Genomic DNA, 115343 nt, shown 5'->3' with positions numbered 1-115343 from the left:
GGAGAAGGCAGCGCTCTGATCTATAGTAAGCTCTGGCTTGTACTGGTGGATTTCCAGTTGAGCACGTCGTGTCGTTAATTCCATATCAGCGGAAGGCTGCCTTATAGAGAACTGTCCTGGGTCCGCATCTATATGCAGGATAGCAGGAGTCTGCCTGATCTGAAGCATCGGAATAATGGCCATCTATCCCCCTCCTTAGCCTATCTTAAGAAATCCATTAATGATGGGGATATTATTTTTGCTCCCGCTGACAAAGAAGCATTATATATATTCTCTTGAATCTTGGAATTCATTAATAGCTCTGCATAATCTGCATCTTCCGTTTTCGACTGTAAATCTGTTAAGTTCACTTCGAGATCGCTCAAACGGCTTTGCATGAGCTCAACACGATTCGATTTAGCTCCCATTTCAGAACGAACCTTCAGCATTTTATCAACTCGTGTGTCAATATTATCCAATTGATCTCCACTTGCTTTAATATCACCACTTGCCAAGGCAGCGGATAACTGATTAAAAATCGTAAATAAATTATCCGTATCTGTGCTTGTTCCTACAACTTCATTACCGGTAACATTAATGGGCAAGGCAACATTCTCACCTACTATAAAATTAACATTCCCCGTATCCGTCAGTATAGAGGCTGCTGCAGATGTATCATGCGTATTATCTGCGTTTAAGGGAAGGTCGTAAGGTTTTTTGTCATAGGTTTGGCCATTGAATATATATTTACCGTTCAATTGGCTGTTCACAACATCAATCATCTGTTCTTTGAGCTGACCAATTTCCTTGTTAATGCTGTCCAACGCAGACTGCGGATTGGTGCCAGTAGAAGCCTGGACCGTCAGTTCCCGTACTCTCTGCATAATTTGTCCTGCCTGATCCATCACCGTATCATTGAAATCAAGCCATGATACTGCGCTGTCTACATTCCGTTGGTACTGTTCGTTGGAAGATAACTCGGATCGGTACCTCAAAGAATAAGTAATACCTACAGGATCATCCGAGGGCTTGTTCAGCTTTCGTCCGGTAGACATCTGGTTTTGAGTATTGCTCATACGCTCGGAATTGCGATTCAAATTCAGCAAAAGCTGTGAGCTAAGCATATTGTTAGTAACTCGCATAATCATATCCCTCCGTAATTAAATATCCAATGTCTTATAAAAATCTTAGATACTTAATTTCCCTTCTTATCTACCAACCACACCTGTTGAATTAATCAACTTATCCAACAATTGATCAAAGGTCGTCATAAACCTCGCAGCCGCACTATAAGCATGCTGAAACTTAATCATATTAGACATCTCTTCGTCCAGAGAAACACCACTTACTGATTGACGCATGGTTTCCACTTGAGATACAAGTGCTGTAGCGTTTTGTGTTTGTCTGGTAGCTTCCTGAGCTTCGATACCCAGTTGGCCTACCATAGAGCTAAAAAAGCTATCTATTGTAGCTGTATTTCCAGTTGAAACTGAAGTGAAATTATTAAGTTTCAAGTTGGCCATCAGAGAAGCCAACGTATTATTCCCTTTAACCAATTCCTCGGTAGGGGCAGTACCTGTTACACGAAGAGAAGCTGCAATGGCATTAGGATTATCAACTATAACGGTATTCAACGTAATATTCCCCGCTGTGATCGTACCGCCACCAGTTCCAGATGTCACAAAAAAAGGCTTGCCTGCGACCATATTACCGTTTGCATCCTTGCTCTCCTGAGTGTAGCCAAGCTGATGCAGGCCATTAAGTCCTTTTACGGTAACTGTCAAATCCGATTGAAGCGTTCGAGTGGTACCCGTATAAGTGACTCCGTTCAGTACAGTTCCTTCCGGTAGCACAGAGCCCTTGGGAAGCGTCACTGACACATTACCATTCGCTAGAGTATTGGCTAGGTTATCCATCTGAGCTGTGTAATCTGCTACAAACTGATCTCTGGAAATAATCATACCGTGGACTTCGCCACCTTGCAGATCATTGGAGCCAAAAGCTGCTTGTAAATAAGCACCGTTAATACCAGTTGTAGGTGTAAATCCAGCTACTAAAGCTTGGCCTCCCATATTTACATTGTAGCCTTGATCGGTATCAGTCACCGTTACATTAACGATTTTTGAAATTTTATCGACGATCAAATCACGCTGGTCACGAAGATCGTTAGCGTTATCCCCCAAGCCTTCAATTTTAGTAATTGATTGGTTCAGGTCCGCAATGGAGTTTACATAGCTTTGTAGCTCACTAGACTTAGCCTCCACATTCGAGGTTAAATCCGCAGACAAATTACTTAGCTGCTTGCTCATATGGTTCATCGCGTCAGTCAGGGCAAGAGCATTCTCCTTAACAATGGTACGAGCGGTTACGCTCTCCGGGTCTTTGCTCAAATCAGACCAAGATTTATAAAAGTTATCCAAAACTTTTCGAATCCCTGTGTCGGACGGCTCATTCATAATCTGTTGTAGCTTATCAAGCGTATTACTTCGAATCGTCCAACTGCCCAGCTCAGTATTTTCTCCGCGATACTGACTGTCCAAGAACTTCTCACGAATGCGTTCAATAGCATCAAATTCAACACCTGTTCCCAACTGACCAGGCACGTTAGAACGGTTAATACCATAAGCCTCCATCGGTATAGAAGCTCTCATCTTAACCGTTTGCCGTGTATAGCCTTCTGTGTTGGCATTAGCTATGTTGTGTCCTGTTGTATTTAAAGCTGCCGTTTGTGTAAAAAGGCTTCTTTTAGCTGTTTCTATGGAATGAAATGTGGATGGCACTCTATTTTCCCCCTTGGCTCAAGCCTTCGTGTCGAACAATCCAGGTCGTGCGACTTGATTGCTCTTCTGATCCGGATGCATGTAAGTCATCTCCTGATTAGGACGACCTACAAGCAAATCTAACGAGTAATCAATAAACACCAACGATTGCTCAATGAGCTTTTGATTAATTTCATTAATTTCCTTTAATCCTGCAAGAGTTTGGGATAAGCGGCTTTGGACACTGAGGAGTTTCTTCTTATCTTCAGGATCAAAGACAAGGCGCGCCAGCTCGGTTATAGTTAAATTAAGCTGGGACTTAATACCACGTTCACGAAGAAGCTCATACGAAACCTCCATACGAGCTTCCTCCAACTGCTCAACCTGTTTAAGGAGCCTGGACTCTTGGCTCAAATGCTGAACCAATCTGTCCATATCATTAGCCATGACAATTTCTTTCTTGATACGCGCCAGATCCAAAAGAATAAGATGCTTTTGTTCAAGTTCCTTTAACACATCAATCAGGCGCTCTAAAGGCATATCCTTCACCTAGCTTTCGGAAGACTGCTTGAAGTAAGGCAACAGCTTCTCTGCAATTTTGTCAGCATCCACATGGTAGGTTCCAGAAGCTACTTGCTGCTTAAGCTCCTGAATCTTTTTAACGCGGTCTGCGTCACTGCTGCGGTTTAGCATTTCCATCGCTTCCGGGGAAATCGATACCTCGTCCTTGCGACGGGATTTCTTTTGTTCCTCCTGGCGTCCTGCTTCAATATTTCGTTGATACGGGTTAATGGCTCCGATGCGGTTGGTCTCGTTAATTTTCATAACTTCCACCTTCCTTATTTATTTGAAATGGTCAGAATGTATCAGACGACATAGCGTCGAACATGGTTCGTATTATGTCTCACTTCTTTATTTTGTGCATGTTTGCTAAAAATAAAAAAACCGATAAGCTCTATAAAGATTATCGGCGGTATTTGAAACTTTTTGAATAGCTGAATTCGTTTTTAATTCCCTTGTACTACTTTCCGCGAAGTTTATCAATCGCACTGTAGGTACCTGAACCCATACCATTACTCTGATCCTGCTTGTTGCTTTCGCTGGCGGCCTGATGCAGGTCTTTGGTCAAGCGTGTTCGACAAGAATCGCACATATGCCCTTCCCGTATCGGTGTCCCACATACCTCGCAAGGATACGTCATATTAGGCGCATTAGCAATGGAAATACGTCCCTCACGTATAAAGGTCGTAACTTGCTTAACAGATATCCCGGTAGCCTCTGAAAGCTCATGCATATGACAGCCCTTATTTTCACGTATATATTTGACGCATTGCTCGTATTCAAGCTCAATTTCTTTCATACAGTTTGGGCAGATTCCCCTAACATTCATAATAAACAGCTTTCCACAGCGAGGACAGTTATCCAAGTTCATCCTCTGCAGCGCCCCTTTCCTGTTTCCGGTCTTGTATTGGTGTATCCTTACATTACCTTATATCCAAGAGCCTCGTCTAGCGAATATTTTCTAAAAAGAGTGATAGATTTTACACAATTGCACATTTTGTACGATATCCTTATAAAGGTACAAAATGCTTAACGTACTCTGTATTAGGTAGTACAACGAAAAATCTAAGCATTTAAATCCCACACCAGCTAAAGGGGCCACAACCTAATATCAAATCTTCAATTCATCTATAACATGATATGCAAATCGCATGTAACCTAAGGAGACACATGATTTCCCCCAGATCAATCTAATGCATGTGTCTATTTATCGTCATACAACGCTCAGGTTTTTAGATTAAAATAAAATAAGCGCCATTCCGGTTATTTCGGGAATAGCGCTTCACAATAATTTAAATAGCTGTATATGATTATAATTGGATGTAGATACGAATCAAGATGAGGGAAAAACCGGGCGAAACAATCCTCAGAAGAATTCATGTTCACCTGTGCCCCGAATGCCACCAAATAACTGCTACAAATCCGGGGGAACGGCGCCCATACGAATGCTCCGCACATGGAGTGTGGGTATTCATTATATCAATGCGACTAACATCATCCCAGCTTAAAATCTATCTAAAGATAGTGTAGACGCACCATTGAAAATTTGCAGTCCAAAAAAACATGCTATTTCACAAATAATTATTCAAAAAAGCATTGTTTTAATAGAGGCCTTCCCGTATACTGTAGTCAAACACTTGGTTTAATAAAAACATTTTTATAACGAATTATTTATTAGTGTTTGTTTGTGGAATTTGCAGTTCTTGGCCTACTTTAATCAAGTTGTTGGTTTTAAGCAGTTCTTCAACAGTTACACCGTATTTTTCAGCAATGGAAGTCAGCGTATCGCCATCTTGAACACTTACTGTGATTGTATTTACAGTAGCCGGTGTTACAGTTGTAGTAGCTGGTGTTGTAGTTGTTGTTTGATTATTGTTCTCGGTAGCTGGTTGAGCCGGTGTTGTAGTCGTAGCATTTTCTGTTCCAAAGAGTCTGGCTTCCAGTGCTTTCTGTGCCGCTTCTTGTTGTTCAATAATCAGTTGTAGTTCTGTCTGATCCTTATTGTAATCCGAGTTAGACTTTGCGGATACTTGACCTGTAGCAAGTGGACTCAACAGAGATACTGCACCTAAACTAACTGCCAACATGCTAGTTACTGCTACTTTTTTCATTACGTTTTTCATGATTTTTTTCTCTCCTCTTTTTTAAGCCAAATTTTAATTAACTGCTTTACTACTGAGCGAGACACTCCCAATGTCCGCTCTGTTGTCGTTAGCTAATCATTTATTACCAAACCATGTTAGCTATCAACAGATAGAAATTGTACTCCTATTTTCCAAATAAATCAACCTCTAAATTGAAATATTCTGTTTTCATCCCTCACTTCCTTACTTTTTGTGTGTGTCTATATTTTTATTATATACCTCTCTCTATCTCGTTGTCAAATCTTGCTTATTATGCGGTTTAAAAGGCTTTCCCGCTCTAGCATTTGAGCCTTTCTCGGAACAGTATGAACTTTTTTCCCTGGCTCCAAACCAAAACTCTCGTAAAGGGGGACTGAAATTCAGGCTTATGACCTTGCCAAAGTCAGGCAAAAAATGGTCATATGTATACCCTCTTCGGATGCCTTTTCCCCTAAAACACGCGCACACGCTTGTAAAGTGCTTCCAGTTGTATAAATATCGTCCACCAGCAAAACAGTAACATTTTTATGATTCTCCATTTTGCGTTGAAACTCAGCATTAAAAACAAAATGCTTAATTAACTCCATCATACCTGGCACAACAGAGAACGCATTATACATCGTATCTGTGCGTTCTTTTTTTGTTTTGAAGCTTTGCTTCCCAGTATCTTGCGGACGAGCAAGTAAAGGTAAAAAGGGTAGCTTATTCCGCTTGGCAAGCTCCTCTGCCAAAATTTGAGCCTGATTGAAGCCTCGCTCTGTCAGTCGTGTCTCGCTTACTGGAACACATGTCACCAAATTCACGTTCCGCAAAGACTGATTGAAACGAAAACATTCCTTACCAGTAAACTCATGCCTCATAGCCTGATAAGCCCGATGCATCATCTCGCCGAGCGGAGGACCGTACTTTTCATTTCCGCGATACTTAAACTGCCCAATCCATTCTCTCATGATAGGCGTATAGCTAGTCGCACTCCGATTACACACATAGTAGCGTACTGTACGGTCAGACCTTACACAATCAGGACAAAATGTCGAGCGTCCACAATGAACACATCGAATGTTGTGAATCCAGGGAATTTGAGACGAACAAGAAGTACACATCCCGGGAAACTTGGAAAAACTCCCAGCGTGGATTCCACAAGCGATACATGTTTCCGACTGACGCTGAAGTAACCAATTCAAAAAAAGTTGAGTTCTGCGCATCATTTTCATACAAAATGCACCTCTCTTGGTAGTTTACGTGTCAACATTGCATCAGGTTTCACATTTCCAAAAAAACTTTTTTTTATTTTGCGCATTTAATGTTTCACCTCCAGTAGATAGCCCTTTTTTCGCGCTAGTGTATTCATGCGCTTAATTTGTCTAATCGCCCTCTTTTGGCCGCGAGTCCATTGGGGAGATGTGAAAACGACGCTTCCATGCGGGTCATCCTTCGACCTTCCTGCTCGACCAGCCATTTGTACCAGAGAAGCTTCATCAAAAAGACTGCTATCCGCATCCAGTACATACACATCACTCCGTGGAACCGTCACACCGCGCTCCAAAATAGTGGTTGTGACTAGTACACGTATTTCAGTTGCCCGAAAGGAACGTACCTTAGCGCTTCGTTCTTCATCCTGGGATGAGGTGCCCGCAATGGGGATATGAGGCAGGCGTTTGATCAACAATTCTACTAGAGATTGAATATGTGAGATTCGTGTTACAAACAGGAAGACCTGAGCGCCGCGATGTATGGATGCGGACAAGCGTTGAATCAGAGACGCAGGAAGTCGCCCTTTTTGCAGCCACTGCTTCACCGGAGTAGTCTCCAAACGGAATGGGACAGGCAGTGGATGGCGATGAAAACGAACGGGAACCTTGGCGTGCGGTAATAGGCCGCGTGCAGCCTCTTTTTGCAATAGTATCGGTGGAGTAGCAGACAAATAAATGAATTTGCCCTCCGGCTTACATACAGCCTGTGCGGCAAAGGCGAGCATAGGATCATTGTGATAAGGAAACGCGTCAATCTCATCAATGACAACCAGATCAAAGGCCTCACGATAACGCAGAAGCTGATGAGTTGTCGCAAGTGTCAGCTGTCCCCTTTGCCAGCGTTCATCACTGCCTCCATAGAGCGTCACCATGCTTACATGGGGAAAGGCGATTGCCAAACGGGGCGCCAATTCCAGTACCACATCCCGACGCGGTGTCGCTACAAGCGCCGTTCCTCCAAGCTCCAGCACATGTTGCAGGAGTGGAAACATCATTTCCGTCTTGCCAGCACCAGTCACGGCCCAGAGTAAAAACCGCTCTGCCACGACATCGGCCTTACCAACGACGCCAGGCATATGCCATACGCCTTCGCCAGTTGTTGGCGAAGAATGCCTGCTGCTGCTGTCGTTGGCAAGAACATTGCCCTGCGGCGCAGCAGGGCTTGGCCCCCGGCGCGTAGCCATGCCACGCCGCAGCAGAGCGCCCGCCCGGAGCCAGAGGCTTTGCGGGCGGGCTGGCCCCCGCACCCCACCGGGCGGTGCGGCCAAAAAGTGCAGCGCCGCTTCGGCGGCGGCGCGTTGCGCAGGGCTCAGCCCCCAGCGGTCAAGCTCCGCGGCCGGGGCTGTGTCCGCCGTGCGCGGCACGGCGGGTTTCGCTGCACCGCGCAGCAGCAGCGAGCACTCACGGCTGCGCCCCAGCGCGAGACACGTCTCGCAGTAGGCGCACGCCTTGCGTCCGCACGATGCACAGCCCGTGCGGTACATCGCCCCGCGGCCGCAACGATTACAGCGGAGATCACGCGCGGCGGACCGGTGCGTGTATGGTGCAAGGCCAGCAGCAAAGCTAAGCCTGCCTTGCAGGTAAGCGAGCTGCGCAGCTGAGCGCCAAACATGCTCCAAACCTGGTGCCGCCTCAGCCAGGAGCGCTTCAGCTTCCGAAACGAGCAACTGGCGTCCTGACAGCAAATCAGCCAGCACATCCGCTTGTCGTGCCACACGCTCCATATCCAGTTTTTCAATTTCACCGTTGGAATGCCTTGTCTGCCTGAGGTACGATACTCCTGCTATTCTCCGTTCCTCACTCACTCCCCCATACATCACGCTGCTTGGATGAAACGGTTGCCCCTCCCGCCTATATTCACTTTCTAAATCAGGAATCCAGCCCTCCGCTCCATCCCAAATGCATATAGCATTGATCCCTCCGGTTAAATGTTGCTCTATGCCACCAGACTCTGAATTCAGTTCGTCCTTTAGCTGTGCGAGAACGTATTGCCACCATTGCTCCCTTGTCCATCGCTTCATATCCGTTGATCCCCTGAACACTTCACACAGCTTTACACCCCAAGGCAGCGGAAGCTCTCGCCCCAGCTCCACCCATTTTTCGACAGCATTCCCCTGTCCCTTGTTCCCTTTAAACCACCATGTCATATCTACTCGAATATCCACGGAAAAGCGGATATCCCATTTCCCCCTATAATTGACCACATATACCGCAATTCTCATTTGGCCCCCTCCCATTCCTAAAATGTTTGTTTTTCCTCCTACCCATACAACAAAAAAAGCACACTTCCATGGCTCATAGCCTGAAGTGTACTTCACATCATTCGGATTTCAGCGAAATCCCTTTTATCTTGCATATGCAGTTCCTTATAAACATTTATATCCGGTTTCGACCGCAATGTCCACCATACTTTGTCATTAACGAACAAGTGGAGCATCCACCCACGGGTTGACTGTTCTGAGGTCAATAACAATCTGCTTTTCACCACCTGGCCTCGGTAAAACCGGGTTTCCCGGTGAAAAACGATATGAAATGACCGAAACATCCATATGGCTGTAACCTATCATCCGTGTAAGGATTGGCAGCGTATCGTCCACAGATTCATCATCCAGTACCGTCACATGCAGCGGCTTACGACGTAACCAGGCAAGTATGCTCAATGAACGCATCACCCACTCCACACGTTCTCCGTCATTAGAAGTAATGACAATATAACGGGCCGGCCGCTGATCCGTAGATAACGCACGCACTTCATCGCCATTGCGATAGCCCTGAACAGCCTGTCGTATATACATAAGATGCACGACTGCGGCTCCCAGACCATATATAAGCAATATCCAAACCAAATGAGCCATCACGAAGGTTCCACCTCCTCCTATAGCGACAATATATGCCGTATAGCAGGAAGAGGTGTCACGGTTATGTACTGGGGTTCAAAGACTGCACCTTACAGCGTAACCCATCCGTATTTAATGGAGTTAATAACCGCTTGTGTCCGGTCATCAACCTCCATTTTTTGCAAAATACTGCTGACATGGTTTTTGACCGTTTTTTCACTAATGAATAAATATTCACCGATCATCTTGTTGCTCTTGCCTTCTGCCATTAAGCGCAGCACTTCAGCCTCACGACGGGTCAGCGGGTTATTTTCACCTGCAACGAACTTCACGCCAGCTTCCTTGGTATGACCTTCAGCCATAGCCCCGGTTTCATTCAGGTACGTCATCCGACGGAGCTGCTGAATGAGTTTACCCGTTACCTTCGGATGAATAAACGCATACCCTTCATGTACAGAGCGAATCGCGTTAATGAGGGACTCGGCTTCCATATCTTTTAACAGGTAACCATTAGCTCCCTTGCGCAACGTCTCGAATACATAGCTTTCATCATCATGAATAGACAGAATGATCACTTTGACATCTGGGAACATCTCACGCAGTTTTTCCGTTGCCTCCACACCGTTTTCAATAGGCATATTAATGTCCATCAGAACGATATCCGGCTTCTCTACATTACAGAACTCCAATACCTGAATACCATCGCCACATTCTCCGATGACCTCAATGTCGTCCTCCATATTCAAAATACGTTTAAGCCCTTCACGGAACAACTGATGATCGTCCGCCAAGAGTACTTTAATGGGTGCATTACTATTTTCCTGATTTTCCATGTTGTTACTCCTTTCCCTTTTCCACGTTGGTTGGGATATGAATCACTATCTTGGTGCCTTGATTCTCAGCTGATTCGATCTCCATTCTCCCCTCGAGCAGTTCAACCCTTTCCCGCATACCAATCAGACCAAAATGCCCATGATCTTTGCTTTTCTGCTGAAAAAGCTCTGGCTTAAAGCCCAGACCGTTATCCTGCACCACGATTTTTACAAGCTGCGCCTGATAAGTAATCTCAACAAGCACATAGGTAGGATAAGCATGCTTGGCAGCGTTGGTCAAAGCTTCTTGGATCAGACGGTAAATGGCTGCTTCCATCGCGGAAGAGAGACGGTGTTCCTTGCCCCTTGTTTCAAAAAGCGATCTAATCTTCGTTTTCTCTTCAAAATCCTGCACATATTTCCGGAGCGTCGGAATAAGTCCCAAGTCATCCAAGGCCATAGGACGCAGATTGAAAATAACCTTTCGCATTTCCTCAAGACTGGAGCGAACCTGTTTCTTCAAGTCTACTATTTCGTCCTGAACCATCTTAAATTCCTGCTTGGCGATCATTCTTTCCACAATTTCCGTCCTAAGTACTAGATGCGCAAGAAGCTGTGCAGGTCCATCGTGAATTTCACGGGATATCCGCTTGCGCTCCTCCTCCTGGGCTAAAATAATTTTCAGACCAATAAACTGCCGATTTTTGGCCGATTCGATGATCCGCGTTACTTGTCCCAACTCACCCGACAAGTATTCCAGCACGACTCCCATCTGCGAACCGATGGTTTCGGCCCGCTCGACAGAGGCATCCACACTTTTAGCCCGCTTTTGAAGATCATCTCTTCTGGCCTTGAGATACATTTCCTTCTCGCGAAAAATCATCACGTCGAGCTGAAGCTGTGTTGCTTTCTCGTAAGCCTGCTTGATATCCTCTTCCGAATAGCGGACAAAGTCACGGCTGACCTCAGTCAGCCGAATACGGGACCGCCGATAGTTCATTTCCAGCTGGTCCACCTTTTCAATCGTTTCCGCCGTTTCCTTCAGGACGCTCTGGAGTTCCTGATTTAATGTGATCAGTTCGGTCCGGGCCGTGTCCAAAATTTCGAACATCTGATATTTACTGTTCTCCATCACCTGAATGGCATTCTTAATGACTCGGTCTATGATATCGGCTTGAAAGTCCACAAATGTTCTACTCCAATCCTAGCAATTCAAGTATATATCATACCATATCATGACTGGAGGGTGATGGTCTTCGTTTCTTGTTCCCATTTTACAGTCATTCCTAACTGCTCTGACACGAGTCTTAATGGGACTAAAGTCCTGCCACCTAACACAATGGGCGCTACATCCGTGCTCTGACGCTTGCCGTTCAGGACGACTTCTTTTTTACCCACCGTCAAATCCATCAGCACACCGCCACGCATAATCGTAATCCGCTGATCGCCTGCGTTCCACTTGGCTTGCCCGCCAAAAGCGTCCAGCACGTACTTGATCGGTACATACGTTGAACCGTTGCGGGTCATCGGAGCCGCATCCATTGTTGTTGGCGTCCCGTTCACGGTCATTGACTTTTGTCCGATTGCCATTTGAGCCGTTCCTTTTTTGAGTCCTTCGGTTCCGACCGTTCCCGGTGTATTAAAAGAAATATTATCAAAAACAATATTACCTGTTTTAGCACGCTCATCCTGACCTTCAGCCACATTGACTACATACAGGCGCTTGAGCTTTGCCGGATATGAGATATTCAAACCGCTCATGTCTGCGTTAATGGTTTTCCAGCCGTTCCAGTCGATCACTTTGGCCAGGTCTATATATGCCGTTTTGCCTTGGGCATCTTCCAGCTCCGCACGCAACCAGTTCAGGCTCTTATCTCCTCTAACATCAATCGAGATGGATGTAGCCGCTTGTTCAAGCGTCTTGCCAGTTGTACCGTTCAGTTGGGCGTAAGCATACATTTTACCACTGCCGTTCGTCATGTCGTAATTCAGCTCAAGCACTTTGGAATTGGCATGGTCGCCATCTCCTTGTACAACAGCCGCTGTGCCAGTAACGCCTTCCACATTCGAAGTAAAATCAACCGGATACGAAACATTTTCGAAGTTCTCCCAGTTGTTTGTGCTCGCCCCGCCAGCAGACAGGAAGACAACCGCGCTGAAACCATCGTAGCGACCGATGGCATAGCCTGTTTTCACACCCGCATCCACCCTATTTACCGTAAGTTGATTGTCCTTAACACTTCCCTTAAAGCCGATGAACTCCCATTTGAGCGCATCTGATGAAATGCTGACGCTCTGGCCGTCTTTCGTCTTTGCAGTTACCGGAACCGCGATTTTAGCTCCTTCGGTAAGCGATCCTGTCCCACTGCCTGCTGTAAGTGATGCAATTTCATCTGCTCCCAGCACAGTAACCTTGGTTGTAGCACTGGCTGAGCCACTGGTCGCCGTCAACGTAGCTGTCCCTGGTTTGGCTCCCTTCACAACCCCGCCACTCACCGACACGACAGACGGGTTGCTCGATTTCCACGTCACTTGTACATTCGAGGTATCGAACGGATTGTAGTAGGTGTCATAGCCTTTAAAAGAATAGCTTCCGGTCTGACCAATAAGCAGCGTTTTATTGCCTTTAATCGTGAAGCCTTTGAGCGTCCCTTTAGGCGCACTGGTGTACACACCCACACCGTTTACGACGCTCCGTTGCTCCGTACCGTATTCCGTATCGAACGTAAGTCCTGCTGTCGTATCTCCCAAATCACGGGTTACCATCGTGGTGGAGCCGCCCCCATCCAGGTTCATACCCTTCCAGACACCAATATCTTTCATCAGCGTTTGCAGCTCACTCAGGGATACACCCACGCTGTTCCCGTTCTTCTCAACGGCAATGACGTAAGCGTAACGCTTGTCACGGGAATATCCCAAAGCCGACCGCGCCCGCGTCCCGCCTATGCTCGTTGTACTGCGGGAAAACGAAGTTTTCTGACCGTCATTCACCAATATGGTGTGTCCCCCAATCATCATCTGGAGATTGGAAGGCTCCACCTCACTCCCTGTCGATCTGACACGAAGATGATAGCTGGTTTCTACCGTTTCTCCCACTGTCAGATGGGCTTTGACATAATCGGCCGCTTTGCCGTGAGTACGTAAAATATAGCCGTCCTGTGGCACAGACATATTCAACGTAGCATTGTTGGAAATTTGCGTAACCACACCATTTTGAACCAACACCTCGGTAGGCGTTGTTGAGCTGTTTTTCGGCCGCTCAATTGCTTTCCAAGCAGATGTATAAATATACATTGCATTGGAATGACTGTAGCTGCTTCCACTCGTTTCAGGAGAATACGAAGCCTTATTCATCCCCGTTAAAGGGAAAGTTGATCCATCCCCGGCTTTTACGGTTCCTTCAAAGGTAAACTGCTCCACCATTGGGGAACCGTCCTTAGTTACTGCAAAAGCATACATCCCCGTTAAATCGGACGGAGTAGACATCAATACCCCCTTCGATACTTGTCCACCAATCGGGGCCCCCTCGCTGGAGGTATTGAAATAATCTCCGTTCACACCAGCGACTGCTCCAGTCTCTTTTGCCATACCACCTGTGCTTTGACGGGTTGTGAACTGTCCATTCTTCCCAGTCATCACATCCAGCTTGACATATGGATTTTGCAAGTCTACCCGGACGATATCAGCTAACGCTGTTCCTTTGGAGCCTTTAAAACGATATTTCATCAATGTGGCACCAGAAGTAATTATTTCTTCCCCCAGCTTTACAGTTGAACCGGAAGCTGCACTCGCAATCGGCGCAGATATCCAGCCGTTTAACGGAATTAGGGCGCCTGTTCCGGCTACGGGTCCAACCCACAATACTCCTGCTAGTGTCAAAATAGCCCATCTTTTAGCAATCCCGCTGCCATCTACCTTCTCATTGCCTTGTTTCCTATTACCTAAAACCATATGGATGATAGCTCTCCCATCTTCATTGTATTCAAACTTACTTTTCCGATCATGCACTCTATACTCTATCAAATAAACAAAAAAAGCCTCTTATGTTAATAGACTTATTATAAAGGCAAAAGTTACGAAAATCCCGTTAACTTTTCATAAAATACAAACTATAAATTGACGAATGCATAATCAGCACACTATAATACACATGAACTCATTGGTTCAAATAATACCAATCGGTTCAATCCTAATTTTGCAACCTATCGTGGAGGTTTGAAATCATGAATAAACAACGGGCACTCATCGTACTTACTTTATCCCTGAGCATTGTCATCGCTGGATGTTCCAGCGCGGAGAAAGATGCTACTCTAGGCTCAGCTGCACAGCCAACCGTTGTGCGTACTGCAGTTGTCAAATCCTCTCCGCTCCATACTGCCTATAACTTGTCAGGCACGCTTCAGGCTTATGAGGAAAACACACTGGCTTTTCAAAATGGAGGCACCGTAGCCAGTGCATATCTCGCTATCGGCACTGCTGTACAGAAGGGCACCGTGATTGCTAGTTTAGATGATGCTGACTACAAGCTCCAGGTGGCACAGGCGACAGCCTCCATCCTGGAGGCTCAGGCTGGGATAGATAACGCACAGGCTAATCTACAGGCTGCTACCTCTGCGATTCAATCCGCCAATGCCGGTATTACAGGAGCTAGCGCGAATGTTAACAAGGTCAATAAAGGTGCACGTGCTCAAGAGAAGCAGCAAGCGCAAGCCACTGTAGATAAGGCGCAAAGCGCTTATAACAAGGCCAAGACGGATAGCGAGCGTACACAGAAGCTGTTTGAGGCAGGCGCTGCTTCCGCGTCGGATAACGAGAATGCCCGCCTGAATGCTACGGCAGCTCAGAAAGATCTGGAGCAAGCCAAGGAATCCCTGTCCCTTTTGCTGGAAGGGGCTACAGTCGAAGATCATCAATCCGCCCAGGCTTCCTTTCAAGATGCGCTTGCAGGTAAAAGTAAAGCTCTCGCTGCCAGTGAACAAGCTGCGGCTTCCAAAAAGCAAGCCCATGCCAACTATGAAAAAGCCCTTGTCGCCAAAGGACAGGCAGAACTTGCGCTTTCACGCACTCGTCTAATTTCTCCTGTGAACGGCGTTATTTTAGGCAAGAGTGTGAATACAGGTGACTTGGTCGCTTCAGGCCAGGCCGTCTATCGCATAGGCTCCATTGATCGTCTCAAGGCACTGCTTCCGGTACCGGACAGTGAGATCAGAGATTGGAAAAAGGGGCAAGCTGTGAATGTGGTGCTATATGAAGAAAGCCGCCAAGGTACGGTTTCCAACATCTATCCTTCAACCAGTACCAATACGGGAATCGTTAACGTAGAGATCGTTATAAACAATCCACAGCGAGACTGGTTACCTGGTCAGATTATTAAAGCTGCTCGACAGGTGACAGACAAGAACGGCATTCTCGTTCCCGTTGAAGCAGTCATTAACACGGGAAGCGAGCCTTTTATTTTCAAAGATATTAAAGGAAAAGCTGTTAAAACACCCGTAGAGCTTGGCGATCAGGTTGTAGAAAATCAATTGCAAATCGTATCCGGTCTTCGTGAAGGCGAACGCATTGTCATTAAAGGGGCAGAAAATCTGTTTGATGGAAATCCGGTTAAAGCGGAAGAAGGCGGCCGCCCATGATTGAATATTTCGTAAAAAAGCGAAAAATTACGCTACTGTTTTTTGTTATGCTTGTTTTAGTCGGAGCTTTTGGATTTTTCCAATTACCGAAGCAGGAAATGCCAGATGTCACCATACAGAATGCTATGGTAACAACAGTCTATCCCGGTGCTACACCACAAAAAGTAGAACAAACTGTAACCAAAGAACTGGAGAAGCGCATTAAGGAAGTTGAAGGTGTAAAAACGATTAGTTCGACTTCTGGCAACGGATTCTCCTCTATTTTAATTGAATCCAAAAATGGAGTTGATCCTCAAACGGTTTGGGATAATATGCGAAAAAAAGTACAGGATGCACAAGCTGATCTTCCCCAAGGTGCTGAAACACCTGTTGTGAATGATAAGCTGACCAGCTCGTTTATCGGCTCCTATGCCCTGGTCGCTGACTCTCCTGCACCGCTGTATAAACTAAATGATTTGGTCACAACGTGGACGGATCAGCTCAATACCTTATCAGGTGTATCAAGTGTCAAGTTCAATGGCCTTCCTGACCAGGAAGTACGCGTCCAAATCGACAATCAAAAGCTTCAGCAGTACCATCTGTCGTGGGGGCAGGTCGCACAAGCGGTCCAGTCACAAATGGATCGGGTTCCTACCGGTGATATTGAATACAACGGGCGCACCTATCAACTCATTGTCCGGGAAACCCAAAAAGCTGAAGAATTAAATCAGGCCATCCTGACACGTACAGAGGAAGGAGCTCCTGTGTATTTGCGAGATGTCGCTACAACGGAGCTGGCACATCCCCAAGCAGAATACTTTGCCTATGTTGAGGGTAAACCAGCCATTACGCTAAGCATTGGAGCAGAAAAGGGCACAGACGTCCCGCCTATGAGCGAAAAAGTCGATGTCAAGCTCAAAGAGCTGGAAAAAACACTTCCCGAAGGTGTTCGCCTTGAAACTCTTTTTGCACAAAAGGATCAGGTAGATCATATCTTCGAGGACTTAAAACGTGAAACGATTCTTGCGATTGTGGCTGTTATTCTCGTTTGTATGTTGGGCTTGAATTTGCTTACCTCTGCTTTTGTCGCACTGGCGATTCCGATTTCGGTTGCGATTGCTATTATCTTTTTGCCTATGCTCGGTATTACACTCAATCAAATTTCCGTTGTCGGTCTGATCATTGTACTTGGCATACTCGTCGATGACGCCGTAGTGGTCAATGATAATATTGAGCGGAGACTTACGGAATTAGGAGAATCGCCCACAGATGCAGCTGTAAAAGGTACCAAAGAGGTGATGCTTTCTATTTTGATTGCCACACTGGCTACCATTTCAGCCTTTGCCCCATTGTTATTTCTACCCGGAAATGTAGGTGCGTTCATCAAGCCTATTCCCGTCATTGTTTCTCTGACCATGCTTGCCTCCATGATTATGTCACTTACCATCATCCCTATTTTCCGAGAATGGTATGAGAAACGCAGGCAGATTCGTCAACCCAAGGGTAAAACTAAACCTGCAGGCTTGTTGGGCCAACAGATTCAGTCTTTAAACAAGCTGTATTCACAAAAGCTGATGCCCAAAGTCATTAAGCGTCCCTTGCTGACTGCAATGGCAGGACTCATGCTCGGAACAGCCGCTTATGGATTGGTTCCTTTTACCTCAGTTGAACTCTTTCCTGAATCGGAGGACCCTCATGTCGCATTAAATATAAAGATGCCTATAGGCACCTCCGTGATAGAAACAGACCAAATCGTCAAAGACATTGCAGGCTGGATAAAGAAGCAACCCGAAACCTCCAAGGTCGTCTACAGTGCCGGAGGAACTGCACCGCAATTATATAGTGACATTAGTAGTTCGGGTGGAGATATTAGATATGATGAGACTGTAGGACAAGTTGCTGTTGTCGGTAAAAAAGATATCTTTGATCTCGATACGACAGTTGATGCTTGGGAACAGCATGTTAAAAAGTCCTACCCTGGAACTACAGTTACGACGTATGTTCCACGTCTGGGAGTCCCGGTGGGTAAGCCCGTCGCTATTCGGATTTCAGGTCAGAACCTGAATAAGCTGCAAAGCCTTGCCCAAAAAGTAAAAGAGCAGATCGCCACAGTAGAGGGTACAACCGGCATCATGGATGATATAGGAATTGAAAGATATGCACTGGATTTGCAGGTCAACAAGCAAGCCATGGATCAATACCTGGTAAGCTACACAGATCTGACTCGTACCCTGCTTCTGTTAAAAGAGGGGGCTAAAGTTAGCCAATTTGATACAGGAAACGATCTGGTGGATATTAAATTGTATTTGAATCATAGCAATGAGGAGCCGAGCGCACTTTTCCAACAATTAAGCGTAGTCAATTCAGCCGGTGTGCAGATTCCGTTAAACCAGCTCGTACAGATAAAGCCATCGTTTGCTATTCAGCAAATCAAACATTACAATATGGAGCGGACGATTACGGTAGAAGCCGACTTGAACGGGCGAACTGCAAGTGAAGCGATGGCGGATGTAGAAAGTAAACTGGCACAAATGAAGCTCCCTGAAGGCTATAAATGGGAGGTAGGCGGTGAAACCTCCGATCAGTCCACCATATTCGGGGATTTAGGGAAGCTGGCGATCGTTGTAGTCCTACTCATTTTACTCTTGATCACCATGCAGTTTTATTCGCTGTCCATCCCTATTATCATTATGACAACCGTATACCTGGCAGCAGCTGGCGGCATTATTGGTATTTTCTTAACTGGTATGCCTATCGGTTTTATGAGCATCATGGGAATTATTGCACTCGCAGGCATTGTCGTACGGAACGGAATTGTGTTAATTGAATTTATCGAAGATGCTCGGCATGAAGGAATGGAGCTAAAGGAAGCTGTAATACAAGCAACCGCTGCCCGCTTTAGACCCATTTTATTGACTTCTCTGGCTGCAATTGTAGGTATGATTCCGTTAGCCCTATTGGGAAGCCTGCTCTTTAAACCACTGGCGTTTACCGTCATTTTCGGATTGTTGTTCTCGACGTTGTTAACCCTGTTTGTAGTACCGTCATTGTATATGATCATGGCCAAGTACAAAATACGCCGTCAACTCAAAAAACAGCAGCACACGGTTATCACACACGATCAACCTTTGTAGTTGCATGCAATGAAGTACACACTGTCGGATTGAACCCTAGGGGGAAGTATGTATGGAAAGCAAAAAAAATGATATTTTACAGGCAGCCATTCGGCTGTTCTCCAGAAAAGGCTACTCTTCAACATCTGTTGAAGAGATCGCCAAAGAAAGCGGAATGGCGAAGGCATCCTTTTATAAATATTTTCAAGGAAAAGAAGAGCTTCCTTTGGAAATGTGTATCATTCTGGAGAATAACATTGAACAAGACATCCGGGCACTTTACAGCAAGCCTGACCTTACTAATCATGATAAACTGCACAGGTTTATTGTAATCTATTTAAAAAATATTGTTGAAAATAAGGTGTATCTTATGATAGATATGCCTGAACCATCCATGCTTATTTTTCAAAATGAGCAACTCAATGGCGCCTTCGAACAACATGAATACAAGCTGTACAAATGGGTACGCGATTGCTTGATTGACGTTTTTGGACCGGAGATTGAAGATCACGCATGGGATATGACCTTTGTGCTTAAGAGTATTGTATTTGAATACATTCGCTTCTTTGCAGATCGGATGAATGATGAAACGGTTGAGCAGCTTGCGCAATTCATCATTTTCTTATCCCGTTCCTTGGTAGCTAATCTGAATAACGCTGATTCCATCCCTCATTTGTTCCGGAGCAAGCAGGGCTGGTTACCTGAAAGTACTCTAAGCAATCCCTTTGACCAAGGTCGCCAGATTAACGGCCTTCTCCACTCTCTGGAAGACAGTATACTGCTATCTTCATGGAGTTCAAAGGAAGAAAAGCAGGAGTATCAGCAAATTGCAGCTCTATTAAAGGAAGAAGCTTTGAAACCGAATCCCCAAATAGGTCTTTTAAAAGCTCTATTCTCATATTTGGAGCAGCGTAAGGAGCTAAAAAAAGTTTGTCAGTTGCTCCAAAAGCTGTTGAATCTTACACCTCTAACGGATTAAGCGTTTAGAAATTCATCACAGTAATTCACAACTTAGCTTGTAAAATACATCAAAAAAGACTGCTCATGTAAATCATGAGACAGTCTTTTTTGGTGTTATTAATTATATTTGATAGCATATGAGAAATTACAGACCTGCTTGCACTCTCAGAGCGTCAGCTTTGTCTATGCTCTCCCATGGCACATCCAGATCTGTACGACCAAAGTGACCGTAAGCAGCCGTTTGCTTGTAAATTGGACGACGCAGATTTAGCATTCGAATGATACCTGTGGGGCGAAGATCAAAATTGTTGCGAATCAGTTCAACGAGCTTCTCGTCGCTGACTTTTCCAGTACCGTATGTATCGACGCTAATCGAAACTGGTGTAGCTACACCAATGGCATAAGCAAGCTGAATTTCCACTTTGTCTGCCAAACCGGCTGCAACAAGGTTTTTCGCTACATAACGGGCAGCGTAAGCTGCGGAACGGTCCACTTTGGTCGGATCCTTACCAGAGAATGCTCCCCCGCCATGACGCGCATAACCGCCATACGTATCTACAATGATTTTACGGCCTGTCAGACCTGCATCCCCTTGAGGTCCGCCAATAACAAAGCGACCTGTAGGATTAATGTAATACTTGGTTTGCTCATCCAGCAATTCCGCAGGAACAACTGGCAAAATAACCTTTTCCTTGATGTCTGCTTGAATTTGCTCCAACGTAGTATCTTCTGCATGCTGCGTAGAAACTACAATGGCATCAATACGAATTGGCTTGCCATTTTCATACTCTACCGTTACCTGGGTTTTACCATCCGGACGAAGGTATTTTAGTGTTCCATCCTTGCGCACTTCGGCCAAGCGGCGTGCAATACGGTGAGACATGGCGATAGGCAACGGCATCAGCTCAGGTGTTTCATTCGTAGCAAAACCGAACATCAACCCTTGATCGCCTGCTCCAATGTTTTCCGTTTCTTTATCTACTTCAGCAGGATCACGGCTCTCCAGAGCAGCGTTAACCCCTTGAGCGATGTCCGGTGATTGTTCATTCAAAGAAGTCAATACAGCGCAAGTATTATAATCAAAGCCATATTTCGCACGTGTATAGCCAATTTCCTTAATCGTATTGCGTACAATGGATGGAATATCCACGTATTCCGATTTGGAGCTGATTTCACCAATGACGAGAACAAGACCAGTAGCTACTGATACTTCACACGCTACCCGTGCATTAGGGTCGTTAGCCAAAAAGGCGTCCAATACGGCGTCGGAAATCTGATCACAGATTTTATCCGGATGACCTTCTGTTACAGATTCAGACGTAAACAAATGACGGCCTTTTACAGACATGAATTTCAACCTCCCACAATTAAAATACATGAGGATTTATATAAAATCCTGACATGGCAATGGCATTAGCCAGACACTCTCACGCCAACATGTGGCCGGAAAATGACTTCTATACCTGATTAACAAAAAATGAACCTTTTCCGGTAGGAAAAGGTTGCGTACAAGCCTCAAATGCCATGATATCCTATTTAAATCAAGGTGTCAATTCATATCGCCCAATTACAAAGGGCCCCACTAAGGCAAATTGGCAAGAGCTAAATTTCTGATTCACGTGAGGATAGCCTTATTTTTAAAAACGACTGCACATCAAAATCAGTAAAAATTATTGCAACTTACAGGGTACCAAATTCAGATAAGCTGCGTTCAGCAGATTGTACCAGTCGCTTGGTAATTTCACCACCTACAGAGCCATTCTGTCTTGAAGTCAAATCGCGCCACTCCACATTTGCGCTTCCTTTAAACTCACCCAACTCCGCAGCAAACTCACTGTCGGTACTCGGATGTATATGCGCATATTGGGGATTATAAACAGGAAGCCCAAACTCAGCAGCAATTTCATACTTCAAATCATGTAATCTGGCACGGCTTTCGGGAATCAATCGTCTCTGACCTCTTGATGCCATCGTACACACCTCCATCAATTGTATTTTCTTTCATGAAGTTAGTGTGCAGCGTTTGGAGTCAGCTTAGCCAAGAACAATTTGCTATCCCAAGCAGTATTTACGAAAAAGAACACTCCAACATACAATCTATTGGAGAGTATAACCTCCACGTACCATGACGACCAAGCCAAACTTCTGGCCTTCTTTTACCTGAATACCTCTTCCTTCTCTAGGAAAGGATAGTAAATGATTTTTCTCAACTGCCTGATTATGGACAATCTCTGTTCCGGATGTGATATCAATAACTCCGCTGGCATCCATACTATAAACAACAGCATACCCGTTACGTAAAATAAATTCCGCTCCAACTTTGGCAATCAGCTTTTGACCAGGCTTTACATCAACAACCTTCAATTCCTCGGTCTGTTCCACAGCTGTGGAAGTTTTGCCTGAGCTAGTAGCTCCAGATATTGTGGCGTTAGAAGTAGCGTTTGTGGTAGGGGCTGCTGAGCTAGTCGCTTTACTATTAGTGCTACTTGCCGATGCTCCACCTTTGATTGCCTGAGCGATTTTCTGGTCAACATAGCTTTTGGTTACGACTGGATCATCAGCTGTACCTGGTTGTCCAGAGCTGGAGGCTCCATTAACTGAGTTGTTCATTAAGGAGCCTGCGACTATTCCTCCTCCAAGCAAAACTGCTGCCAGCGATACTTTGTAGCGTGATTTCATAAATATCCTCCTACAGCAGGTTAATGCATCTGTAAAAAAAATTATATTAGCATTATTATTGGCTTGCTTTAAGAAGAAGCGCCTTGCAGAACCCAAGGTTTATTATAAGCCATCTTCAATGTATCAATGCTCGTAACTATATCTTCTGCTTGCTGTTCAGCCGTGGTCACTTTCATATTAGCCTCATAAACCTGAAGTTCAGTAGCTAAACCCACATCAAATTGCTTTTTAGCCATATCGGCCGCACTTCTAGCGCTCACTAAACCAGCTTGAATTTGAGAATACTGACTTTCCAAGCCTTTAATGTTGTTATAAAGAGTTCTTACAGCTTCTTCAAGAGTTCTCTTTGTACCCTCTGTAGCATACTGAGCTTTCTCAACATCAAGTTGTTGAGCTTCGTATGGCGTATTTCCTTGAGTATTAAAATTGTAGAGTCTCAAGCTCAGTTCAGCTAAATCCACTTTTTGCTCACTTAACCAAATAGCCGTACTGCTGGTAAGTACTTGGCTTACCTTAGTTTCCACATTATCTTTGAATTCAGAATAAACAGGTTTATCCTTCAATTCGTAACGTTGCTCCGGTTTATAGCCAATCGCTTGATTCAAAGATACATATGCGCTATCCAGATCTTTTTTAGCCTTGTCTAAAGCAGCTTGATTTTGAGTCAACTGGTTGGTTGCTTGAGTCACCTCATAATCGCTCGACATTTGATTATCTCTTTTAATTTGTGCAACTTTCAGCTTGCGCTCAGCATCTTCAATGTTCAAAGCAGCCAGTTTAACTGCATTTTGCTTTTGAAGAAGCTTGTTATAAAGATCCTTCACGTTGTATTGAATGCCTTCCTTAGTCATCTCTAAGTTTTTCTTTGTAGTCTCATAGTTAAGATTTGTTTGAGCATAACCTTTGAAGGCTTTATCAGAGGCTTCAACACCGGCTTCAGCAGGAACAAAGTCAATATTTTTGCCTGCTTCTTTCATGATTTTCCCAGCTTGATCAATACTGGTTTCTCCTGATTTAACTGAGGTACTATCAGCTATAGCCAGTTTAACTGCATCACCATAGGTCAAAGAATCATTATAGTAGGTATCATAAGTAACTTTAGTCACAGGAGATGTGAAAGGCTTACTGGATAAGCTGTTGGTTTGATCACCAGCAGTGCTTCCATCAGCTTGATTTGAAATAGTTACCGTCCGTGTAGTCTTATCCCAATTTACTTTGGCGCCTAATGATTGGCTCACAAAGCGCAGAGGAACGAGCACTTGACCCTTTTGAATTTGAGTAGCTGCATCGAGTTGTACAGGAGCACTATTCTTATAAGCAAGTTTAGAACCCACATTTAAAGTTAACGTATCATTATTTTTGGATGCAATTACTTTTTTAGCTTTGCTATCCCATTCTACTTGTGCTCCCAGGCTTTCAAAAACGCCGCGAAGAGGCACTAAGGTTGTACTTTGACTAATCACTGGTGACTGTGTATATTGCTGAGTTACTCCGTTAATAATAACCTTTATATCACTTGTCTGAGCCCCTGCAAGATTGGCAAATGCAGAAGAAAGAACCAATGTGGAAAGTACCGCCACTCCAAAACGTTTCATAATTTCTCTCCTTTGTCAATAAGGCTAATAAAAGAAAAGGGCTCCAAAAGGAACCCTCTTCTCATCTAATTCAGTTAACTCAAAAGAGTTGCTCTTAAATTAGTTTTTGTTTTCAACAGTAACTGTTTTTGCAGTTGCATCATAAGTGATAGATGCATCCAGCGCTCTGCTCACCCAAGCGATTGGCAGTACAGTACGGTTTTTGTTAGTCACAGCTTTAACGTCCATACGAATCACAGAACCGTTAACAGTCAACAGGTTTGTGTTCAGTTTGATTTGAGCAACAGTGCTACCTTTGATCAGGGTAACTGTGGAAGTTGCTTTGTCAAACAGGATGTTTTGTTGGGATACACCCAGAGCTTCAGCTGCATAACGTACTGGCAAGTAAGTGCGTCCGTTTTCAGCATAAGGAGCTACTTCTGCTGTTTTACTTTGACCATCTACAGTGTAAGAAGTGCTTCCCAGTGTGAAGACAGCTTTAGTACTAGTAGCACCTGGAGCTGGAGTTCCAACAGTTGCGATTGCTGTTTCAGCAGCTGCAGTGTTGTTGTCTTTCCAGTTTTGAGTGTTCTCAGATGCGCCTTTGTATGCAGTGTAAGAAACTGCGCTACCTTTCAGCTTAGCTACGATATCGCCTTGAGCTACAGTACGGTCAACAGTCAGCTTAGGAGCTGTGATTGTGATTGTACTTGGAGTAGCACTTTCGCTGTCAATGTAGAAGCTCAGACGGCCTTTGTTGCTTTCGCCGTAAGTATCAGTAGATACGCTCTTCACTTTAACATCTCCAGCAGTTACTTTCACTTCTGGAGTAGCAGCAAAACGTACGCCTACTGGCAATTCCAAGATTACTTCACGGCTACCATCTTTCTTAACGAAAGCTTCTTTAGCTGCTTCAGTAATTGTGATGTCCCCAACTTGTTGGTCGCCCAGACCGATTGTCAGGGTTGGTTTGGATGCAGCAGCCAAAGTCACTGCTTGCTTCACAGCTGCAACCTTAACAGTACCGCTCAGACCTTGGCTACCAGCAACATCAACGTTCAGGTCACCGGAGAAACCTGGTTGTGTAGCAACTTCAACGTTTTTCAGTTTCAGGCTACCAGCGTCAGTAGTGCTGTTAGCGTTGTTGAAAGTCAATTTCAAAGTACGTTTGTCAGAGTCAGTATAGGAAACCTCTGCTCCACCCAAACCGTTAGTGTTCTCCATAGAACCGGAGAAGTTGCTTCCAGGGTTGTTGCTTTCAAAGGTTGACTGCCAACGAGCACCTTCAGGCAGACGCAAAGTTACAGTACGTCCTTTTACAAAGGAATTAGCAACAGTTTCTTTAATTACGATATCACCAATTTTTTGCTCATCATGACCAGCAAGAATTGTTGTTGGAGTAGCAACGGAAACGCCACCACCGATTTGACCATAGCTACCAACTACAAGGGAGCTAACGTCAGTCGTTGCGTTACCAGAGATACTTACAGTAACATCGCCCTCTTTAGCACTGTTTTCATCATCAACATAGAATCCTACAGGCAATTGGAAAGATGTTTGAGCATCACTTACTTTTCTCAAAGACAAAGTAAGTGTATCACCATCACTAGAATACTTCACATCATCTGACTTAATTGCTTTGTCTGTATTGGAAGTAAACAAAATAGTGGCTGGATTTTTAGGAGCGGAGTCCCATTTGAAACCGCTAGGCAATTTCAATTTAATATTGCTGTTACCCAAAGAACCAGCAGTTTCTTCTTTAACTTTCAAAGTTGCAGTAAAGTTTTCTTCACTGGAAACCGTATCAGCAGCAGACAAAGATACTTGACCAGAAGAAACTACGTTTGCAATTGTTACTTCACCGCTAGTCAAACCACTTGCAGAAGCAGCGTCAATAGAAACTTTTACAGGGCCATTGCTAGGGCCAGTAACATTGATTTTACCAAAGTTCAGGTAAAGAGTAGCATCATCCAAAGAGTTATCAAAATTCAAAGTTACTCTTGCGGAATTATCAGTCAACTTTTCAACTGTCAATGGTTGGCTTGGGAAAGGGTTGTCAGTAGTAGCCTTGGACTTGTTATCCCCAGCGTCAAGATAAACACCCAAACCATAAGTAGCATCGGTAGCAGATTTAGCAATATTTACTTGATCAACCGCAGTAGCACCAGCAAAATTAAAGCCTTTAGGCATTGTAACAGTGAAAGATGCCCCAGGAGCAACGGAAGCTTGGCTAATAGAAACTTTTGCTCTACCCAATGTAATAGGAGCAGTGGATTGTCCTGAACCAATACTTGGTGTGTTCAATGAAGAATAGCTAGAAGATGCATGAACTGCAGTTGGTGCAGTCAGTGCTGCGATTGGAGCTGCAACACCAGCAACCAATGTTGCTGTTGCCAGCACGTTGATCATTTTTTTATTAAACTTTGTCATAACCTTTTTTTCTCCTCCTTGAATATAACCAGAAATATTATTTTTGTCTTTTTGTCGGATCTTGTCACTCATCAGTAGTTACACCTCCTTTCCGAGCTTTATGAGAACCCTTATAAAATGATATCTGTGACAATATCACAGAAGCTTGGAATCTAGTTGAAAGAAAGCGTCCATTTATGACGTACTCCAGTATTATACAATGTGATAACAATGTCGTAAAGAATTTTTTTAGCGAATTATGTCTTTACGCTTTTGTACCCCTTTGTTTTATACTCACCCAATTAGACGTAGCATGGGTTCGAAAAGTTGCGTCCGTTTCAAAAAAAATTTTATTTTTTTTGAATATGTATTCCGCTTTCCTACAGTCATAATTATACTATTGAACCTGTTCCTCCGTCATCCTACAACTTTTACCTGTTCAACCTTAATGTACAAGAGTTCTCTTGCGCAATTATGGTAGTCCCTTAATGAGTATATTCACTGTACGTTATCCATAGAATATAAAGGATACATAAATCCCAAGGATACGCCCAAGTTAAACACTTAAAGTAGCAGGTACTGACGGAGGGTCAACAATTTTTATAGCCTACACACCCAGAACAAAACAAATTACTTCACTATATTAACCTTAGCACCGTCAGTAAGCAGGCTTATCCCCTTAACGGCAATGGTCTGACCCTCGGTGAGCCCCTTGGTTATTTCAACCTCTTTGGCGCTTTCCTGACCTGTTTGCACTTCTACCCGTTTAGCAGTAGCACCCTCAACTACATAAGCATACTTTTTCCCAGCTTGCTCCGTAATGGCATCCTGTGATACCAGAATGTTTTGTGCAGCTTCCGATTTCATATAAACATACACAACCATACCGGATTTGAACTCGCCAGATGGATTGGGAACTGAAATTTCGACAGGATATGCCTTGAGATCATTATCCATAACCGGATTGACCGCTGTCACTTTAGCCTCTATTCGCTTACCCAATGAGTCTACCCCTAGAGTTACAGTAGAGCCTACATTTAGCTTAAGCAAATCCTCCTCAGAGACATTTACTTTGGCAAGGATCGGATTGGTATTTGCAATTGTAGTTACAGCTGACTGAGCGCTGACCATTTGTCCTGTTGTACCAGTCACAACTGAAATGGTGCCCGACATAGGCGCTCTGACTACAGCGTTGACAAGCTGACTACGCGCAGTATCCAAAGCAGCCTTGGCCTGATTAGCCGAAGCACGTGCTACATCAATACCCGTTTTCTGTTGTGCAAGCCGCAATGACTTCTGGGCATTAGTATATGTGGTCTGAGCACTTTCCTTGGATGTTTGCGCATTATGAAGTGAGAGCTGGGCGTTTTCCAATGCAGTTTGAGCTCTTCTATACGCTATTTGAGACTGTTCCAGGTCAGATTGCGAAACAGCACCAGCACTAAACAACTGCTGGTTACGATTTAGCGTATTCTGAGCATCACGCACGGAACTCTGGGCATCTACCACAGCAGTCTGCGCTTGGGTAATGGCATTGTCTTGCTGTACCAGTGAACTCTTAGCCTGATCCACAGCAGACTCTCCCTGTTGAACAGATTGCGCTGCTCCGCTTTCAGCTTGCTTCAAATTAGCAAGTGCAACCTGGTAAGATTCCTGAGACTGTGTAATCGTGTCGTGAAGGTCTTTCTGATCAATCGTAAACAAAATATCGCCCTTGTTTACCTTTTGTCCCACCGTCAAATTAATGCTCAGTATTTTTCCGCTAATTTTCGGGGCAACCTGAGCCGTGTCTTTGGGCGCAAAACTGCCTACAATACCTGATGAATCCTCAATACTGCCTTTAGCCACTTTTGCTACCTGGATCGGAATCGTTTTCTGCACCGCGGCTGGAGCGGCGGGGGCTTCCCCCCCACCGCAGCCTGCCAATGCAACTGACAAAAGCAATGTCGTGGCAATCAGAGCACTTTTTTTATTCATTATATCTCTTCACCTCATTATTAAATGTGAACACTCTTTTGTTGCAGCTTTGCTTCTTTTTTGAGCTGTCTTTTCAATTTCCGTTCTTTACCCTTTTGTATCCTATTATCCAAGATAACGTAGACTACCGGAATAAGAATCAATGTAATAACAGCTGCGAAGGATAACCCGAATACAACAACAACTGCCATCGGCGCTTGTGACTCGTTACCACTGCCTGTAGCAAATGCCATTGGGAGCAAAGCCAGTACAGTCGCCAGCGTTGTCATCAAAATCGGACGCAACCGCTCAGACGCTCCATGAATAATAGCTTCATCCCGATCTTGTCCTTCATTTCGGAGCTGAATGATGAAATCAATCATGACGATAGCGTTATTGACAACCAGGCCGACGAGCATAATGTAACCGGTTAGAGCCGACACACTAAGACTAGATCCTGTTACAACCAAACCAATAAGCACACCTATTAAAGTAGGTGGAATCGAGAACATAATAACAAACGGCGTAAGCAAGGATTCAAACTGCCCTGCCATGACCATATAAATCAGCACTACAGATAGCAATATAGCTACTGCCAGATTTGTAAAGGACTCCATCATTTGCTCATTTTGTCCGCCACCCGTATCTGCACTGTATCCATCAGGGAAGTGAGTACCTTGTAGAAGAACATCTATTTTTTGATTAACTGAACGAATGTCTCCTGTTCCGTCTATGTCAGCAGTAATCTGTACTTGACGTGTTTGATTCTCGCGTGTAATAGTCTCGGGAACCTCACGCTTATCAATACTGGCCACTGATGACAAAGGCACATCAATCCCTTGTGCAGTTGTAATCCGCAATGTTTGCAGATAAGCCAGATCATGGCGATACTCATTCGGCAACGATATCTTCACATCAATCTGGTCTTCTCCGGTACGATAGCTTGTAGCAACCGAGCCGTTAAAGGAGGTACTCACAACAGACAAAATTTGAGATGCTGACAAACCATATCGGCTGGCAAGCTCTCGATTAATCGTAATCTCATATTCTTCACGAGTAGCATTCAACGTACTCTTAACATTCACCGCTCCCGGAATATTCTTAACCTCAGCCACGAGATTATCCGAAAGCTCCCGCAACACTTCTATATCATCGCCCCTCAGGTTGATGTTTACGGCTGCTCCACTTGATAGCCCGGAAGAAGCTTGAATAATGATTTCTGCGTCGGGAATATCCACAATTTTTTGACGCAGAGCATTTACCACTTCATCAGTAGGCCGTGCCCTATCATCCTTCAGTGTAACACTAATGTTTGCAGCATTAGCAGAAGATGAGCCAGATACGCCCGTTGCTCCGCCTCCAGATCCTATATTTACTATCATTTTTTCAAGTTCAGGAATCTTTAAAATTTCCTTTTCAATTCCTTCAGTAACTTTTTGTGTTTCTTCCAATTTGGTTCCATTAGGCATCGTTACAGTGACGGAAAACTCCCCTTGGTCAGATTCAGGGATAAATTCCGTTTTAACCATAGGAACCAAAGCTGCTGCAGCTACAAACATAAGCAAAGTAGCTGTCAAAACACTTTTACGATGGTTAATCCCCCATTTGAGAATATGGCGATATCCGCCCCTCAATTTTTCAAAACCGATATTGAACCAGATAATCGGGTTAATTCCTTTATAAGTACCCGAAGAATATATGGACTCATCTGGAACAGTAGGCAACCAACGTGAACTAAGCATGGGTACAATCATAAGTGAGATTAGCAGCGCAGCAATATGAGAGAAAATTACGGTCAAGGCTAACGGCTTAAACAGTACGCCCGCAATTCCATCTACAAATACAATCGGTAAAAACACTACGATTTGTGCAAGTGCAGAGGCCATGACCGCATTCCCCACTTGTTTGGAACCATCAATAGCGCCCTGTAGCATGCTTTTGCCTTCATGTCGTTGTCTAAAAATATTCTCGATAATAACGACGGCAAAGTCAACAAAGGACCCTAGACCCAGTAGCAAACCACTCAATGAAATAATATTAATGGTTTGTCCAGTGAAATACATCATCATAAATGTGGCTATAAAAGAGATTGGAATTACGATTGTTGCAATAATTGTGGAACGTGCGCTATTAAGGAATAACATTAAAACGATAGCTGCGATAATAAGTCCTAGCACAGCATGCTCTAATAATGAGTGAACAGAGTCGCTAATCATTACGGAAGCGTCAGTGACCAAATCAAGTTGAGTACCCGCAGGCAAATCCTTACGGATTGCATCCAAATTGTCCTTCACCGAATTAGCAATGGAAAGTGTATTCCCTCCCGTAGCCTTTGTAAGAGAGATATTAATACTTGGCTTACCATTGTATGTAGAAATGGTTGTAACATCCTCTAAAGAATCTTCAATGGTTGCAACATCCTTTAATTTCACACTGCCTTTGCCCACAGTGATCGGAGTCTCTCCCATTTCCGAAACAGCCTGATATTCACCTTGAACCCTGATTTGAATCTCCGTATTACCACGATCAACAGAACCTGCAGAGCCGGACACATTATTAGCTGCTAGCGCCTGGTTAATCTGATCTAAGGTAATACCATAACTTTGCAGCTTGGCTTGATCAACAGTAATCCGAACCAAACGTTCTTGTCCCCCAGTCACACCGACTGAAGCAACTCCTGAGATTCTTTCGAGATGTGGTTCAATGATATCCTCTGCAATAGACTTTAATTGGTTAACATCTTGTTCACCAGTAAATGCGAGTGTAATAACCGGAGTTGCATTAATATCCAACTTCAGAACACGTGGTGCATTCGCACTTTTAGGAAGTGAACCCCTTACAGAATCCAATTTGTCACGCATATCCAATGTAGCCTGATTAAGGTCTACTCCCCAGTTAAACTGAATCATAACCATGGAAGTTCCTTCGGAGGACTGTGACGTGACCGTGTCTACATCCTGAATGGACGATAGACCTTTTTCAATAGGCTTAGTAACCAATTCCTCAACTTCTGTCGGTGTCGAATTTGGAATACTGGTCACTACCAAAGCAATAGGCAGCTTCATATCCGGCATCTGCTCAACAGGAAGTCTTAACGCAAAAATACCGCCCCCGATCAACAAAGTAACAATTAACATAAATACTGTTACAGGACGGCGTATTGAAAACTGAGACATCTCATCACTCCCCACTCACTTCTTTGTCTAATATTTAAGCACACTAATCCTCTACTACGATGAAATAGACGTAAAGTTTCAAATAAGTGTACAAAAAGAACATATAAGCAAATAATAAACACATTTTGAGATAAGTACTTAAAAAAAAGTAGTTAATTTAAATGCATTTATGGTAGTTCAAAAACAAAAACGCTATAAACTTACCTATCAGTTATCTGCTCATTGTTATTATGGCATAGGCCCTTAATCCCAGTCAAATAGCTGATTTTCAAAAAACATCCCTCTCATGTATATGAAAGGGAATTCCATTTTCGCATGGAGGGATGTTCAATAAATTCAGTTTTTTAAGGATCTAGATTTTAGGAAGCAACTTTTTATCAGCCATAACTTTAGCTATGATAACGGCTGCATCTCCACGCAAGGTCAGAGATGTAGGATTAAACATATATCCTTTTTTCAGATCACTAGCATCAACAGGTGAACCTGTGATAAAGCCCTTCTTGGCAATCGCAAGCACAGATGCTTGTGCATAGTAATCAATCTTGTCTGCATCTTTAAAGGTTTTAGACAGGTTCTTCATGATCTTGTCATGATCTGTCTCCAGCTTCAAATTCAATGCCTTGGCAATAATGACCGCTACATCCTGACGTGTAATTACATCTTCCGGCATAAAGATTCTTGGTTGCGAACCTTTTACAATACCGGCACGTGCGGCTGTTTCAATATAACGATAATCATAGAGGGCATCTGCCGATATCGTATTTGGAATAGAGACGTCATCAAAATGCTTCGCACCGCTAAAATTAAGAGGAATTTGCAGACCTTTGACAATCATAGACGTGAATTCGCCTCTTTTAATGTAGCTGTCAGGTCCAAAGCTATTAATTGGATCCATTGGGTTCATGACACCCTTAGCCAGAATGGACTCAATGTAATCTCTGGCGTACTTGTGTTTAATGACATCACTATACGTTTCTCCAACCTTAGCTACAACATAGTAGCCGAAACGATCAAACGGTACTTTAATGGTATGTTTCTTCGGATCTACCACACCACCAATGTTCTGCCAATCTTTAAGATCCGAATCAAAATAGAACACTGTCATTTGTTTCCCTGCATCCTGCGCGATACTGCTATCATACGTCAAGGTTAATGTTGCACGCTTGGATGGTACTAATTCATTAGAAGGATCACGCCAGTAGAAGTTTTTGATCTTACTACTGTCATTTTGCGACTTATTAGCCAGTTGATAAGGATCGGCACCATAAGTTACCGGATCGTAAGCATCCGTTTTGATATCATCTGCTGTACCTGGGTCAATCCAGAATACCGGGCTTGACTTGGTAAAACGAGTTGGGAAGTCTCTGCTGAAGTATCTACTTCCATCTGCAATCAAGCTCCGCATATCTGACAATGCTTTTTCAGTTTCAAATTCATGCCGGTCTACCACACCGTCTTCGCTATTTGCTATCGCAAAGTACAATGTATGACCAGAGAAAACCTGATTTTTGAATTGCTGCGGTTGATCATAATCCCGACGAATCAGACTAGTTCCCTTAGCAAAAGCAAGTGTAAGATTACCATCAAACACTTTGTGCGATGTTTTCATCGCTTCCATGTATTGCTCACCAGGAATATTGGTAGGCACATATTTAACCGTAATGGTCTGTTTCAGTTTATCTTTACCTTTTGTAACCACTACGTCAATTTTATTATCTTTGTTGGCCTTTAGACCGGTGACGATGGCTTTGTAGGTTGAAGGGTAATCAACAGTGCCATCATAATCAGAATCGAATCCCTCTTGAACTGCTGTTTCCTTACCTACCATAACACTATCTGCATTACCTACGTTCACAACCACTTGCACAAAGTTTTGATTCACGATTCTCTTTTCAGGAAGCGGACGCAAAATATCAAAAGATGTGGATTGACCAGAAACTTGCAGTCGGAACGTTGCAAATGGTCCGCTCTTGCCACTGTTGTACAAGGTAATGTTATAGGCTACTGGTGTTCCATCTTGCGGAACAGTTTGGTTTTTCAACACAAAGCTGAAATACTTTTTGTCCGGATGATAGTACACGAGCAGGTCTTTTAAATCTTTATTTGTAAATTTATCTGTAATAGAACCAGAGTTGTATGTTGTCTTAGCATCTTCGGCTGAGTAAAACTCATTATTCAGCGTCCAATTAACCTCGCTGTCGTCCGATCCTTTAATTTCCAAAATGTATTGGTCTTTATTGGAAATATCACTTAGCGAACCATTGACCTGATCCGCTTTACCCAAATCAGCAATACTGAATGTACCAAATACATTGATATTTTTCAGGGATGTATTGTAATTGGTATCATCCACTTTAGTGAAATTAGCATCTTTTGTTTTCGGTGCAATTTCGCTATATTTCGGAGCACTGCTCAAGCCACTAACAGGTGTAAAAGGAATAATCCCCTGTGTGTTTGCAACTGGAATTACTGGAATATTGGTCTGTGTAAAGTTTACTTTTACCGTATTGCTATATTCAATACCTGGCTTGTACACAAATTTGATTTCATTATTCCCGCTTGCCAGTGCGTTGGCTGCGGCTGGTTCCGAGGAAGAAGCAAGTTTAAAGTCCGCCCCTGAGCCATCTAGATCAACCAATACATTATTAATATACAGGAATACATTACGGTTACTTCCAGTGTAATGAATATCTGCTATGTTGCTCACATCAAGCAGTTTACCTTTAAAGTAGCCCAATTGAGTCAGCTTATAGGTATTCAGGTTTGAACTGGAGGTATTTAACGGAATTTGTTGTCCGTCATAAATCGTATCATACTTCATGAATGGACCCTGCAACAGATTCACCGTGGCTTTAATTAACTTGGTCGAGTCACCATTCAGGTAAAAATTCAGTACGTTCTGTCCTTCTTTAGGCAAAGTGTCTACATAAGCGATGATTTTCTTCACTTGTGTTGGCTTGCCATTGATTGTCCGAATCACATCTTGAGGTGATCCTACAGTATGAACCGTTACTCCAGAAAGCTCACTGATTGAAGAAGGTGCACCGTTAACAACGATGAACTCCATACCTACAGGAACAGATGGAGCATCTGTAGTCTTGTTCTTCATAGAGCTTCCAGTTAACTTCATAGCTTCATCTATGGCAGTTGCCTGATCAGACCCGCTACCATTAATTCTGTTCAACAATTGATTGTTAAAATCAGGAAGATAATTTACATCATCAATATACGGCTGAGTGCTGCTGCGCAATGTAAATTGGACAGCAGATGGAGCAGGCGGGGTACTGGTATCACTATAAGTTAGACCCAAGGATACTCTGGTCAAATGATCCACCACAACCCCTGAAGGTACAGTCACCTGAAATGGATATACCTTATAGCCATTGGATGTAACCACATTAGCAGTATCAATCGTGGCATCAATCCCACTAGCACTACCCACAGCACTGCCATTGTTACTGACATCTGTAAACCTTGCATTAATTGTAGCCACTCCCGGATCAGATGCACCGCCTGGAACCAAAACCTTACCCTTCAAAACAACTCCACTCGTAGATGATACGGTAAAGTCAGGCGAAGTGGTCAGATCGGCCGACACATTCCCATCCATGTTCAGGTTCAAATCGGAAAATTCAGGTTTGCCCGTATAGATTGTAATTTCACGCGTAACCGTTAGAGCCTGAGTTCCGTTACCCACTTTAAGAGTCACTATATTTTTACCCGGACTAAGTACAACACTTCCTGTTAGTTTATAACCGGTATAAGAGTTAACAGTATACGTATTACTGCTTTTTGCAGACGTGAGGGTTACGCTATCAGCATTAGGCGCTATACCTTGAATGATCACTTTAACGTCATCCGTACCGTTATTACCCGCGTCTGTGAGCACAGCTGTTTGGTTCTCTACTAACTGTTCAGTTTTACCGTTCAGCGTAGCAGACAGATCATAAACCTTTGGTCCATCCTGGTACTCTACGTAAATAGAATCCTTCATATCCGCCGAGTTTTGGCTGCTTTGGAATGTGATTCGGTTCAAACCAGGAAACAGTTTAATGTCTGAAATTTTAAGAGTGGAGCCAGTGACCGTGATTCCGCCTTTTTGGCTCTCGTTTTTATTTACCACGTTAAGCGTCGTTCCATTTTTGGAGAGTTGGAATACACTATATGAAATTGTGCTTCCGTTCACTCCATTAATCGTTCCGTTAACTGTGATACGGTCGGTGTTTACCGATCTGGCTGAATCCACGTCGTATTTTTCATTTGGAAAAATAAAATAAGTTCCTGTCGCAGCATGAGCCGTGCCTACCAGGGCCGCCGGCACCAAGCCAATGATGAGACCAACCGTCAGCAACATAGATAGCAATCGTTTCAAATCATTGTCCTCCTTAGATTCTGTCGCACCTTGGGGCACGTAATCATTCAATACCTTTTTTATCGGCAGCAAACATACAAAAAATTAGTAAATACGCAAAAAAGGAGGGAGTTTTTTCTTAGTGAAGAACAAAAAAGCCCTCAAACCCGCGGTATACCGCCAAGCTTGAAGGCTTACTTTTAAAATAAAAAATTATAATTTCGAACGAGTCTGAGAATCTGGCTTAGCCAGCAACCGAATCAAGGTGTTAATCACCGGACGTTTGGTTTTACCAACAAGTCCAATAACCTCGGCGCCAATCTGCAAGAAGAACATCATAATACATATCACGACAAAGATAACCCAGTTCGCTTCATTAAGCGCAGCATATGATTGAATCACGGCTAATACACCGAAAAATGCAGCAATAGCGTAAATGATCAATACGGTCTGTCTGTGGCTAAAGCCCAATTCACGCAGGCAGTGATGTAAATGACCTTTGTCTGGTGAAAAAATCGGTTTCTTCTGCAACTTGCGACGAATGATTGCAAAGAATGTATCTGACAAAGGTACGCCGATAATGATCAATGGCGTAATAAACGATACAATAGCGATCTGTTTGAATCCAAGCATCGACAGCATCGCCAGACAGAAGCCCAAAAATAGAGATCCTGTATCACCCATAAATATTTTTGCAGGGTGAAAGTTAAAAAACAGAAATCCGACAATGCTGCCCAGCAGCACCAGACAAAGCATAGCAACCATATAGTTGCCCATCAGAAGAGACATTACAAAAATCGTTCCGATTGCGATTCCCGAAACACCAGCAGCCAGTCCATCCAGACCATCAATCAAATTGATGGCATTCGTTACACCTACAATCCAGAAAATCGTAAGCGGGATGGAGATCCAGCTTTCCAAAGAAGAGTATGCATCCTGAAAAGGCACATTCACAAAATCAACACGAATATCAAAAGCAAATACAACCATACACGCAACGGCAATTTGAGCCATAAATTTCAATTTTGCATTAAGATCAAAACGATCATCGAGAGCACCAATCAGTGTAATCAGCGTTCCGCCAATCAAAAAGGCTGCGATAAAGTTAATATCCCTTGAGGACAGCATTCCTTCAGGCACAAAAGGTAAAATCGCCAATAAGGACAAAAGAACTGCCAGGAAGATCCCCAGACCGCCAAGACGCGGCATAATTCGGGTATGTACCTTTCGGGCATTCGGCACATCGACGGCTCCAACCTTCACAGCAAATTTCTTGACAAGCGGTGTCAATAACAGCGCAAGTCCCAGTGCCATGATGAAACCAATAATATAGATCAATAGCATTTGATCATTCGACCCCCAATTTTAAAGCAATCCCTTTTCAGATGTAACCGCATTGAATTATACTCTGATCGAAAATAAATACCAAGCTTCATATTCTGGCAAATTAGCGGGTTTTGAAGGCAGATTCAAGCTATTTATCACACTTTTGTGACGTTTTCTTTTTCACGCATCACTTTCATGGCGAATTTCGGCAGCGCAAGCATTCTTTTGTAGCGACTTGGCTCTTTCAGTAGCCTATACAGCCACTCAGCTCTGAACTTTTGGAACAATTTAGGAGCGCGTTTAGCTTTACCTGATATGACATCGAAGCTACCGCCCACTCCCATCATCACGGGAACACCTAATTGTTCTTTAAATTTACCAATCCAGGGCTCCTGTGTGTCCGCTCCACGTGCTACAAACAGCAAATCGGGATTTGCTTCACGAATAGCTGCAATCACTGCTTCATCCTCTTCCGGTCCAAAAAATCCGTCACGCTTGCCGCAAACCGTAATTCCGGGATAAAGCTCATGTACCCGTTGTGCAGTCGCTTGAATCACTTCGGATGTCGATCCGAGCAAATAAACCTTCCAATGATAGTTTTCTCCAGCTCCAAGTAATTCATGTAACAAATCAAAACCCGCCACACGTTCTGGTACTGGATGCCCTACATAATTCGCGGCCCAAACCACGCCAGTCCCATCCGGGACGATGAGCTCCGCCTGCTTCATCACGGACATGTACATTGGATTTTCCAATGCAGCCATAACCATAATTGGATTAGCAGTAATTACTTGATGCGGACATCGAGACTCTACCGCTTGGATCAATACGTTTAATGTATCTTTCATATTAAGCCTTGATACCGGAACACCGAAAATCGGGACGGTTGGCACATTCGTAACCTTATTAACTGTCACTGTATCCATCATCCTTTGCGACACAAGTAATTAATGATATGCTGTGCCGGTAAGCGAGCCTCGCTTTTTAACAAAGCAATTGCCGCTCCCTGGCTCTCGATCCATTGACTCCGCTGATCCAGCAATCGTATAGCCTCATTAGCCAGCTTTTGACCATCCAGCGCTTCTGTGGTGCCTACAGGCTGGCTACCGACGCGGCCGAGAAAATGGTCAATTTTCGGATCATAGGATATCCCCAACGGGGGCACATGATGGGATGCTGCATAAATCAAGCTGTGCAATCTCATCCCGATCATCAAACTGCAACGGCTGACTTCCAGCAGCATCTGCTGAGGATCGGTAACCTGCTCACACATGCTGACACGGCTGCCTGTTTCCCTAACATCCCCTAACAATTCCATTACCATCCTAGAAGCCTGCTCATCGTCTGGCAGATGGAAAGGAAAAAAGCGCAAATGTACACGGCGTCCAGCAGCTAATTTCTTCAAACCATCTGCAATCGCGGTTAATTCACGACGCTCCTTGTCCCAATAACGTACGGACACACCAACGATCGGAAGTTCATTTCCCCCTTCGACAGCCGCTCCCTGTAAACCTTCAGAATGGGAGGGCAATGGAAGCCCCATTACGGGATCGGGAACAACCTCGACAGCAGGGCGTTTTAATTTCATGGTACCCAGTAACGCCGCAGACTGTTCATCTCTTACAGATACATATTCGCAGCGCTGAAACACAGACCGGATCATAGGGTAAAATATCTTCCGTTGTACCGGACCAATGCCTTGAGCATACACAAACGTCGGCTTTCCGGCCCACTGAGCCAGCTTGAGAATCGCCAGATAATAAGGAATGCTTTTGGGACTTGTTGCGTCCTGAAGCAAACTTCCGCCGCCGCTGATTAATCCGTCACTGTTTTTAATCGCTCTCCGAACTTCTCCCAGACTCATACGTGGTACGGCTTCTACTCCGTACATCTTCTGCGTCCAATCGGGGTCCGAAGACAGCACAACAGGCTTAACCGTAATACCCGCCTGACGGCTTTCCTCCTCTAATGCTGTCAAAATCGACTTGAGCACTGCCTCGTCTCCACTATTGCGAAAGCCGTAATAACCCGAGATTATTATCGTTTGAACGGTGGTGACCATTTCTTCCAACATCCTTCCAGCACTTGCCACACGACAATTGCAATAATTCCCAGAATCAGACCAAATCCCAATCCTAGCAGCCCACGACTAAGCGAGAGGGCCGCTGGCGAATGAATGTGAGCAAAGGTATCGACCATAGAAGCTTGACCAATAGCAGCGATAATCAGCAAATAGATCGCTTGGCGATATTTCAACGCAAGGAATGCACCTGCAATAAACAGTGGGTGTGCCATCAAGAATTCCTTATTACGTGGACGCACACCAAATGCATTCTCAAGGAAATTTCGGAAAACCAGCTCTGTGTTAGACACGGTACCCGCATTTCCGGTACGACTCAAATAGTACACTCCTGCGGCTCCAATAACAGCCAGTACGATGACCCATAGTGCGGTAATCGGCGTGCGCAGCAGCTTTGAGATTTCTTCGCGTATAGAGACACCCCGATAAAAGAAAATATATACTGCCGCCAAAAAAATCGGCATAATGTGAAGCAAGCTTACGCCTCTAAACTGGTTCAGCACAAGGCTGTAAGCAATACTATTCAATAACGCAATAATAAACGGTACAGCAGCCAACGACAAGACTGCTGTCTGGACGTACAATACAAGTGCTTGAACGAGACGACGACCTACTGAAAGCTCAGACTCCTGTTCACGTTTGATTCTAATCGTACGTACAGCAATAACCATTGCAACTGTGGGTCCGCTAATCGCTGCAAGTAGTGCCAAGCCCTGCTCCATCAAGCTGGAGTTCAGAACGTAAAGACCTGCTGATCCAACCAGTCCCAATCCAAATGCTAGCAAGGTCAATGCTGGAACAAAATACGACACCATAATGGAGAAGAAAGCCAGTGCCCCCAGTACAACCACCAATTTCAGATAACGCTGGTACGACGAATCAACCACTTGAAATGGTTCAGCCTGTCCCAGCTCAAATCCCTTTTTCTCCATCCGTTGAACAGCATTACCCGGCTTGTCCAAACTATGGATCAAGTTATCTACAGAATCCTTCACTTTGGCCTCAGCCACACTGCGGGTCGGAGCTGTATTAAGATAAAGCATGCGAATGTTGCGATCCTTGGTCGCCAATGCAAAACGATCAGCCAACGTCTCCACATCAAGCGTTGAATCTTTGTCGCTCAGTGAGTACAGGCGCACAACGTTATATTTTATAGCGTAAGCCAGCTTGTTGAAGCCTGCCTGCGGTTTTTTCAAGTTTTCAATAGCGGCCAGGCCAATATTGTATTTGTTCAGTAATTGAGCGAATGCCGCCAGACTGTGTTCTTTCTCATTATCTGTAAACCCCTTGACAGAATCTCCTTCAAACAAAATGCGTTTTACGCCATTCTCCTGAAAAGAAGCCAACGTCTCTTCCGTCAATTCCTGATTGTAAGGAAGACTGTCGCTCATCCGAGGAACGATAAAAAATCCTTTACTCCGAAGTTGTTTCATGGCAATCGGATCAGGCTGCATGGGTTTGAGATACGCATCCTCTGGAGAAGTTTCTACTACGAGCCCTTCATGACCCTGATAAGTCCATGGTTTTACGTTAATGTCCAGACTGTTAAAAGTACGTTCAATTAACGGCCTCAATGCCGCAGCGTTTTCCTGATCAGTGAAAACAACGTACGTAAAATTTTCGTTGGCGGGTGATACCCGTTTTTCCATATCAGAGATGTTCTGAGTCGTATAGGTTACAACATGGCCTGCTTTACGGAAATCATCCAGCGTGCTTTCATACATTGCCATACTGTTCACACCGGCCTGTTTTAAGCGGTCAAGCTGCTCATTCAGGTAATCCTGCGGGTGAGCCTGATACGAAGCTGCCTCTGTCAAATCCCGATAGTCGAATATGATCTCTACTTTTTTACTTGATGCTTCTGTCTGCAGACGATCGGCAATTACAGGAATGGAAGCCAGCAAGCCAAGTGCAACCAGAATCCATAACCATTTTCGAGAAGCCGTATTCCAATACTGCCATTTCTGATACACCAAAGAACCTCCTTAATATTCGGAATTTTTCAAAATCCAACGCTGCTCACCTTACCCTTACTCAGTTGTTGGCAGGCCACTCATTGGATTTTGCAAAATCCTCCGTCACCGGAATAAGCTTATTTTCCCAAAGCCTCTTCCAGTTTATTCTACAACACAGAAATGACCCCCACGGCGTACTGCCCTTTGCCGTGAGAGGTCACCGATTTCTTAGTTCGTATCCAATTACCTTACCCTATTCTATTATAAATGGATTTAGCTCAAGCGTCTACGCGTGCCATAACAGCTTCCACCAGACGGCTGATTCTTTGCTCAGCATCTGCCAGAGAGGAACCTCGTACGGCAAAATATACTTTAATCTTCGGCTCGGTACCGGAAGGACGCAAGCAGAACCACGAACCGTCTTCCAGTAAGAACTTAAGCACATTCTCTTGCGGAAGTCCGTCCAAACCCTGTGAGTAATCCAGCACTTTTTCCACCTTCACACCTGCAATTTCCAGAGGAGGGGTAGTACGCCAATCCGTCATTTTGCCTTGAATCTGCGCTACTCCATTCTTGCCCTTGAGTGTGCGGGACTCCAGCTTCTCCAGAAAGTAACCAAACTGCTCGTACAGCTCCTCTAGAACATCATACAGCGTCTTGCCTTGGGTACTGTAATAAGCAGCCACTTCAGCGATCAGCATAGCCGCCAAGACCGCATCCTTGTCACGGGCATAATTACCTGCCAAATATCCGTAGCTCTCCTCATAGCCAAACAGGTAGGTATAATCGCCTGTTTGGTCAAACTGATTCATTTTCTCACCAATGTACTTGAAGCCCGTAAGCGTGTTAAATACGGTTGCTCCAAAATGCTCAGCAATCACTGCGCCCATTTCACTCGTTACGATGGTTTTAATGACCGCTCCGTTACTTGGAAGCTTACCCGTTTCTTTTAGCTGGTTCAATAAATAGTAGACCATGATCGCGCCAGACTGATTACCGGACAATACTACATACTCGCCGTCACGGTTTTTCACAACCGCTCCCATGCGATCTGCATCCGGGTCTGTACCGATCAACAAGTCCGCACCAATCTTTTCACCCAGCGCAATCGCCAGCTTGAAGGCATCGCGTTCTTCCGGGTTTGGTGATTTAACAGTGGAAAATTCAGCATCTGGCTGTTCCTGTTCAGGCACAATATGAACCTGCTCAAACCCGATTTTCTCCAGCACGCGGCGAATCGGTACGTTGCCTGAGCCATGAAGAGGTGTAAAAACAACCTTGAAGTTTTTGCCCGGCCCCGCTGCAATCAGCTCACGATTAACACTCACACTGGCTACCGTATCCACAAACGCTTCATCTTCTTGCTCTCCGAGCCAAACCAGCAAGCCCTGGGCCTCTGCTTCTTCACGTGTCAGACGGTGAATATCAGCAAAAGAAGGAACCTCATGGATGTAACCGATAACCTGCTCGGCCTGATCAGGAACAAGCTGACCACCTTCATCGTTGTATACCTTGTATCCATTATATTCAGGAGGGTTATGGCTTGCTGTTACGACAATCCCACCACTGGCTCCCAAATGTCGTACGCTAAAAGAAAGCTGTGGCGTTGGACGCAAGGACGGGAACAGCTTGGCAACGATGCCGTTGCCTGCCAGCACCAAAGCCGCATCCAAAGCAAACTCTGGCGAGAAATGACGCGAGTCATGCGCGATTACAACCGAAGGCTTCCCTTCTTTCCCCGCATGCTGCTCCAAAATATAACGAGCCAGTCCCTGAGTCGCACGTCCAATGACGTAACGATTCATCCGGTTGCTACCCGCCCCGATCACTCCGCGCAGACCACCTGTGCCGAATTCCAGCTCTTTGTAAAAGCGATCCTCCAACTCCTGCTCGTTGCCTTCCAATGCGCGCAACTCCTGTTTGGTTTCTTCATCAATATAAGGGTCATGCAGCCAGCTCTCAATGCTTTCCAATGCTTTTTTACTCAACTGCGTCATGCCAATTTCCCCTCTCCGTTTTTGGTTGGTCAAGACAGGATTTCTATGTACACATGCACTCGGTTCAGACGTCGTGCTTATGTCAGCGGAGCTTGCTTATTGGGGAGGATCGGACAATGCAAACAGAATCTCGCCCTCAGCTACTACTGTATCACCTACCTTAGCCGTAGCCTTCCCTTTGCCGAATGCTCCTTTGGAACGGGTTATTTCCACTTCAAGCGTCAGCGTATCCCCAGGAACCACCTGTCCGCGAAAACGGAAGCCATCCAGCCCTGCCAAGAAACCAATTTTCCCGCGATTGCTTTCCAGATGCAGCAGTGCGAATGCACCTACCTGAGCCAAGGCTTCGGTAATCAGCACACCCGGCATAACAGGATAACCCGGAAAATGTCCAATGAAATGAGGCTCATTCACTGTTACATTTTTAATACCTACTGCTCTTTTCCCTTCCTCCAGCTCTATAATGCGGTCCACCAACAAAAACGGCGGCCGATGCGGGATAATCTCCTGAATTTGATTAACATCCAATTGCAATTTGTCCATTACTTTAATAACTCCTCTCGCTTGCAGGGTTCAGGCTCTTAACAAAATAGAGCCACTGCAAGCATAATATTACCCCGCCTGCGCTGCATAATAACAGTTCAAAGCGGTAACAATGTTAGATATCCTTCACCTACTGCAGAAGTGAAGGTTGAGATAAGGGGCTTTTTCCGCCGGTTATGCAACCAGAGGCGCGAAGAGGCCCTTTTGCCCGTGCTTGGTCTTACCCCGCAGTGTTTAAACTTCCCCATCATTATACAGTTATCAGATGTAAAAAGAAAATTACGCGGAAGTACCATATTGGGTGCTCCTATTATGGGGTGAAGCAGAGCTTCAAATTGAGTCAAGGGGGACGGGCTGCGCGATTTATTTGATCTTCCGATCGCTGTTGCCCCTTAATTTTTTCATTATTTAAAAACCCGATACGGTTAAAATTCAGGGGCAAAGGCGAACGCTGCCGCTTCTCCAGATTCAAATAAACCTCTCCGCCAAGTTGTTTTTGGCTCAAAAATAAAGCCTCGCTTCAATAATACTCGCTTGGCGTGAAGGCGGAACAACACCGAAGGCCCCTGCGATGGCCTTCATTGACCCTCCAACGACGTGCTGAGTTGGAGGGCCCCTGCCGTTGAAGGCACAACAAAACCCTGCGCTGCTGGCACAGGGTTTTGTTGTTTTTATATACTACCCACACAAATTGCGGGTTGATTTACCTTAACAAGAGTGGGCTCGATGGCGGGTAGTAGCGGAGCGAAGGATTTGAATCTGGAGAAGCGTCAACGTTCGCCTTTGCAACGGGATTTTTACATCTGAATAACTTATAAAATAAGAAAATCCCGTTGCAACAGCGATCGTAAGATCAAATCATTCGCGGAGCGACCTTTTCCCACCGCCCCACTCTTTTAAAGTGAATTTAAGGCGCAAATATAAGATCAATGACATGCTGCCAGGTTTTCCATTCAAATACTCCTGCCAGTCCTTGCTTGCCTACGATCACATATCCTGCAATCAAACCACCCAACAGCGAGAATAGGAATAGCAACGGGATTACGAAATAACGGGCAGTACGCCAGCGAGACTTCGCCTTTTCAGGCACCGGACGGGAATCGGGTTGTTCTTCTTTCATCACCAAATCCCTATGCCCTCAGATTGTTAGCCAGGTTCAACATTGTATCGCTAGAAGTCAGCGCCCGTGCCGCCAATTGATACATTCGCTGAACTTGCATCATGTCCGTCATTTCACCCGCTAAATCCACATTAGACTGTTCCAAATAGCCGGAACGTACAGATACGTCCGCTGGAACAGCGCCCGCTACACCTGCTGCACCAAATACATTCGCTTCTGTCACACCATATGCTAGCACGAACAGGTTATCATCGCGCTGTTCCAATCCTTCTGGACGTTGCACATCCATCAGCTTAATCCGCTGACCAGCTATTGGATTTCCCGTTCCGTCTGGGCGAATGAGCAATTCACCGTCCGGGTTAATCGCTACCTTGGAGCCAGACGGAGCAGTTACAGGAACATCATTGTTATCCAGCACTTGATAGCCTTCAGCAGTTGTCAGCAACATCGTTTTGCTGTCATTCGGATCTGGAACAAAATGAAAACTTCCGTCACGCGTCCAAGCCTTCTGTCCATTTCCCTGAACTTCGAACATGGCATTGCCCTGGATCGCCAGATCGGTAGGAAGCCCCGTCTCTTTAAGCGGTCCCTGCTCCATATTTTTCATAGCCGAGGCTATTTTCACACCGTAGCCCAAATTATAGCCGAGCGGCATAGCCCGTCCATTTTGGAGATACGTCGAAGGTTGCTGCTGCACATTGGCCAGCACATCTTCAAAAGAACCCTGTTTACTCTTATAACCAACCGTATTGACATTGGCGATATTATCGGCAATCAAATCCAAGCGCTGCTGCACACTGGCCATAGATACCATTGCGCCGATCATGGAGTTGTTCATCACTTACCCCCTGTTATACACGGCCTACTTCATTAACGGCCTTGTCCAAGCTTTTATCATAAAATTGAATGACCTTCTGATTCGCTTCATACGCTCTTAACGCAGCCATCATATCCACCATCGACTGCGAAGCGTCCACATTGGATACTTCCAGATAGCCTTGACGAACAGTTACCACATCATTTGCAGTCATCGTTCTGGCCGTAGCACCGTCCGTATCATTCAGACGAAAATTCCCGTTACCTTCACGAACGAGCTGGTATGGACGGTCAATGACACTGATTCCAAGCGTCGTTCCCAACGTCTGATTAGAGGCTTTGTCCACTAATTCGCCCCGCTCATTTACTTTAAGCGCTGAAACAGCCCCCGTCAATTGAATCGGCTTTCCATTCGTATCCAGCACTGCTGAGCCAGTCGACGAGAGCAACGCACCCGTTCCATTTACCTGAAAATGCCCGTCACGTGTATAGCGTACATTACCGTTGCTGTCCTGAACCGTAAAAAACGCTTCCGGACGATAGGTGACTTCACCGTTAGCATTGATGAATTTCCCCGCCCGATCAAAAGCCATAGGCCGATTGGTTGCCGGGTCGTTCACGTTAATATTGGACTGTATCGCAAAATCCGTAGCTTGTCCGCTATCCTTCAATGCCCCCTGAATGTAAGGAGAGAGGCTTTCCTCAGCAAAAACGCCAGTATTGAGCTTGCCGACCGTACGGTCCGGATTATCCGGATTGCCTCCAGTCATCGAAATAAGCATTTCGGGAAAAGAACGCTGAACACTGTTTTCCTGCTTGTATCCGGTCGTGTTCATATTGGCAATATTTTGCGTCACGGTGTCATGGCGTCGTTGTTGCGTTGTCATTCCGGCAGCCGCAGTATATAAACCTCTCAACATGTATCGTGCACCCCAATCCTATACTCTCCTGATCAAATATCTGCTCGTACGGAGGCATGGAAGCCAAAACCTAGATAGCCTCCCTGACCGCACACGAGTCGCTTATATTCACTATCGGCAGATTAGAACTTTTTCTTAACGACGTGATCCAAATTATTCAGCATAATTCCTGTGCCCTTGACGACACAATGCATCGGATCTTCAGCAACCAGCACCGGAACACGCAGCTCCTCGGCAAGCAGCTCGTCCAATCCGCTCAGTAACGCGCCGCCGCCTGTCAAAATAACACCGCGGTCAATAATGTCGGCTGACAGCTCCGGTGGGGTCTGCTCCAATACAAACTTGGCCGCAGCAACAATCGCTGACACAGGATCTCTGAGCGCATCCTGCACTTCAGCCGCAGAAATACTTAACGTTTTAGGCAACCCGGATACCATATCTCGTCCCCGGATATCCATCTCTGCCTGTCTTCCGCTCGGATGCACGGTGCCGATGGCGATTTTAATATCTTCTGCCGTACGTTCCCCGATCAAAAGCTTGTACTTTGTTTTCACGTATTTCATGATGGCAGAATCAAACTTGTCCCCTGCCATTTTAATAGAAGAAGCCGTTACTACATCCCCCATAGAGAGAACCGCAACGTCTGTTGTTCCACCACCAATATCCACAACCATGTTGCCACTAGGCTCAAAAATATCCATTCCTGCCCCGATGGCAGCTGCTTTTGGCTCTTCCTCCAAAAATACTTCTTTAGCCCCGCTACGCTCCGCCGCTTCACGGATCGCTTTTTGTTCCACTGAGGTAATGTTCGTCGGCGCACAGATCAGAATACGAGGGTGGCTATACCAGCTTTTCCCCCCTACACGATTGATAAAATATTTTAGCATGGCTTCAGTCACTTCAAAATCGGCGATGACACCGTCGCGCAGTGGACGGATGGCTATGATATTACCGGGAGTACGTCCAACCATACGGCGTGCCTCCTCTCCGACAGCCAGAACTCTTTTTGTATCGCTTTCTATTGCAACAACGGAAGGTTCGTCAAGAACAACCCCCTTCCCTTTGACGTGGATAAGCACGTTGGCCGTACCGAGGTCGATACCGATATCATTACTGAACATATTAAAAAGGCCCCCAAAGTGATATTTTAAAAAGCTAAGATTCGACAAGAAGCGGCAAATATATGTATAAACCTACGGTTACATGTCATTTTTCGATCTTGTACCATCTTTTAACATATCATACTTCAGGGGGTTGATTCAATGGCTTTGCCAGCCAATTCACGATATATTTTTAAGACTTGCCTGAAACAAGGATCTCCCTTCTTTTTCCGCTCGTTTTTTTGTACTTAATTTTCGTCGCTTCTCCTCCCCGCAGATGACGAATGGATTTATGGTATTCGAGAATGTGCTTCACCTGATCTGCAAGGTCCGGGTTGATTTCAGGCAGCCGTTCGGTCAGATCTTTATGCACCGTGCTCTTGGAGACACCAAATTCCTTGGCAATCGTACGGACCGTATTCCTTGTTTCCACGATACAGCGACCGATTTTGATGGTCCGTTCCTTGATGTAATCGTGCACGCTCCCGCCTCCCCACTGTGGATAGTTTGGTACATTATATGAGGAGTATGCCTATATATTCGCAGTATGGCGGGAAGACATGCTTCGGAAGGCCTATTTATTTGGAAAAGCAACTTATGTTTACCTCATGAACTACAAAAGCACAAGAAAAAGCGAGGGATGATGATCCCCCGCTTTGCATGAAAAGCTATTGCCGAATTTATTTTTTAGGAAGCAGACCGGTTGGATTCACTGGCTTGGCATCCTGATACACTTCAAAATGCAGATGTGTTTTCAAATCCTTTTCAAGTTCATTACGACCCGCCGAAGCGATAACATCGTTCTGTTTTACTTGATCGCCTTCTTTTACTTTCAGATCGTTCAGGCTTTGGTAAACGGTTCTGAGATTGTTATCATGCGTAATTTCCACAACGTTGCCAACCAGCGGGTGTTGTTCCACACGGGTCACCTTACCACTGAGGGCGGCTCTCACCTCGAACGTTTGATCATCAGCGCGAGAAAGATCAATGCCAGTGTTGGCGGTAAAGGTTTTATCGTACTCTACCATCGCAGCCGCCTGTTCGTCAGCTGTCGCGTTTTCGTCAAAGAATGGCTTTACGACCTGTACTGCGGCAGCATCCGCCACCGGCCATGCGAGATTTTCCGACTGGGCAACGACCTCCATACTTTCAGGCTGTTGTCCGGTGACATCGGTATTGACCGTTGATGTATTCTGTACCGATGAATTAGCTGGGTCAGGTTTGAAAGACTTCTGGCTGGCATCCTGATAGACCCACACTAGGGTTAGTATAATGGCTGCTGCGGCAATATAGGCTGCCGGGTATGCCCACCTTTTGGACAACAGCTTTTTCCACGAAGACGGCCGTGAAGCCCTTCCACCCTGAAAGGTTTTGGGTGTTTCTTCATGATTTTGGTTCTGGTTTTTATTTTGTTCACTCATTTGCTCATCACCTCAGTAACCAGTGTTACCGGGTGCAACTCTTTTATACTTCAAAGTTTTGAAAAATTTACTAACTTAGAATACGAGAGGCTTGGGCAAAAGAAACGCCCGTGTAATAGTGAAGGAGAATTTGAGTGGCGGTATGTCCTTCCTTGGCCATTCCATTAGCTCCCCATTGGCTCATACCGACACCATGTCCGTAGCCGTAGGTTGTAATGGCGATCCGATCTCCTTCGGCCTTCCACGTAAATTCAGCAGAACGCAGCCCCAGCTTGTTTCGGATTTCCGGTCCTGTAAAAATAGTGCCTCCTACCTCGATCTGTTTGATCCGATGCCCCTTTGTCTTGGAAAGTACCCGAATTTCCGGTATATTCCCTCCTCCAGTAGAAGCGGCTATCGCCGTACGGCGGCTCAATCCCAATCTATCAAGCACATTCTGACGGCTCAGCGTGATGGTTTCTGCATAACGGGGGGCAAGCTGCTTGTCCCATGGACTTGACACACTCCGTAAATAAGGCACAGCCTTGGCCCATACATCCTCTGAATTTTCAGTATAGCCGTTACTGGTAGAAAAAAAGGAAGCGGTAATCGGTTTACCCTCATATACCATGATTGTATCCTTGGTGTCGCGTACAGCCTGCCGGATTTTGGCCAGTTCTGCGGATTTGCCAGCATGCCCCCACTCTCTGTTCAGTTTGGCTTTGGAAATGTAGGCTTGGTGCTTAACCGTATCGGTCACATCCGCCCCCGCCGGAGCGCCGCTGGTGTCATCAGCCAGCAAACGCCGAGCAATGAAGGTACGCGCGGCAATAGCCTGCGCCTTCAGCGCCTCGCCCTCGAAGCTGGGCGGCATTTCGGCTGCTACTACGCCGACAATGTATTGCTCCAGCGGCAGCGTCTCCGTGCGACCGGTGGACGTGACGTACACGCGCACGTCCGGCTCTGCCGCCGCTGGTACACTGCGCGCTGGCGCGGCGGGCACCGCAGGAATCGGCGGGACGCCCGGCAGGCGTGTAACAGGCGCCTCGCCCTTCGCAACCGCAGACGTGGCTGTGCGGTTGCCAGGCGGCAACGTCTGCGCCGTGTGGCGAGGCCATGCCAGCAGTGCGGGCACGGCCAGCGCTAGCGCCAGTAGGCCCACCATAGCCGCGGCGGGCAGCCATGGGCCACGGTTGCCCCAGCGCGGGACGCGCCCGGCAGAAGGCCGTAGATGCGGCAGCAGCGCGGGCGGCAGGCTGCCGCGGGTCGTAGCTGCCCCAGAGACGGGCGGCGACGCGGGGATAGGGCGCTGCGCGGGAGTGACCGCCGCCGCCGTGCGCCGGGCGGTGAAGGTCACTCTGTCAGGAGCTGACGCGCCCGGCGGAACGATCTGCTGTGGCACAGGACGCCCTGCCTGTACAACGGCTATAGAGCCGTGACTGCCTCCCTCAGGAGAAGCCCGGCGGTGTTCCTTGGAGTGATGAATCGGTATACGAATACGAACCTGTGAATCTTTCATAAGCTGAAACCTCCATCAAAGAGCTTGAGTCCGGCTGGAAGCAGAGATATGCTCCAGCAGATATTTTCAATCATATGAGGTCGTCCACTTTGGTAGAACCCTTTTAAGAGAACTGAAAGAATGAAAAAGACAGGCTTAAACATAAAAAAAACCAAGCCCTTTATGGACTTGGTTCCTCACTTGTTCGTAAATGTCACAGCATGTAGCCGCATGAGGCTATATACTCTAAAGCTTAGGCGAGGGAAGGCTGAATCTTAAACAGATTCCCTGATGTCGGTTCTGGTATGACGCGCTCAGCACTGGAGATATCCAGCTTGGGCTCTTCTACCGTAACTCTGTAAATGTCGGCGCCTAACCCGGTCAGCTTCTCAGCCAGATGAACATAACCACGGTCGATGTGTTGTACGCCGGATACCTCCGTTGTACCTTCCGCAATCAGTCCAGTCAGAATCAAAGCAGCACCTGCACGTAAATCTGTCGAGGTCACTTTTGCACCTGTCAATTTAGCATTGCCGGTTACAATTGCGGAACGGCCTTCAACTTTAATCTCCGCATTCATCAGATGAAATTCATCCACATGCATAAAGCGATTTTCAAACACGGTTTCCGTGATAATGCTGGTGCCTTCAGCGGCAAGTTGAAGTGCCATCATCTGGGACTGCATATCCGTAGGGAAACCAGGATAAGGCAACGTTTTAACATCAACGGCCTTTAACGGTTTATCCGAAATCACGCGAATTCCATTTTCATCCGGTTGAATGATTACACCCATTTCTTCCATCTTGGAGATAACCGGTCCCAAATGGTCCGATATCGCGCCTTCTACATATACGTTCCCGCCTGTGATCGCAGCAGCAACCATGTAAGTACCTGCTTCTACCCGGTCGGGAATGACCGTATGCTTCACACCGTGCAGCTTTTCAACACCTTCAATGCGAATAACGCCTGTACCTGCACCGCGCACCTTGGCACCCATACCGTTCAGGAAATTCGCAAGATCGACGATCTCAGGTTCCTTCGCAGCATTTTCAATGGTGGTAATGCCCTCCGCAAGAGTAGCGGCCATCATAATATTTTCGGTCGCACCTACGCTGGCTACATCCAAATAAACTTTGGCTCCACGCAGACGCCCGTTAATTTTAGCTTCAATAAACCCTTGGCCCAGACTAATCTCGGCACCCAATGCTTCAAAACCCTTCAAATGCTGATCAATCGGTCGCGTACCAATTGCACATCCGCCTGGAAGCGAAATTCTTGTGTGTCCCAAACGTGTAAGCAACGGCCCCATAACCAAAAACGATGCGCGCATTTTCCTAACCCACTCGTAAGGGGCTTCACAGGAAATTATCTTCCGTGCGTCAACACGAATGACCTCGTCTTGGTATGTAACGCCTGCTCCTAAGGACTCCAGCACTTTGTTAATGGTCATCACATCGTCTAGAGGAGGTGCATCAATGATAACACTTTCTCCTTCTTCTCCCAAAAGAGATGCGGCGATGATCGGCAGAACTGAGTTTTTGGCTCCGCTGACTTTGACACTCCCGGTCAATCTGTTGCCACCGCGGACGATAAATTTGCTCATCTATGGTTCCCTCCGCGCGTCATTTCCCTTTTCCATCATGGAAAAAAGAACATATTCCGCTATTTTCATGCCTTGCTTTTTCATTACATAAAAAAACAAGATTTTATTAATACCCTAACTGCCATCATAACACTGATTAAATCAAGTATACAAGCGTTTTTTAAACATGAAGAATATTGTGTTTCCAGCCTGTCGGGCTAGCTATACACGTTTAGTTCTTTTGTTTACCATTGTTAACAATATGGCGCGATGTTATTCGACAATTCCCGCAGATACAGGGCCATAAAGTCATTAACCCGCCCACTTCATATTAAAACACATTCTAAAGCATCTGGCTCCATGAGATATAGCTTAAAAGAAAGCCAGACACCAGCTGCCCCAGAATAATGGCAAGAAACAAGTGTAACAATCTGCCCTGTGGTCCCTTAGGATGCCTGATGAATAAATCCAGCTTTAAGCTCTGTAAAGCCCACCAAGCTAGCGCTATACAAATGAGCGACACGATCATGGAGACCAGCGCGGTCATACTCGCCGATTGACTTAACTGTTCAGCCAATTGCTGCTTCCCGTTCATCCGTAATCCCTCCCATCTGCGTCACAGACTTCTTTATAATACTCGGCGAACGCCTAATATGCCAGTGCTATTTCTACTTTCAGGACAATTTTTTCGACAAAATACGAACATTTCCTTCTGTTTCGTGAATTTAAAAGGTACTATGTACCTAGCTAATAAGCAAGAAATGGGACTGTATTTTTGGGAATCATATCAAAAAAGGGATCGATCACAGTGATCGAAGGAAGGAAAAGTCTACCTCCTCTTCTTCTGCCGTAACAGCATTTGGCAGAAACCATGAAGCGGTCTTCTTGTCATTCCATCCGTATACCATGTCGAACCCTTTTACAATCCAGTTAAAAACTCAATGTTAATTCTTATTGGTTCTGATGCTCGTTGCATTTAGACGATTAAGTGCCCGTTGCAGGGCTACCTCCGCCCGATGATGGTCTACTTTATCCTGTTTGCTCTGGAGTCGCAGCTCTGCCCGTTCCCTTGCCGCACGGGCACGCTCCACATCAATATTCTCGGGACGCTCCGCACTTTCAGCCAAAATGACCACTTTATCCTTGCGGACTTCGACAAAGCCCCCATTGACCGCAATCACTTCTGTCTGACCGCCAGTTTTAATACGTACCGGCGCAATCTTCAAGGGAGTGACCAAGGGAAGGTGTCCGGGTAAAATCCCGAGATCGCCTTCCAAGCCGCGAACACTGATGCTGTTTACCTGTTCTGCAAAGACCAGGCGCTCCGGCGTCACAATCTCCAATAAATATGTGCTCACTTGAATCCCTCCTGAAAGCTGTCCGTAGACAGCTCACTTCGTAAGGCTCGGCTATTCTTTGCCTGTATGCTACAGCGTTTTGGCTTTTTCTACCGCTTCCTCGATGGCCCCTACAAAAAGGAAGGCCGCTTCTGGAAGATGATCATACTTGCCTTCCAGAATTTCTTTGAAGCTTCGTACAGTTTCTTTAACCGGTACATATTTACCCGGGAAGCCGTTGAACGTTTCGGCAACGTGGAAAGGTTGGGACAGGAAACGCTGGATTTTGCGCGCACGGGCTACCAGCATTTTGTCTTCCTCACTTAGCTCGTCCATACCCAGGATGGCAATGATATCCTGAAGCTCGTTATAGCGGGCCAAGATTTGTTTTACACCTTGTGCTACATTGTAGTGCTCTTCACCTACAACTTCTGGAGCCAAAATCCGGGAGCTTGATGCTAGTGGATCAACCGCCGGGTAAATACCCATCTCGGAAATTTTACGCTCCAGGTTTGTCGTTGCATCCAAGTGGGCAAACGTTGTAGCAGGAGCCGGGTCAGTGTAGTCATCCGCAGGCACATAGATGGCCTGAATGGAAGTAACAGAACCCTTTTTAGTAGAAGTAATCCGTTCTTGCAATTGACCCATCTCAGTTGCCAGTGTAGGCTGGTAACCTACTGCCGAAGGCATACGTCCCAACAGGGCGGAAACCTCGGAACCCGCTTGAGTAAAGCGGAAAATGTTATCAATAAAGAGCAATACGTCACGGCCTTCCTGATCACGGAAATACTCCGCCATCGTCAGACCGGTAAGGGCAACACGCAAACGCGCGCCTGGAGGCTCGTTCATTTGTCCGAACACCATCGCCGTTTTATTGATAACGCCGGAATCTCTCATTTCATGGTACAAGTCATTTCCCTCACGCGTACGTTCACCAACACCTGCGAATACGGAAATACCACCATGTTCCTGAGCGATATTGTTAATCAATTCCTGAATGGTTACGGTCTTACCTACACCGGCACCACCAAACAATCCGACTTTACCGCCTTTGGCGTAAGGAGCCAGCAGGTCGATAACTTTAATGCCGGTTTCGAGCATTTCTGCTTGAGTTGTCAATTCATCGAAGGCTGGAGCCTGACGGTGAATCGGATTTCTAGCTGCTTCACTCAAATCAGTACCATTATCAATTGGCGTTCCAAGTACGTTAAATACGCGTCCCAGAGTTGCTTCACCGACAGGTACCGAAATAGGTGCTCCCTGATCAATCGCTTCAACTCCACGAACCAGACCATCTGTGGAAGACATGGCAATACAACGCACACGGTTGTCACCAAGGTGTTTCGATGCTTCGAGCGTCAGGTCAACTTTGACTCCGTTCTCCAGCACAGTCCCAATATGAATGGCATTCAGGATTTCTGGAAGCTGTCCACGTTCAAACTCAACGTCGACAACCGGACCCATGATGCTCACTACGCGTCCTTTGTTCATCTTTTGGTTTCCCTCCTACAAGCTTGCACAGCCGCAAATCCGAGCTACACGATTTGTTTTGCGCCCGCAAATTATCATATTAGTATAGAACCAGCTATGCAGCAGTCCGCAAAAAAACCCATTAAGACTGGGCACTTGCCCCTGCCACGATTTCCGTAATTTCCTGGGTAATAGCCGCTTGACGAGCACGGTTATAGGTCAGCGACAGCTCACCAATCAGCTTCGTAGCATTTTTAGTGGCAGATCCCATTGCTGTCATTTTCGCTCCCAGTTCACTCGCCTTACCGTTCAGCAAAGCACCATAGATGAGTGTTTCCGCGTATCGCGGCAACAGTACTTCCAGCACTCCTTCCGGTGACGGCTCATACTCATAGTTAATCGAGGATGCAGCAGCAGCGGAATCCGGCGTCGCCATAGGCAACAGACGGTCAACGGTTGGAATCTGAGTCAATGCATTAACAAAGCGGTTATAGCATAGATACAGCTCATCAAATTCTTTGAGCTCAAAACCCTGCACAGCTTTGTTGGCAATCGTCTTGATATCTGCAAAAGCAGGTGTATCCGACAGATCTGTTACCGACTCGGCAATAGGAAACTCGCGGCGTCTGAAATAGTCCCGTCCTTTTCGTCCAATAATGAAAATTGTAAATTCATTCTGTGAACGGTGACGTTCCGCAATTGTCTGTGTAACCTGCCGCAAAATGTTGGCATTATAACCACCAGCCAGACCACGATCAGATGTAATGATGAGATATGCTGTCTTTTTGACCGGACGCGATTCCAGCATCGGGTGCTTAACATTGTTTGACCCCGCAGCAATACTGGTCACAACTTCCCTAAGCTTTTCCGAATAAGGACGAGCCGCCTCAGCCTTCTCCTGAGCTTTTCTAAGCTTGGATGCAGCTACCATCTCCATCGCTTTCGTAATCTGCTTCGTACTCTGCACACTTTTGATCTGACGTTTAATCTCGCGCATACCTTTTGCCATGATTTCACCACCTTCAAGCTTTGGCAAAGCCAAAGCTAACTTCGTAAACCGGTTCTGGATATCCGGCCGTCCATGATGAAGGACAGTCGAGCCGGACTAATCATAAAAGGCCTGTTATTGAGGATAAAACATGCCAAGGAAGCCACAGCCCGGAGGGCACGCTTCCTTAGGACACTTCTCGTCATAAACTGGCAAATTCCAATGTATTAAACCGACGTGGCAAATGATTTTTTGAATTTCTCGATAGCTGCTTTGAGAGCCGCATCGTTATCAGGTACCAAATCTTTTGTATCACGAATAGATTGAAGAATATCTTGATGATCAGACTCCATATAAGAAAGGAAGTCTTTCTCAAAACGTTTCACGTCTGCTACAGGAATATCATCCAGGAAGCCTTTTACCGCAGTGTACAGGCTCACAACCTGTTGCTCTACAGCCAGCGGCTGATTAACACCCTGTTTCAAAATCTCCATCATACGCGCGCCGCGATCCAGACGAGCTTTGGTGGACTTGTCCAAATCAGAACCGAATTGGGAGAACGCTTGAAGCTCACGATATTGGGCGAGATCCAGACGCAGAGAACCTGCAACCTTTTTCATCGCTTTGATCTGAGCCGAACCACCTACACGGGATACAGAAATACCTACGTTAATCGCTGGACGTTGTCCTGCATAGAACAAGTCAGCTTCGAGGAAGATTTGTCCGTCTGTGATGGAAATAACGTTCGTTGGAATATAGGCAGATACGTCGGAAGCCTGTGTTTCGATGAATGGCAACGCAGTTAGCGATCCGCCGCCTAACTCGTCATTCAGCTTCGCAGCACGTTCCAGCAAGCGGGAATGCAGATAGAAAACGTCACCTGGATATGCCTCACGGCCCGGTGGACGACGCAGCAACAGGGAAAGTTCCCGGTAAGCTGACGCTTGTTTGGTCAAGTCATCGTATACAACCAATACGTGCTCGCCTTTGTACATAAAATACTCACCCATAGCGCAACCAGAGTAAGGTGCGATATAGAGCAACGGTGATGGGTCGGAAGCTGCCGCTGTAACGACAATCGTATATTCCAAAGCACCATGACGACGCAAGGTTTCAACAACTTGAGCTACCGTAGATTGCTTTTGGCCGATGGCAACATAAATACATTTCATTCCGCTGCCTTTTTGATTCAAAATCGCGTCAATCGCAATAGAGGTTTTACCTGTTTGACGGTCACCGATAATCAGCTCGCGTTGACCGCGACCAATCGGAACCATCGCATCAATAGCTTTAATCCCCGTCTGCATTGGCTCATGTACCGATTTACGGGCCATAACACCTGGAGCTTGGCTTTCTACCGGACGGAATTCCGTTGTAGCAATCGGGCCTTTACCGTCAACTGGTTGTCCCAGCGGATTAACAACACGTCCGATCAATGCTTCCCCTACAGGAACCTGCATGATCTGACCTGTACGTTTCACTTGGCCGCCTTCGCGGATATCGGAGAATTGACCGAGAATAACAACACCGACATTGCTTTCTTCCACGTTGAGCGCCAAGCCCAAAACGCCGTTTTCGAATTCAACCAATTCACCGGACATGACTTTTTCCAGTCCGTAGACGCGGGCAATACCGTCGCCGACTTCAACAACAGTGCCGACTTCAACGACCTCGATATCATTTTTATATTGTTCAATCTGACTTTTAATCAATGAACTGATTTCTTCAGGTTTGATACTCAAGTGTGTTCACCCCTATCTTCTATACTCGTCTGTTAAAGGATTTCTCGAGACGATCCAGCTTGCCGGCCAGACTGCCGTCGTACAGTGTATCGCCGATAACCACTTTCAATCCGCCCAGCAGACTCGGGTCCACTATGTTTTCCACACGGATTGTTTTATGTTCACGGGCTCCGAATTGCTCGGCTACCGCTGTTTTTTCCTGCTCACTGAGCGCATAAGTGGAATACACCTTTGCATGGGCAAGTCCCAGCTTGTACTCCTGAATATCAAGGTATCCGGCGAGAAGAGATTCGAACAAATCTGCTCTGCTGCGCTGGATCAACAGCTTAATCGTGTTGATCAGCGGGGCAGACAGCTTGCCCTCAAAACTGTTAGCCAGAACCTGAAGCTTGACCGCTTCCGTAATGTTAGGAGAGTTGATGAACTTACGGATTTCAGCATCCCCAGAGACAGCTTCTACAAAAGCACGCAGCTCTTGCTCGGTCTCCATAATGGTGTGCTCTTGCTCCGCCACTTCAAACAAAGCTTTCGCATAGCGTTTGGCAACTACCGTATCCCGGCTCATGCTTTGCCTCCTACCTCTTTAAGGTACTGGTCGACAAGCTCTCCCTGGACTTGATCTTCCTTGATTTCTTTTTGAATCAGCTTGGAAGCGATTTGTACTGAAGCCCGGCCCACTTCGCTGCGCAGCTCGGCAACTGCCTTATTGCGCTCGCTTGTGATCTCACGAACAGCTTCGTCTTTCAGGCGGACAGCTTCGTCCTTGGCCTGAACGATAATTTGCTCCGCTTGCTTGCTACCTGTTTGTTTCGACTGCTCGATAATATCGTAGGCTTCTTTACGTGCCTGTTGGAGAGCCTGCTTTTGCTCCTCAACATAGGCAGTGGCCTGTTCACGCGTCTGTGCCGCTTCATTCATTTGCTTCAAAACAAGCTCACGCCGCTTCTCCATAATTGAAAAGAGGGGGCCAAATGCATAACGGGTTAGCAACCAGTACAAGATCAAAAATGCAATTAAAGTAAAAACGATACTTGTCCAATTTAAACTCAATTGAAGTCACTCCTTTCCGGTGAACGTCAGTCCTGGATCTTTCATTCTTCAAACGAACAAAGAAGGCGCGGATGGCTGTGCCTTCCCCGCCAAACCTTGCTTCCATTCAATTAAGCTGCTGCGTAGAAAATGAATGCCAGAACGACACCGATGATTGGCAGTGCTTCGACCAGACCTACACCGATAAACATGACAGTTTGCAATGAAGCTTTTGCTTCTGGCTGACGAGCGATACCTTCAACTGTTTTACTTACGATCAGACCGTTACCAATACCTGCGCCGAGCGCACCCAAACCTACTGCGATAGCTGCTGCTATTAATGCCCAAGCTCCCATTTTAAAAATCCTCCTTAGAGATGTGTATTTGTGTTGTACATGTATTTGCAGTTAAGAGCGAAGCGCACTCCTGAACTTAACTAAAAACCGGAAACTGAAATGACCTAATGCTCTTCTTCATGCGTATCAATTGCCTGTGAAATATACACGAACGTCAAAATGGTAAAGACGAACGCCTGAATACTGCCGACAAAGATACTGAATCCTTGCCATACAATTAGCCCCAGTACGGAGGCAATCCACCCTCCAACACCAACTGCTGTCAATTTCAGCAGCACACTAATCAAAACCTCGCCGGCAAAGATATTACCGAATAGACGCATACCATGTGTCAAAAGTTTCGAGAACTGCTCAATCAGGTTAATTGGCAAAAAGAAAGGGAATGGCTGAATGTAATGCTTGAAATAAGCTTTGGTGTTACGGAAGATTCCCAGGAAATGAACCAGCACAAAGATCATCAATGCCAGACCAATGGACACCCCTGCATCTGCGGTAGGTGATTTCCACCAGCTGACACCCACGTGAGCAAGTTCGCCAGGATGAGCCGCCTGTGCTTGTACTAATGCTTCCTTGACTGGAATGATTTGGTGTCCAAATACTTGGGCACTTTGCGTATTATCGAAATCGGTCACAATACCAAATGGTAAGCCCAGCATATTTCCGACAAAAATGAACATGATCAGCGTCATCCCCAAGGAGAGGAACGGCTTCCCTTTTTTCAAATCCATCGTGCTGGTAATCAGTCCTTGAACGAATTCAACGACCCATTCCATAAAGTTTTGCAGCTTGCTTGGATTGTCCACAGACAAATTGCGCGTTGCAGCAAAAGCCAGTCCAAACACAATCGCGCAAGTTACAAAAAGCATAATAATGACGGACAAGTCAATGTTAAACCCGCCCAATTCGATAATCGGTGATTCATGCAACATGTTTTCTCACCCCTTTCTCAGTTGAGCCATCATTTTTCCTGTAGCGCGAATATGATGCCTATAATTAAAAGAAGAAACTGTCCAGTTACCAGGCTTGCCATTACAGCAATCTCATGGAAATAGGCCGGAAATTCTATCGCCAGCACTACTGCCAAAATGGAGGTCGCTACACGAACTCCAAAGCCGATGCCCACCCTTTTCTTCTTGCCTTCACCGGCAGCCGCACTCGCAACCTGTCGAATTTTGTAGGCCATATACAGCACATTAAGACAGCTTACTCCCGTTCCCAGAATGATTCCGTGAGCAATGTCACGATGTTGGGGCATGAAGGCGGAGACCAGGAAACACAGAGCCATAATACAAAGCGCTACGATCCATAACATTTTTTGCATTCGGGTCATCTCACTCATGGTTATCCCTCAATACCTTTCCGATCACAAGGGCAATACTCAATGCGCCTACAACCAAGCCTGCGAGAACGCTTACGCCAATCCAAATTCCGGAACCACCAAGTTTGGCGTCTAGCCACTTTCCGGCATAAAAACCACCCAGTGTACACACGGCCAAATCAATGCCGATAGCGCTCACCAGTCCAATTGCCTTGAAGGCATTTCCGGTGTTATTTCGGTTGTTGTTTTGCTTGGAAGGTTTGACCACTTTTCCATGTCACCCCTGCAATTCCAGTCCATTTTACTTAAATATAAGATGCTTTGTCAATTGAGATATTTTAGTGCCCTAAAGTATAAAATCAGTCGACAAAGCATCTTAAAATTCCGTATCCCTTGGTAACCGTACAGTTTAACTGTATGCTTACCCTGTAAGGATGATTATGTGGTGCGGACACCTTTTGTGAACATTGTGTGAAATTCTTCAGGACGTTCGGATTGAACACCATAATGGTGCAAAATAGCATTGACAATTCTTACCGAAGCTCGGCCATCGCCATAAGGATTTGCTGCCTGACTCATAGACTCATATAATGCAGAATCCGTCAAAAGAGCCTTAGTACGATTGTAGACGTTCTCTTCACTCGTACCCACCAGCTCCAATGTGCCAGCTTCAATTCCTTCCGGTCTTTCAGTCGTATCACGCAGTACCAGTACAGGCACGCCGAATGAAGGTGCTTCCTCCTGAAGACCACCGGAATCGGTAAGAATGAGATGAGTGTGCGGATAAAAATTGTGTAAATCCACCACATCCAGCGGATCAATCAGCTTAATGCGCGGATGGTTGCCTAAAATCTCAAATGCAGGCTCCTTCACAGCCGGACTCGGATGAACCGGATACACGATAGCGATATCCTCAAACTCGTCCGCGATCCGTTTGACCGCACTAAAAATTTGGCGATGCGGCTCCCCTTGGGACTCCCGGCGGTGTGCCGTCATCAGAATCAGACGCTTGCCTTTAGCCCACTCCAGCACCGGATGCTCGTAATCCTGACGAACCGTATACTGAAATACGTCAGTCACGGTATTGCCTGTTACATATATTCGCGATTCAGGTTTATTTTCCTTCCGCAAATTCCCAGCAGATAAAGTTGTAGGAGAAAAATGAAGATCAGACAGCACTCCTGTCAGTTGACGGTTCATTTCCTCAGGGTACGGAGAAAGCTTGTTCCACGTCCGCAAGCCCGCTTCCACATGCCCCACTTCGATCTGTTGCATAAAGGCCGCGTAGCTGGCCAGAAAGGTCGTCAGCGTATCCCCGTGAACAAGCACGATATCAGGCTTTGCCTCACGTAACACAGGCTCCAATCCTTGAAGTACACGAATGGAAATTTCATTAAGCGTCTGACGATCCTTCATCACATCCAGATCATAGTCAGGGTGGATATTAAAAACTTCCAGAACCTGATCGAGCATTTGGCGATGTTGAGCCGTTACGCATACTACGGACTCGATATGCTCGGGGTGACGTTGAAGCTCCAAAATAAGAGGAGCCATCTTAATCGCTTCCGGACGCACGCCAAAAATAGTCATCACTTTGATTTTGGACATTTTCTGTTGAACTCCTTTTCAAAATAAACGTCCGGTTTCAAGACCGTTCTCCTATGAAAAACGACTTGTCCGTAACGCCCATATATTATGCCGAACCAGAGGCCGTTTACTTGGTTCCGTACAGACGGTCTCCCGCATCACCAAGACCCGGAATAATGTAGCCGTGATCATCCAGACGCTCGTCCAGTGCAGCAACATAAATATCTACATCAGGATGGGCATCCTGAACAGCCTTGACCCCCTCAGGAGCGGCAATCAAATTCATCATTTTAATTTGGGTACAGCCTCTCTTTTTCAACACATCAATAGCCGCGATCGCCGATCCGCCCGTTGCAAGCATCGGATCAATTACGATCAATTCACGCTCAGTCACGTCTGTAGGCAGCTTCGTATAGTATTCCACAGGCTGCAAGGTTTCGGGATCACGGAACAGTCCCACATGCCCTACCTTTGCTGCTGGCAGCAGTTTGACAACGCCATCCAGCATTCCCAAGCCTGCACGCAAGATTGGAATGAGACCCAGCATGCGACCGGAAATAACCTTGCCTTCTGTCTCAGCAACCGGTGTCTGCACCGTAATGCTCTCCAGCGGGATATCCCGCGTAATTTCATAAGCCATCAATGTTGCTACTTCATCCACCAGTTCGCGAAAATCCTTGGTGTTGGTCCGCACATCGCGGATAAATGTAAGTTTGTGTTGGATCAAAGGGTGATCACAAACCACCAGTTTTGCCATGATATATTCCCTCCGGTATTATCGTCACGTTCTTTCGCACCAGAATATCGAACATCCTGTATGGAAAGGATCTATGTAACCTATTTGTACAAACCAAATAAGCACAGATGCAATGCGTGCCTGTAAATCCTGTTTATTATAACATTCCCTTGATTGTTTTAACACCTGCCACCGCAACCTTTTGTCAAGAGGAAGATATGACAGGTAAAATGTATACTTCGCCAGAAACAGGCAGAATCGCTAGAAATCAAAAAAAAGACTGTTTCCCCTCCGACTTACGTAGGAAAAACAGCCTTAACAAACAGATAGATTAGTATTGAATACCTGGGTAGATCGGGAATTTGTCTGTCAGTTCGCCAACAGCTTGGCTGGCTTTAGACAATACTGTATCATCCTTCGGATTTTTGAGGGTTTCGGCAATGATTTTGCCGATTTTGACCATAGCCTCTTCATCCATACCACGGGACGTTGCAGCAGGTGTACCAATGCGGATTCCGCTGGTAACGAACGGACTGGTCGGGTCGAAAGGAATCGCGTTTTTATTCACCGTGATGCCTACAGAATCCAGCACATGCTCCGCTTCTTTTCCAGTAATGTTCAAGCTACGCGTGTCCAGCAGCATCAGGTGATTATCCGTACCGCCAGATACAATGTTAATGCCTTCAGCCAGCAATGTCTCAGCCAGCACCTGGGCGTTGCGAACTACGTTTTGCGCATAGGTTTTGAAGGAAGGCTGGAGTGCTTCACCCAAGGCAACGGCTTTGGATGCAATCACATGCATCAACGGCCCCCCTTGAGTACCCGGGAAAATAGCTTTATCAATCGCTTGCGCCCATGCTTTGCGAGTCAAAATCAGACCTCCACGCGGACCACGCAGCGTTTTGTGAGTCGTTGTTGTTACAAATTGAGCATGTGGAACCGGGCTTGGATGAATACCCGCTGCCACAAGACCCGCGATATGTGCCATATCGACCATGAACAGAGCGCCCACATCGTTGGCAATGGAAGCGAAGGCTTCAAAATCAATGATGCGCGGATATGCGCTCGCGCCGGCTACAATCAGACGAGGGCGATGCTTGAAGGCTGCCTTGCGCACTTCATCATAGTCGATGCGGAAGTTGTCTTCACGTACGCCGTAAGCGGCAAAGTTATACAACAAGCCGGAGGCGTTAACCGGGCTTCCGTGAGTCAAATGGCCGCCGTGCGCCAGGTTCATACCCAGTACGGTATCTCCAGGTCTAAGAGCTGCCAGATATACCGCCATGTTCGCTTGCGCTCCAGAGTGAGCCTGTACGTTAGCATGCTCTGCACCGAACAGTTCTTTGGCACGGTCACGTGCAATGTCCTCGACGATATCTACATGCTCACAGCCACCGTAGTAGCGTTTGCTCGGATAACCTTCAGCATATTTATTTGTCAGTACGGAGCCCATTGCTTCCATTACCGCTTCGCTGACGATATTTTCGGATGCGATCAGCTCGATATTGTGGCGTTGTCGCTTCAGTTCAAGTCCCATTGCTTCCAGCACTGCCGGGTCACTCTTACGCAGATGTTCCATCATGATTTATTACTCCCTCTCCATGGTCAATTGTCAGGTCTACAGGCAAGCGCCCGCTCCTATGTTGGGTACCTCATCATCAATACAAAAAAGATACAAACATGCTGTCCAATCCAAAATACAAATGCTAGTCGCAGCTTCCGCCGCCTTCTTGCTCCAGACTATACACTGCTCGTTGTCCGCCGATGAGCGGTGGACGAGTGAACGCCGCCGTAACACGCGCTTCGCCAATCCAGCGAAGGCCTGGACGAAACGGAACAGCAACTGTCCGCATATGCATACCGATCAGCGTCTCGCCAATGTCTACCCCCGCATGCGCCTGTACATTCGCCGCCAGACATGCATCTTCCAGCGCACGATAGGCGACGGTAGCCATAGATCCGCCTGCTGTACGAACGGGAACGGCGGCAACCTCCGTCAGTCCCAGCCGCTCCAGCACGGCTCGCTCAACCACCAGCGCACGGTTCAAATGCTCGCAGCATTGAAACGCCACATCAAAACCGTACGCCCTGCGAACGGACTCCACTCCAGCCAGCAATTGCTGCGCCACATCGAGCGCTCCCGCCGTGCCAATCCGGCTTCCCGCCACCTCACTGGTGCTTACGCCGATAACCAACAGGCGACCAGCCTTGAGACTGGATACTTCTGCCATTTCCTTCACGACAGAAGCGGTCTGCGCTTCAAGCGTAACCTCATGACCCAATTGTCCTGCCATTGGAACCTCCTTTGGTTGAACAGCCCTACAGAGACTGAGCACAGGCTTATGCACCATGTTCAACACACTCTCTCCTGAATCACAATCTGACTATATTATAGCCGATGAATCGGATTTCGAGCAGGAAAAATGGAAGAATCATTGTCATTTGTCTGGACAGAAGGCCATCGGAGGCTGGACCTAGCTCATATACGAAAAAAGAGCAGTCCACAGCCCATGTGGATTTGCTCTTTTGCCCAGGCGACCGGCCGTATATCCGGTGCTCCATCGTGGTTAATCCCACTTTTGTCGCCAGTTACACCGGATTCTTGTTTTTCCACCTTATCTTAACGGATTAGCCGCCGAAAATCAACAGATCCCGTACAAAATAGAAGAGTGATACAAACTTTATTCGGACAAAGCCTTTAGCTTGTCCACCAGCTTATGCAGCGCCGTTCGGATTTCCCCAGCCGTGACATCGTAATCTTCACGCGAACCGCCGAACGGATCGGAAATATCAAAGCCCGGAATACGTTGGCACAGTTCGATCATCCGCTCGCGCTCCCGTGCCGAAAGCTCCTGACCCAGCGAACCCATCAGTTGTTGTGAAGCGTACAGGCCATCCAGCTCCTGCACATCATTCAGCACCGAATCCCGGTCCTCCACATATTCCTTGACCGTAAACACTTTGCCCACCGTTTGGGGAAAGCGCTGAATGACGTGCTGCTTATGCCCTTGGGTCAAGGTTAAAATCAGATGTGCCCACTCGGCGAGCCCACCATTCAAAGGAGTTGAGGTGATTTGATCCGAGATATTGTGGTCACGTAGCACCGCCTCTGCATGTCGGGAAATGGGTGTACCTTCCATGGCGGCTACTCCCGCCGAACGCACTTCCAATCCTAGCCCGTGCTCAGTAGCCAGCTTGCGCAGCATCCCCTCAGCCATCGGACTGCGACAGGTGTTCCCTGTGCATACGAATAAGATATGTTTCAACGTCTTCACCCCCCGTATGTTGAAATAATATATAATTAAAACATAAACATAAAGCCGAACGCCAGTAAAATGGCACCGCCCACCGCTTCTCCATAGTCTCCCAGATTGCGGCTGACCCTGCGCCCTAACAGCAGTCCCAGCATCGCCATCGCTCCCCCGCAAAAGCCAAACGCCAGAACGGTCAGTACCAAGTCACTCTGGAACATGCCAAGTGACACCCCGACAGAAAAGGAGTCGAAACTCACTCCAAGTGCAAATAGCAAAAGGCCTAAGGACGAACGATGGTCCAGCACCTGTACTCCGTCCCCTTTGAAGGAATTATAAACCATATGCCCGCCCAAAAGGATGAGTAATCCCCCTGCAAAGTAGGTCGTCACATGACCCAGTAAAGAGCTCATATAATGGCCTGTGAACATACCCAGCAATGGCATCAGAATGTGAAAAAAGCCAATGACCGTGCTGATCCGCAGCACGTCCCGCAGACGTATCCCTTTCATGCCGATCCCTACGCCCAGCGATAACGCATCCATCCCCAGCGCTACAGCCATGACCAGAATCGTTACAATCTGCCCGGCATGGGCAGAGGCTGCCAGCATACTCCATCCCCCCAGTATCCGTCCGCTCTTGTACACGTTATGCGGACAAGAGGCAAAACAGTACAAGCATACGGTGAACGTGACTGTACCGGGATAAGGCGAGAGGATAACTATGATAAAAGGCTAATCCATTGCAAACGTAAACCCTGGGGACTGCATGTATGGAAAATGTTTGGATAGTGTCCGGTTCGTCCTAGAGACGGACGATCCGATGGCCCGCAGCTTTGAGCAGGCGGTTCATGACGGCGTCTCCCAACCCTTTCGGCGGACAGGCTTCCGCCAAAATATAGGTGACGCCTTCCTCATCGCAGCGGCGCAGCACGCCGTACAGGCGCTGCGCCGCCTCATGGAGTGCGTCCAGCTTGCCCAGCGTGTAAACGCACTCTCCGGCATAGCCGGCGGCATGCTCATCGAACGCGAGCACCGCCGTGCGCTCCCCCCGCGCGGACGCCTCCGCCAGCGCGGCGCGAATCCAGCCCGTCACCTCAGCGGATGACGGGCCATGCACTACGCTCAAGCGGCCTCGCGGCGCGTAGTGCGTGTACTTCATGCCCGGCGAGCGTGGTGCCGGGCTATCGGCGTCCTCGCCGGGCGAAGCGACGGCGAGCGCAGGGTCCAGCTCGACGGCGCGAGCGACCGCAGCGAGCTGCTCGGCCGTCACGCCGCCGGGGCGCAGGATGGTGACGATTCCGTCGTCACCGGCCTGCACTACCGTGGACTCCAGCCCCACCCCCGTGGGGCCACCGTCCAAAATACCGCCGATGCGGCCCTCCAGGTCCTCCCGCACATGCTGTGCAAGGGTCGGACTGGGCCTGCCCGAGCGATTGGCGCTTGGCGCAGCCAGCGGACAGCCTGCTTCTGCGATCAGACGCAGCGCTACCGGATGATCCGGCATGCGCACACCGACCGTATCCAGCCCTGCCGTCACACGGGGCGACAGGGCTTGCGGCATCATGGGCAGCACCAGCGTCAGCGGTCCCGGCCAGAACGCATCCATCAGCGCCCGCGCCGTATCATTCACTTCCGTTACCATGCCGTCCAACTGGGCAGGGTCGGAAATATGCACGATCAGCGGATTATCGGAAGGACGCCCTTTGGCGGCGAATACCGATTCTACCGCTTCCGTGCTACGCGCATCCGCGCCCAAGCCGTACACCGTCTCGGTAGGGAACGCTACCGTCTCTCCAGCTTGCAGCAGCACAGCAGCCTCACGAATGCCTTTTTCCGCCGCGATACGGACTTGTCCGAATAACATTTCACCAGAGGATTCCCCTTCAACAACCAACCCTCTTACGTCCCACCATTTCGTATGGGAATCCGCCAACGGCGGCTTTAGCCCATGAAGCCCCTGTTCGTCCAATACCCGCTCACATTTTCCCTTCTGCACAGACTCTCCGCACATACCTTGTATTTGGTTCGATTTATCACTCATATTAGATCATCCCATATCTTATTGTCATACAGTCTCGTAGCTGTAAACCCTATATCCATTATAACATACCGGGGGCAGGCACCCGTTGTTCTCTTTTCTACAACTTACGACGATTAGGCAAAAAGACCACTCACCCATCCCCACAACCCCGTCAATGCATCCCATAGAAAAAACCGTACTTCCGGCTCCTTGTCAGCAGCATTCGTCCGTCCGCCTCCTTGGTCCGCTTTTGCCGAGACCGTTTGAGCTGCCGCTTCCCCGCTGCCTGCATCAATGAAGCACAACGGCGGAAACAACACGCACCACCAATTTTGCCCTTTGCCTTGTCCCAGCGTGACCCGAAGCGCTTCATAATCCCCTGCCGGATAGACAAGCCCACCGTACATCTTCGTCGGAAAAGGTACGTTTGCTAATTCTACTTGATGATCGTACGAGATGCCCCGTCGAGCCAGTTCCGCACCTACCAAACGGTCAATCTCGGGTAAATGAGCAGCAATCAGCACTCTGGCCTGATCCAAACTTTGCGGGTTTTCTAGCTTGCCAACCCACGCATCCATCTGTTGTACGATGGTATCCCTAATTTCACGTTTTACCAGCTGATCCTCTGGACGATCCGAATTGGCCAAAATGCGCAATCGGATGGAATCATGAGGAATGACGCCGGCTCCTGTCGTTGCCATCCCTGCCACTACAGACCCTCTTATCGCTGGTGTCATGGCGGCATCTGTTTTTTGACCTTCCCACGACATCAATAATATTGAAATACAAAATAGTATCATTGCAGTTTGCTTGGTCCAGCTTCTCATCCCAATCCCCCCAAATATATCATGTCTATCAGTCTGTCCGGTTTGGGAGAGGCTAAACCTATCAATCTCGTAAAATGTTCAAGACCATTTTAAAAACACCCAATACACCCTACATCAAGCACATGGATCTGGGCCGAAGCTTCGGAGCAATCCGCGAATACGAAAAAGCCCAGATTTCACACAATCTGGGCCCTTCGTATCTCACTATTTCTCCTCACCCTAAGCATCAAGTGACATCCATTTAGAAGCATAGCATTAAGCCTTCTTCTCCTTCGCCAAACTCACTCTGGATGGCTGTGGCAGATCGTCCTCCAGTTCCTGACCGTGGACCTTAATACTCATAACCAAGCCAATACTAGCCATGTTAATGAGCAACGACGTCCCCCCATAGCTTATAAAAGGGAGCGTAATTCCCGTCAGTGGCATGATACCCAAAAACGCGCCGATATTTTCAAAAATCTGATACAGTAGCATGGATACAATACCGACGATAAGATACGGTCCAGCACGGTCACGGCATTCCAGCGAGATCAGGATCATTCGGTGTATCAAAATAAAATATAGCAACAGCAGCACCGACGAGCCGACAAAGCCAAATTCCTCCGCTACGACCACAAAAATAGAATCCGCATACGTGTAAGGCACACGACCGGATTGCACCGAAGTCCCCTGCAAAAAGCCTTTGCCCATCATCCCGCCAGAGGCAATCGCCAGCTTGGCATTTTTGGTATGGTAAGATGCCTTTGCCGTCGCTTTTTCCGGTACCAGCCAAGGGTCCAGCCGCTCTACCCAGTGACTACGGCCAATCCCCTTCATAAAGGTATCAATCTGATCATGAAAGGAAATATAAGCTTTAAGTCCACCGCCGACCGCTACCGCAAAGATGGTAAATCCGATCAGTGCATGGGATGCCTTCACATTACCAATCCATAACATACCAATGACAATGACGATGTATCCGAGTGCATTTCCCAAGTCATTTTGCACCATGACCATAGCAAAGGGGACAAAGCTCACCAGAGCAACCGGAAGTACATCCTGAACAAAATACAGCTTGCTCTTGCGCTTCTTCATCAGCATATAAGTCAGAAAAATGATAAGAACCAGCTTGAATACCTCAGCGGGCTGAAGGTTCAAGCCACCAATTTTCAAAAAGCCCTGAGAATTGTTAACCGTACCGCCAAAAAAGCCGAGAGCGAGCAGGAATATTCCGCCTCCATATACATATAGTGATTTTTTAATAAATATTCGAAAATCGACTACCGCTATACCCAAGATCGCCACAAAACCCAATATATAATACCCGATCATCTTCCTATAGTCATTGCCGTGCTCCACAATATTCGTAGGGCCCCTGCCCGCACTATATACTGTTATGATGCTGATTGCCATCAGTAAAACCAGAATGAAGATCACCGGACCGTCAATTTTTTTCAATTTCTGAAGCATGATTTCCCCCTGAGCCGTTTCTCGGTCATACTCCTTTTATTCTAAAGGAAAGACTCGCAAAAAGAAAATGCAGCATTATTCCGCAACGCCCAGGACATGACGTTCGATTCCAGCAAGGTCTGGAACGATTAGAATCGTATTCCAATGACCTGCCTGCTCCAGCAGTCCAGCCACGTCTCTGGCCTGTCCCATGCCCAGCTCAAACCCGATCAACCGCGGCGGAGCCTGAAGCAGCCCAAGCTGCTCCAGCATCGCCCGATACGGGCCAAGTCCGTCAGGCCCGCCATCCAGTGCCATGCGCGGCTCATGGTCGCGCACCTCCGGCTGCAAGCCTGCGATGTCGGCGGCCGGGATATACGGCGGATTGGACACCAGGATGTCCACCGCCTCCCCCGCGAACGGCGCCAGCAGGTCGCCTTCGCGCAGCTCCACGGCTGCGCCGTTGGCAGTGGCGTTATGCGCCGCCATCTCCAGCGCTGCGGCGGAGATGTCCCCCGCCGCCACGCGCCAGCGGGGTCGCTCAGCCGCCAGCGTGACGGCAATCGCCCCGCTGCCCGCGCCGATATCGAGCGCCTGCGGAGCGCCGTCCGGCCACAGCCGGTCGCCGTGCTGAAGTATGGCCTCGACGAGCAGCTCTGTCTCGGGCCGCGGAATCAGCACCGATGGCGAAACCGCGAACGGACGGCCATAAAACTCCTGCCGTCCGATAATATACTGCGCCGGTTCACCCGCTGCTTTGCGGGCTATGACTGCTTCCCACGCCTCCTTCTCAGAGGTTGGGAACGGATCGCCCAGCGCAGCGTAGAACGCCGTGCCTTCCAGCCCTAGCACATGCTCCAGCAGCAGGCGGGCGTTATGCTGCGGCTCCAGCACGCCGCAGCTCCCTAAAAAAGAAGAAGCCTCAACTAAGGCTTCTCTGATACTCATACTCCGTTCCGGCGACATCCGATACACAAGATCGCATTCGTGTCCCAAAACTTAGACCTCTTGTTCCATCAAATCAGCCTGCTCTGCAATCGTGAGCGCCGATACGATTTCTTCAATCTCCCCGTTCATCACCTGATCCAGCTTGTGCATGGTCAGCCCGATGCGATGATCTGTTACACGGCTTTGCGGGAAGTTGTAGGTACGAATACGCTCACTGCGATCCCCGGTGCCTACCTTGCTCTTACGCTCGCCTGCATATTTGGCTTCCTCTTCCTGACGAAGCATATCCGAAATACGGGCACGCAAAACCTGGAGTGCCTTCTCCTTGTTGGAGTTTTGGGATTTACCGTCCTGACAGGTTGCCATAATGCCTGTTGGCATATGCGTGACACGCACCGCCGACTTGGTCGTATTAACGGACTGACCGCCAGCACCGCTGGAGCAGAACGTATCTACGCGGATATCCTTGTCGGAAATTTCAACATCCACTTCTTCGGCCTCAGGCATAACGGATACCGTAGATGTAGACGTATGAATACGTCCGCCGGATTCCGTCGTCGGAATCCGCTGTACGCGGTGTGCTCCGCTTTCGAATTTCATTTTGCTGTATGCACCGCGTCCGTTAATCATGAAAATAACCTCTTTGAAGCCTCCGAGGTCATTCATGTTCGCGTCCATCAGCTCTACACGCCAGCCTTGGGTATCGGCATAACGAGTGTACATCCGGTACAGATCCGCCGCGAACAATGCCGCTTCGTCACCACCCGCTGCGCCACGAATCTCGATAATCACATTTTTATCATCATTCGGGTCCTTCGGCAGCAGCAAAATGCGGATTTTCTCGTCCAGCTCCCGCTTGCGGGCACTGAGCTCATCAATCTCCATTTTCACCATTTCACGCATCTCGTCGTCCAGCTTTTCGGCCTGCATCGCTTTAGCAGCGTCCAGCTCTTCAACGACAGTTTTATATTCGGTATATGCTTCATAAGCAGGCTGTAAATCAGACTGTTCTTTGGAATAATCTCTAAGTTTCTTGCTATCGTTCGCTACATCCGGATCGCAGAGCAGTTCGCTCAGTTTATCGTAGCGGTCCGCCAATGATTGCAATCGGTCCAACAAGCGATTCACCTCTTCAGTTAAATTAATATGATGCCAGATTCAAATTCACTGGCTACAGCTCTTTATTATACCAACTAATTAACTAATTAGCTACTAAAAATACTTCTAATTCATGAATGGAATAACAACCATAATTTAATAACAAAAAGCCGCCACCGAAGTACAGGCAGCGACTACTTTATTTAGCTCAATGTTTTATACTGCAAACCTAATGTTATACATTAAAACGGAAATGCATAACGTCTCCGTCTTGTACCACATACTCCTTACCTTCCAAACGAAGCTGACCACGTTCCTTAGCCCCGTTCATAGAACCAGCAGCAACCAAATCGTTGTAGGATACAACCTCGGCACGAATAAATCCGCGTTCAAAATCCGTATGGATTACGCCTGCAGCGCCCGGCGCCTTTGTTCCTTTGTGAATGGTCCATGCGCGTACTTCCTGCACACCTGCTGTGAAATACGTATACAGCCCCAACAAGCGGTAAGCGGCTTTGATCAGACGATTCAGGCCGGATTCAGCCAGTCCCAGTTCCTCTAGGAACATTGCCTTGTCTTCGCCTTCCAGCTCGGCAATTTCAGATTCTACTTTGGCGCTAATCGGCACTACTTCTGCATTTTCCGCTATAGCAAAATCGCGAACCTTTTGCACATATGGATTGCTGTCTGCTTCCGTTACGCCGTCTTCGCTAACATTAGCAGCGTACAGAACAGGCTTCATCGTAAGCAAATGAAGATCACGTACAATCAGTTGTTCTTCATCCGACAATTCCACGCTGCGCGCAGGCTTATCAGCATACAGTGATTCCTTGATCCGATCCAGCACTTCAACTTCCTGGGTGTATTGCTTGTTGCCACCCTTCATGTTTTTGCGGGAACGCTCAATACGCTTGTCTACGCTTTCGATATCCGCCAGAATCAGCTCCAGATTAATGGTCTGAATGTCACTGATCGGGTCGATTTTGCCGTCTACATGGGTAATGTTCTCATCTTCAAAACAACGCACCACATGTACAATCGCATCTACTTCACGAATATGAGCCAGAAACTTGTTACCCAAACCCTCGCCCTTGCTCGCGCCGCGTACAAGTCCTGCAATATCAACAAATTCAAAAGCCGTCGGCACCGTTTTGTTCGGCACAACCAGTTCAGTCAGCTTATCCAGCCGCTCATCCGGTACTTCAACGACACCCACATTCGGGTCAATCGTACAAAATGGATAGTTTGCGGATTCCGCACCCGCCTGCGTTATTGCGTTAAACAGTGTTGATTTTCCAACATTCGGAAGACCCACAATCCCCGCTTTTAAAGCCATAATCAGAACAACTCCCGTTTATATAAAATGTGCGTTATGCCATCCGTTAGTTTACCAACCCACATTATATATGAGAACCCATACATGCGGCAAGCATACGGCTGTGACTTTTCAGGATTTTGCTACATTCTCTACTTCTTCCTTTAAATCTCTTTGCTCATCTGAATATCTGTAACCCGATAGCCGGACTTGCGATACACATGCAAAGCCCGTTCATTATGCCCAAATACGTGCAAACCAATGCGGACAGCGCCCAGCCTGCGAGCTTCCTGTTCCAGGGCCCCCATCGCCAGCGTACCTAACCCCCGCTCCTGATATGAATCGTAGACGAGAATATCTAGCAGAAAAGCTTCTTTTCCTTGCACGCTATCCGTCATATTGAACCAGATATAGCCTGCTTCCTCTGGGCTCTCTATATCATCCGTATCCGAATACATCAGCATGTAAAGGTGAGCATGGGGAGTATCCAGTCTCTGTGGCAGGTATCGGGCAAAGCTTTCTGCCGCGCGTTCCGGCGCTTCTTCCACCGTCCATGTGCCAGCCTGGATTTTTTCATCAGCGTAGTCTGCCAGCGAGCGCTGCTCAAACCGTTCATATTGCTCTGCGTCCATCGGTACCAAGGTTACAATGCTGCTCATGCGTTCACCTTCTTTCTCAACCGAGTCGTGTCTTTAAGTCCTTTAATCCCAGCTACTCCAATTCCGAACATGACTGTGCGCAATTCCAGCTCCACCTGCTCCAAACGCGCCTCCAACGCCTCTCTGGAGGCAACCGCCGAGCCAAGCAAGGAACGTCCGAAACCAGCCATATCAGCGCCCAAGGCAAGTGCCTTGGCTGCATCGACGCCGTCTCTCAATCCACCACTGCCTATCAGAGCACCATTGGGCTGAGCGGCTCTGACTTCTACGATACAGTCTGCGGTGGAGTTTCCCCAATCCGCAAATGCTTCCGCCGCTGCACGGCGTACAGGATCGGGATTACGGAATTTTTCCACCTGACTCCAGCTTGTACCGCCTGCGCCCGCGACATCAATAAGAGCTACCCCCGCATCGTACAATCTCGAAGCCGTCTCACCATCTATCCCCCAGCCTACTTCCTTCACACCTACTGGCACTGAAAGCTGGCTGCACAACTCCTCAATACGTCCAAGCAATCCGCTAAAATCCAGGTTCCCTTCGGGCTGGAAAACCTCCTGCAATCCGTTCAAATGAAGTACCAGCATGTCCGCTCCGGCAATCTCCACCGCACGGCGACAGTCGTCCACACCAAATCCGTAGTTCAACTGCACCAATCCCAGATTGGCAAGGATTGGAACACTTGGTGCCAGACGGCGAACCGCAAAGGTCGGAGCCAATTCTTCCTTTTCCACCGCAGCCCGCACCGAGCCTACCCCCAGCGCCCAGCCGCGTTTCTCCGCTGTTTCTGCCAAGCGCTCATTAATCGCTCCCGTCTCGGCGCTACCACCTGTCATAGAGCTAATCAACAGTGGCGTTCGCACAGCTCGTCCCAGAAAAGTAGTGTCCAGACGTATTTCATCAAAATGCAGCTCAGGCAGAGCACAGTGTTTAAAGGCAAAGCGCTCCAGTCCATTCGTGATGCCTTGACCTGCCACGTCCTCCTGCAAACAAAGGCGGACATGCTCTATCTTCCGTTCACCTGTGCGTGCAGCAGGCAGCAAAGAACCGGATTTGCCAAAACCCTTAGGTGCTTCCGGTTTATTTTCCACATTACTCATCTATGTCCCACCTCATTTCAAGTCACTTCATGTATTTACACTGTTCTGAAAACACAAATAAGACCGCTCCCGAACACGGTAACCGATCTATCTATCGTCTACTTTTTGGTTAAGCTCTTGAAAACGGCTATTTTAAGGTACATTTATTGTATCATGAATGGAAAAATATATACACAATCAGTGAACATTTCTGCGTCCATTTGTACCTGTTTTAAGCTACGCAATGAATCATGAAAATGTTATAATGGAAGGCTGGAAAACCTCCACTTAGTGAAATATCCTGCTCAATCCCTATACGGATAAAGACTCTCCGCGCGATAAGCAGTCGATCCTGGATATCCGCGCCAAAACGACAGAAGGTGAGATTATCAATGTAGAAATGCAGCTTTTTAATAAATACGATACTGAAAAAAGAACGCTATTTTACTGGAGTAAGCAGTATTCAGGCCAATTACAGGAAGGTCAGCCATACAGCAGCTTAAAAAGATGTGTGACCATTAACATTTTAAATTACTCCTTTTTGCCCAATGAGCTATACCACAATGTGTTTCACTTGCGAGAGGATCGCACTGGAATTTCCTTGATTGACGATATTGAAGTACACTTTCTGGAGTTGCCAAAACTGAATGAGCAAGCTGTGTCTATGGAAGAGGGGGGCCTTGTCAATTGGCTGTTGTTTCTAAAAGGTACGGATCAATCCAAGTGGGAGGTACTGACGATGAAAGAGCCTGTTTTAAAGAAAGCGATGGATACCCTGGAGTTCCTAAGTCAAAACGAAGAGGCACGCAGACAGTATGAAGCACGGCAAAAGTATCTCCACGATGAAGCTTCCATGATTGAAGGGGCCACAATAAAAGGCATTGCCGCGGGAAAGAAGATAGGACAAGAAATAGGGCAAAAGGAAGGAAAGAAGGAAAGGAGGAAATGGCCCGAAATCTTCTCGCTCTTGGTATTGAATTGCCTATTATCGCTCAAGCATCAGGTCTCTCCGAAGAAGAAATCAAGGTTTTAAAGCCGCTTTAATGGGCCGAAAAAATGGGTAATCCCAGCTTCAAATGGTTGGGATTACCCAGGTCATATTAACATCCCTTATCCCTTCATTGAATCAGGCACATGTGAAATACTTTCTTGTTGTTCCTTCGTACGTCCGTTGCCGAACTTGAATATCAAAATGCCTCCGATAATGACCAGCACACCGATCAGCTTGGTAAAGGTGAACGGAATCTTTTCCAGTCCTAGCCAACCTAACCAATCCCACAGCAAAGCAGTGCCCAATTGTGCCGTTAATACGATAGAGATCGCATAAGTCGGACCCAGCAGCTTCACTCCTTGTACTAGACAGAACACCACCCCAACACCAATCATTCCACTGAACCAGTACCAGGGCTGCATATGCTGTAGTGTAAATGTATTTTTCCCTGCAAAAATAAGACTGCCGAGCAAGGAGGCTAGAAACCCCATTCCCAGCACAAGTGTGGTTGTGGCCCATGAGCCTGTTCGTTCGTTCACCTTATTATTGAATATCGTTTGCAGGCTAACAAAGGCTCCTGCGATAACCGCCAGTACAATTCCTAATAGCATGATTTCAGCTCTCCCCCGCTAGTTCTTTTACGATTGATTATGCTTCATAAATATTATGGCCTGCCAGTTGACCCAAACCTTCTCTGTCACGAATCACAATATAGCCCCGTGCTCGTTCCACCAATCCATCTGCGCTCATCTTGCGAATCACACGGTTGAGATGCCTGTAGCTGGTTCCGATTAAATTCGCCACATCTACGAGACTGGACGCCCGCAGTTCCTCATGAAAAGAAGCATCACCTTCGTCAAAAGAAACGGATAGCAGATAACTGGCCAGCCTGACTTCTACGGGATACATTAAGTTAAAGCTGGAGAAGTCGGAATCCATGCAAAACTTCCGGGTAACGATATCCAGCAAAAATTGCAGCATTGGAGCGTAGTCTCTGCCATATTTATTCATCCACTGGTGGTGAATACCGATTACATATATAGGAGACACAGCCTCCACCGTGTTGATCACGTTGCTGCTGCGAATATATTCAACATCTCCTATGATCTCAATCGGTGTTTTAAAGCAAAGAACCAGTGTTTTGCCTTCCGTTGAACTGGTATAAATCTTGACCTTGCCCTGTACCAATATGTACAGATGTTCAATGGAATCTCCTTGGGAGCACAGCTTTTCCCCTTGTTCCAAACGATGCAGCGACAAATAAGGCCGCAGTGGCTCATGTAGTATCGATTCTAACTGATGCAATTGTAAAAAATGATCCAGTTGCTCTTGATCCTGAATTTCTTTCATGCTTGGGCTCACCTTCGTTTTCTACGTTCTGGGTTCCATCTCCGAATGAAGTTCTATTTAGAGCTTCAAAATGATCACACCCGCAATCATCATGCCAATGCCTATAAATTGCGGGAGCTTCATCTTCTGCTTCACTACACCGAACCATCCGTTTATATCAACCAGGAAGGTCAGGCACAACTGGGCAATCAACAGCGCCGAGATCGTGAACGTAACCCCAATATGCTGAATAGCGGTGACTTCACTGAATATGATGATAGCTGCAAAAGCGCCACCTAAGAGATACATGGGCTTCACCTGCTTCATCTCCACCAAACTGCCATCTCGTGTAAACATCCAGACCAATGCCGCCAAAATAACACCCGTCAGTTGAGTAACCGTAGCCGCCTGCCATGTACCGATATCCTGACTAATCCGTGTATTCGCCACCCCTTGCAGCGTAATACAAGCGCCTCCCAAAAAAGCAAACAAAATTCCTCTCATAAATCGTTATTCTCCCTACCTATGTGACTTTTCTATATCAGGATTTTGTAAAATCCTCATATTTATTAAAGTATAGGTTAGTCTCACCATAAAGGACATATGTCCTGAAACAACTCCAACCATCCAACCCTTTCCTTCCGATCATTACGCTTCAATCCTGTACATTTGCGTTAATAACTAGATAATATCCCATCATAAACTGCATGTTCCGGCACGATGAAATTGAATGCAGCATTCATATAGAGGAGTTGACCGTCGTATGGCTAAACATAATCCGCTGGTATAATACGTCCCATGAGCAATATCATACCAAGCTGATTTATATTGCCAAGGGACAAGGAGATCACATCATTTTGAGCGGCTCCACGAATTTTACACCACGTAATCTGGACGATCTGAATCTGGAGAATGAATTGCGGGTGGCCGCTCCAGCGGACAGTAAGCTGACCCGACAGATTGCGGCCTATTTTGATACATTGTGGAATAACCGGGGAGCTGAATACAGTCTGGATCTGGAAGCTTACGAGGATAACTCTACATTTTGGAAAGATATACTATATCGTTTACAAGATATGTTGGGCTTTACCACATTTTAAAATTGGGAGGCACTGTTGCGTGCTTGCTTTCTTCATTCAACCTATAGCAGCGGTGAAAGCAGCCGGGCGAGTGATTCCATCAAACGCTTGAACAGACGCTTTTTCATAAATTCCTCGCGGACGATCAGGCTGGCAGACTGCAAATCCCGCTCATAATCCGCCACCATCTGCTGTACACTCTGCGTGCGGATCAACAGAGCATTGACTTCAAAATTCAGGTGGAAGCTACGCATGTCCATATTAGCCGTCCCGATGGTCGCAACCTCCCCGTCAATAATGAGGAGCTTGGAGTGAAGGAAGCCTTTTTCATACTCATATACCTTGACCCCAACCTCCAGCAACGTTTGAAAGTACGAATGGGACGCGAGGAACGGCAGCCACTTGTCCGGTTTCGCAGGAAACAGAATCCGCACGTCCAAACCGGACAGAGCCGCCATCCGCAGTGCGGTCAAAATATCTTCATCCGGGATAAAATAAGGAGTGGCAATCCATACCGATTTGCGGGCGGATGTGATCATGGAGAAGAACAAATTTTTGAGCACTCTTCGCTCATTATCCGGGCCGCTGGCAATAATCTGCACGCCTCCGTCCGTAATGGGCTCGATTTTGGGGGACAGATATTCCTTATCCAGCACCGATTCACCCGTCATATGAAGCCAGTCCTGCAAAAATATAAGTTGCAGTGTCCGCACAGCCTCGCCCTTTACGACCATGTGCGTGTCACGCCAAAAGCCGTAGGCTTTGTTGCGGCTGAGGTACTCATCCCCTACATTCAGACCGCCGATCAATCCAATATCGCCGTCAATAACCACAATTTTACGGTGATTACGGTAGTTTACACGACTGGAAAAGAAAAGAATCCGCGCTCCGCCATAAGCGACGACTTCTACCCCCGCATCCCGCATTTCCTTCAAGAAAGTCTTCGACAGCTGAATGCTGCCCACCGCATCGTACATAAACCGCACCTTGACGCCAGCTTTGGCCTTTTCGATCAAGATTTCCTGAATGCTGGTGCCAATATCATCCGACCGAAAAATGTAGTATTCCATATGGATATGATGCTCTGCCTTGCGTAGTTCCGCCAATAGTGTGGAGAAGGTTTCATCTCCGTTGTTCAAGATTTGGGTTTTCGCCGCAAAATAAATCGGGGAACGGGCCAACCTGCGTGCCAAACGCATCAGCCGCTGCTGCTCATCTGTAAAGCAGGTCAGATCGCGTTTGACGTGCATGGCATCCTTCTCAATACGGTCGTAAGCCTGCTGGTCACGCAATGCCTTTTTGTTATACTTGCGCCGTTTGAACACATTTTGCCCAAACAAAAAATAAAGAGGAAGTCCAACCACTGGCAGCAAGGCCAGCAGCAAAATCCAGGACATCGTGGTGGAAGGATTACGATTCTCCGAAAAAATAATCAGACTGATGGAGATAACCGACAGCGTAGAAAAGATACTGATGACGGTTCCTTCATTTGTGCCGATGGAATTAAACAAGCCAAAATAATAAATACCAAAAACCATAGCCGCAATTAACACGGCCAGTAAGCTTCGCCTCATAATTTACCTCGTTTCCAATGCACTATATCCTCATCAAACAGCAAGAAACAGACACTGTATATATCAACTAGATGATTCATCGTTAAAAAATAGACATCTTCATTATATTGTACATGAGCACCTTATTTCTTCCCACTTTTTTGTTAAGATTTATGAAGAAAAAAAGAATGCGTAGAAAAACTCAAAACAAAACCGGATAAAGCCGGGTTGACACTTACTTTTTTTCGTGCAAAAATAAACTAACGAACGTTAGGTAGGTGAGAATGATGGGAATGGAAGACATTCGAAAAGCCGCTCTTTTCCAATTTGCCGCCAATGGGTATGAGGGGGCATCCTTAAGCAATATTGCCACTGAGGTAGGTATTCGAAAACCTTCTATATATGCTCATTTTCAAGGCAAGGAGGATCTGTTTTTGCAGGTGGCGAGGTTCGCTTTTCAAGAGCAGAAATCACGTATTTTTGAATACTTTTCGGAACGCAGAGATCAGCCGCTGGAGCATACGCTGCATGACTTCCTGTTTTGGATGGGACAGGAATATGAGAGCAACAACACAGCCAAGTTTATGCTTCGCTTTTCCTTCTTACCACCTGTGTCCTTGTATACCGAGGTTCTGGATATTGTTAATCCTTTTCTGGAAAATATGGAGCGAAAATTAACTCGCATCCTCCGGAATGCACGAGATAGGGAATCCTTTGGACATATGGAGCCAGGGGATGTGGCTCTATCCTTCATAACACTGCTGGACGGAATCATGGTGGAACTGCTCTATAGTGGCAGCCTGAACTACCACCGGAGATTAAAAGCTGCATGGCCTATTTTTTGGCGCGGCATTACGTTGACCCCGCCTCATGAAGCGTGAAGGACAAGAACATAACGAGTGATTAATGTACAACTATTCTATATTTAAAGGGGAACGCTCATCATGAATCGCAGCTGGATTTATGTTTTTATTGGTGGCCTTATTGAGGTCGTATGGGTCTCGGGTCTCAAGCACGCAGATTCTGCACTCGCCTGGATTGTAACCGTGCTGGCTATGATCGCCAGCTTTTATTTGATCATGAAAGCGGCTAGTCGTTTGCCTGTAGGCACGGTGTACGCTGTATTTACCGGACTTGGGACAGGCGGGACGGTTGTAAGTGAAATGCTGCTGTTCGAGGAACCGTTTCAATGGTCCAAAACACTGTTAATCGCGCTCTTGCTGGCAGGTGTCGTAGGCCTGAAATTGGTTACTGACCGGGATGCTCAGGAAGGGAGTGGCGCATAATGGCTTGGATTGCATTGGTTATCGCGGGATGCTCGGAAGTGTTTGGAGTCATTGGCATGAAAGGAGTTACGGTCGGCAAGGGCTGGAAGGCATTCATGCTCATGTTTCTATCTTTTGTCATTAGTTTCTCGCTGCTCAGCTACGCTATGAAGAGTTTGCCTATGGGAACTTCCTACGCGGTATGGACAGGCATCGGAACGGTCGGCAGCACGATTACAGGCATGTTCTTGTACGGTGAACAAAAAAGCGTATTGCGTGTCTTGTTCATCGCTATGATTCTTGCCGCAGCATTGGGTTTAAAGCTGATTTCTTAGCATTTTGCATAAATCCAAAGAGCGGCTTTCAATCAGCAATCGTATAGATCGGGATGATCCTGTCCGTCTATATATTGTACTCAGGTGCGAATGGAATCGAATGGCGCAAATTGCTGATCTTAAAAGGAGTGATGCCTTGTGATTACCACTGTAACGCTTAACGCGGCTGTGGATAAAATCTACACGGTTGCAGGCTTCGGTCTGAATGCCGTCCACCGGATCGAGGGCGGCCTGACGGTGCCGGGCGGCAAAGGCGTGAATGCCGCCCGCGTCATTCGCACTTTGGGCGAGCCTGTGCGGGCGACAGGGTTTGCCGCCGGACACACCGGACGGCTGCTCATCGACGGGTTGAGCGCGGAAGGCGTAAGCGCCGATTTCATCGAAACGGCGCAGGGGGAAACCCGTCTCGCCATTACCGTGCTCGACCCGTCCACACGCACGCAGACCGAGCTGATCGAAAGCGGCCCAACTATCGGGCCGTCTGAGCTGGCCGCGCTGCGGCGCAAGATCACGACCCTTGCCGCGGACTCGGCTTGGGTCGTGTTCTCGGGTAGCCTGCCTCCGGGCTGCCCGCCGGATCTGTACGCCGAGCTATGCACGCTGGCGAAGGCGCGCGGTGCGCGAGTGGCGCTGGACGCGAGCGGCGAGGCCTTGCGCCTGGGGCTGCGCGGAAGGCCCGACCTCGTGAAGCCTAACGAGGTCGAGGCCGCCCGCTTCGCCGGCATCGAGGCAGCGGGCGCGGATGCCGCTGATGCGGCGGCAGCGCAGCTGCTGGAGGCCGGAGCGCAGCTGGCCGTCATCTCGCTCGGCGCGCGCGGAGCGCTGGCGGTGACGCGTGATGCGCGCTACCGCGTGAGCCTGCCGAACGCGGACATTGTCAGCGCGCTCGGCAGCGGTGACGCCATGGTCGCCGGGCTGGTCACCGGCGCGGCAGCGGGGCTGGAGCTCCCGGCCATGCTACGGCGGGGAGCGGCCTGCGGCACGGCGGCGGCTTTGCACGCCATCGCCGGAAAGATCGAGCTCCAGGACGTGCAACGTCTGGAGCAGGGTATTACAGTGACGCTGTTGTAATCAGCGTCACTTTTTTTCATCCAATCCACACATTCTTTTATTCGATGTTGCGAATGTTTGATGCTCCGAATGTCCTGTTCTCCGACTGACTTACAGCAAAACCCTCTTTTCCAGTATATTTTTCATACAAATATGCGACTTTGAAGGGCCTAATTTCAGCAGTGAATCCTGAAACTCTGCAATTTCCTCTACCGACGCGGTTTGTACCTTGATGAGATAATTAAATTCCCCGCTGATGCGAAATAAATCGTTGACCTCCTACGCTTTTCTACAAAAATCAACCAGCTCCTGGCAATGTTCTGTCTTTAATAGAATAAACGTGGTCGTTCCCCGATTCAGTTCACGTAAATTAAATACGGTGCTATACCCGGAAATAATCCCTCGATCCTCCAGCTTGATCATTCTTTCTTTAACAGACGGTTGAGACATCGAGATTTCTTTACTGATTTGGGAAATAGATATCCGGGCGTCATGCTGAAGCAACTGCATAATTTTATGGTCAATAATATACCAAAAAACCCTTGCTCATGGAGCAAGAACCTTTGTAGAACCGGATCAGCTCACGCTTGGTGAACCCCCTCTGGTGGTAAAAAATGCTGTGATCTATAGCCCCAATGGCGAGGTCATCGAATTTATCGAGGATGTAGATTTTGATATGGATTTTTCATATTTCACTTAACCCTGATCTATGATCCATCCGGAAGAATTAAAACGATTTTAATAAAGGACCGATATATTGATAAGCTACCTTTTTCACCAGCATGGATGGGCACGAAATTATATTTAATATTAAGTTGTGCAAAGGAGTAGATTATCATCTCAATTGATTTCAATGTGTATTGGTTTCATTTTAGCTCCGAGCTGCTGATGCCGTTCTTCTGCTTGCTTGGATTAGTACTCATCTATTTTGGATTCAGGACCATCCGCCGCCATCGCTACCGCAAACGCCATTGGGTTCGCACCAAGGGGCAAATCGTGGATGCGCATATCGAGGTCGACGTTGATGTCGTTCCCTTTGACCGTGATGATCCGATAGATACCAGCTACACCCGCCGATTGAAGGTGCGCTTCTACACCAATTCAGGTGAAGTCGTAGAATTCTGGAATCCTTATAGCACCAATCTGAGCTTCAACCGGGTTGGCAGAAAGATTAACGTATTATACAATCCGGCGAACCCGCGGGATGCCCTAATCGCAGGCGGTGTAAATGGGGCAGGCTGTCTTGCCTTTATGCTGTTTATGATCGGTATTCCCTTCGCTTTAACCGGGGTATTCGCTTTATTGAAATTTTTCTTGTAACAAGGTTTGGATCATATGCTGTTCATGAAATTTACCGCCATATAAATAGCCAGACCTAAAATAATCAAGGACGATATTTTATTGAGCATGATGCCGAATCTTCCTTCTGATCCATACGTCCTACAAGACGGCCGGCCGTCGCCAAACCAATAAACCATATCCACGACACCGACACGGCGGCCAGTCCCCCTGGTTAAACACAAATACATTTTGAACCCCTAAGGGCAAAATCAGCCCTAATGCCAATAAAACGGCATGGATAAAAGCTTCTAGCATGTTATGTACTCCCCCAAAAATCATTACCCTCCCTCTCTCTCATCTTTCGATATTTCCTTCCTGTCCTTGATGTGATTATCGCTCTGAATTTCCTGATTTTTCTGCACATCCTTTAAATCTTGTATGTGCTCCAAACGATTTACTGTAAGCTGATAATCCCGAGGGTTGTTCATATTAAAGACAGATTGCTGCCACATTTCTAGGCTCGTCCCCGGACAATCGTTCGCTGTCACATTACGAACGTTCAGTAGGTCCAGCCAGTCAATCAGACGCAGACGACCATTACGCAGACATTGCTCGGCGGACGGCAGCACACTTCGATGATACATGCCCAGCAACGGATGTATACGCCCATCCACAGAAGTGATTACCGCTTGTAATGCTGATTCCGTTGGCCGGTTCAACAAGCCATTTCCACCCTTCAGTGCTTGCTCCCCTTCCGCTTCTTGTTTCCTTTGGTCACTGGTTGTCTTTTGCACCGCTGCCCAGTCCATTGTATGGGTAATCAAGGCACGCAATACCTCTGGCTGCACGAAGGGCATATCACAGGCGACGACAATCCCCCACTCCGTTTTGGAAGCAGAAAGCCCCGCATGGATGCCGCTCAAAGGCCCCAAGCCAGGATACAGGTCTGTCGTCGTTTCCAGTCCAAACCGTCTATACTGCTGCGTATCTAGGGCCACGACGATAACTCGTTGCGCTACTTGCCCTAGCACAGCAGATATTCTCTCCAGTACTGTAACTCCCCCAAGCTGGAGCATCGCTTTATCCTGTCCCATTCTGCTAGATCGTCCGCCTGCTACGATAATTCCAGTCACCTCCACCATCACCATTAAACCTCCTTTTCCCAGATAAACTCTATCATTAATTATGAATGATTACAGAACCGTTGGCTTATACTCACTCAGGTGGATTTCAAAAACAGAAACGGACGATAACACACCTGTCTCAGGATCAACTTCATGATCCAGCATCCATTTCTGTTCCACGTAGTGACTTATGCCCTATTTTCGCCTGCCAACACTGAAATTTGTTTAAAACCATAGCAACTGAATATAAATAAATACATATTACATAATTGTTAATTTATTGGTTTGTTAACCCTTTCAACACATGATACATTGAATAGAGAATCTTCCCATAGATCGGCATCCTATGCTTTATTCTCTACCGGGCTAAGAAAGGAATGGCTTGCCTTGCAAAATAGAGAAATTCAAGAGACTCCTCTATACTCCTTAAAGCTGTACAATTTTTTTCTGTATGGAGCCATGGTCATTTTCTCCAGCTTCTTCCCGTTGTATCTGCAAGAGATCGGCATGGACAAGCTTGAGATCGGGAGCCTGATGGCGATTGGGCCTTTTGTATCGGTATTCGCGAATCCCTTCTGGGGATATACCAGTGACCGAAGCCGTAATCTTCGGCGTATTTTGCTTTTTATGATTACAGGTACATTGCTGCTACTGCAAGCTTTATTTCATGTCCATACGTATGTCATGATTTATGTGTCGATGATCGGTTTTTATTTCTTCCAAAGTCCTTTGTTCGCCCAAAGTAACAGTCTCATTCTCAGCTACATTGAGGGCACGGACCGGAAATTCGGCTCCTTTCGCATATGGGGCTCCTTCGGCTGGGCTGTAACGGCGGCACTAGCTGGCCTGATCATTGACCAAACGGGAATATCCAGTATATCCACCATCTTTACTGTACTGCTTTTGGCTGCCCTGATCTGTACTCTGGCGATTCCACCCCTGAAAAGCAGCGTTGAAACGGCAACCATTCATTTGCGTGGCTTTGGCAGCATTTTATTGAACGGATACTTTATATCTTTCATTTTGTTGGGTATCTTGGTATCCATTCCGAATTCGATCAACAGCGCCTTTATGTCCCTGTATATCACCGAGCTGGGCGGGTCCAAGCTGATGCTGGGTTTTGCTGTCTTTATGTCATCGATATTCGAAATTATTGTTTTTTTGCTGTTCGACCGCTTCTTGAAGAAAAAAATGACAGTGATGGTCGGCTGTCTGGCCCTTGTCAGCTTGCTGTTTGCTTTACGTTGGGAGCTCATGGCCTTGGCCACGGACCCGATTCAGATCGTGTTCATTCAGGCACTTAATTGCGTCACCTTCGGTGGATATTTCTATGTAGGCACCCAGTTGACCGTCCTGTTCACACCGGTAGCTTACCGCTCATCCGGGCAGGCCGTATATACGTTAACGTGGAGCGGGATATCTGGCATCGTAGCAGGCTTTGCAGGAGGTTGGCTGTTTCAGAATTTCGGTGGCGAAATGATGTACAATGCAGGTGTCTTCTTTGCCTTGCTCGGCTTTATAGGATTTGCCATCATGTGGTATATGCTGTACAAGAACGGCTACAAGCCCTGTCATGCCGAAGACCACAAGCAAGCAGAAGAAGCCCCTTAACAATACCCGGGAATGGAACACCCTGTTCTTCTCCTGCTTGCCCCTTACAAACAGGGATGTCTAGTATCGCCAACTATCACTATATATGAAGCCCGTGAGCGTAAAGTAAAGGAGTCTGCCGATGGCAGACTCCTTTTTGACTTGGTCACTCGAGGCCACCATTCGTCCCACGCTGTCCAATAACTATTGCTTGGGCAATTGGAAAGAGCTTTTCAGTGACACCACACGGTTAAATACAGGCTCACCCGGCTTGGAAAGCTTTGGATCGACACTAAAATAACCATGACGGAAAAATTGGAACTTGTCCTGCGATTGTGCTTCCTTCATATTCGGCTCGACAAAGCCGTGAGCAATTTCCAGAGAGTTTGGATTCAATTGGTCGAGGAAGGTTTTTTCTGTTCCATCCTCTTCAATCGCTTCCGGGTCTTCTGCGTTAATCAAAGGCTCATACAGGCGGAATTCAGCAGGAACGGCCTGAGTAGCCTCCACCCAATGGATGGTGCCTTTGACTTTACGTCCGGTAAAGCCGGACCCGCTCTTGGTTTCTATATCGTAGGTACAATGGATTTCCGTTACATGACCATCCGCATCCTTAATGACATCGTTACATTTGATGAAATAAGCATGCTTGAGGCGTACTTCATTGTTAGGGAACAGGCGGAAGTATTTGCTCGGCGGATTCTCCATGAAATCCTCACGCTCGATATAAATCTCACGCGAAAACGGAATTTGACGTGTGCCCAGCTCCGGATTTTCCGTGTTGTTTTCCGCTTCCAGCATTTCAACCTGACCTTCAGGATAGTTCGTAATGATCACCTTCAACGGATCAATGACCGCCATCGTACGAGGTGCCTGTAGCTTCAAGTCCTCACGTGCAAAATGCTCCAGCACTTGCAGGTCGATCACGCCGTAGGCTTTGGAAATGCCTGTCTCATATACAAAGCTGCGGATCGCTTCTGGCGTATAGCCACGACGGCGCAAACCGGAAATCGTTGGCATACGCGGATCATCCCAGCCGTCTACATGCTTCTCATCTACCAGAAGCTTGAGCTTACGCTTGCTGGTTACAGTTTGAGCCAGGTTCAGCCGTCCAAATTCGTATTGGTGCGGTACCTTTTCCATCTCACATTCGGCTACAACCCAATCGTACAGCGGACGCTGATCCTCAAACTCCAGCGAACAGAGTGAGTGCGTTACACCCTCGATGGCATCCTCCAGCGGATGGGCGTACGAATACATCGGGTAAATGCACCATTTGTCACCCGTGTTGTGATGCTCGGTATGCGAAATACGGTAAATCACCGGATCACGTAAATTAATGTTTCCCGAAGCCATATCAATTTTGGCACGCAGCACCTTTTCACCGTTTTGGTATTTCCCTGCACGCATTTCTTCGAACAGCTTGAAATTTTCCTCCACGCTACGTTCACGGTAAGGACTGTTTTGCCCCGGTTCGGTCAGTGTGCCACGAGTTTCGCGGATTTGATCCGCGCTTTGATCGTCCACGTAGGCTTTCCCCTTTTGGATCAGCAGAACGGCGCGCTTGTACATTTCGTCAAAATAGTTGGAGGCAAAATGTTTTTCCTCCCATTCATAACCGAGCCACTTCACGTCCTCCTGAATGGAGTTTACGTATTCCGTGTCTTCCTTCGCCGGATTCGTATCGTCAAAACGCAGGTTCGTGCGTCCTCCAAATTCATCTCCCAGCGAGAAATTGATCCAGATGGCTTTGGCATGTCCAATGTGCAAATATCCGTTCGGCTCCGGTGGAAAGCGTGTAACAACTTCCTTTACCTTACCCGTACGTAAATCCTCTTCAATGACATTCTTAATAAAATTGGGGGGAGTGATCGGCTTCTCCACGCTAATCAACCTTTCTTCCGTGTAATCTGTACAAAATTGGTTCCCTTAAATATACCCTTTCACACCGCATAACTCAATAAAACGAAAAACCTTATGCCCTCTTCAGCCCAAAAAGTAACAAGTTATGAAAAAGAGTTAACATTTCTGACAAATAAATTCGTTATAGTGTATATATCTTTTATTTTACCCGGAAAAGGAGAACCCACCCGTGTTTAAGCTACTCATCGTGATCCTGCTGTCTATGCTTTTGTCCTCTTCCGGTATAATTTCCGGTCATCCTTCACCGGCTCCGGCACCTGAACCCATACAATCTCGTCCGTTAGCCGTCGCTCCTGAAGACTCATCCGTAAAATTGTATGTTGAGGAGCCGTCCCAAGGGCTATTTCACATAGCCACGCTGGAAATCGGCCAGCAGCGTCGTACATTCGCATGGTCAGGCTCAGCAGATGTCGCCACCGCACCACAGTTGTACTATACGGATGTAAACGGCGATGGCGTTCACGAAGCTGTAGTCATCCTGACCCGCGCTTCAGGCACGGGTGTCGAATTGCAGGAGCTTCATATCGTCAACGCACAGACCATGGAAGAGTATGCGGTTGAATCGGCGGCAGACGCCGTATCTCAGCGTGTCCATAGCAGTGTGGAACTGCGTGACCATAACCGGCAGGTGCATATTGCAGTTACGATTGATGGCATCACACACACGATCGATCCCAAAGCATCGGCGTTTTACGATGATCCAGCCCATTTTACAGACCACCTCGATTTCAGCTCTGTCGTCATGTATGATGCCGAACAACGTCCTCTGCGCGCCACCGTATCCGGCAGCGTATCCCCAACCGAATTTGTAGGGGATTTGGAGCTGAAGTATGTATATGAGCATGGACGGTTCCGGGTGGGACCTATTGAGTTTGCAGCTTCCTCTCCGTTTTGACGACTCTCTCAGAATAAGGTAGCATGGGATTAAATGCTAGACTGGCTGGTTTAGCGATTTTCCGAGTGAAAGAGGGGATCAATCATGTTTACATACGCGTTGGACGAACGCACAGTCCTTCGTCCGCTCACCAAGGAGCATGTGCAGCCTCTGTTTGAGCTGATCGAAATGTCCCGTGACCGCCTGCGTCAGTGGCTTCCATGGGTGGATTCCACCACGGAAATCAGCCACACAGAGCAGTTCGTGCAGAGCGCCTTGAAGCAAGCCGCAGAGAACGGGAGTGTGACCGCTGGAATCTGGTTGGACAACGAGCTGGCTGGCATCATCAGCTACCATGAAATCAATTGGACTCATCGTTCGGTCAGCATTGGATACTGGCTTGGACACGGTTACGAAGGACAAGGTCTTATGACCAGCGCATGCCGCGTATTCATCGAGTATGCACTGATAGAGCTGGACCTGCACCGGATCGAAATCCGTTGCGCCACCACCAACCGTCGTAGCCGGGGGATCCCGGAACGTCTGGGCTTCGTGCTCGAAGGTATTATCCGCGAAGTGGAGCTGCTGCCCGACGGCTATATGAACCATGCTGTGTACGGCATGCTCCAGAGCGAGTGGAAACAGCTTCGGTAATCTTGCATCATAAGGAATAGCGCCGCAACCCGTTTAGGGTCTGCGGCGCTATTCCTTATGAACGGCTTATAGGAGACTATAAGAAGCTGATTGCGCTATAGAATCCATGTCTATTTTAAGAAATAGGCCATTAACACATCGTCCACGAATTGGCCTGCTATGTAAAACTCCTCATGCAAGCGTCCTTCGATCGAGAATCCGCATTTTTCATAAAACATTAGGGCCTCCGTGTTGCACGAGAGTACCCGCAAGCTTAACTTGCGAATGCCCTCAGCGGCTGCGATATCCTTCATGGCGTTCATAAGCGCCATCCCAATACCTTTGCGGTGATAGGCTGGATGCACGGCTATATTTATTTCCAACACATGGCAATTACTAGCCAATAGCGTTGGAGAACGAAATCCGATATAACCGCATAGTACTCCCTGTTCGATAGCGACCAGTTGAGAGCCCGGAGGCGTATTGCGCAAAAACTCCCCACGCGACTTCCATGACAGCGAGGCGGGGGCCGTTCGTTCATTCCATACCAATTCATCCAGCGCAATCAGATCAGGAGCATCCTTCATCTCCGAATGACGTATCGTCAGGGGTTGACTTGTAAGCAAATTCTTTCAATCCTTCCTGTGAAGGCTTTCCTGAAGTATAGGCAACAACCATTCGTCATTTATTGTACCATAATCACGAGCTTGTCACAGTCTTTATTAGGACTTAAGAACTGGAAACGTCTGCCTTGGACATAGTAGTCTCAAAAGCAGCCTCTTCACGGCGGGAACGGTTCAATCTGCTATGCAGAATGAAAAACAGGATGGACAAAACCGCCACGCCCGCTGCCAGCCAAAGTGTGGGTGGCAGACCTCCGCCATCATATAGCCTCCCCATGATATAAGGCCCCATCACCCGTCCGGCAGCGCCAATCCCCCCGACTAACCCGATGTAAAAGGGTGCTCCCCGACCCCCGTGGTCCGACAAAAATGCCGGAACCGCTGGTGCGATCAGCATCTCTCCCAGGGTTGCCAAAACCATGGCGAATATCATCCCCGTATAGTTCTGTGTGCCTAGCATGACGATATAGGCAACCAAATAAAATCCTCCGGCCCACGTCATTTGAACCGAAGCATGCCGGGCATAAAGACGCTTGAGCCAGAAAATAATCGGCTGTGCAGCAAAAATAAGCACACCGTTCAGTGTCCATAGTAGCCCGTACATCGTTTTAGGCAAGCCCTGCTCAATAATATATGGAGATACGCCCGTATTCCAGATCGAATTACCGAACCATAAAAAGAGGGAGCCTAACCCGACGAAGAGATACAGCCTGGTATCACGGAAAAGCAGCCGCGCTGGTATTTCCTCTGTTCTTTTCTTCACAGACTTGCTGAGATGAACTTCTCCCTCTTCCCGGTCGACCCTGCTCAGATAGGACCAGAAAAACCCGGCAAATACCGCAGAGGTAATCCCGTTCATGACAAAGCTGAACTGATAGGAGAGATCGGCCAGAACGCCGCTCAGTCCCGTACCCAACGCCACCCCTATATTATTGGCAACATAGATAATGTTAAACAGCTCTCCACGACGGTCAGCAAAGCGGAAACCTACAAATGCCTGAATTGCGGGCACAGATACGACATTAAAAAAGCCGATAAAGCCCATCATAATAACAAACGCAACCCAGTGACCGCTGGTAAAAGGAAGCGTGAGAAGTCCCAGCGCGTTCATTGCCAGCGAGCCGACAATCAGTTTTTTGGCCCCAATGCGGTGATAAAGGGCTCCTCCCAGCACCTGACCAAAAATCCCGCCCAGGGACTGCACCAAAATCGCAATCCCCGCATCTCCCATACTGCGGTGCAGCTCGTCAAACACATACATGCTAACCAACGGCCACATGAGAGAGCTTCCGGCGGAATTAATCAGGCTGGCGACAAGAAACACTTTCACTTCTTTCGGATAAGAATCCAACCATTTCATATATTTTGTTTCTCCTTTAGCATCTGACACCATAACAAGACATTATCTCATTGACGCTTCACATTCACCACCGTTGAAAAGAAAGTAGCCCCCCGCCCCATATCCGACAGTCGGTCAGAGGTTAGTACATTGGCACGCTGTCTGCGTCCTTTACCTTCCCACCATAACCCTTGGCTAATCACCGTACCAGGCAGCATCAGATCCGTGACCTTGGCTTCCAGCTCATACGTTCCCCGGTCGTTCCATACCGTAACCGGATCACCGTCCGCGATGTATCTTGCCTGAGCATCCTCCGGGTGAATTTGCAGCAAAGGTTCCTGTTCCAGCCGCTGATGCTTGGGCAAATTCGCGAACGTAGAATTTAGAAAATTATGATTCGGTGGCGAGATAAACATCAGCGGGAACCGCTCGTCCGCTTGCGGTCGATGCTCTCCGTCATATCCTTCGATCAGCGGCACATACGAAGGCATCGCGGGCAAACCCGCCTGCTTCATCTTTTCCGAATACAGCTCAATCTTGCCCGAAGGCGTAGTCAGACGATCCAGATAGGTAGCCTTTGGCGTCATGTCCAGTTTGACAAAAGGTGACTTTTTTAAGGCTTCCAAGGTCACACCGTTGAGATAAGGATTCGTCGGGTTATCAAGTGCACCCGCGATCATGTCCTCTTCACTTTCCATGAAAGCAGCCTCATCAAAGCCCATAGCCTGTCCGAGCAGGCTAAACAGCTCATAGTTGCTTTTGCTTTCCCCGAGTGGAGCAATGACCGGCTCCTGCATCTGGATATAATGATGCCAATACGATTTATACAGGTCTGTGCCTTCAAAAGAAGACGCCGCAGGCAGGACAATATCCGCATAGCGGGCCGTATCGGTGAGGAACAGGTCGTGAACGACCGTGAACAAATCCTCCCGTTCAAATCCCTGCGTCACCCGATCAGCATCAGGTGCTACGACAACCGGATTGCTGCAATACACGAACAGCGCCTTGATCGGCTCGTCCTTCTGTAGCAGCGCTTCGCCGATTTGGTTCATGTTGATCACCCGGGCATCCGGGTTCTTACGCAGATCAGGACGCGCCAGGTTGGCACTGTTGAATTTGCCGTAAGCCCCATTGGAACGTGATGCTCCCCCGCCGTGCTTCAGCCATTGCCCGGTGAGCGCAGGCAAGCATGTAACCGCGCGTACATTCATACCTCCATTATCGTGATGCTGAAGTCCGTTGCCAATGTTGATATACGCCGCTCGCGCCTGCCCGTACATCTCCGCCAGACGGATAATATCTGCTTCCGGCACGCCTGTAATGCGTGAGACCCGCTGTGGAGTATATGCCTTCACATGCTCGCGCAGTTCCTCATGACCGACCGTATATCGACGCAAAAATTCATCGTCCGTCAGCCCTTGCTCGAACAGTACATGCATAACACCCAGCGCAAGCGCGGTATCCGTCCCCGGGTAGAGCGGAATGAACCAATCCGCCCATTGCGCTGTCCGATTGCGGTGGACATCAATGACGATCACCTTGGCACCTTTTTTACGTGCCTTCTCAGCCAATACCACTTGATGCATATTGGTGCTAATGACATTTCCACCCCATACAATAATGAGGTCAGCATCCTCTGTATCCTCCGGACTGGTGCCACCCTTAAAACCCATGACGGATGCCCAGCCTTCATTCCCAGCCACACTGCAAATCGTCTGGTCCAGTTGGCTTGAACCCAGCGCATTGAAAAAACGGCGATCCATCCCGTCCACACTCAACACGCCCATATTGCCGTAAAAGCTATAGGGGAGAATAGATTCCGGTCCGTCCGTGCGAATCAGTTCCTTGAAGCGGCCTGTAATGGTATCCACTGCCTCCTCCCAGCTAATTCGTTCGAACTTCCCTTGCCCCTTGGGACCTACACGCTTCAACGGATAGAGCAGCCGCTCAGGATCATACACTCGCTCCGTCATATTGCGAACTTTGTTGCAAATGGCTCCTTTCGTAATAGGATGATCCGGATTACCGGTCACCTTGACGATCTTTCCATCTTCCTTGTGAAGCAGGAGCCCGCACGTATCCGGGCAATCCAGCGGACATACAGCCGGAAAAACACCGTCCGTACGCTCCGTCGTTCGCTGCCCCCTTTGCAAGTCTTGCTGAAGCACAGCCTCAGGAGGCGCGCTGTTGCGATGATCCATGGTGTTGATGCTCCTTTCCGTTACCGTTTCCAAAAATTACACTGTTCTTATCATATATACAGCTATGTCCTATGGCAAGAGAAGGATTTTGCCAACCCAAATCCGTCCACAAAGCTCAAAAAATCCGCTTGCTGCTCACAGCAAAACGGATTTCTAATATTCTATATTTTTTTTGATCATACCTGTTTCAGTATTGCATACCAAGGGTAAAAGAGATCAAGGCATTATGGACGAGAGCACACTCATCCTCCATGCCAAATCATGGACCACTCCCAAAAAAATCCGCCATGACAGGTTTCGTTCCCCCGGACCTGCCATGGCGGATTTGCTTTGTTCCCATTTTTTCAAAGCGCTGCTTAATCAAGCATGGTCACTCAACGGAGTTGTTGCAGTAGACGAAGGTGCCTGAGATGAATCATTCACAGAATGTACAGCGGAATGGGGCTTTTTCAAATATGCCAACCAGTAAGCTCCAGCTACGAACATGCTTCCTCCCACCAAATTCCCCAGCCAAACCGGAATGAAGTTCATGACATAATCTGCCCATGAAAAATGACCTGCGAAAATAGCCGCCGGAATCAGAAACATATTGGCTACAACGTGCTGGAATCCGATAGCTACAAAGGCCATTGTTGGGAACCAGATCCCCATAATTTTGCCACCGATCGAATCCGTGCTATACGCCAGCCATACAGCCAGCGCTACCAGCCAGTTACATCCAATACCGGATATAAACGATTGCAAAAAACTCTCATGCAGCTTGTGTCCCGCCATATCAACCACTTTGTCCAAATAAGGTCCTGTCTCGGTTAAACCCAGCACATGACCAAAGAAAAAGGCAACAAACAACGCGCCTGCAAAATTACTAAGCGTAATAATCGCCAAATTACGGAACATCGCCCCGGTCTTGATCCGTCCTGCCCATCTCGCCAAAGGGACAGCCATCATATTACCAGTCAGCAATTCTCCGCCTCCGATCAATACCAATACCAGACCTACAGGGAACACGGCTGCTCCAATAAAGGTAGCGATACTTCCCCATTCTTTGGGTGCGCTTGCGATAACACGTATATCCAGCAAAAAACCAAGCGCAATGAATGCACCTGCCAAAAATCCCAATACCACCGCCACAGTCCATGGATTGTTCGCTTTGGCCACTCCTGTTTCCACCGTCTTTTCAGCAATCTGCACCGGTTTATAACTTGCCATATATTCCGCTCCTTTAACATCTTTTCACTCGAATGTTCTCTCTCATATTTTATTTAAAATCAGTGATTTTGTTTGTGAAAAAAATCACTTTAATGAATATTAAAAAAAACAGCCCTTGGATAAAGGGCTGTTTTTCATGTATTATTACGTCTACTGCGCCTACTATGCGCTTTACATTTAGTTGTATTCTTCCTTTTCAACTGCTCTCAAGAACCAAATAACTCCGCCGAGGCCTCCCAGCGCCACGACTACAAGAAAAAGGATATAAAACAAATCCATAAGCTACTTACCCCCTAATCCTTATGCTACTATATATTGTACTATAAGGATTCGTGCATACGTCTCAGATTGTTGACAAACTTATGAACAATGTCACAGACAAAATGAATTATACGGTAATTGGCTTCCGTTCAGTTATTGGCGGCAATGCTTGCAAACCCGCTGCATTCAAGAAATTCCAAGGCTTGTTATAATGCGGCTGGAAGAAGAAATCCACAAAGGCCAGTTGATCAATGGTCATATGATTTTGGATCGCCACCGACAGGGTATTAATCGATTGGGTCAAATCTACCTTCGACATCATTTGTGCCCCGACAATTCTCCGTGTTTCCTGCTCATATACAACCTTCAGCAGCACCTTTTCCGACGTTGGCATAAATTCAGGACGGTAGCTGTCCTCAATGGTTACAGCCTCTACAGCCATACCTTCGTCTGCTGCTGCCGCTTCCGTCAAACCTGTTCCTGCAATATTATCTTCATAAATTTTAATACCCGAAGTTCCCTGTGTTCCCATATAGGCAATGGTCGGTTGAACCAAATTGCGTGCCACCAGGGTACCCATACGAACAGCGTTGGTTGCCAATGGAATATAAGCTGTTTTGCCTGTCGGGTTGTAGCGGATTGCACAGCTATCGCCTGCGGCAAATACGTCCGGGCAGCTGCTTTGCATATAATTGTCCACAATGATCGCGCCGTTGGGCAGCATGTCTACCTGACCTTTAAGCAGATCCGTTTGAGGACGGAAGCCGATACAGAGAATAGCAAGCTCTGTTTCATATTCTCCTTTGGATGTAACCACTTTATTCACCTTACCGTTACTTCCTTCAAAACGGCTCACTGTTTCTCCCAGCACCAGCTTGATGCCATGTTGCTTCAAGGAACCTTCAATTCGGTCTGTATATTCCGGGTCCAAATATTTATTCAAAATACGATCCGCGCTGTCAATCAGCGTAACGTTCTTACCGTTCATTTGAAAAGCTTCCACCAGCTCAACACCGATATATCCGGCTCCGACAACTGTAATGTTCTGTACATGCTTGGCTTTCTCAATGATGTCATTGGAATGATTATAGTTTTTGCAGAGCAGAATATGATCAAGCTCAATACCTTCAAGCTTCGGAATAATAGGCCACGAGCCTGTAGTTACAATCAATTTATCAAAGGTGTCCGTGAATTCCTCTCCTGTTTGGAGATTGCGTGCTTGCAGCGTTTTGCCTGCTGTATCGACATTCGTTACCTCATGAAGCATCTTGGTCACGACACCCAGCTCAGCCAGTTCATTCGGAGAAGAATAAAATAAACCGTGCGGATCTTTGACGACACCACCTACGTACAGTGCAATACCACAGGATAAAAACGAAATATTGTCATTACGCTCATAAACGGTAATTTCTGCATCTGGATAGCATTTGGCTGTGTTGACGATGGCTGCCGTACCTGCGTGTGTACATCCGATAACTGCTACTTTCATGTTGAATTCCTCCTTGGTGTGGGCATAAAATGTATAATTGTGAATTGTTTCACGTAACTACTTTGTTGATTGTGATTTATTTCACTTCATGCACTTATTATAATGTGACATTTTTCACATTGCAATAGCTTTCTATGATATTCACAATTTGTCCACATTTTTAAAGTCAGGAAGATACAAAGTCAGCCGTTTGCTGAAACGACTCTTTGCTTCATTCAGTTTTTCCCGTACGGGGCTTGATTATGCCTTTTATCAGGCTTCCAAATGCTACTGCAACGATCAACCGAATGTGAAATGCAGACAACAAAAAAGGCCGAACCCCGGAAAAACAACGGAGATTCGACCTTATCTATACGTATATTTCTGACCAAGCTGGAAGCTATTACAGGAGTTGCTCGATAGCCGCTTTCATCGCCTCTGGTGATTCCTTGGGTTCAAATCGCCCCACAGGCACCCCTTCACGATCCACAATGAATTTCGTGAAATTCCATTGAATCGTGCCGTTTTCCTGTTCTCCAGGCTGCTGCTTTTTCAAATATTCAAACAGAGGTGCTGTATCCGGACCGTTAACGTCCACTTTAGCGAATACTGGGAAATTAACCCCGTAATTCAGTTGGCAAAATTCAGCCGCTTCCTCGCTGCTGCCCGGCTCTTGACCGCCAAATTGGTTACAAGGGAAGCCTAATACAACCAGTCCCCGATCCTTATATTCATCATATAGCTTTTGCAAATCCCCATATTGCGGGGTAAGTCCGCATTTGCTTGCGGTATTCGCGATGACCAGCACCTTACCGGTGTAGGTATCCAGAAGAACCTCCTGATTCGCTGGTGTTACGGCATGATGTGAATAGACAGACATATAGCACCCTCCTTTGTTTCGCTTGGTTTAAGTTTCATCACCTATTTTACCCAAAACGAGACGGACATGCCAATATCACTCGATACTAGCGAGACGCCACCACTTCGAGTCTGCGTTCTTCACGTTCTGAAGCGGACATCCTTGGACACGCAAAACAATACCGCTGTCCTCCACCTGTCTTGTAATATTGACAGCAGGACGGTTTCATATATGCCTTCTCACCGGGACGGTAAGGGTTATCCAGCTCAGCGAGACGAACCGTAAACGGGTTTCTTTTTCGCCCGAATACCTCTCCCTCCAACTCCCGTGTCACATAATCATAATCTTGTTCAAAATGCTCCACATCCTGTGGATCGGCTAGCGATGGCTGTACTCTGTCCTTAAAATACAGCAAAGTCAGCGGGAACTGTCCCCACATCTGTCCAACAGATGCACCTCCTACCGAAGCCATCGCCTCCAGTATCGGTCTGATCTGCAAGCTGTAAAAGTCACGCAACACCTGCTGCGCTTGACCGGATGAATGATGCTCGTCTTGTCGGATGTTGTCCAGCTCTGTTTGGTCGATGACCTGAAAGCTGATGGCGGGATATTTCCCTTGATAACAAATATGAAATCTGAGATTGGAAACGGACAGATCGAGACGGCGTTCACACAAAGACACCATAAAATGCTGAGCAAACACAAGACCTCGCAACTGGTTTACAAAATAAACGGCTGTGGTCAAGCTGTCTTCCGCACGCAGCAACTCACCATAATACTCCATCACAGAGCCAAGCTTATCCAGTTCAAGCCATTCTGCCACGGGTCCGGAGTATACTGCATCTTCAGGTGTGTCTGTCACTATTCGCGCCAATTGCTCAAGCTGATCATAATCCAGTGGTTTCATTAGGTCTCCTTTATCCTCTTGCCGCTACCTGTGGTCTGGCTTCACGCCGCTCGGAAACGGAGCCTACTAGTGGATTCCCTTCCAGTTTCAATCCCTTTACGGCTTGGCTTACCGATGGTTGTCCGGCCAAAGCATATGGAAGACACAGCGGTACACCTGTACGAGGATCTGTTACGATATCTGCTTCAATACCGAACACCTCGCGCAGCACGTCAGGGGACATGACCTCGGTCGGCGTTCCTACAGCCTCGGCCTTCCCTTTTTTGATCGCGATCATATGCTGGGCGTACCGGGCTGCATGGTTCAAATCATGCACGACCATGACAATGGTACGTTCAGCCGAAGTGTTCAAATACTCTAACAAATGCAACACTTCCAATTGATGCGCCATATCCAAAAAGGTAGTCGGTTCATCCAGAAACAAAATATCCGTATCCTGCGCAAGCGCCATGGCAATCCATGCACGCTGGCGCTGCCCGCCAGAAAGCTGGTCGATCGGGCGATCGTGGAACTCGCTCATTCCTGTCACCTGAATGGCCCACTCTACCATTTTACGATCATCTGCTTTCATAGAGCCAAAGCCTTTTTGATAGGGGAAACGTCCGTAAGATACCAGTTCCGTCACAGTCAATCCTTCCGGTGCAGTCGGATTTTGCGGCAAAATAGCCAACTGCTTCGCTACCTCCCGGGTGGATTGCTTATGAATGGATTTACCGTCGAGCAAAACGCTGCCGCCTTTAGGATTCATGATGCGAGCCATCGTCTTCAGAATGGTGGACTTGCCGGAGCCATTTGCGCCCACCAATGCTGTGATTTTCCCTTGCGGTATTTCAACGTTCAGATCCTCCACAATCAACCGATCTTCATAAGCAATATCCAGATTAGCCGTTTTCAGACGAAACATTCGGAATCATTCCTTTCCCTTATCTAATATATAGTCACGGGCTTAACGCACGATATTCATCAAAACTTCATTCTATCTTTATATAATAAAGATATTGATAATCATTATCAAGTATTGATTGGCGCATTTCACTTTCACATACGAATCATTTCTCCGAAAATGCCCCTGAAATTTCACAAAAAAAGACCACAGCTCCTCAAAGCTGTGATCTTCTAATATTCGGCAGACAACATCAAGACTGTGCAGAACGCAGCCCAAATGCTTCAGCCATAAGACGTATGGATTTCAACTTGGCGTCAAAATCGTGAATAATGCTTGCGACCATGATTTCCTGTGTATGATAAGTCTCACTCAATTGCTCAATTTGGTGCTTCACCTGCTCGGGTGAGCCGACCACCATACGCTTGCGATTCTCGCGGATGCGCATCCGGTCATATGGCGTATACGGATAGGCCAATGCCTTTTCTACGGTAGGTGTACCAGCGGAGCGCATTCCCTGCTCCAGCAACACCAGGGACAGGTCCACACTGGAAGCCAATCGGTTGGCTTCCTCTTCGGTATCCGCACAGATAGCAAATACAGCGACAAGCGAACGCGGCTGATCACTGTGCTGCGAAGGCTTAAAATGCTCCTGATACTCTTTCATCGCTCCTGTGCCGCCTTCGCCGTTGATGAACTGCGCAAATGCGAAGCCCACGCCGCGTTCGGCTGCAAGCCCTGCACTGTCGCCACTGGAGCCGAGCAGCCACATTTCCGGCACGGTTTCTACGAGCGGCATGGCCTGTAATGAGCCGAAGCGATGCTCACTGCCTGTACTGTCATGCAAATAGGCTAGCAAGTCATCCAGTTGCTCAGGGTACAGATCGACGCCACCTCTCATTTTGCCCTCCTGCAAGGCTCTGGTAGCGATTGGCATGCCTCCCGGGGCACGTCCCAGGCCCAAATCCATGCGCCCCGGGTACAAGCCCTCCAGCACACGGAAGTTTTCCGCTACTTTATAAGCGCTGTAATGCGGCAGCATCACACCCCCTGATCCCACTCGAAGGGTGGAGGTTCGAGCGGCCAGATGCGAAATCAATACCTCCGGGCTGGAACCAGCAAGATTAGAGGAAGCATGATGCTCTGATACCCAAAAGCGATGATAACCCAAGCGCTCCGCCTCTATAGCAAGCTCAGCGGTCTTTTGTAATGCTTGCGCATGCGTCGTGCCTTCCGATACCGGAGATTGGTCAAGAATGCTGAGTTTTATCATATAAAGTCTGACCTTTCTATTTGGGAATAAGAATAGGCATTAATTATAGCACGCGAAGCCACAGTTTCCCAAGAGGGGTCCATTTGATTTATACTGGAAAATTGATTTTACACCTGAATTGGAAATGTTTATTTTTCGTTGAGGCTCGACGTCACTTTATCCGCTTCATAAAGATGTGAACGCTTTTTAAAGAAGCTAAAGAGATGGGTGACGATAACCTTCAATACAGCATAGCCCGGCACCGCCAGTATAATCCCTACCACTCCAAACAGATTGCCCGCCGTCAGAATGACAAAGATAATCGTGATCGGATGCACCCGGAGAGACTTGCCCATAATTTGCGGAGAAATAAATTTACCCTCAATGAGCTGTACGACTGTCCATACGATGACCATTTTGAGCAGCATAACCGGAGATGTTACCAAAGCTACAATTAATGCAGGCGTAATGGCAATCACAGGTCCCAAATAAGGAACAACGCTCGTAAAGGACGCAATGACGGCAAGCGTCAGAGAATAGTCCAGCCCGATGATCAAGTAGCCGATATACAACAGCACCCCGATACAGAAGCTGACAATAATCTGCCCCCGGATATACGAGCTGACCTGATGATTCATTTCGGTCATAATGCGATCAGTCTCTTTACGAAACATAGGGGGGAACATCTTCAGGACCGACTGTGGCAGCTTGCGTCCATCCTTCAGCAGGTAGAACAGAATAAATGGAACCGTAGCGATCGCAATCACCGTTTCTGTGACTACACCCAAAAAGCTTCCCAAGCTTGCCCAGGCATTATTAATGAAGGCAGATAACTTTTCAGAAGCCTTGGAGGCCAGCTCCGACGGATTGAATTGAATCGTGTTTTGGAACTGGTTCACAAAGTCACTGCCAATTAATTTCTCAAACTGTTTTTGTACTTGCTCGCTATATGCAGGCACATTTTGAATCAACCCCTGAATCTGATCGTTGATCACAGGCACTACCGATGTAATCACGATGGTAATAACCCCTATGATGAGCAAATAAAGCACAATAATGGAGTATATCCGTTTAACCTTGTTGCGCTCCAGTACATCAACCAGCGGATTGAACAGATAGTACAAAACACCGGACAAAATGACAGGGAGAATGATCGTTTTCAACAGCACAATGATAGGGAGAAATATGTACGAAATTTTGGTGAGCACCAATGCATTTAAGCCGATCAGCAGCAGTACCAGCAGGAATAACACAAACTTGTTGTTCAGAAAAAACTTTTTGAATCGGTCTTTCCATGCCGGAGTTGTTTCCACATGACATTCCCCTTCTCTTTAAGCAAATGAGTGTAATGATCTTACATATGGTTAGGATATATTTTTAGATTAATATATACAAGGTTATACCCAAATAACACAAAAGCAAACAAAGTTGTACGAAAGCATACAGACTTTGCTTGCTTTGGAATGTTATGGAGTATCGTTTGTCTTGGTTGCAGCGGAATCCGTCGTTGTAGTCACAGATTTGTTTTCTTGCTCAAATATATTTTGTATAAAGCTCTTGAGCTTTCTCTGGTCCACACCCAACACCTGTGCCCCCTTAACCGTTGTCTCTCGTACCAGCTCATTCGGTGGAATTTGCTGTTTCGCCATGGTTTTGGCGTCGATATTAAAACCCAATGAAGCCAGTTGCAGCATTTCCGTTGTGCTCAGATTCGTTTCGATATACGGAGAGATACTGTTTAAAATACTTGGCAGCTTAATCAGAGACGAGGTCGACTGAATTTTGCCACCCAGCTCGGTAATAAATTTGCGTTGCCGCTCCGTACGTGTAAAATCGGAAGTGGCATCATGACGAAAACGCACATATTGCAAGGCCGTTTTACCGTCCATGTGTTGCATTCCCTTTTTCAAATCAATATCAAACTGGTGCTTGTCTGCTTTGGAAGTGTAGTACATATCTTTTTCGACATCCAGATCAATACCACCCACAGAATCTACCAGCGCAATAAAGCCGTTAAAATCCGTGTATACATAGTATTGGATGGGTATGCCGAGCAGGTCGCTCACCGTTTGTCTGGTCAGATCAGGCCCACCGTAAGAAAATGCGGCATTCAATCGACTTTGCCCATGGCCCGGAATATCCACGTACGTATCACGCAGGATCGACATGAGCGTAGCCTTCTTCGTGACCGGATCAACAGAAGCAACCATAACAGAGTCAGAGCGTCCTGAATCCTCCCCGCGTGAATCGCCGCCCAGCAGCAAAATATTCACTCTCTCTTTCCCATCCCACTCCGGGGGAAGAGACACTTCTATGGGCTGTACATTCGTTGGGGACTGGCTTTGTGCTTGCGGCTTAAATTTCGAATCCTGACCGGAAGCGACCGAAATCTGATTTGTAAAATGATATATAGAGTAAGCATAATATCCGCCCACCAAAAGAACTGCCGCAGTCACAGAAATCCCCAACCATTTTAATATTTTTCGCATATTTTCGGGTAACCTCGCTTTTATTCAACATCTTTCAGCTTATAAAAGCATACCCTCCCTGCAAGTTATCTGTCAATTCGCGTCGTCTGTTCAACGTACACGATTGACCTGTGACTAATGGTAGTTTTCCTTGTCTGTCACGCTGTTATTCTTATGTTCTTGCGGCGCCAGATTAGCATGGTCAGGACTGTCCGCGTACCATGGATTAAGATGCACAAGCACCTCGTAAACCCTCGGCTCCTGCTTCATCACAGCCCCTTTGATTAGCCGGATAATATCATGTCCCTGCTGAATCGTCAGAGAGGCATCCACAGAAGCACGGATATCCACAATAATGTAATGACCGTGCTCGCGGGCACGGATGCGGTCAATTCGCTGAACCTCGGCTACACTTAGGGCTGCTTCGGCATAGCTTTCGATTTCCTCGGTTGCAATCGCCTTTTCCATCAGTACATCGATGGATTCACGGCCCATTTCCCATGCCAATCTCAGAACCAGCAGTGCGACTACAAACCCGGCAATCGGGTCACCGTAGGATAAAATATGAATGCTCCACTGCTCCCCGATCAAGCCCAAACCGATACCCAGTACAGCAGCAGCGGAGGCGTACACGTCCGCCAGATGATCTTTGGCCGTAGCAATGAGACCCTGGCTATTGGCTGCCTTTCCGATACGGATCGTATATATATATAGCCATTGCTTCCAGAGCAGGGAGATGATCGCCGCCACCAATGCCAGTATATGTTCCTTTGGCATAGGCTCAAACAACGCGATAATGGAATGGTAGCCGATAAATATGCCGGCTGCGAACAAAATGACCGCCACCACGCTGGCTCCAATAACCTCTGCCTTGCCGTGACCATATGGATGATCCTCATCCGGCGGCAGACTCGATATACGCATCGCCCCTAGCGCCGTTGCCGAGGCGATTACGTCCCCGGCGTTATGCACACCATCAGCAACCAGCACCTTGCTGTTGAACATGACTCCTGTAATGATCTTAATGCCGGTTAATAGGATGTTACTGATCAGGCTGATCCACGCTGACACCATAGCGCGTTTGCCCATATCCTGTTCCTGCATGATGTATAACCTCCGTATCTATCTTAAAAACAACTGTTATCGCCAAGTTAATCCGTTGTTTTTAAGGCAGCTATGCTGCTGCTTTACTTTGATTGCCCAAAATAGTAATGCCGCTTATTCCATCCTATGATGCTGCTGCATTGGCGGCATGGGTGGAGATGATAATAGCCCCGGAAGATGAGCCTCTCCGGGGCTATTATCATAACCATAGTTGAGCGTTCTATGAGAACGCTCTTGCTTTATCTGGACCGTCCGCGACGGCCTCCCTGTCCTTGAGCCCCGCGTGGGCCGCCTTTGGCCTGTCCACCGCGACCACCTTGGCCTCCGCGCGCGGAACCACCGCTGCTGCGGTCATACCCGCCGCGTTCGCTGCTTTGCCCTGCGGAGCGGCCTTGGCCTCCGCGAGCGGAGCCGCCGCTGCTGCGGTCATACCCGCCGCGTTCGCTGCTTTGCCCTGCGGAGCGGCCTTGGCCTCCGCGCGTGGAACCACCGCTGCTGCGGTCATACCCGCCGCGTTCGCTGCTTTGCCCTGCGGAGCGACCTTGGCCTCCGCGAGCGGAGCCGCCGCTGCTGCGGTCATACCCGCCGCGTTCGCTGCTGCTGGAGCGACGTTCGCCGCCTGCGGAGGCTGTGCGCCCTTCGCGCGGCTGTTCCCGCTCCGTACGGCCATGGCCTGCGCCGTCACGACGGTCCGCCTGTTCACGGCCGCTGCCCCGGCGTCCGCCGCCGGAACCGTTGCCGCCGAAGGAACGGCGGTCGTTTCTGCCTGAGCGGCGTGCTCCATCCTGCCGCTCAGTTGTACCAGCAGCAGGTCTACGCTGCCCGCCGCCCTCGCTGCTGGTGAATGTGACACCAGCAACCTTCTGGATGTTCCGAAGCTCTGGAACATCCCGTGGCGTGGCGAGCGTTACCGCCACACCCTTGCCTCCGGCACGGCCAGTACGCCCGATGCGGTGAATGTAGCTTTCGGCATCCTGCGGCATGTCATAGTTGAAGACATGCGTTACGCCTTCCACATCCAGGCCGCGTGCGGCTACATCGGTCGCTACAAGCAATTGAAGCTTCGCTTCACGGAACGCCTTCATCACTTGCTCGCGCTTGTTCTGGGACAAATCCCCGTGAAGCTCGCCGCTCACAAAGCCCATTTCCTGCAACTGCTCATTTAACGCAGCAGCGCGGCGCTTCGTACGGCAGAAAATAACAGCCAAATACGGACGATCCGCATTCAGCATATCCACTAATGCTTGCTGCTTGCCCCGATCCGTCGTCTGTACAACGACCTGACGGATTTGGCTCACCGGAACGGAAGAAGCAGACTTCACTTTTACATCCACAGGCTCGTTCATATATACACGAGCCAGTTTGCGGATACCTGCTGGCATTGTAGCGGAGAACAGCATCGTCTGTCTCCGGTACGGAACTTCCTGAAGAATCGTCTCTACATCGTTCAGAAAGCCCATGTGCAGCATTTGGTCGGCTTCATCCAGCACCAGCATTTTAACACCGCTCAGATCCAGCGTGCCGCGTCTCAGGTGATCCAGCAATCGTCCGGGTGTACCGATAATCAACTGTGCGCCACCCTTCAGCTTGCGAAGCTGACGCTCTACATCCTGTCCTCCGTAAACAGCCAGCAACGACAAGCTTGGCTCCGTAGCAGCCAACAAGTTCGCTTCCTGTGTAATCTGGAGCGCCAGCTCACGCGTTGGAGCAATCACGAGCGCCTGCGGATGGCGCTTGTCCAGATTCATTTTTTGCAAAATCGGCAGTAAAAACGCAAGCGTTTTACCTGTTCCCGTATGCGCCTCGGCAATAACATCCTGGCCTTCCATCAACAGCGGAATGGATTCCTGTTGCACAGGTGTTGGTACTGTAATTCCCTGCTCTTTCAAGGCGTCTACCCAATGCTGCTCAACGCGTAATGCTGCAAAATTCTTCAAGTGGTATTCACTTCCCTTATCTGTATTCAATATGTGTCACGTAAAATAGGTTCATGTGCCATATGACATCCATCGTTCCATAGTTCAGAATTCCCATTTTTGTATCGGTTCTCATTCAACCCTTTTCAGGAAGGGAGCTTATCCGTTATCGTTGATTCTGTTCATGTAACCCAAACATACGGCCGCAATGCGGCTCAGGCCGTTCCATATATGACTTTCCTAGTATACGCGAAGTTGAACGGGTTTCCAAACCATTTTAATGAACGGATGCAAAAGGTGAATTTAGTTGCCATGTCAGATATTATGAAATAAGAAATGCTCGAACAGGATACCCAGACATGAATTATGTTTTTCAGTCATGGACTTGTTTTTCTTTACCACAATCTTGAAAAATACATTATACTAAACATCAGGAGGTTGAAACTTATGCATATTCAGGTTCAAAACGTTGAAAAAAAAGAAAACGATTATCTCATTCATTACAAGGCCGGGGGCGCACTGCCGTTCGTTCCGCATGATATTGTTCTGATTCATGGCAAGCAGTATTTTATCGGCACGATTGTGGAGGTAGAGTCGGAACAGGCTCTTGTACGGATCAATCCCGAATACGAGAATCAGCTGTCAGGCTCCATCGGGCTTGAACTGGCTTTCTCACCGACAGTCTCCATTCAAGGAGCAGATAAAATTGTGGAAAAGCTCGGATATTTCCCTCCCTTTCATTATGACCAAATTACAGCAGCGGATATCACAAAGGACCAGATAACATTAACGATTGAACTATCACCCCCCACGGTACTGATACCCAAATCACCCGATCTGACTCCTTCCGCTGAACAGCCTTCAATTTCTATGTCTTCAACGGAAAATGTACCCCGTTACGCGGTGACCTTTACTTTTTTAGAGACAAAGGAACATGAGTTGACAGCTATGGAAACGGAAAATATCATTTTACAGCTTGATTTCCGTTATGAAGAAGCGGACATGGTCATTGATATTGATGCAATAACCGGTCTGTCAGGCAGTTTCCTGTGCAGAGGCATCCGTGCGGAGATTGCAGAGTTAAATGAATATACAGGGGGCTCGGGAGCAATTGCTGCAACATGAGGAATTCGGCGTGTCTGCCAAGCGGGAATTGTCAAGATAATCGACAACCAAAGGAGAATCAACCTACTCATGCGAGTCAAAATATTTATATTCATACTTATCATCGGGGTAATATGTGTTCCCGCCTATTTCATCATGAGCAGCTTCGGGTTATTTCAAAATGAAAAGGTACTTGTACAGTACAAGGTTGCCGTGGACCTGGAGGGTGAAAAGTATGATGCCTGGCCTGTCATCAGCAGCTTTACCGCTATAGACAAAAAAGGCGACGACCGTCAGCTCTACTATCAGGCGGAAGGCGCCGGCTTGGAATACTTGTTTCAGTTAGCCTATGGACAATATGAACTCAAGCCCTCCAACGAAAATCCTTTTCTGGACGGAAGAATTCACTACACCCTGGATCATCCCGATTACGTCCGGCAAGAGAAGAAATATAAGAACGCCAACGATTACAGTCAGTTACAGCATTATTATAACCAGCAGGAACAAGTCATCTATACTTATAACCCCGAAGCTAGGCTGGACAAGGTATATGTTCGCTCCATTATCACAACAGGTATGACTCACAGCTCTGGTGGATCAAGCAGTCTTGTGAAAGATAACTACATCAATATCAGTAGACTGTTCAAGGACAAGCTGGGAATTACCGTAAAAGTAGACGTGGACGAGGACAACAAAATCGTTACTCTATCCATGATATGAAAAATAACGATGAAAAAGGAAGGAGCTACTTATGACAGAAACACAACAACATCGATGGGGACCTGCTTATTTGGAGGGATGGGCTGTACCCGAGAACCCAGACGCATGGATCGAGCAGGAATGGACAGGAAAGCTCCGTTCACAGGCCGGACATACGAAATTTCATATTTTTTATTATGGAGAGTGGATGGACGAGCTGATCGCCGTGACTGAATTTGCACCTCAGCTCATGATTGCGGAGGATACGGTCACGGGCGAACAGATCGTGATATTTGACGGAACCCGACACGGTTACGATGCACTGCTATGCGAAGTATATACGGAGGAACAGCAGAACAACCGCACTCCCCTTTTACCCTATTTAGATGAAGACGGTGAGGATACGTTTGAAGTGAGCGTGACCGCTTATTACAATGTGGATTGGGATGATGAATTTTCAGACGATGTGGATGAGGATGGGCAGCTTGAGCTGATCAACGGCAAGCTATGCGATTTTGAAGAGGCGAAGCGAAACGGCTTTGATGCGATTAGTATTACGATTACAAGCGCCAAAGGTCTGAAAACAGAAATCATTCAGGAAGAGCTGGCATGACGAGGATGGAACAGAAACACTTCAAGGATGAATCTCTGAGCGTGAGCATACAAACCTTTAATAGTCTCGAAGCGTTAGTCCCAGACGTTAGCCAAAACGGGTATGAATGAATGGGTATATACTGTCAATAGAACCTATTATATCATCCCTGAGGAAAAGCAATGGGAGCTGGAGGATGCAGGTCTCACCGTCACCAATCACCGCGATGAAAGTATTCCTGCTTCCCTTTCCGATCACCATGCACAGACATGGATGGAGATAGCAACCGTGCACGATGTCATTGAAGTGCTACCGCAGCGGCAACGAGCCGGACATCCACCGCATCGCACAGGGACTTCAGTATTACCATGAATACGATGCTTTTATGGAATAAGAGACGCCAGCAGTGCTTTTACCACAGGATCAGCCTGTTTCAGACTGCTTTTCAGCTTCTTCTTGCCGCCCCAAATTCGGTAAACGAGCAGCTCTTTGTCGTAATCGTCCAGCTTCTCAAGCTCCTCGACCAGCACCTGTGCCTGCTCCACATTTTGGATTCCGGACGACTTCAACGGCTTGGCACTTTGGTTGCCTGCCAGAAGAATCTTCGTCCAAACTGGAATCGTGTCCGGTGTCAGTCCATGCGCTTCGGCAAAAGCAGCCGCGTAGCCGTCCTGTACCGACTGATGCTCCGTGTCCACCAGCTTCATATAGCGAATCACCCATGGAAAATAGTCCGTTCCTTTCAGGCCCAGTCCCATCACCGCATAGGTGCCCGGCATCGCCGATTTTTCTCCTGGCTCCACATCGTTGTACCACTTGAACTCTTCCATCACGATATCTGCATATTCAGCCAGTAGCGGGTAGAGAGCGGGATATTCCAGTGCATTGGCAAAAAAACGATGCAACGTGGATTTAGCCAGCTTGGGCACAGGCAGGATATTTTTCACCTTGCTCTTGAGCTTCAGGCGATATTCCTTGGTAAAGCCCTTCTGTAAAATATCGCATACATATACGAGCGCTTCCCTGTAGCTCTCTTCTTCCTCCGAACGAATATGAACCTCCAGCGTTTGCAAAATATCATTCGCTTTACAGGTGACACGCTCGCTTGTGTATAGCGCTGGAATGCTACCTGATCCGCTCTTGAGCCACTGGGCGGCCTGATCCGAGCCTAGCTGTGAAGCGATCTCCAAATATTTCTGCCGTGCATCGGCATCGGTCGAACCCACTCGCATGGCGGTGAGCAGGAACATCTCCATGGCTGGTGCAGGAATATCTGAAGGACGAATATCAGGCTTCAGCGTATAATCCAACCCGTAGCTTTTTTCACGATCCGCATACCTCGCCAAAAATTCATCTTCAGCCCAACGCTTCAAGTCACCGTTAAGCTGATGTCTCCATGCTTCCTCACGATTGCGGCTCACCTTCACTTTTGCATCCATTCGATCCAGAAGGTCACCTACCCGTTCGGCATCTATAGGGTACAAATGAGGATCGAGCAAGTGCCTCACAAAGAAAAAATCGTCCTTTTCCTTCGGCACAGCTTTACTGGAGGGGTTGAGCTTCTGTTCCACAAACTGTTGGATAGAGGCTAACAAATGCTGTCGTTTATCTTCGTTTAGAAGTGAAAATGTAAAATGGCTGGATTTCTTCTCCAAGACCACTTCCAGATGAAATTCCAGCCGATAACGAAAGAACATGGAGCTAAATTGTTCAGACTTAAACAGCGTCTCGATCCGTTCCCTGATCACAGGCATCCATTCGTCCTGCACCTGCTGGAGCGTAACACCCTCCGTAAAATTAGGAATCTTCGTATCCGGTTTACGACTGTCCCAATCAAATAGCTCATACATGTCTACCCGTAGTCCGTTCTTATTACACATGACGTTCAAGTATTCATGAATTCCTTCGTGAAGGGCACTTTTGGTCTGGAATTCGGCGATTCGTTTTTGCTCAGAAGCGTATACCTTATCAATTGCCTCGAAAATCGGATCTATGTATGCTTGTACCCCTGATACCATTATGATGTGTTCCTCCTTCATCCCCTACAAATTGTAGTTCTAACGTAATTAAGATAGACTAATTTATAACTATTTTATTTCCTGATTATAGCATATCTCTCATTTACTTTTGGACTCAATGAACAGAAAGCAACGGAGCTTCGTAATGAGGTTCTGTCATTCTTGCAGAAGCAGTATTGCCGGACTTTAAAGTAAAAGGAGGACGAATGAAAATGACGGCATATTTTGAGCAAACCCTTGATAGGCTGGGGGATATCGCAAAACGTCTGAGACAAAGCGGAATGCCTGACGTGGAATACAAGTGGACGGAGGGCATCTCCACAGGTGAGCTAACTGCGCTGGAGGAACGACTACAGAGACCTTTACCCGCCTCCCTGTCAGAATTGATACAACGATGTGGCAGCCTATACCTGTTATGGTCGCTCCCCCAACACTGTATTGTAAGTGATGTATCGGGACGTACAGGTGAACATAGCTCCATCTCTGATTACGAACTGAACATACTCGAAGATATCACGGGTGAGTTTGGCTGGAATCATGAGTATATTAGCTATTTCACATCTTATGGGGAAAATGCAGACTCACCAGCGACGACGGACGAACATCGGTATCTGATTTTCAACTACAACGGTGCGGGCGATCCGGTACTGCTCGATTTGGCGACATCATCTGCCGAGCCAGCGGTGTTCTGCTATGATCACGAGCAGGATCGTTTCACCTTGCTTGCGGACAATCTGGCCGCCTATATAGACACCATCCTCACACTACACGGCCTATGGATATGGAATTGGACGACAGTGATTGACGAGCATGGCATTCAGCTAAAAAGTCCCCCGCTACAAATGTGGGTACGCTGGCTGGATACGTTCTGCAATGTGAAGCTGGAGGATGCCCATTCACTTGAGGCTTTGATTAGACACACCACGATGCATGGTGTAGACAATCCTGCCATATTACAGGCTTTTCAGCCCTATGATCCGAAGGATATTTTTCTTGCCTGGGGGCAACGCATTCAGCATAACCCTACACAACTCGCTACATGGGCCGTTTTTATAGGAGAAACCGCTGGCGACGGGGCTGCCGACTGGGTCCGCTCCTTATGGCAGCCGGGCAACGTGCAAGCGTGGACTTCATCTTCGGTTCCAAATAGCGGCTCTATTGCTGTAGGTACATTTGTATCCACCCGTGCCTACCTGACCGCCCGCTGCCTGCCCGAGCATGAAGGATTAGCATACGTTTGCGATTACCTGCTACAGCATTCGACGGGGAATGGTAAATTAGAAGGGTACACCGCTAACGGGCAGTTACAGCATTTTCATTCACCACAGGTCATTGACTGGATGCGGGATAAGGTGAATCATCCGGTGGATGGCTGGGCAACGCTTTTCGCTCAATCCAGTCCTACAGCTGAGCAACTGCTGGAATGGCTATCTGATAGTGAGCTTTATCAGAAAATTGCAACCGAAGCACTGGATATCATGATCCACCGAAATCTTCTTCCCACTCTGGAAACAGACGCTTGGGCTAATATCTCAGACCTGCTTCATGCTTCTTTGCAGCTTGTTATGCTCAAAAAAGATAAACGCCGTATTGAAGCAGTGCTAGAGCAGCTTTCTGATTTGGGGCTTTGTTAACCTTTTTCAAGGGGTTAAGCCGCTGCGTCAGCGGCTTAACCCCTTGAAAAAGGTATCTATAGTAAATGAAATTAATTCGTCATTCGATTTTTCCGTAGGGAAATCAAAATTCAGGAGCAGAGAAGTCAAGCCGTGCAACATGCTCCACACGGATGTGGCGATCAGGCGATCATCCCCTTGAGTTATGCTGCCATCATCCATAGCGGCTTTTAGTCCGGATTCAAGCAGCTCAAAGCCTTTAAAGCGTCCACTGTCAATAAGGCTGATCAAGCTTACAGATTCGAGGTTGCTAAAAAACAGCCGTTCGGTAACCGAGCGCGGAGAGTCTAGCTACACAGGACAAGCCACCCAGACCTGCGCCGATGACGATAACATCATATTTGCTCATGATTCCATCCCCTTTGTTAACATTGTTATTTAAATTAACAGTGTTAAATTTGTGAGATTATAACCCACAACATTACGTTTGAGAAGCCCCGGTTTTTGGAGTTATCTATCGGGGCTAGCCATCAATACATTAGAGCTTTAGCTCTTATTACAGCTGCAAAAGTTGAGATAATACAAAAAAAATACAAAATTGTAGCGCTCTCACTTGTCAAATTCCAATGAAGATGCTATTCTGCAAGTGGGATTGTTACTGAAAAGGCAAAACCCGAGTACATTTGTGTACCCGGAGTTTGCCTTTTTTTGATTTTATAACAATGCAGCATTATACAGTCAACCATCCCAAGCATGTGTAAGCGCTTAAAAAAAATGACACCAAAGGAGATCAATTTCATGCAAAGAAGACGTTTCGCCCTTGTTCTACTATCTTTCGTGTTTCTGCTCACGATCGTTTTCCCGTCCTCCAGCTCTGCCGCAGCATCCGATGTACCCGCACCACAGGCTACCCTGCTTACTCAGGTACAGCCTTTGGGTGAAGTCGTTTCTGCCGTTGTACTGAAATACAGCACCAATATTGACGGGGCATCCTTGTCCACTTCCAGCTTTCAGGTTCAATCTGTACTCAATGATGTATACACAGACAGAACCGTGACTGGTGTATATACCAACGATTCTGGAATCATCACCAACCGCAGTACTCATGGCAAATATGTCGTGATCGAACTGGATACGCAGGATAAAAATGCAAGTACCCTTACTTACGATGCAACGAGTGGCGTCAACCGCATCAACACGTTGAATTATTACATTAGTCAAAAGAAAGACATTGCAACTCAAAAGAAAGCAGTCATTCCTGCCACTGCACAGACTGTAAAAGCAACCGATAAAGTTACACCTATCGTGGACGATTTCCAAAAAAACACCTTTGAAAATAAAGACGGCTTCAAGCTGAACTACTTTACGTTTGAGCCTAAAGTAGAGTCTGGCAAAACCTACCCGCTGGTTGTGTTCCTGCACGGAAACGGCGAGCGTGGTGACGGAAACGGAGTGAACCTGCTGGCAAATGCTGGTGCTGTTACTTGGGCTTCTCCTGAGCAGCAAGCCAAACACCCTTCCTTCGTAATCGCTCCACAAAGCCCGATTGACCTGGAACATAAATTCATTTGGGCGGATGAGCCGCGCAACAGCGCTGTAGCCGATCTGGTACGTGAAACGGCGTTAAAATATCCGATCGACACTAACCGAATCTATATCGTTGGTATTTCTCAAGGAGCTATGGGAACGTGGAGATTGTTGGAGAAAAATCTTGATTTGTTCGCCGCAGGTGTGCCGATTGCCGGTTTGACCAACTATGAAAAAGCCGTTAACATGTATGCACCTGTTGATCCTAAACACGTGGAAGTATTGAAAAACGTACCTATTTGGGCCTTCCATGCCGTAGACGACACCTCGGTAAGCCCTAAAAACTCGCAAGAAATGGTAGCTGCCATTCAAGCGGAAAATGGAAATCTCATTCATTTTACTGAATACGAAGCTGGAATTATCAAACCTGTAGGACACTTCTCATGGGTTCCCGCTTTGCAAAATCAGGATATGATTAAGTGGCTGTTTGCACAAAAGAAATAAAATTGTTTTCATATCTCTAAGAATAAAGCGCCAGATAGGTTCGATCCCCTTCTGGCGCTATTTTTCTATTTGACGGATTGTAATATGAAGT

Annotated in this window: 99 protein-coding genes, 6 pseudogenes and 1 riboswitch (1 of these 106 running past the window's edge); of the genes and pseudogenes, 20 read left to right on the top strand and 85 right to left on the bottom strand. The window is 47.2% G+C overall.

Annotated features, from left to right (window positions below):
• The 13 genes from ACIFQM_RS10970 to ACIFQM_RS10910 form a co-directional block, all read right to left on the bottom strand.
• A protein-coding gene (locus tag ACIFQM_RS10970) for a DUF6470 family protein (protein WP_430038588.1) crosses the window boundary here: on the bottom strand, positions 1–183 show its start. The gene continues 387 nt to the left of window position 1, outside the view; 183 of the gene's 570 nt are visible here — the first part of the coding sequence; it begins with the start codon at positions 181–183; the stop codon falls past the left edge of the window.
• A 17-nt stretch (positions 184–200) separates the two neighbouring features.
• Positions 201–1121 carry a flagellar hook-associated protein FlgL gene (gene flgL / locus ACIFQM_RS10965; protein WP_430065446.1) on the bottom strand — a complete coding sequence of 307 codons (921 nt, stop codon included), beginning with the start codon at positions 1119–1121 and terminating at the stop codon, positions 201–203.
• 66 nt (positions 1122–1187) lie between these two features.
• Positions 1188–2759: a flagellar hook-associated protein FlgK gene (gene flgK, locus ACIFQM_RS10960; protein ID WP_430038592.1), complete on the bottom strand. Its 1572-nt coding sequence runs from the start codon at positions 2757–2759 to the stop codon at positions 1188–1190.
• A gap of 18 nt (positions 2760–2777) precedes the next feature.
• Positions 2778–3278, bottom strand: a complete 501-nt coding sequence (locus ACIFQM_RS10955; RefSeq protein ID WP_430039048.1) for a flagellar protein FlgN — start codon at positions 3276–3278, stop codon at positions 2778–2780.
• 9 nt (positions 3279–3287) lie between these two features.
• A complete protein-coding gene (gene flgM / locus ACIFQM_RS10950; protein WP_430048687.1) occupies positions 3288–3563 on the bottom strand; it encodes a flagellar biosynthesis anti-sigma factor FlgM in 276 nt (91 codons plus the stop codon).
• A 196-nt stretch (positions 3564–3759) separates the two neighbouring features.
• Positions 3760–4170 (bottom strand): TIGR03826 family flagellar region protein, encoded by a 411-nt coding sequence (locus ACIFQM_RS10945; RefSeq protein ID WP_430048689.1) that lies wholly within the window; start codon positions 4168–4170, stop codon positions 3760–3762.
• A gap of 796 nt (positions 4171–4966) precedes the next feature.
• Positions 4967–5422, bottom strand: coding sequence for a LysM peptidoglycan-binding domain-containing protein (locus ACIFQM_RS10940; protein ID WP_430038596.1), 456 nt, complete (start codon positions 5420–5422; stop codon positions 4967–4969).
• 386 nt (positions 5423–5808) lie between these two features.
• Positions 5809–6372 carry a ComF family protein gene (locus ACIFQM_RS10935; RefSeq protein WP_430038598.1) on the bottom strand — a complete coding sequence of 188 codons (564 nt, stop codon included), beginning with the start codon at positions 6370–6372 and terminating at the stop codon, positions 5809–5811.
• Between the two features lie 350 nt (positions 6373–6722).
• Positions 6723–8897, bottom strand: a complete 2175-nt coding sequence (locus ACIFQM_RS10930) for a DEAD/DEAH box helicase (RefSeq protein WP_430038600.1) — start codon at positions 8895–8897, stop codon at positions 6723–6725.
• Positions 8898–9092: 195 nt separating this feature from the next.
• Positions 9093–9530: a hypothetical protein gene (locus tag ACIFQM_RS10925; RefSeq protein ID WP_430039050.1), complete on the bottom strand. Its 438-nt coding sequence runs from the start codon at positions 9528–9530 to the stop codon at positions 9093–9095.
• A gap of 92 nt (positions 9531–9622) precedes the next feature.
• Positions 9623–10345, bottom strand: coding sequence for a response regulator (locus ACIFQM_RS10920; RefSeq protein WP_044648607.1), 723 nt, complete (start codon positions 10343–10345; stop codon positions 9623–9625).
• 4 nt (positions 10346–10349) lie between these two features.
• On the bottom strand, positions 10350–11510 hold the full coding sequence (locus ACIFQM_RS10915; protein WP_430038602.1) for a sensor histidine kinase: 1161 nt from the start codon (positions 11508–11510) through the stop codon (positions 10350–10352).
• Positions 11511–11557: 47 nt separating this feature from the next.
• Complete coding sequence (locus ACIFQM_RS10910) at positions 11558–14275, bottom strand: stalk domain-containing protein (RefSeq protein WP_430038604.1); 2718 nt, start codon at positions 14273–14275, stop codon at positions 11558–11560.
• Positions 14276–14547: 272 nt separating this feature from the next.
• On the opposite strand from ACIFQM_RS10910, the gene ACIFQM_RS10905 reads away from it, so the two are divergent.
• The 3 genes from ACIFQM_RS10905 to ACIFQM_RS10895 are packed head-to-tail and all read left to right on the top strand — an operon-like array spanning position 14548 to position 20028.
• Positions 14548–15957 carry an efflux RND transporter periplasmic adaptor subunit gene (locus tag ACIFQM_RS10905; protein WP_430038606.1) on the top strand — a complete coding sequence of 470 codons (1410 nt, stop codon included), beginning with the start codon at positions 14548–14550 and terminating at the stop codon, positions 15955–15957.
• Positions 15954–19070 (top strand): efflux RND transporter permease subunit, encoded by a 3117-nt coding sequence (locus ACIFQM_RS10900; protein ID WP_430038608.1) that lies wholly within the window; start codon positions 15954–15956, stop codon positions 19068–19070. Before ACIFQM_RS10905 ends, ACIFQM_RS10900 begins: the two co-directional genes overlap by 4 nt.
• Before the next feature lie 52 nt (positions 19071–19122).
• The gene (locus tag ACIFQM_RS10895; RefSeq protein ID WP_430038610.1) at positions 19123–20028 is read left to right on the top strand and encodes a TetR/AcrR family transcriptional regulator; all 906 of its coding nucleotides are present in this window, start codon (positions 19123–19125) and stop codon (positions 20026–20028) included.
• Between the two features lie 126 nt (positions 20029–20154).
• Here the strand turns inward: ACIFQM_RS10895 and metK are convergent, their stop codons facing one another.
• From metK to fni, 48 genes are all read right to left on the bottom strand, one after another.
• Positions 20155–21357, bottom strand: coding sequence for a methionine adenosyltransferase (gene metK / locus ACIFQM_RS10890; protein ID WP_044648613.1), 1203 nt, complete (start codon positions 21355–21357; stop codon positions 20155–20157).
• A 332-nt stretch (positions 21358–21689) separates the two neighbouring features.
• Positions 21690–21980 (bottom strand): small, acid-soluble spore protein, alpha/beta type, encoded by a 291-nt coding sequence (locus ACIFQM_RS10885; RefSeq protein ID WP_430038612.1) that lies wholly within the window; start codon positions 21978–21980, stop codon positions 21690–21692.
• A gap of 126 nt (positions 21981–22106) precedes the next feature.
• On the bottom strand, positions 22107–22688 hold the full coding sequence (locus ACIFQM_RS10880) for a hypothetical protein (protein WP_430038614.1): 582 nt from the start codon (positions 22686–22688) through the stop codon (positions 22107–22109).
• A gap of 68 nt (positions 22689–22756) precedes the next feature.
• Positions 22757–24283 carry a stalk domain-containing protein gene (locus ACIFQM_RS10875; protein WP_430038616.1) on the bottom strand — a complete coding sequence of 509 codons (1527 nt, stop codon included), beginning with the start codon at positions 24281–24283 and terminating at the stop codon, positions 22757–22759.
• Between the two features lie 99 nt (positions 24284–24382).
• On the bottom strand, positions 24383–26764 hold the full coding sequence (locus ACIFQM_RS10870) for a copper amine oxidase N-terminal domain-containing protein (RefSeq protein ID WP_430038618.1): 2382 nt from the start codon (positions 26762–26764) through the stop codon (positions 24383–24385).
• A gap of 537 nt (positions 26765–27301) precedes the next feature.
• Positions 27302–28648: an efflux RND transporter periplasmic adaptor subunit gene (locus ACIFQM_RS10865; protein ID WP_430038620.1), complete on the bottom strand. Its 1347-nt coding sequence runs from the start codon at positions 28646–28648 to the stop codon at positions 27302–27304.
• Between the two features lie 20 nt (positions 28649–28668).
• Positions 28669–31803 (bottom strand): efflux RND transporter permease subunit, encoded by a 3135-nt coding sequence (locus ACIFQM_RS10860; RefSeq protein WP_430038622.1) that lies wholly within the window; start codon positions 31801–31803, stop codon positions 28669–28671.
• A gap of 352 nt (positions 31804–32155) precedes the next feature.
• On the bottom strand, positions 32156–36175 hold the full coding sequence (locus ACIFQM_RS10855) for an S-layer homology domain-containing protein (RefSeq protein ID WP_430038624.1): 4020 nt from the start codon (positions 36173–36175) through the stop codon (positions 32156–32158).
• Positions 36176–36367: 192 nt separating this feature from the next.
• Positions 36368–37498 carry an MraY family glycosyltransferase gene (locus ACIFQM_RS10850; protein ID WP_430038626.1) on the bottom strand — a complete coding sequence of 377 codons (1131 nt, stop codon included), beginning with the start codon at positions 37496–37498 and terminating at the stop codon, positions 36368–36370.
• Between the two features lie 137 nt (positions 37499–37635).
• Positions 37636–38397 (bottom strand): WecB/TagA/CpsF family glycosyltransferase, encoded by a 762-nt coding sequence (locus ACIFQM_RS10845; RefSeq protein WP_430038628.1) that lies wholly within the window; start codon positions 38395–38397, stop codon positions 37636–37638.
• 8 nt (positions 38398–38405) lie between these two features.
• Positions 38406–39542, bottom strand: a complete 1137-nt coding sequence (csaB, locus tag ACIFQM_RS10840; RefSeq protein WP_430039052.1) for a polysaccharide pyruvyl transferase CsaB — start codon at positions 39540–39542, stop codon at positions 38406–38408.
• Positions 39518–41533 carry a DUF5693 family protein gene (locus tag ACIFQM_RS10835; protein ID WP_430038629.1) on the bottom strand — a complete coding sequence of 672 codons (2016 nt, stop codon included), beginning with the start codon at positions 41531–41533 and terminating at the stop codon, positions 39518–39520. The genes csaB and ACIFQM_RS10835 overlap by 25 nt, the downstream gene beginning before the upstream one ends.
• A gap of 260 nt (positions 41534–41793) precedes the next feature.
• Positions 41794–43512, bottom strand: coding sequence for a phospho-sugar mutase (locus tag ACIFQM_RS10830; RefSeq protein ID WP_430038631.1), 1719 nt, complete (start codon positions 43510–43512; stop codon positions 41794–41796).
• A gap of 96 nt (positions 43513–43608) precedes the next feature.
• Positions 43609–44055 carry a 3-hydroxyacyl-ACP dehydratase FabZ gene (fabZ, locus tag ACIFQM_RS10825; protein ID WP_430038633.1) on the bottom strand — a complete coding sequence of 149 codons (447 nt, stop codon included), beginning with the start codon at positions 44053–44055 and terminating at the stop codon, positions 43609–43611.
• A 340-nt stretch (positions 44056–44395) separates the two neighbouring features.
• Positions 44396–44560, bottom strand: coding sequence for a hypothetical protein (locus ACIFQM_RS10820; protein WP_430038635.1), 165 nt, complete (start codon positions 44558–44560; stop codon positions 44396–44398).
• 402 nt (positions 44561–44962) lie between these two features.
• Positions 44963–45175: a DNA-directed RNA polymerase subunit beta gene (locus tag ACIFQM_RS10815; RefSeq protein ID WP_430038637.1), complete on the bottom strand. Its 213-nt coding sequence runs from the start codon at positions 45173–45175 to the stop codon at positions 44963–44965.
• 10 nt (positions 45176–45185) lie between these two features.
• Entirely contained in the window at positions 45186–46013 is an 828-nt protein-coding gene (locus ACIFQM_RS10810) for a flagellar hook-basal body protein (protein WP_430038639.1), read from the bottom strand.
• 13 nt (positions 46014–46026) lie between these two features.
• Positions 46027–46911 carry a flagellar hook-basal body protein gene (locus ACIFQM_RS10805; RefSeq protein WP_430038641.1) on the bottom strand — a complete coding sequence of 295 codons (885 nt, stop codon included), beginning with the start codon at positions 46909–46911 and terminating at the stop codon, positions 46027–46029.
• 122 nt (positions 46912–47033) lie between these two features.
• Positions 47034–48032, bottom strand: a complete 999-nt coding sequence (locus tag ACIFQM_RS10800; RefSeq protein WP_430038643.1) for a rod shape-determining protein — start codon at positions 48030–48032, stop codon at positions 47034–47036.
• A 172-nt stretch (positions 48033–48204) separates the two neighbouring features.
• Positions 48205–48492 carry a sporulation transcriptional regulator SpoIIID gene (spoIIID, locus tag ACIFQM_RS10795; RefSeq protein ID WP_007432737.1) on the bottom strand — a complete coding sequence of 96 codons (288 nt, stop codon included), beginning with the start codon at positions 48490–48492 and terminating at the stop codon, positions 48205–48207.
• Positions 48493–48691: 199 nt separating this feature from the next.
• Positions 48692–49432: a M23 family metallopeptidase gene (locus ACIFQM_RS10790; protein WP_014278464.1), complete on the bottom strand. Its 741-nt coding sequence runs from the start codon at positions 49430–49432 to the stop codon at positions 48692–48694.
• A 70-nt stretch (positions 49433–49502) separates the two neighbouring features.
• On the bottom strand, positions 49503–50930 hold the full coding sequence (spoIID, locus tag ACIFQM_RS10785) for a stage II sporulation protein D (protein ID WP_430048705.1): 1428 nt from the start codon (positions 50928–50930) through the stop codon (positions 49503–49505).
• 232 nt (positions 50931–51162) lie between these two features.
• A complete protein-coding gene (gene murA, locus ACIFQM_RS10780) occupies positions 51163–52512 on the bottom strand; it encodes a UDP-N-acetylglucosamine 1-carboxyvinyltransferase (RefSeq protein ID WP_430038648.1) in 1350 nt (449 codons plus the stop codon).
• A gap of 322 nt (positions 52513–52834) precedes the next feature.
• Positions 52835–53086 carry a DUF1146 family protein gene (locus ACIFQM_RS10775; protein ID WP_025683770.1) on the bottom strand — a complete coding sequence of 84 codons (252 nt, stop codon included), beginning with the start codon at positions 53084–53086 and terminating at the stop codon, positions 52835–52837.
• A gap of 349 nt (positions 53087–53435) precedes the next feature.
• Positions 53436–53849 carry a F0F1 ATP synthase subunit epsilon gene (locus ACIFQM_RS10770; protein WP_430038650.1) on the bottom strand — a complete coding sequence of 138 codons (414 nt, stop codon included), beginning with the start codon at positions 53847–53849 and terminating at the stop codon, positions 53436–53438.
• A gap of 69 nt (positions 53850–53918) precedes the next feature.
• Entirely contained in the window at positions 53919–55319 is a 1401-nt protein-coding gene (atpD, locus tag ACIFQM_RS10765; protein WP_014278469.1) for a F0F1 ATP synthase subunit beta, read from the bottom strand.
• A gap of 121 nt (positions 55320–55440) precedes the next feature.
• The gene (gene atpG / locus ACIFQM_RS10760; RefSeq protein WP_430038652.1) at positions 55441–56307 is read right to left on the bottom strand and encodes an ATP synthase F1 subunit gamma; all 867 of its coding nucleotides are present in this window, start codon (positions 56305–56307) and stop codon (positions 55441–55443) included.
• Positions 56308–56513: 206 nt separating this feature from the next.
• Positions 56514–58028, bottom strand: a complete 1515-nt coding sequence (gene atpA, locus ACIFQM_RS10755) for a F0F1 ATP synthase subunit alpha (RefSeq protein WP_025683774.1) — start codon at positions 58026–58028, stop codon at positions 56514–56516.
• A gap of 19 nt (positions 58029–58047) precedes the next feature.
• Positions 58048–58593, bottom strand: coding sequence for a F0F1 ATP synthase subunit delta (locus ACIFQM_RS10750; RefSeq protein WP_430038655.1), 546 nt, complete (start codon positions 58591–58593; stop codon positions 58048–58050).
• A complete protein-coding gene (atpF, locus tag ACIFQM_RS10745; protein ID WP_430038656.1) occupies positions 58590–59078 on the bottom strand; it encodes a F0F1 ATP synthase subunit B in 489 nt (162 codons plus the stop codon). The genes ACIFQM_RS10750 and atpF overlap by 4 nt, the downstream gene beginning before the upstream one ends.
• Before the next feature lie 110 nt (positions 59079–59188).
• Positions 59189–59413 carry a F0F1 ATP synthase subunit C gene (gene atpE / locus ACIFQM_RS10740; RefSeq protein WP_014278475.1) on the bottom strand — a complete coding sequence of 75 codons (225 nt, stop codon included), beginning with the start codon at positions 59411–59413 and terminating at the stop codon, positions 59189–59191.
• Between the two features lie 104 nt (positions 59414–59517).
• Entirely contained in the window at positions 59518–60342 is an 825-nt protein-coding gene (gene atpB / locus ACIFQM_RS10735) for a F0F1 ATP synthase subunit A (protein WP_430038658.1), read from the bottom strand.
• Between the two features lie 29 nt (positions 60343–60371).
• Positions 60372–60752, bottom strand: a complete 381-nt coding sequence (locus ACIFQM_RS10730) for an ATP synthase subunit I (RefSeq protein ID WP_044646220.1) — start codon at positions 60750–60752, stop codon at positions 60372–60374.
• Positions 60745–60999 (bottom strand): AtpZ/AtpI family protein, encoded by a 255-nt coding sequence (locus ACIFQM_RS10725; protein WP_025683780.1) that lies wholly within the window; start codon positions 60997–60999, stop codon positions 60745–60747. The genes ACIFQM_RS10730 and ACIFQM_RS10725 overlap by 8 nt, the downstream gene beginning before the upstream one ends.
• A gap of 170 nt (positions 61000–61169) precedes the next feature.
• The gene (gene wecB / locus ACIFQM_RS10720; protein WP_430038661.1) at positions 61170–62339 is read right to left on the bottom strand and encodes a non-hydrolyzing UDP-N-acetylglucosamine 2-epimerase; all 1170 of its coding nucleotides are present in this window, start codon (positions 62337–62339) and stop codon (positions 61170–61172) included.
• A 106-nt stretch (positions 62340–62445) separates the two neighbouring features.
• The gene (upp, locus tag ACIFQM_RS10715) at positions 62446–63075 is read right to left on the bottom strand and encodes a uracil phosphoribosyltransferase (protein WP_013312332.1); all 630 of its coding nucleotides are present in this window, start codon (positions 63073–63075) and stop codon (positions 62446–62448) included.
• Between the two features lie 310 nt (positions 63076–63385).
• Positions 63386–64636: a serine hydroxymethyltransferase gene (glyA, locus tag ACIFQM_RS10710; protein WP_430065444.1), complete on the bottom strand. Its 1251-nt coding sequence runs from the start codon at positions 64634–64636 to the stop codon at positions 63386–63388.
• 124 nt (positions 64637–64760) lie between these two features.
• Positions 64761–65348 carry a TIGR01440 family protein gene (locus ACIFQM_RS10705; protein WP_430038665.1) on the bottom strand — a complete coding sequence of 196 codons (588 nt, stop codon included), beginning with the start codon at positions 65346–65348 and terminating at the stop codon, positions 64761–64763.
• 227 nt (positions 65349–65575) lie between these two features.
• Positions 65576–65657: riboswitch (ZMP/ZTP riboswitch) on the bottom strand.
• A gap of 78 nt (positions 65658–65735) precedes the next feature.
• A complete protein-coding gene (locus ACIFQM_RS10700; protein WP_430038667.1) occupies positions 65736–66320 on the bottom strand; it encodes a low molecular weight protein arginine phosphatase in 585 nt (194 codons plus the stop codon).
• 35 nt (positions 66321–66355) lie between these two features.
• Positions 66356–66916: a manganese efflux pump MntP family protein gene (locus ACIFQM_RS10695; RefSeq protein WP_430038669.1), complete on the bottom strand. Its 561-nt coding sequence runs from the start codon at positions 66914–66916 to the stop codon at positions 66356–66358.
• A 193-nt stretch (positions 66917–67109) separates the two neighbouring features.
• Positions 67110–68348, bottom strand: a complete 1239-nt coding sequence (locus tag ACIFQM_RS10690) for an L-threonylcarbamoyladenylate synthase (protein ID WP_430065442.1) — start codon at positions 68346–68348, stop codon at positions 67110–67112.
• A 113-nt stretch (positions 68349–68461) separates the two neighbouring features.
• On the bottom strand, positions 68462–69154 hold the full coding sequence (spoIIR, locus tag ACIFQM_RS10685) for a stage II sporulation protein R (RefSeq protein WP_430048714.1): 693 nt from the start codon (positions 69152–69154) through the stop codon (positions 68462–68464).
• Between the two features lie 255 nt (positions 69155–69409).
• Positions 69410–70603, bottom strand: coding sequence for an FtsW/RodA/SpoVE family cell cycle protein (locus ACIFQM_RS10680; RefSeq protein ID WP_430048716.1), 1194 nt, complete (start codon positions 70601–70603; stop codon positions 69410–69412).
• Positions 70604–70678: 75 nt separating this feature from the next.
• On the bottom strand, positions 70679–71578 hold the full coding sequence (gene prmC, locus ACIFQM_RS10675; RefSeq protein ID WP_430048719.1) for a peptide chain release factor N(5)-glutamine methyltransferase: 900 nt from the start codon (positions 71576–71578) through the stop codon (positions 70679–70681).
• 3 nt (positions 71579–71581) lie between these two features.
• Positions 71582–72649, bottom strand: coding sequence for a peptide chain release factor 1 (gene prfA, locus ACIFQM_RS10670; protein ID WP_025683383.1), 1068 nt, complete (start codon positions 72647–72649; stop codon positions 71582–71584).
• 214 nt (positions 72650–72863) lie between these two features.
• Entirely contained in the window at positions 72864–73964 is a 1101-nt protein-coding gene (gene ychF, locus ACIFQM_RS10665; protein ID WP_430038680.1) for a redox-regulated ATPase YchF, read from the bottom strand.
• A 143-nt stretch (positions 73965–74107) separates the two neighbouring features.
• The gene (locus ACIFQM_RS10660) at positions 74108–74602 is read right to left on the bottom strand and encodes a GNAT family N-acetyltransferase (RefSeq protein WP_430038682.1); all 495 of its coding nucleotides are present in this window, start codon (positions 74600–74602) and stop codon (positions 74108–74110) included.
• A complete protein-coding gene (fni, locus tag ACIFQM_RS10655; protein WP_430038684.1) occupies positions 74599–75699 on the bottom strand; it encodes a type 2 isopentenyl-diphosphate Delta-isomerase in 1101 nt (366 codons plus the stop codon). Before fni ends, ACIFQM_RS10660 begins: the two co-directional genes overlap by 4 nt.
• Before the next feature lie 248 nt (positions 75700–75947).
• Between fni and ACIFQM_RS10650 the strand changes: the two are divergent.
• Positions 75948–76722: pseudogene (locus tag ACIFQM_RS10650) on the top strand (Rpn family recombination-promoting nuclease/putative transposase); the annotation flags it as partial.
• 66 nt (positions 76723–76788) lie between these two features.
• Here the strand turns inward: ACIFQM_RS10650 and ACIFQM_RS10645 are convergent.
• Genes ACIFQM_RS10645 through ACIFQM_RS10635 form a run of 3 tightly spaced genes read right to left on the bottom strand, consistent with a single transcriptional unit; the run spans position 76789 to position 78502 of the window.
• Positions 76789–77280 (bottom strand): DMT family transporter, encoded by a 492-nt coding sequence (locus tag ACIFQM_RS10645; RefSeq protein WP_430038686.1) that lies wholly within the window; start codon positions 77278–77280, stop codon positions 76789–76791.
• Positions 77281–77317: 37 nt separating this feature from the next.
• Positions 77318–78019 carry a Crp/Fnr family transcriptional regulator gene (locus ACIFQM_RS10640; RefSeq protein ID WP_430038687.1) on the bottom strand — a complete coding sequence of 234 codons (702 nt, stop codon included), beginning with the start codon at positions 78017–78019 and terminating at the stop codon, positions 77318–77320.
• Between the two features lie 57 nt (positions 78020–78076).
• Complete coding sequence (locus tag ACIFQM_RS10635) at positions 78077–78502, bottom strand: DMT family transporter (protein WP_430038689.1); 426 nt, start codon at positions 78500–78502, stop codon at positions 78077–78079.
• 272 nt (positions 78503–78774) lie between these two features.
• Here ACIFQM_RS10635 and ACIFQM_RS10630 point away from each other — a divergent pair.
• Positions 78775–79098: pseudogene (locus ACIFQM_RS10630) on the top strand (phospholipase D-like domain-containing protein); the annotation flags it as partial.
• A 41-nt stretch (positions 79099–79139) separates the two neighbouring features.
• Here the strand turns inward: ACIFQM_RS10630 and cls are convergent.
• Entirely contained in the window at positions 79140–80651 is a 1512-nt protein-coding gene (gene cls / locus ACIFQM_RS10625) for a cardiolipin synthase (RefSeq protein WP_430038691.1), read from the bottom strand.
• 266 nt (positions 80652–80917) lie between these two features.
• Between cls and ACIFQM_RS10620 the strand changes: the two genes are divergently transcribed.
• The 4 genes from ACIFQM_RS10620 to ACIFQM_RS10605 all read left to right on the top strand — a co-directional run bounded on the left by ACIFQM_RS10620 (position 80918) and on the right by ACIFQM_RS10605 (position 83301).
• Complete coding sequence (locus ACIFQM_RS10620; RefSeq protein WP_430039054.1) at positions 80918–81511, top strand: TetR/AcrR family transcriptional regulator; 594 nt, start codon at positions 80918–80920, stop codon at positions 81509–81511.
• Positions 81512–81574: 63 nt separating this feature from the next.
• Positions 81575–81916, top strand: coding sequence for a DMT family transporter (locus tag ACIFQM_RS10615; RefSeq protein ID WP_430038693.1), 342 nt, complete (start codon positions 81575–81577; stop codon positions 81914–81916).
• A complete protein-coding gene (locus ACIFQM_RS10610; protein ID WP_430038695.1) occupies positions 81916–82230 on the top strand; it encodes a DMT family transporter in 315 nt (104 codons plus the stop codon). The genes ACIFQM_RS10615 and ACIFQM_RS10610 overlap by 1 nt, the downstream gene beginning before the upstream one ends.
• Before the next feature lie 138 nt (positions 82231–82368).
• Positions 82369–83301 carry a 1-phosphofructokinase family hexose kinase gene (locus tag ACIFQM_RS10605; RefSeq protein ID WP_430065440.1) on the top strand — a complete coding sequence of 311 codons (933 nt, stop codon included), beginning with the start codon at positions 82369–82371 and terminating at the stop codon, positions 83299–83301.
• Between the two features lie 90 nt (positions 83302–83391).
• Here the strand turns inward: ACIFQM_RS10605 and ACIFQM_RS10600 are convergent.
• A pseudogene (locus ACIFQM_RS10600) lies at positions 83392–83808 on the bottom strand (Lrp/AsnC family transcriptional regulator).
• Here ACIFQM_RS10600 and ACIFQM_RS10595 point away from each other — a divergent pair.
• Both ACIFQM_RS10595 and ACIFQM_RS10590 read left to right on the top strand, forming a co-directional pair.
• Positions 83807–83980 (top strand): annotated as a pseudogene (locus tag ACIFQM_RS10595) (VOC family protein); the annotation flags it as partial. The pseudogenes ACIFQM_RS10600 and ACIFQM_RS10595 overlap by 2 nt on opposite strands.
• A 155-nt stretch (positions 83981–84135) precedes the next feature.
• Entirely contained in the window at positions 84136–84600 is a 465-nt protein-coding gene (locus ACIFQM_RS10590; RefSeq protein WP_430038703.1) for a DUF3592 domain-containing protein, read from the top strand.
• A gap of 174 nt (positions 84601–84774) precedes the next feature.
• On the opposite strand, the pseudogene ACIFQM_RS10585 reads toward ACIFQM_RS10590, so the two are convergent.
• A pseudogene (locus tag ACIFQM_RS10585) lies at positions 84775–84876 on the bottom strand (LysE/ArgO family amino acid transporter); the annotation flags it as partial.
• A gap of 23 nt (positions 84877–84899) precedes the next feature.
• Positions 84900–85703, bottom strand: a complete 804-nt coding sequence (gene mobA, locus ACIFQM_RS10580; RefSeq protein WP_430065438.1) for a molybdenum cofactor guanylyltransferase — start codon at positions 85701–85703, stop codon at positions 84900–84902.
• 369 nt (positions 85704–86072) lie between these two features.
• On the opposite strand from mobA, the gene ACIFQM_RS10575 reads away from it, so the two are divergent.
• On the top strand, positions 86073–87296 hold the full coding sequence (locus tag ACIFQM_RS10575; protein ID WP_430065435.1) for an MFS transporter: 1224 nt from the start codon (positions 86073–86075) through the stop codon (positions 87294–87296).
• 183 nt (positions 87297–87479) lie between these two features.
• On the opposite strand, the gene ACIFQM_RS10570 is transcribed toward ACIFQM_RS10575, so the two are convergent.
• A complete protein-coding gene (locus tag ACIFQM_RS10570; protein ID WP_430038707.1) occupies positions 87480–89159 on the bottom strand; it encodes a glutamine--tRNA ligase/YqeY domain fusion protein in 1680 nt (559 codons plus the stop codon).
• Positions 89160–89367: 208 nt separating this feature from the next.
• Between ACIFQM_RS10570 and ACIFQM_RS10565 the strand changes: the two genes are divergently transcribed.
• Together ACIFQM_RS10565 and ACIFQM_RS10560 are read left to right on the top strand one after the other, a co-directional pair.
• Positions 89368–90093: a copper amine oxidase gene (locus ACIFQM_RS10565; RefSeq protein WP_430038709.1), complete on the top strand. Its 726-nt coding sequence runs from the start codon at positions 89368–89370 to the stop codon at positions 90091–90093.
• A gap of 84 nt (positions 90094–90177) precedes the next feature.
• Positions 90178–90726: a GNAT family N-acetyltransferase gene (locus tag ACIFQM_RS10560; RefSeq protein WP_430038711.1), complete on the top strand. Its 549-nt coding sequence runs from the start codon at positions 90178–90180 to the stop codon at positions 90724–90726.
• Positions 90727–90836: 110 nt separating this feature from the next.
• On the opposite strand, the gene ACIFQM_RS10555 is transcribed toward ACIFQM_RS10560, so the two are convergent.
• The 13 genes from ACIFQM_RS10555 to ACIFQM_RS10495 form a co-directional block, all read right to left on the bottom strand.
• Positions 90837–91331, bottom strand: a complete 495-nt coding sequence (locus ACIFQM_RS10555; RefSeq protein WP_044646190.1) for a GNAT family N-acetyltransferase — start codon at positions 91329–91331, stop codon at positions 90837–90839.
• 103 nt (positions 91332–91434) lie between these two features.
• Positions 91435–92688 carry an MFS transporter gene (locus ACIFQM_RS10550; RefSeq protein WP_430065433.1) on the bottom strand — a complete coding sequence of 418 codons (1254 nt, stop codon included), beginning with the start codon at positions 92686–92688 and terminating at the stop codon, positions 91435–91437.
• Between the two features lie 47 nt (positions 92689–92735).
• Positions 92736–94868: a molybdopterin-containing oxidoreductase family protein gene (locus ACIFQM_RS10545; protein WP_430038715.1), complete on the bottom strand. Its 2133-nt coding sequence runs from the start codon at positions 94866–94868 to the stop codon at positions 92736–92738.
• Between the two features lie 360 nt (positions 94869–95228).
• Complete coding sequence (locus ACIFQM_RS10540) at positions 95229–96077, bottom strand: formate/nitrite transporter family protein (RefSeq protein WP_430038717.1); 849 nt, start codon at positions 96075–96077, stop codon at positions 95229–95231.
• Between the two features lie 388 nt (positions 96078–96465).
• Positions 96466–97827 carry an FAD-dependent oxidoreductase gene (locus tag ACIFQM_RS10535; protein ID WP_430065431.1) on the bottom strand — a complete coding sequence of 454 codons (1362 nt, stop codon included), beginning with the start codon at positions 97825–97827 and terminating at the stop codon, positions 96466–96468.
• Positions 97828–98209: 382 nt separating this feature from the next.
• Positions 98210–98686, bottom strand: coding sequence for a glutathione peroxidase (locus ACIFQM_RS10530; protein WP_430038721.1), 477 nt, complete (start codon positions 98684–98686; stop codon positions 98210–98212).
• A gap of 85 nt (positions 98687–98771) precedes the next feature.
• The gene (locus ACIFQM_RS10525; protein ID WP_430038723.1) at positions 98772–99572 is read right to left on the bottom strand and encodes a hypothetical protein; all 801 of its coding nucleotides are present in this window, start codon (positions 99570–99572) and stop codon (positions 98772–98774) included.
• Between the two features lie 10 nt (positions 99573–99582).
• Positions 99583–100476, bottom strand: a complete 894-nt coding sequence (locus ACIFQM_RS10520; RefSeq protein ID WP_430038725.1) for an ABC transporter ATP-binding protein — start codon at positions 100474–100476, stop codon at positions 99583–99585.
• 232 nt (positions 100477–100708) lie between these two features.
• Positions 100709–101728 carry an LLM class flavin-dependent oxidoreductase gene (locus tag ACIFQM_RS10515; RefSeq protein WP_430038727.1) on the bottom strand — a complete coding sequence of 340 codons (1020 nt, stop codon included), beginning with the start codon at positions 101726–101728 and terminating at the stop codon, positions 100709–100711.
• Positions 101729–101856: 128 nt separating this feature from the next.
• Complete coding sequence (locus tag ACIFQM_RS10510; protein WP_430038729.1) at positions 101857–103020, bottom strand: AI-2E family transporter; 1164 nt, start codon at positions 103018–103020, stop codon at positions 101857–101859.
• Between the two features lie 153 nt (positions 103021–103173).
• Complete coding sequence (locus tag ACIFQM_RS10505) at positions 103174–104196, bottom strand: LCP family protein (RefSeq protein WP_430038731.1); 1023 nt, start codon at positions 104194–104196, stop codon at positions 103174–103176.
• A 114-nt stretch (positions 104197–104310) separates the two neighbouring features.
• Positions 104311–105279, bottom strand: coding sequence for a cation diffusion facilitator family transporter (locus ACIFQM_RS10500; protein WP_430038733.1), 969 nt, complete (start codon positions 105277–105279; stop codon positions 104311–104313).
• 239 nt (positions 105280–105518) lie between these two features.
• Positions 105519–107216, bottom strand: a complete 1698-nt coding sequence (locus ACIFQM_RS10495) for a DEAD/DEAH box helicase (protein WP_430038735.1) — start codon at positions 107214–107216, stop codon at positions 105519–105521.
• A gap of 426 nt (positions 107217–107642) precedes the next feature.
• Between ACIFQM_RS10495 and ACIFQM_RS10490 the strand changes: the two genes are divergently transcribed.
• The 4 genes from ACIFQM_RS10490 (at position 107643) to ACIFQM_RS10475 (ending at position 109962) form a co-directional block, all read left to right on the top strand.
• On the top strand, positions 107643–108320 hold the full coding sequence (locus ACIFQM_RS10490; RefSeq protein ID WP_430038737.1) for an immunity 50 family protein: 678 nt from the start codon (positions 107643–107645) through the stop codon (positions 108318–108320).
• Between the two features lie 69 nt (positions 108321–108389).
• A complete protein-coding gene (locus ACIFQM_RS10485; protein WP_430065428.1) occupies positions 108390–109019 on the top strand; it encodes a hypothetical protein in 630 nt (209 codons plus the stop codon).
• 31 nt (positions 109020–109050) lie between these two features.
• Positions 109051–109611, top strand: a complete 561-nt coding sequence (locus tag ACIFQM_RS10480) for a hypothetical protein (RefSeq protein WP_430038741.1) — start codon at positions 109051–109053, stop codon at positions 109609–109611.
• Between the two features lie 102 nt (positions 109612–109713).
• Positions 109714–109962, top strand: coding sequence for a hypothetical protein (locus ACIFQM_RS10475; RefSeq protein ID WP_430038743.1), 249 nt, complete (start codon positions 109714–109716; stop codon positions 109960–109962).
• Between the two features lie 11 nt (positions 109963–109973).
• Here the strand turns inward: ACIFQM_RS10475 and ACIFQM_RS10470 are convergent, their stop codons facing one another.
• Positions 109974–111608 carry a DUF6138 family protein gene (locus ACIFQM_RS10470; protein ID WP_430038745.1) on the bottom strand — a complete coding sequence of 545 codons (1635 nt, stop codon included), beginning with the start codon at positions 111606–111608 and terminating at the stop codon, positions 109974–109976.
• A 212-nt stretch (positions 111609–111820) separates the two neighbouring features.
• On the opposite strand from ACIFQM_RS10470, the gene ACIFQM_RS10465 reads away from it, so the two are divergent.
• The gene (locus tag ACIFQM_RS10465) at positions 111821–113242 is read left to right on the top strand and encodes an SMI1/KNR4 family protein (protein ID WP_430038747.1); all 1422 of its coding nucleotides are present in this window, start codon (positions 111821–111823) and stop codon (positions 113240–113242) included.
• A gap of 27 nt (positions 113243–113269) precedes the next feature.
• Here the strand turns inward: ACIFQM_RS10465 and ACIFQM_RS10460 are convergent, their stop codons facing one another.
• The gene (locus tag ACIFQM_RS10460) at positions 113270–113512 is read right to left on the bottom strand and encodes a TetR-like C-terminal domain-containing protein (protein ID WP_430065426.1); all 243 of its coding nucleotides are present in this window, start codon (positions 113510–113512) and stop codon (positions 113270–113272) included.
• 22 nt (positions 113513–113534) lie between these two features.
• A pseudogene (locus ACIFQM_RS10455) lies at positions 113535–113630 on the bottom strand (FAD-binding protein); the annotation flags it as partial.
• A 389-nt stretch (positions 113631–114019) separates the two neighbouring features.
• Here ACIFQM_RS10455 and ACIFQM_RS10450 point away from each other — a divergent pair.
• The gene (locus ACIFQM_RS10450; protein WP_430038751.1) at positions 114020–115252 is read left to right on the top strand and encodes a peptidase; all 1233 of its coding nucleotides are present in this window, start codon (positions 114020–114022) and stop codon (positions 115250–115252) included.
• The last annotated feature ends 91 nt before the right edge of the window (positions 115253–115343 follow it).

Origin of the sequence: Paenibacillus sp. NRS-1782 (assembly GCF_050467685.1) — a bacterium.
Taxonomy (GTDB): domain Bacteria; phylum Bacillota; class Bacilli; order Paenibacillales; family Paenibacillaceae; genus Paenibacillus; species Paenibacillus terrae_A.
This window is presented reverse-complemented; position numbering and strand designations above follow the sequence as displayed.

Excerpts from the sequence above, each read along its gene's own strand:
- ACIFQM_RS10875 (WP_430038616.1), bottom strand. The coding sequence starts at position 24,283 with ATGAAACGTTTTGGAGTGGCGGTACTTTCCACATTGGTTCTTTCTTCT.
- wecB (WP_430038661.1), bottom strand. The coding sequence starts at position 62,339 with ATGTCCAAAATCAAAGTGATGACTATTTTTGGCGTGCGTCCGGAAGCG.
- flgM (WP_430048687.1), bottom strand. The coding sequence starts at position 3,563 with ATGAAAATTAACGAGACCAACCGCATCGGAGCCATTAACCCGTATCAA.
- ACIFQM_RS10660 (WP_430038682.1), bottom strand. The coding sequence starts at position 74,602 with ATGAGCAGCATTGTAACCTTGGTACCGATGGACGCAGAGCAATATGAA.
- upp (WP_013312332.1), bottom strand. The coding sequence starts at position 63,075 with ATGGCAAAACTGGTGGTTTGTGATCACCCTTTGATCCAACACAAACTT.
- ACIFQM_RS10635 (WP_430038689.1), bottom strand. The coding sequence starts at position 78,502 with ATGAGAGGAATTTTGTTTGCTTTTTTGGGAGGCGCTTGTATTACGCTG.
- ACIFQM_RS10450 (WP_430038751.1), top strand. The coding sequence starts at position 114,020 with ATGCAAAGAAGACGTTTCGCCCTTGTTCTACTATCTTTCGTGTTTCTG.
- ACIFQM_RS10560 (WP_430038711.1), top strand. The coding sequence starts at position 90,178 with ATGTTTACATACGCGTTGGACGAACGCACAGTCCTTCGTCCGCTCACC.
- ACIFQM_RS10860 (WP_430038622.1), bottom strand. The coding sequence starts at position 31,803 with ATGTCTCAGTTTTCAATACGCCGTCCTGTAACAGTATTTATGTTAATT.
- flgL (WP_430065446.1), bottom strand. The coding sequence starts at position 1,121 with ATGCGAGTTACTAACAATATGCTTAGCTCACAGCTTTTGCTGAATTTG.
- ACIFQM_RS10930 (WP_430038600.1), bottom strand. The coding sequence starts at position 8,897 with ATGAGAATTGCGGTATATGTGGTCAATTATAGGGGGAAATGGGATATC.
- atpE (WP_014278475.1), bottom strand. The coding sequence starts at position 59,413 with ATGGGAGCTTGGGCATTAATAGCAGCAGCTATCGCAGTAGGTTTGGGT.
- ACIFQM_RS10645 (WP_430038686.1), bottom strand. The coding sequence starts at position 77,280 with ATGCTATTAGGAATTGTACTGGCGGTTATCGCAGGAGCCTTTGTTAGC.
- ACIFQM_RS10530 (WP_430038721.1), bottom strand. The coding sequence starts at position 98,686 with ATGTCTGTCTATTCACATCATGCCGTAACACCAGCGAATCAGGAGGTT.
- ACIFQM_RS10640 (WP_430038687.1), bottom strand. The coding sequence starts at position 78,019 with ATGAAAGAAATTCAGGATCAAGAGCAACTGGATCATTTTTTACAATTG.
- ACIFQM_RS10515 (WP_430038727.1), bottom strand. The coding sequence starts at position 101,728 with ATGATAAAACTCAGCATTCTTGACCAATCTCCGGTATCGGAAGGCACG.
- ACIFQM_RS10485 (WP_430065428.1), top strand. The coding sequence starts at position 108,390 with ATGCGAGTCAAAATATTTATATTCATACTTATCATCGGGGTAATATGT.
- spoIIR (WP_430048714.1), bottom strand. The coding sequence starts at position 69,154 with ATGAGAAGCTGGACCAAGCAAACTGCAATGATACTATTTTGTATTTCA.
- ACIFQM_RS10465 (WP_430038747.1), top strand. The coding sequence starts at position 111,821 with ATGACGGCATATTTTGAGCAAACCCTTGATAGGCTGGGGGATATCGCA.
- ACIFQM_RS10480 (WP_430038741.1), top strand. The coding sequence starts at position 109,051 with ATGACAGAAACACAACAACATCGATGGGGACCTGCTTATTTGGAGGGA.
- ACIFQM_RS10680 (WP_430048716.1), bottom strand. The coding sequence starts at position 70,603 with ATGCTTCAGAAATTGAAAAAAATTGACGGTCCGGTGATCTTCATTCTG.
- ACIFQM_RS10505 (WP_430038731.1), bottom strand. The coding sequence starts at position 104,196 with ATGCGAAAAATATTAAAATGGTTGGGGATTTCTGTGACTGCGGCAGTT.
- ACIFQM_RS10905 (WP_430038606.1), top strand. The coding sequence starts at position 14,548 with ATGAATAAACAACGGGCACTCATCGTACTTACTTTATCCCTGAGCATT.
- glyA (WP_430065444.1), bottom strand. The coding sequence starts at position 64,636 with ATGATGGAACATCTGCGTAAGAGTGACCCGGCAGTGCTGGAAGCAATG.
- cls (WP_430038691.1), bottom strand. The coding sequence starts at position 80,651 with ATGAGGCGAAGCTTACTGGCCGTGTTAATTGCGGCTATGGTTTTTGGT.
- ACIFQM_RS10865 (WP_430038620.1), bottom strand. The coding sequence starts at position 28,648 with ATGAATAAAAAAAGTGCTCTGATTGCCACGACATTGCTTTTGTCAGTT.
- ACIFQM_RS10920 (WP_044648607.1), bottom strand. The coding sequence starts at position 10,345 with ATGGAAAATCAGGAAAATAGTAATGCACCCATTAAAGTACTCTTGGCG.
- mobA (WP_430065438.1), bottom strand. The coding sequence starts at position 85,703 with ATGGTGGAGGTGACTGGAATTATCGTAGCAGGCGGACGATCTAGCAGA.
- ACIFQM_RS10695 (WP_430038669.1), bottom strand. The coding sequence starts at position 66,916 with ATGCTGGCAGCCTCTGCCCATGCCGGGCAGATTGTAACGATTCTGGTC.
- ACIFQM_RS10900 (WP_430038608.1), top strand. The coding sequence starts at position 15,954 with ATGATTGAATATTTCGTAAAAAAGCGAAAAATTACGCTACTGTTTTTT.
- fni (WP_430038684.1), bottom strand. The coding sequence starts at position 75,699 with ATGAGTAATGTGGAAAATAAACCGGAAGCACCTAAGGGTTTTGGCAAA.
- ACIFQM_RS10940 (WP_430038596.1), bottom strand. The coding sequence starts at position 5,422 with ATGAAAAACGTAATGAAAAAAGTAGCAGTAACTAGCATGTTGGCAGTT.
- ACIFQM_RS10810 (WP_430038639.1), bottom strand. The coding sequence starts at position 46,013 with ATGAACAACTCCATGATCGGCGCAATGGTATCTATGGCCAGTGTGCAG.
- ACIFQM_RS10885 (WP_430038612.1), bottom strand. The coding sequence starts at position 21,980 with ATGGCATCAAGAGGTCAGAGACGATTGATTCCCGAAAGCCGTGCCAGA.
- ACIFQM_RS10540 (WP_430038717.1), bottom strand. The coding sequence starts at position 96,077 with ATGGCAAGTTATAAACCGGTGCAGATTGCTGAAAAGACGGTGGAAACA.
- atpD (WP_014278469.1), bottom strand. The coding sequence starts at position 55,319 with ATGAACAAAGGACGCGTAGTGAGCATCATGGGTCCGGTTGTCGACGTT.
- ACIFQM_RS10800 (WP_430038643.1), bottom strand. The coding sequence starts at position 48,032 with ATGTTCAGTAATGATATCGGTATCGACCTCGGTACGGCCAACGTGCTT.
- ACIFQM_RS10730 (WP_044646220.1), bottom strand. The coding sequence starts at position 60,752 with ATGAGTGAGATGACCCGAATGCAAAAAATGTTATGGATCGTAGCGCTT.
- ACIFQM_RS10535 (WP_430065431.1), bottom strand. The coding sequence starts at position 97,827 with ATGAAAGTAGCAGTTATCGGATGTACACACGCAGGTACGGCAGCCATC.
- ACIFQM_RS10910 (WP_430038604.1), bottom strand. The coding sequence starts at position 14,275 with ATGGTTTTAGGTAATAGGAAACAAGGCAATGAGAAGGTAGATGGCAGC.
- fabZ (WP_430038633.1), bottom strand. The coding sequence starts at position 44,055 with ATGGACAAATTGCAATTGGATGTTAATCAAATTCAGGAGATTATCCCG.
- ACIFQM_RS10620 (WP_430039054.1), top strand. The coding sequence starts at position 80,918 with ATGGGAATGGAAGACATTCGAAAAGCCGCTCTTTTCCAATTTGCCGCC.
- ACIFQM_RS10925 (WP_430039050.1), bottom strand. The coding sequence starts at position 9,530 with ATGGCTCATTTGGTTTGGATATTGCTTATATATGGTCTGGGAGCCGCA.
- ACIFQM_RS10690 (WP_430065442.1), bottom strand. The coding sequence starts at position 68,348 with ATGAGTGATAAATCGAACCAAATACAAGGTATGTGCGGAGAGTCTGTG.
- ACIFQM_RS10895 (WP_430038610.1), top strand. The coding sequence starts at position 19,123 with ATGGAAAGCAAAAAAAATGATATTTTACAGGCAGCCATTCGGCTGTTC.
- murA (WP_430038648.1), bottom strand. The coding sequence starts at position 52,512 with ATGAGCAAATTTATCGTCCGCGGTGGCAACAGATTGACCGGGAGTGTC.
- ACIFQM_RS10955 (WP_430039048.1), bottom strand. The coding sequence starts at position 3,278 with ATGCCTTTAGAGCGCCTGATTGATGTGTTAAAGGAACTTGAACAAAAG.
- ACIFQM_RS10805 (WP_430038641.1), bottom strand. The coding sequence starts at position 46,911 with ATGTTGAGAGGTTTATATACTGCGGCTGCCGGAATGACAACGCAACAA.
- ACIFQM_RS10470 (WP_430038745.1), bottom strand. The coding sequence starts at position 111,608 with ATGGTATCAGGGGTACAAGCATACATAGATCCGATTTTCGAGGCAATT.
- ACIFQM_RS10500 (WP_430038733.1), bottom strand. The coding sequence starts at position 105,279 with ATGCAGGAACAGGATATGGGCAAACGCGCTATGGTGTCAGCGTGGATC.
- ACIFQM_RS10545 (WP_430038715.1), bottom strand. The coding sequence starts at position 94,868 with ATGGATCATCGCAACAGCGCGCCTCCTGAGGCTGTGCTTCAGCAAGAC.
- metK (WP_044648613.1), bottom strand. The coding sequence starts at position 21,357 with ATGTCTGTAAAAGGCCGTCATTTGTTTACGTCTGAATCTGTAACAGAA.
- ACIFQM_RS10705 (WP_430038665.1), bottom strand. The coding sequence starts at position 65,348 with ATGGCAGGACAATTGGGTCATGAGGTTACGCTTGAAGCGCAGACCGCT.
- ACIFQM_RS10830 (WP_430038631.1), bottom strand. The coding sequence starts at position 43,512 with ATGACGCAGTTGAGTAAAAAAGCATTGGAAAGCATTGAGAGCTGGCTG.
- ACIFQM_RS10815 (WP_430038637.1), bottom strand. The coding sequence starts at position 45,175 with ATGAAAGAAGAACAACCCGATTCCCGTCCGGTGCCTGAAAAGGCGAAG.
- ACIFQM_RS10880 (WP_430038614.1), bottom strand. The coding sequence starts at position 22,688 with ATGAAATCACGCTACAAAGTATCGCTGGCAGCAGTTTTGCTTGGAGGA.
- ychF (WP_430038680.1), bottom strand. The coding sequence starts at position 73,964 with ATGGCTTTAAAAGCGGGGATTGTGGGTCTTCCGAATGTTGGAAAATCA.
- ACIFQM_RS10610 (WP_430038695.1), top strand. The coding sequence starts at position 81,916 with ATGGCTTGGATTGCATTGGTTATCGCGGGATGCTCGGAAGTGTTTGGA.
- spoIID (WP_430048705.1), bottom strand. The coding sequence starts at position 50,930 with ATGAAAGATTCACAGGTTCGTATTCGTATACCGATTCATCACTCCAAG.
- ACIFQM_RS10870 (WP_430038618.1), bottom strand. The coding sequence starts at position 26,764 with ATGAGTGACAAGATCCGACAAAAAGACAAAAATAATATTTCTGGTTAT.
- ACIFQM_RS10945 (WP_430048689.1), bottom strand. The coding sequence starts at position 4,170 with ATGAACTTGGATAACTGTCCTCGCTGTGGAAAGCTGTTTATTATGAAT.
- ACIFQM_RS10490 (WP_430038737.1), top strand. The coding sequence starts at position 107,643 with ATGCATATTCAGGTTCAAAACGTTGAAAAAAAAGAAAACGATTATCTC.
- ACIFQM_RS10475 (WP_430038743.1), top strand. The coding sequence starts at position 109,714 with ATGAATGAATGGGTATATACTGTCAATAGAACCTATTATATCATCCCT.
- atpG (WP_430038652.1), bottom strand. The coding sequence starts at position 56,307 with ATGGCAAAAGGTATGCGCGAGATTAAACGTCAGATCAAAAGTGTGCAG.
- ACIFQM_RS10775 (WP_025683770.1), bottom strand. The coding sequence starts at position 53,086 with ATGAACGGGAAGCAGCAATTGGCTGAACAGTTAAGTCAATCGGCGAGT.
- ACIFQM_RS10615 (WP_430038693.1), top strand. The coding sequence starts at position 81,575 with ATGAATCGCAGCTGGATTTATGTTTTTATTGGTGGCCTTATTGAGGTC.
- ACIFQM_RS10935 (WP_430038598.1), bottom strand. The coding sequence starts at position 6,372 with ATGAGAGAATGGATTGGGCAGTTTAAGTATCGCGGAAATGAAAAGTAC.
- ACIFQM_RS10790 (WP_014278464.1), bottom strand. The coding sequence starts at position 49,432 with ATGAGTGAACAAAATAAAAACCAGAACCAAAATCATGAAGAAACACCC.
- ACIFQM_RS10550 (WP_430065433.1), bottom strand. The coding sequence starts at position 92,688 with ATGAAATGGTTGGATTCTTATCCGAAAGAAGTGAAAGTGTTTCTTGTC.
- csaB (WP_430039052.1), bottom strand. The coding sequence starts at position 39,542 with ATGGTCACCACCGTTCAAACGATAATAATCTCGGGTTATTACGGCTTT.
- atpB (WP_430038658.1), bottom strand. The coding sequence starts at position 60,342 with ATGTTGCATGAATCACCGATTATCGAATTGGGCGGGTTTAACATTGAC.
- ACIFQM_RS10520 (WP_430038725.1), bottom strand. The coding sequence starts at position 100,476 with ATGTTTCGTCTGAAAACGGCTAATCTGGATATTGCTTATGAAGATCGG.
- ACIFQM_RS10750 (WP_430038655.1), bottom strand. The coding sequence starts at position 58,593 with ATGAGCCGGGATACGGTAGTTGCCAAACGCTATGCGAAAGCTTTGTTT.
- ACIFQM_RS10850 (WP_430038626.1), bottom strand. The coding sequence starts at position 37,498 with ATGCTATTGATCTATATTATTGGTTTCATCATGGCACTGGGACTTGCG.
- ACIFQM_RS10525 (WP_430038723.1), bottom strand. The coding sequence starts at position 99,572 with ATGAAACCACTGGATTATGATCAGCTTGAGCAATTGGCGCGAATAGTG.